The organism is Massilia sp. LjRoot122, from assembly GCF_964252725.1.
In the GTDB taxonomy this organism is placed as follows: Bacteria; Pseudomonadota; Gammaproteobacteria; order Burkholderiales; family Burkholderiaceae_D; genus Telluria.
Genome location: NZ_CAXUPB020000001.1, coordinates 2,326,072 through 2,439,643, shown reverse-complemented (window position 1 = coordinate 2,439,643; position 113,572 = coordinate 2,326,072). Strand labels below are relative to the sequence as shown.

At 65.7% G+C, this 113,572-nt stretch carries 99 protein-coding genes, 1 tRNA gene and 2 riboswitches (2 of these 102 running past the window's edge); of the genes, 36 read left to right on the top strand and 64 right to left on the bottom strand.

Going from position 1 to position 113,572, the window contains the following annotated elements:
- Together ppk1 and ACSQ25_RS10725 are read left to right on the top strand one after the other, a co-directional pair.
- Positions 1-1,515, top strand: the 3' portion of a protein-coding gene (gene ppk1 / locus ACSQ25_RS10730; protein ID WP_436105676.1) for a polyphosphate kinase 1. Its footprint begins 642 nt before the window's first position; only the last 1,515 of its 2,157 coding nucleotides appear in the window; the start codon falls outside the window, past its left edge; it ends in the stop codon at positions 1,513-1,515.
- Positions 1,481-1,957, top strand: coding sequence for a SixA phosphatase family protein (locus ACSQ25_RS10725; protein ID WP_436105675.1), 477 nt, complete (start codon positions 1,481-1,483; stop codon positions 1,955-1,957). The genes ppk1 and ACSQ25_RS10725 overlap by 35 nt, the downstream gene beginning before the upstream one ends.
- Before the next feature lie 181 nt (positions 1,958-2,138).
- Here ACSQ25_RS10725 and ACSQ25_RS10720 read toward each other — a convergent pair whose 3' ends face one another.
- The 3 genes from ACSQ25_RS10720 to ACSQ25_RS10710 all read right to left on the bottom strand — a co-directional run bounded on the left by ACSQ25_RS10720 (position 2,139) and on the right by ACSQ25_RS10710 (position 5,015).
- Positions 2,139-3,587 carry a Ppx/GppA phosphatase family protein gene (locus ACSQ25_RS10720; protein WP_436105674.1) on the bottom strand — a complete coding sequence of 483 codons (1,449 nt, stop codon included), beginning with the start codon at positions 3,585-3,587 and terminating at the stop codon, positions 2,139-2,141.
- 67 nt (positions 3,588-3,654) lie between these two features.
- Positions 3,655-3,837: a hypothetical protein gene (locus ACSQ25_RS10715; protein ID WP_436105673.1), complete on the bottom strand. Its 183-nt coding sequence runs from the start codon at positions 3,835-3,837 to the stop codon at positions 3,655-3,657.
- Positions 3,834-5,015 carry a PepSY-associated TM helix domain-containing protein gene (locus ACSQ25_RS10710; RefSeq protein WP_436105672.1) on the bottom strand — a complete coding sequence of 394 codons (1,182 nt, stop codon included), beginning with the start codon at positions 5,013-5,015 and terminating at the stop codon, positions 3,834-3,836. The genes ACSQ25_RS10715 and ACSQ25_RS10710 overlap by 4 nt, the downstream gene beginning before the upstream one ends.
- Before the next feature lie 106 nt (positions 5,016-5,121).
- Between ACSQ25_RS10710 and ACSQ25_RS10705 the strand changes: the two genes are divergently transcribed.
- Complete coding sequence (locus ACSQ25_RS10705) at positions 5,122-7,260, top strand: TonB-dependent receptor (protein ID WP_436105671.1); 2,139 nt, start codon at positions 5,122-5,124, stop codon at positions 7,258-7,260.
- 15 nt (positions 7,261-7,275) lie between these two features.
- On the opposite strand, the gene ACSQ25_RS10700 is transcribed toward ACSQ25_RS10705, so the two are convergent.
- The 4 genes from ACSQ25_RS10700 to ppsA form a co-directional block, all read right to left on the bottom strand.
- Positions 7,276-8,103, bottom strand: coding sequence for an SDR family oxidoreductase (locus ACSQ25_RS10700; RefSeq protein ID WP_436105670.1), 828 nt, complete (start codon positions 8,101-8,103; stop codon positions 7,276-7,278).
- Positions 8,100-9,020, bottom strand: coding sequence for an SPFH domain-containing protein (locus ACSQ25_RS10695; RefSeq protein WP_436105669.1), 921 nt, complete (start codon positions 9,018-9,020; stop codon positions 8,100-8,102). Before ACSQ25_RS10695 ends, ACSQ25_RS10700 begins: the two co-directional genes overlap by 4 nt.
- A gap of 40 nt (positions 9,021-9,060) precedes the next feature.
- Complete coding sequence (locus ACSQ25_RS10690; RefSeq protein WP_436105668.1) at positions 9,061-9,483, bottom strand: NfeD family protein; 423 nt, start codon at positions 9,481-9,483, stop codon at positions 9,061-9,063.
- 189 nt (positions 9,484-9,672) lie between these two features.
- On the bottom strand, positions 9,673-12,027 hold the full coding sequence (ppsA, locus tag ACSQ25_RS10685; protein ID WP_436105667.1) for a phosphoenolpyruvate synthase: 2,355 nt from the start codon (positions 12,025-12,027) through the stop codon (positions 9,673-9,675).
- Positions 12,028-12,278: 251 nt separating this feature from the next.
- On the opposite strand from ppsA, the gene ppsR reads away from it, so the two are divergent.
- The 3 genes from ppsR (at position 12,279) to ACSQ25_RS10670 (ending at position 15,817) form a co-directional block, all read left to right on the top strand.
- Positions 12,279-13,127 (top strand): posphoenolpyruvate synthetase regulatory kinase/phosphorylase PpsR, encoded by an 849-nt coding sequence (ppsR, locus tag ACSQ25_RS10680; protein WP_436105666.1) that lies wholly within the window; start codon positions 12,279-12,281, stop codon positions 13,125-13,127.
- A 147-nt stretch (positions 13,128-13,274) separates the two neighbouring features.
- Complete coding sequence (locus ACSQ25_RS10675) at positions 13,275-13,814, top strand: heme NO-binding domain-containing protein (protein ID WP_436105665.1); 540 nt, start codon at positions 13,275-13,277, stop codon at positions 13,812-13,814.
- On the top strand, positions 13,811-15,817 hold the full coding sequence (locus tag ACSQ25_RS10670; RefSeq protein ID WP_436105664.1) for a putative bifunctional diguanylate cyclase/phosphodiesterase: 2,007 nt from the start codon (positions 13,811-13,813) through the stop codon (positions 15,815-15,817). Before ACSQ25_RS10675 ends, ACSQ25_RS10670 begins: the two co-directional genes overlap by 4 nt.
- A 43-nt stretch (positions 15,818-15,860) precedes the next feature.
- Here the strand turns inward: ACSQ25_RS10670 and ACSQ25_RS10665 are convergent, their stop codons facing one another.
- The 17 genes from ACSQ25_RS10665 to rpsB form a co-directional block, all read right to left on the bottom strand.
- Positions 15,861-17,060, bottom strand: coding sequence for an EAL domain-containing response regulator (locus tag ACSQ25_RS10665; protein WP_436105663.1), 1,200 nt, complete (start codon positions 17,058-17,060; stop codon positions 15,861-15,863).
- Between the two features lie 51 nt (positions 17,061-17,111).
- The gene (locus tag ACSQ25_RS10660; protein WP_436105662.1) at positions 17,112-17,897 is read right to left on the bottom strand and encodes a TrmH family RNA methyltransferase; all 786 of its coding nucleotides are present in this window, start codon (positions 17,895-17,897) and stop codon (positions 17,112-17,114) included.
- Positions 17,894-18,541, bottom strand: a complete 648-nt coding sequence (gene rnhB, locus ACSQ25_RS10655; RefSeq protein ID WP_436105661.1) for a ribonuclease HII — start codon at positions 18,539-18,541, stop codon at positions 17,894-17,896. The genes ACSQ25_RS10660 and rnhB overlap by 4 nt, the downstream gene beginning before the upstream one ends.
- Complete coding sequence (gene lpxB, locus ACSQ25_RS10650) at positions 18,538-19,710, bottom strand: lipid-A-disaccharide synthase (RefSeq protein ID WP_436108051.1); 1,173 nt, start codon at positions 19,708-19,710, stop codon at positions 18,538-18,540. Before lpxB ends, rnhB begins: the two co-directional genes overlap by 4 nt.
- A 1-nt stretch (position 19,711) precedes the next feature.
- Positions 19,712-20,500, bottom strand: a complete 789-nt coding sequence (gene lpxA, locus ACSQ25_RS10645; protein ID WP_436105660.1) for an acyl-ACP--UDP-N-acetylglucosamine O-acyltransferase — start codon at positions 20,498-20,500, stop codon at positions 19,712-19,714.
- A 1-nt stretch (position 20,501) separates the two neighbouring features.
- The gene (gene fabZ / locus ACSQ25_RS10640) at positions 20,502-20,984 is read right to left on the bottom strand and encodes a 3-hydroxyacyl-ACP dehydratase FabZ (protein WP_436105659.1); all 483 of its coding nucleotides are present in this window, start codon (positions 20,982-20,984) and stop codon (positions 20,502-20,504) included.
- Positions 20,981-22,030, bottom strand: a complete 1,050-nt coding sequence (gene lpxD, locus ACSQ25_RS10635; protein ID WP_436105658.1) for a UDP-3-O-(3-hydroxymyristoyl)glucosamine N-acyltransferase — start codon at positions 22,028-22,030, stop codon at positions 20,981-20,983. Before lpxD ends, fabZ begins: the two co-directional genes overlap by 4 nt.
- 55 nt (positions 22,031-22,085) lie before the next feature.
- Complete coding sequence (locus ACSQ25_RS10630; RefSeq protein ID WP_436105657.1) at positions 22,086-22,574, bottom strand: OmpH family outer membrane protein; 489 nt, start codon at positions 22,572-22,574, stop codon at positions 22,086-22,088.
- Between the two features lie 73 nt (positions 22,575-22,647).
- Complete coding sequence (bamA, locus tag ACSQ25_RS10625; protein ID WP_436105656.1) at positions 22,648-24,984, bottom strand: outer membrane protein assembly factor BamA; 2,337 nt, start codon at positions 24,982-24,984, stop codon at positions 22,648-22,650.
- A gap of 75 nt (positions 24,985-25,059) precedes the next feature.
- Positions 25,060-26,400, bottom strand: coding sequence for an RIP metalloprotease RseP (gene rseP, locus ACSQ25_RS10620; RefSeq protein WP_436105655.1), 1,341 nt, complete (start codon positions 26,398-26,400; stop codon positions 25,060-25,062).
- Between the two features lie 3 nt (positions 26,401-26,403).
- The gene (ispC, locus tag ACSQ25_RS10615) at positions 26,404-27,579 is read right to left on the bottom strand and encodes a 1-deoxy-D-xylulose-5-phosphate reductoisomerase (RefSeq protein ID WP_436105654.1); all 1,176 of its coding nucleotides are present in this window, start codon (positions 27,577-27,579) and stop codon (positions 26,404-26,406) included.
- Between the two features lie 26 nt (positions 27,580-27,605).
- Positions 27,606-28,436 carry a phosphatidate cytidylyltransferase gene (locus tag ACSQ25_RS10610; RefSeq protein ID WP_436105653.1) on the bottom strand — a complete coding sequence of 277 codons (831 nt, stop codon included), beginning with the start codon at positions 28,434-28,436 and terminating at the stop codon, positions 27,606-27,608.
- A 23-nt stretch (positions 28,437-28,459) separates the two neighbouring features.
- On the bottom strand, positions 28,460-29,215 hold the full coding sequence (uppS, locus tag ACSQ25_RS10605; protein WP_436105652.1) for a polyprenyl diphosphate synthase: 756 nt from the start codon (positions 29,213-29,215) through the stop codon (positions 28,460-28,462).
- Positions 29,216-29,337: 122 nt separating this feature from the next.
- Complete coding sequence (gene frr / locus ACSQ25_RS10600) at positions 29,338-29,898, bottom strand: ribosome recycling factor (protein WP_436105651.1); 561 nt, start codon at positions 29,896-29,898, stop codon at positions 29,338-29,340.
- A gap of 36 nt (positions 29,899-29,934) precedes the next feature.
- Positions 29,935-30,651, bottom strand: a complete 717-nt coding sequence (pyrH, locus tag ACSQ25_RS10595) for a UMP kinase (protein ID WP_436105650.1) — start codon at positions 30,649-30,651, stop codon at positions 29,935-29,937.
- A 301-nt stretch (positions 30,652-30,952) separates the two neighbouring features.
- Positions 30,953-31,858 (bottom strand): translation elongation factor Ts, encoded by a 906-nt coding sequence (gene tsf / locus ACSQ25_RS10590; protein ID WP_436105649.1) that lies wholly within the window; start codon positions 31,856-31,858, stop codon positions 30,953-30,955.
- Between the two features lie 147 nt (positions 31,859-32,005).
- Positions 32,006-32,758 carry a 30S ribosomal protein S2 gene (rpsB, locus tag ACSQ25_RS10585; protein WP_436105648.1) on the bottom strand — a complete coding sequence of 251 codons (753 nt, stop codon included), beginning with the start codon at positions 32,756-32,758 and terminating at the stop codon, positions 32,006-32,008.
- Positions 32,759-32,993: 235 nt separating this feature from the next.
- Between rpsB and map the strand changes: the two genes are divergently transcribed.
- Genes map through ACSQ25_RS10570 form a run of 3 tightly spaced genes read left to right on the top strand, consistent with a single transcriptional unit; the run spans position 32,994 to position 37,191 of the window.
- On the top strand, positions 32,994-33,830 hold the full coding sequence (gene map, locus ACSQ25_RS10580) for a type I methionyl aminopeptidase (protein ID WP_436105647.1): 837 nt from the start codon (positions 32,994-32,996) through the stop codon (positions 33,828-33,830).
- A 10-nt stretch (positions 33,831-33,840) separates the two neighbouring features.
- Complete coding sequence (locus ACSQ25_RS10575) at positions 33,841-36,423, top strand: [protein-PII] uridylyltransferase (RefSeq protein ID WP_436105646.1); 2,583 nt, start codon at positions 33,841-33,843, stop codon at positions 36,421-36,423.
- A gap of 21 nt (positions 36,424-36,444) precedes the next feature.
- Positions 36,445-37,191, top strand: a complete 747-nt coding sequence (locus ACSQ25_RS10570; protein WP_436105645.1) for a pseudouridine synthase — start codon at positions 36,445-36,447, stop codon at positions 37,189-37,191.
- A gap of 176 nt (positions 37,192-37,367) precedes the next feature.
- On the opposite strand, the gene ACSQ25_RS10565 is transcribed toward ACSQ25_RS10570, so the two are convergent.
- The 3 genes from ACSQ25_RS10565 to ACSQ25_RS10555 all read right to left on the bottom strand — a co-directional run bounded on the left by ACSQ25_RS10565 (position 37,368) and on the right by ACSQ25_RS10555 (position 39,799).
- Positions 37,368-38,129 carry a LytR/AlgR family response regulator transcription factor gene (locus tag ACSQ25_RS10565; RefSeq protein ID WP_436105644.1) on the bottom strand — a complete coding sequence of 254 codons (762 nt, stop codon included), beginning with the start codon at positions 38,127-38,129 and terminating at the stop codon, positions 37,368-37,370.
- On the bottom strand, positions 38,111-39,208 hold the full coding sequence (locus ACSQ25_RS10560; protein ID WP_436105643.1) for a sensor histidine kinase: 1,098 nt from the start codon (positions 39,206-39,208) through the stop codon (positions 38,111-38,113). Before ACSQ25_RS10560 ends, ACSQ25_RS10565 begins: the two co-directional genes overlap by 19 nt.
- 72 nt (positions 39,209-39,280) lie before the next feature.
- A complete protein-coding gene (locus ACSQ25_RS10555; protein ID WP_436105642.1) occupies positions 39,281-39,799 on the bottom strand; it encodes an ester cyclase in 519 nt (172 codons plus the stop codon).
- Positions 39,800-40,050: 251 nt separating this feature from the next.
- Here ACSQ25_RS10555 and ACSQ25_RS10550 point away from each other — a divergent pair, with 251 nt between their 5' ends.
- Entirely contained in the window at positions 40,051-41,427 is a 1,377-nt protein-coding gene (locus ACSQ25_RS10550) for a family 43 glycosylhydrolase (RefSeq protein ID WP_436105641.1), read from the top strand.
- Positions 41,428-41,430: 3 nt separating this feature from the next.
- Here ACSQ25_RS10550 and ACSQ25_RS10545 read toward each other — a convergent pair whose 3' ends face one another.
- From ACSQ25_RS10545 to ACSQ25_RS10530, 4 genes are read right to left on the bottom strand one after another with little or no spacing between them, the layout of a single operon-like run.
- Positions 41,431-42,159, bottom strand: coding sequence for an amino acid ABC transporter ATP-binding protein (locus ACSQ25_RS10545; RefSeq protein ID WP_436105640.1), 729 nt, complete (start codon positions 42,157-42,159; stop codon positions 41,431-41,433).
- Positions 42,160-42,162: 3 nt separating this feature from the next.
- Positions 42,163-42,855: an amino acid ABC transporter permease gene (locus ACSQ25_RS10540; RefSeq protein WP_436105639.1), complete on the bottom strand. Its 693-nt coding sequence runs from the start codon at positions 42,853-42,855 to the stop codon at positions 42,163-42,165.
- Positions 42,852-43,547, bottom strand: coding sequence for an amino acid ABC transporter permease (locus ACSQ25_RS10535; RefSeq protein WP_436105638.1), 696 nt, complete (start codon positions 43,545-43,547; stop codon positions 42,852-42,854). Before ACSQ25_RS10535 ends, ACSQ25_RS10540 begins: the two co-directional genes overlap by 4 nt.
- Positions 43,548-43,568: 21 nt before the next feature.
- Positions 43,569-44,399, bottom strand: coding sequence for an ABC transporter substrate-binding protein (locus ACSQ25_RS10530; RefSeq protein ID WP_436105637.1), 831 nt, complete (start codon positions 44,397-44,399; stop codon positions 43,569-43,571).
- A gap of 198 nt (positions 44,400-44,597) precedes the next feature.
- Between ACSQ25_RS10530 and xth the strand changes: the two genes are divergently transcribed.
- Both xth and ACSQ25_RS10520 read left to right on the top strand, forming a co-directional pair.
- Positions 44,598-45,383, top strand: coding sequence for an exodeoxyribonuclease III (gene xth / locus ACSQ25_RS10525; RefSeq protein ID WP_436105636.1), 786 nt, complete (start codon positions 44,598-44,600; stop codon positions 45,381-45,383).
- 11 nt (positions 45,384-45,394) lie between these two features.
- Positions 45,395-46,018, top strand: a complete 624-nt coding sequence (locus ACSQ25_RS10520; protein WP_436105635.1) for a LysE family translocator — start codon at positions 45,395-45,397, stop codon at positions 46,016-46,018.
- A 129-nt stretch (positions 46,019-46,147) separates the two neighbouring features.
- Here the strand turns inward: ACSQ25_RS10520 and ACSQ25_RS10515 are convergent, their stop codons facing one another.
- Positions 46,148-48,535 carry a TIM-barrel domain-containing protein gene (locus ACSQ25_RS10515; protein ID WP_436105634.1) on the bottom strand — a complete coding sequence of 796 codons (2,388 nt, stop codon included), beginning with the start codon at positions 48,533-48,535 and terminating at the stop codon, positions 46,148-46,150.
- Positions 48,536-48,682: 147 nt separating this feature from the next.
- Positions 48,683-49,645 carry an amidohydrolase family protein gene (locus ACSQ25_RS10510; protein ID WP_436105633.1) on the bottom strand — a complete coding sequence of 321 codons (963 nt, stop codon included), beginning with the start codon at positions 49,643-49,645 and terminating at the stop codon, positions 48,683-48,685.
- A 167-nt stretch (positions 49,646-49,812) separates the two neighbouring features.
- Between ACSQ25_RS10510 and ACSQ25_RS10505 the strand changes: the two genes are divergently transcribed.
- Together ACSQ25_RS10505 and ACSQ25_RS10500 are read left to right on the top strand one after the other, a co-directional pair.
- Complete coding sequence (locus ACSQ25_RS10505; protein ID WP_436105632.1) at positions 49,813-51,327, top strand: peptide MFS transporter; 1,515 nt, start codon at positions 49,813-49,815, stop codon at positions 51,325-51,327.
- Between the two features lie 147 nt (positions 51,328-51,474).
- Positions 51,475-52,686, top strand: coding sequence for a pyridoxal phosphate-dependent aminotransferase (locus ACSQ25_RS10500; RefSeq protein ID WP_436105631.1), 1,212 nt, complete (start codon positions 51,475-51,477; stop codon positions 52,684-52,686).
- A 13-nt stretch (positions 52,687-52,699) separates the two neighbouring features.
- Here the strand turns inward: ACSQ25_RS10500 and ACSQ25_RS10495 are convergent, their stop codons facing one another.
- Genes ACSQ25_RS10495 through ACSQ25_RS10485 form a run of 3 tightly spaced genes read right to left on the bottom strand, consistent with a single transcriptional unit; the run spans position 52,700 to position 55,967 of the window.
- Positions 52,700-54,070, bottom strand: coding sequence for an ATP-binding protein (locus ACSQ25_RS10495; RefSeq protein WP_436105630.1), 1,371 nt, complete (start codon positions 54,068-54,070; stop codon positions 52,700-52,702).
- A gap of 10 nt (positions 54,071-54,080) precedes the next feature.
- The gene (locus ACSQ25_RS10490; RefSeq protein ID WP_436105629.1) at positions 54,081-55,550 is read right to left on the bottom strand and encodes an RAD55 family ATPase; all 1,470 of its coding nucleotides are present in this window, start codon (positions 55,548-55,550) and stop codon (positions 54,081-54,083) included.
- Positions 55,551-55,967, bottom strand: coding sequence for a hypothetical protein (locus ACSQ25_RS10485; RefSeq protein WP_436105628.1), 417 nt, complete (start codon positions 55,965-55,967; stop codon positions 55,551-55,553).
- 223 nt (positions 55,968-56,190) lie between these two features.
- Between ACSQ25_RS10485 and ACSQ25_RS10480 the strand changes: the two genes are divergently transcribed.
- Positions 56,191-57,948: a DUF885 domain-containing protein gene (locus tag ACSQ25_RS10480; protein WP_436105627.1), complete on the top strand. Its 1,758-nt coding sequence runs from the start codon at positions 56,191-56,193 to the stop codon at positions 57,946-57,948.
- Between the two features lie 109 nt (positions 57,949-58,057).
- On the opposite strand, the gene ACSQ25_RS10475 is transcribed toward ACSQ25_RS10480, so the two are convergent.
- The 6 genes from ACSQ25_RS10475 to smc are packed head-to-tail and all read right to left on the bottom strand — an operon-like array spanning position 58,058 to position 67,023.
- Entirely contained in the window at positions 58,058-58,537 is a 480-nt protein-coding gene (locus ACSQ25_RS10475; RefSeq protein WP_436105626.1) for a hypothetical protein, read from the bottom strand.
- Entirely contained in the window at positions 58,537-59,073 is a 537-nt protein-coding gene (def, locus tag ACSQ25_RS10470) for a peptide deformylase (RefSeq protein WP_436105625.1), read from the bottom strand. Before def ends, ACSQ25_RS10475 begins: the two co-directional genes overlap by 1 nt.
- 1 nt (position 59,074) lies before the next feature.
- The gene (gene galU / locus ACSQ25_RS10465) at positions 59,075-59,962 is read right to left on the bottom strand and encodes a UTP--glucose-1-phosphate uridylyltransferase GalU (RefSeq protein WP_436105624.1); all 888 of its coding nucleotides are present in this window, start codon (positions 59,960-59,962) and stop codon (positions 59,075-59,077) included.
- A gap of 11 nt (positions 59,963-59,973) precedes the next feature.
- Positions 59,974-62,283 carry an NAD-dependent DNA ligase LigA gene (gene ligA / locus ACSQ25_RS10460; RefSeq protein ID WP_436108050.1) on the bottom strand — a complete coding sequence of 770 codons (2,310 nt, stop codon included), beginning with the start codon at positions 62,281-62,283 and terminating at the stop codon, positions 59,974-59,976.
- A gap of 37 nt (positions 62,284-62,320) precedes the next feature.
- Positions 62,321-63,502, bottom strand: a complete 1,182-nt coding sequence (locus ACSQ25_RS10455; protein WP_436105623.1) for a cell division protein ZipA C-terminal FtsZ-binding domain-containing protein — start codon at positions 63,500-63,502, stop codon at positions 62,321-62,323.
- The gene (smc, locus tag ACSQ25_RS10450; RefSeq protein ID WP_436105622.1) at positions 63,499-67,023 is read right to left on the bottom strand and encodes a chromosome segregation protein SMC; all 3,525 of its coding nucleotides are present in this window, start codon (positions 67,021-67,023) and stop codon (positions 63,499-63,501) included. Before smc ends, ACSQ25_RS10455 begins: the two co-directional genes overlap by 4 nt.
- Positions 67,024-67,172: 149 nt before the next feature.
- On the opposite strand from smc, the gene ACSQ25_RS10445 reads away from it, so the two are divergent.
- Positions 67,173-67,961, top strand: a complete 789-nt coding sequence (locus ACSQ25_RS10445; RefSeq protein WP_436105621.1) for an SDR family oxidoreductase — start codon at positions 67,173-67,175, stop codon at positions 67,959-67,961.
- A gap of 4 nt (positions 67,962-67,965) precedes the next feature.
- Here ACSQ25_RS10445 and ACSQ25_RS10440 read toward each other — a convergent pair whose 3' ends face one another.
- Entirely contained in the window at positions 67,966-70,239 is a 2,274-nt protein-coding gene (locus ACSQ25_RS10440) for a DUF1631 family protein (RefSeq protein ID WP_436105620.1), read from the bottom strand.
- 277 nt (positions 70,240-70,516) lie between these two features.
- On the opposite strand from ACSQ25_RS10440, the gene ACSQ25_RS10435 reads away from it, so the two are divergent.
- Entirely contained in the window at positions 70,517-70,723 is a 207-nt protein-coding gene (locus tag ACSQ25_RS10435; protein WP_436105619.1) for a hypothetical protein, read from the top strand.
- 77 nt (positions 70,724-70,800) lie between these two features.
- Here the strand turns inward: ACSQ25_RS10435 and ACSQ25_RS10430 are convergent, their stop codons facing one another.
- Positions 70,801-71,361, bottom strand: coding sequence for an ATP-dependent Clp protease proteolytic subunit (locus ACSQ25_RS10430; protein WP_436105618.1), 561 nt, complete (start codon positions 71,359-71,361; stop codon positions 70,801-70,803).
- A 166-nt stretch (positions 71,362-71,527) separates the two neighbouring features.
- A riboswitch (glycine riboswitch) is annotated at positions 71,528-71,613 on the top strand.
- A gap of 17 nt (positions 71,614-71,630) precedes the next feature.
- A riboswitch (glycine riboswitch) is annotated at positions 71,631-71,733 on the top strand.
- A gap of 51 nt (positions 71,734-71,784) precedes the next feature.
- Here ACSQ25_RS10430 and gcvT point away from each other — a divergent pair.
- From gcvT to gcvP, 3 genes are all read left to right on the top strand, one after another.
- Positions 71,785-72,903, top strand: a complete 1,119-nt coding sequence (gene gcvT, locus ACSQ25_RS10425; RefSeq protein ID WP_436105617.1) for a glycine cleavage system aminomethyltransferase GcvT — start codon at positions 71,785-71,787, stop codon at positions 72,901-72,903.
- 58 nt (positions 72,904-72,961) lie between these two features.
- The gene (gene gcvH / locus ACSQ25_RS10420; protein WP_027865340.1) at positions 72,962-73,342 is read left to right on the top strand and encodes a glycine cleavage system protein GcvH; all 381 of its coding nucleotides are present in this window, start codon (positions 72,962-72,964) and stop codon (positions 73,340-73,342) included.
- Positions 73,343-73,448: 106 nt separating this feature from the next.
- On the top strand, positions 73,449-76,328 hold the full coding sequence (gcvP, locus tag ACSQ25_RS10415; RefSeq protein WP_436105616.1) for an aminomethyl-transferring glycine dehydrogenase: 2,880 nt from the start codon (positions 73,449-73,451) through the stop codon (positions 76,326-76,328).
- 8 nt (positions 76,329-76,336) lie between these two features.
- Here the strand turns inward: gcvP and ACSQ25_RS10410 are convergent, their stop codons facing one another.
- The gene (locus ACSQ25_RS10410) at positions 76,337-78,022 is read right to left on the bottom strand and encodes a methyl-accepting chemotaxis protein (protein ID WP_436105615.1); all 1,686 of its coding nucleotides are present in this window, start codon (positions 78,020-78,022) and stop codon (positions 76,337-76,339) included.
- A 226-nt stretch (positions 78,023-78,248) separates the two neighbouring features.
- On the opposite strand from ACSQ25_RS10410, the gene ACSQ25_RS10405 reads away from it, so the two are divergent.
- Positions 78,249-78,917 carry an outer membrane beta-barrel protein gene (locus ACSQ25_RS10405; protein WP_436105614.1) on the top strand — a complete coding sequence of 223 codons (669 nt, stop codon included), beginning with the start codon at positions 78,249-78,251 and terminating at the stop codon, positions 78,915-78,917.
- Between the two features lie 35 nt (positions 78,918-78,952).
- On the opposite strand, the gene ACSQ25_RS10400 is transcribed toward ACSQ25_RS10405, so the two are convergent.
- The gene (locus tag ACSQ25_RS10400) at positions 78,953-80,608 is read right to left on the bottom strand and encodes a peptide chain release factor 3 (RefSeq protein WP_436105613.1); all 1,656 of its coding nucleotides are present in this window, start codon (positions 80,606-80,608) and stop codon (positions 78,953-78,955) included.
- Between the two features lie 186 nt (positions 80,609-80,794).
- Here ACSQ25_RS10400 and ACSQ25_RS10395 point away from each other — a divergent pair, with 186 nt between their 5' ends.
- The 9 genes from ACSQ25_RS10395 to ACSQ25_RS10355 all read left to right on the top strand — a co-directional run bounded on the left by ACSQ25_RS10395 (position 80,795) and on the right by ACSQ25_RS10355 (position 90,602).
- A complete protein-coding gene (locus tag ACSQ25_RS10395; protein WP_436105612.1) occupies positions 80,795-81,205 on the top strand; it encodes a type IV pilin protein in 411 nt (136 codons plus the stop codon).
- A complete protein-coding gene (locus ACSQ25_RS10390) occupies positions 81,199-81,657 on the top strand; it encodes a GspH/FimT family pseudopilin (RefSeq protein ID WP_436105611.1) in 459 nt (152 codons plus the stop codon). The genes ACSQ25_RS10395 and ACSQ25_RS10390 overlap by 7 nt, the downstream gene beginning before the upstream one ends.
- Before the next feature lie 13 nt (positions 81,658-81,670).
- Positions 81,671-82,255: a type IV pilus modification protein PilV gene (pilV, locus tag ACSQ25_RS10385; RefSeq protein ID WP_436105610.1), complete on the top strand. Its 585-nt coding sequence runs from the start codon at positions 81,671-81,673 to the stop codon at positions 82,253-82,255.
- A gap of 16 nt (positions 82,256-82,271) precedes the next feature.
- Positions 82,272-83,339 carry a PilW family protein gene (locus ACSQ25_RS10380; RefSeq protein WP_436105609.1) on the top strand — a complete coding sequence of 356 codons (1,068 nt, stop codon included), beginning with the start codon at positions 82,272-82,274 and terminating at the stop codon, positions 83,337-83,339.
- Positions 83,336-83,917, top strand: a complete 582-nt coding sequence (locus tag ACSQ25_RS10375) for a hypothetical protein (RefSeq protein WP_436105608.1) — start codon at positions 83,336-83,338, stop codon at positions 83,915-83,917. Before ACSQ25_RS10380 ends, ACSQ25_RS10375 begins: the two co-directional genes overlap by 4 nt.
- Before the next feature lie 16 nt (positions 83,918-83,933).
- A complete protein-coding gene (locus tag ACSQ25_RS10370; protein WP_436105607.1) occupies positions 83,934-87,245 on the top strand; it encodes a pilus assembly protein in 3,312 nt (1,103 codons plus the stop codon).
- A gap of 104 nt (positions 87,246-87,349) precedes the next feature.
- Positions 87,350-87,610, top strand: coding sequence for a hypothetical protein (locus tag ACSQ25_RS10365; protein WP_436105606.1), 261 nt, complete (start codon positions 87,350-87,352; stop codon positions 87,608-87,610).
- Between the two features lie 24 nt (positions 87,611-87,634).
- Positions 87,635-90,019 carry a sensor domain-containing protein gene (locus ACSQ25_RS10360; RefSeq protein WP_436105605.1) on the top strand — a complete coding sequence of 795 codons (2,385 nt, stop codon included), beginning with the start codon at positions 87,635-87,637 and terminating at the stop codon, positions 90,017-90,019.
- Between the two features lie 172 nt (positions 90,020-90,191).
- A complete protein-coding gene (locus tag ACSQ25_RS10355) occupies positions 90,192-90,602 on the top strand; it encodes a hypothetical protein (protein WP_436105604.1) in 411 nt (136 codons plus the stop codon).
- Positions 90,603-90,685: 83 nt separating this feature from the next.
- Here ACSQ25_RS10355 and ACSQ25_RS10350 read toward each other — a convergent pair whose 3' ends face one another.
- The 3 genes from ACSQ25_RS10350 to ACSQ25_RS10340 all read right to left on the bottom strand — a co-directional run bounded on the left by ACSQ25_RS10350 (position 90,686) and on the right by ACSQ25_RS10340 (position 93,309).
- The gene (locus tag ACSQ25_RS10350) at positions 90,686-91,006 is read right to left on the bottom strand and encodes a hypothetical protein (RefSeq protein ID WP_436105603.1); all 321 of its coding nucleotides are present in this window, start codon (positions 91,004-91,006) and stop codon (positions 90,686-90,688) included.
- A gap of 289 nt (positions 91,007-91,295) precedes the next feature.
- Entirely contained in the window at positions 91,296-92,630 is a 1,335-nt protein-coding gene (locus ACSQ25_RS10345) for a sensor histidine kinase (protein WP_436105602.1), read from the bottom strand.
- A 7-nt stretch (positions 92,631-92,637) separates the two neighbouring features.
- Positions 92,638-93,309 carry a response regulator transcription factor gene (locus tag ACSQ25_RS10340; RefSeq protein WP_436105601.1) on the bottom strand — a complete coding sequence of 224 codons (672 nt, stop codon included), beginning with the start codon at positions 93,307-93,309 and terminating at the stop codon, positions 92,638-92,640.
- 269 nt (positions 93,310-93,578) lie between these two features.
- Between ACSQ25_RS10340 and ACSQ25_RS10335 the strand changes: the two genes are divergently transcribed.
- A complete protein-coding gene (locus tag ACSQ25_RS10335) occupies positions 93,579-94,379 on the top strand; it encodes a Crp/Fnr family transcriptional regulator (protein WP_436105600.1) in 801 nt (266 codons plus the stop codon).
- Here ACSQ25_RS10335 and ACSQ25_RS10330 read toward each other — a convergent pair.
- From ACSQ25_RS10330 to ACSQ25_RS10280, 11 genes are all read right to left on the bottom strand, one after another.
- Entirely contained in the window at positions 94,360-95,895 is a 1,536-nt protein-coding gene (locus tag ACSQ25_RS10330; RefSeq protein ID WP_436105599.1) for a CHASE3 domain-containing protein, read from the bottom strand. The two genes, ACSQ25_RS10335 and ACSQ25_RS10330, sit on opposite strands and share 20 nt — an antisense overlap.
- A gap of 299 nt (positions 95,896-96,194) precedes the next feature.
- Positions 96,195-96,827 (bottom strand): response regulator, encoded by a 633-nt coding sequence (locus tag ACSQ25_RS10325; protein ID WP_005667428.1) that lies wholly within the window; start codon positions 96,825-96,827, stop codon positions 96,195-96,197.
- A gap of 186 nt (positions 96,828-97,013) precedes the next feature.
- Positions 97,014-97,418 (bottom strand): MerR family transcriptional regulator, encoded by a 405-nt coding sequence (locus tag ACSQ25_RS10320; protein WP_436105598.1) that lies wholly within the window; start codon positions 97,416-97,418, stop codon positions 97,014-97,016.
- Between the two features lie 15 nt (positions 97,419-97,433).
- The gene (locus tag ACSQ25_RS10315; protein ID WP_227802631.1) at positions 97,434-97,778 is read right to left on the bottom strand and encodes an integration host factor subunit alpha; all 345 of its coding nucleotides are present in this window, start codon (positions 97,776-97,778) and stop codon (positions 97,434-97,436) included.
- Between the two features lie 152 nt (positions 97,779-97,930).
- Entirely contained in the window at positions 97,931-100,357 is a 2,427-nt protein-coding gene (gene pheT / locus ACSQ25_RS10310; RefSeq protein WP_436105597.1) for a phenylalanine--tRNA ligase subunit beta, read from the bottom strand.
- Positions 100,358-100,388: 31 nt separating this feature from the next.
- A complete protein-coding gene (pheS, locus tag ACSQ25_RS10305; protein WP_436105596.1) occupies positions 100,389-101,420 on the bottom strand; it encodes a phenylalanine--tRNA ligase subunit alpha in 1,032 nt (343 codons plus the stop codon).
- 130 nt (positions 101,421-101,550) lie between these two features.
- On the bottom strand, positions 101,551-101,910 hold the full coding sequence (gene rplT / locus ACSQ25_RS10300; RefSeq protein ID WP_027865360.1) for a 50S ribosomal protein L20: 360 nt from the start codon (positions 101,908-101,910) through the stop codon (positions 101,551-101,553).
- A 30-nt stretch (positions 101,911-101,940) separates the two neighbouring features.
- Positions 101,941-102,138 carry a 50S ribosomal protein L35 gene (rpmI, locus tag ACSQ25_RS10295; RefSeq protein WP_026354218.1) on the bottom strand — a complete coding sequence of 66 codons (198 nt, stop codon included), beginning with the start codon at positions 102,136-102,138 and terminating at the stop codon, positions 101,941-101,943.
- Positions 102,139-102,435: 297 nt separating this feature from the next.
- Positions 102,436-102,957 carry a translation initiation factor IF-3 gene (gene infC / locus ACSQ25_RS10290; RefSeq protein WP_436108049.1) on the bottom strand — a complete coding sequence of 174 codons (522 nt, stop codon included), beginning with the start codon at positions 102,955-102,957 and terminating at the stop codon, positions 102,436-102,438.
- A 54-nt stretch (positions 102,958-103,011) separates the two neighbouring features.
- Positions 103,012-104,922: a threonine--tRNA ligase gene (gene thrS / locus ACSQ25_RS10285; RefSeq protein ID WP_436105595.1), complete on the bottom strand. Its 1,911-nt coding sequence runs from the start codon at positions 104,920-104,922 to the stop codon at positions 103,012-103,014.
- Positions 104,923-105,201: 279 nt separating this feature from the next.
- Positions 105,202-105,278 (bottom strand) — tRNA-Val (locus ACSQ25_RS10280).
- A 112-nt stretch (positions 105,279-105,390) separates the two neighbouring features.
- Here ACSQ25_RS10280 and ACSQ25_RS10275 point away from each other — a divergent pair.
- From ACSQ25_RS10275 to ACSQ25_RS10260, 4 genes are all read left to right on the top strand, one after another.
- Positions 105,391-106,314: a cation diffusion facilitator family transporter gene (locus ACSQ25_RS10275; protein WP_436105594.1), complete on the top strand. Its 924-nt coding sequence runs from the start codon at positions 105,391-105,393 to the stop codon at positions 106,312-106,314.
- Between the two features lie 70 nt (positions 106,315-106,384).
- Entirely contained in the window at positions 106,385-107,317 is a 933-nt protein-coding gene (locus tag ACSQ25_RS10270) for an NAD(P)/FAD-dependent oxidoreductase (RefSeq protein ID WP_436105593.1), read from the top strand.
- A gap of 159 nt (positions 107,318-107,476) precedes the next feature.
- Complete coding sequence (locus ACSQ25_RS10265; protein ID WP_436105592.1) at positions 107,477-108,022, top strand: hypothetical protein; 546 nt, start codon at positions 107,477-107,479, stop codon at positions 108,020-108,022.
- Positions 108,019-109,434: a M20/M25/M40 family metallo-hydrolase gene (locus ACSQ25_RS10260; RefSeq protein ID WP_436105591.1), complete on the top strand. Its 1,416-nt coding sequence runs from the start codon at positions 108,019-108,021 to the stop codon at positions 109,432-109,434. Before ACSQ25_RS10265 ends, ACSQ25_RS10260 begins: the two co-directional genes overlap by 4 nt.
- Positions 109,435-109,441: 7 nt before the next feature.
- Here the strand turns inward: ACSQ25_RS10260 and ACSQ25_RS10255 are convergent, their stop codons facing one another.
- A complete protein-coding gene (locus tag ACSQ25_RS10255; protein ID WP_436105590.1) occupies positions 109,442-110,398 on the bottom strand; it encodes a sensor domain-containing diguanylate cyclase in 957 nt (318 codons plus the stop codon).
- 204 nt (positions 110,399-110,602) lie between these two features.
- Here ACSQ25_RS10255 and ACSQ25_RS10250 point away from each other — a divergent pair, with 204 nt between their 5' ends.
- Positions 110,603-111,250, top strand: a complete 648-nt coding sequence (locus ACSQ25_RS10250) for a PEP-CTERM sorting domain-containing protein (RefSeq protein WP_436105589.1) — start codon at positions 110,603-110,605, stop codon at positions 111,248-111,250.
- A gap of 2 nt (positions 111,251-111,252) precedes the next feature.
- Here the strand turns inward: ACSQ25_RS10250 and ACSQ25_RS10245 are convergent, their stop codons facing one another.
- The 3 genes in view from ACSQ25_RS10245 to ACSQ25_RS10235 are tightly spaced (at most 17 nt apart) and all read right to left on the bottom strand, a layout consistent with a single transcriptional unit that may run on beyond the window.
- Complete coding sequence (locus ACSQ25_RS10245; RefSeq protein WP_436105588.1) at positions 111,253-111,885, bottom strand: hypothetical protein; 633 nt, start codon at positions 111,883-111,885, stop codon at positions 111,253-111,255.
- A complete protein-coding gene (locus ACSQ25_RS10240) occupies positions 111,882-112,814 on the bottom strand; it encodes an MlaD family protein (RefSeq protein WP_436105587.1) in 933 nt (310 codons plus the stop codon). Before ACSQ25_RS10240 ends, ACSQ25_RS10245 begins: the two co-directional genes overlap by 4 nt.
- A 17-nt stretch (positions 112,815-112,831) precedes the next feature.
- A protein-coding gene (locus ACSQ25_RS10235) for an MlaE family ABC transporter permease (RefSeq protein WP_436105586.1) crosses the window boundary here: on the bottom strand, positions 112,832-113,572 show its 3' portion. Its footprint extends 66 nt past the window's final position; only the last 741 of its 807 coding nucleotides appear in the window; its start codon lies beyond the right edge, outside the window; its stop codon occupies positions 112,832-112,834.

Below are 113,572 nucleotides of genomic sequence, written 5' to 3'. Positions count from 1 at the left end.
TACTGCCTGCTGTCCTCGGTGATCCAGGCCCACCTGGCCGACCTGTTCACCGGCCGCGAAGTGCTGTCCTACTCGCAGTTCCGGGTCACCCGCAACAGCGACCTGTGGGTGGACGAAGACGAAGTCAAGAACCTGCGCCAGGCCCTGCAGAGCGAACTCCACAGCCGCAACTACGGCTTCGCGGTGCGCCTCGAAGTGGGCCATGCCTGCCCGCCCCACCTCGCCAATTTTTTGCTGGACCAGTTCCAGATCGACCGTTCGCGCCTGTTCGCGGTCGACGGCCCCGTGAACCTGGGGCGCATGCTGGAAGTCGTCAACACCAACGACAGGTCGGCGCTCAAGTTCACCCCCTTCGTGCCGGGCTTCCCGCCCAAGCTGCTGGGCCCCGACATCTTCGGCGCCCTGCGCAAGCAGGACGTGCTGCTGCACCACCCCTTCGAATCCTTCCAGCCGGTGATCGACTTCATCCAGGCGGCAGCGCTGGACCCCTGCGTGGCGGCGATCAAGCAGACCATCTACCGCGCCGGCATGAACTCCGACCTGATGGAGGCCCTGATCGGCGCCGCCCGGCGCGGCAAGGAAGTCACCGTCATCGTCGAACTGATGGCGCGCTTCGACGAGGAAGCCAACATCAACTGGGCCGAGCGCCTCGAGCAGGCCGGCGCCCAGGTGGTCTACGGCGTGGTCGGCCTCAAGACGCACGCGAAACTGGCGCTGGTGCTGCGCCGCGAAGAGAACGGCCTGCGCCGCTATGCCCACCTCGGCACCGGCAACTACAATTCGACCACGGCCAAGTTCTACACCGACTTCGGCCTGCTCACCAGCGACGACGAGATCACGGCCGACGTCAACGAGGTCTTCATCCACCTCACCAGCCTGACCCGCCCGAAGCAGCTCACCAGCCTGTGGCTGGCGCCCTTCTCGCTGCAGAAGGAAATCGTGCGCGCGATCAAGGACGAGGCGGCGATCGCGCGCAGCAAGCGGCCGGCGCGCATCATCGCGAAGATGAACTCTCTCACCGACGAATCGGTGATCAAGGCCTTGTACGAGGCCTCCGAAGCGGGCGTGCGCATCGACCTGATCGTGCGCGGCGCCTGCGCGCTGCGTCCCGGCGTGCCCGGCCTGAGCGAGACGATCCGCGTACGCTCGATCGTCGGCCGCTTCCTCGAGCACTCGCGCATCTTCTACTTCCGCAACGACCTGAAGCACGACATCTATTTGTCGAGTGCGGACTGGATGAACCGCAACCTGTTCCGCCGGGTCGAGGTGGCCTTCCCGGTCCGCTCGGCCGCGCTGAAGCGCCGCGTGCTGCGCGAAGGCCTGCATCCCTACCTGAAGGACAACGTCAACGCCTGGGAACTGGGCAGCGACGGCCACTACCGCCGCAAGAAGACGCGCGGCAGCCAGAAGGCCCTCAGCGCACAACAGGAACTCATGGAGACGCTCGGCGCGGGCTCCCATCCAGACAAGGAGAACGAGCATGGACCTGATCCTGTGGCGCCACGCCGAGGCTGAACCCCACGTTGCCGAAGGCGAGCACGGGCTCGACCTGAAGCGCGCCCTGACACCGAAAGGCAAGCGCCACGCCGCCCGGGTGGGCGCCTGGCTGCACCGCCAGCTGCCGGACGACGTGCGGGTGCTGAGCAGCCCGGCGAAGCGCTGCGTCCAGACGGTCGAGGCGCTGGGCCGCAACTACAAGCTGATCGAGGCCTTGTCCACCGATTCGTCGGCGGAAGCGATCCTGGAGGCGGCCGGCTGGCCCGACCACCGCCAGCCGGCCCTGATCGTCGGCCACCAGCCGCTGCTGGGCGAGGTGGCATCGCTGGTGCTGGCGGGCCAGAAGATGGACTGGCGCATCCGCAAGGCCGGCGTGTTCTGGATCACCCACAAGGGCAGCGACGGCGCGCCCTACGTCAAGCTGGTCGTGGGGCCGGATTTTATTGGCCAACTTCGCTAGCGCCGCGTAGGGTGGACGGCTCCACCCGGCGATGCGATCCGCCGCGCTGCAAACGCCGTCCGCGCGTTCAGTCAGTGTATGAGCAGCCGTCCTCGGTGCGCCAACGGGATTTGAACGCGCGGGCGGCAGAAGCGGCGCGTAACAGCACGCATTCCGGTGGAGCCGCCCACCCTACCGCCATTCAGCCGATCTTGGCCTGAAACGGAATCCCAATCTCCTGCCAGGCCCCCTCTTCCTTCTGCAGCCACGGCCCCAGGGTCGGATGCTTTTCCAGCAAGCCTGCCGGCAGCTCGAGCTCAATGCGCTGCTTCATGCGCACCTTCAGGCCCGCCAGGTCCCCGTCGGCGCGGGAATGCATGAGCACGACGGCCATGCGCAGCGCCAGCACCGCCTTGGCCACGTCAGGCTCCAGCAGCGCCTCGCGGATCTTGCGCAGATTGCCCTTCTGCCCCAGCAGCAGGGTGGCCATCAGGCGCTGCTCGCGGGTGGTGAAGCCCGGCAGGTCGGCATGCTCGACGATGTAGGCGCCGTGCTTGTGGGCGCCCGTCATCGATATCTGCAGCCCGACTTCGTGCAGCATCGCGCTCCAGCACAGGTAGGGCTGGGCATCGACCGGGTCGAGCAGCTCGTACAGGCGGGAAGCGATATGCGCGGTGCGCAACGCGCGCTGGCTGTCCACCTCGAAGCGGCGCATGCAGGCGCGGATGGCGGCGTCGCGCCGGTCGCGCCGGTTGGCACGCAGCTCGAGGTCCGACAGCACGCCCAGGCGCAGGCCGGCGTTGATCGCCGTGAGCCTGTCGATGCCGAGTTCCTGCATCACGCCGATCAGGACCGTCAGGCCGCCCGCCATCACCGGCACCCGCTCCTTCTTGATGCCGGGCAGCGTGAAGGCATCGACGTGGCCCAGCTCCAGCAGGATGTCGCGCAGCGCATGCAGGCTGGCCTGCGACATCGTGCCGTCCCCGATGCCGTTCTTGCCGATGACTTCATTGATGGCGCGCATGGTGCCGGAGGAGCCGTAGGCCGCGTCCCAGCCCTGCGCCTTGTACAGGTCGGCCGCGTCCTCGAAACGGGCGCGCGCCTCGGTGACGGCGGCGTCGAAGGCTTGCGGGGTGATGCGGCCGTCCGCGAAGAAGGTGGCGGTCTGCGGATGGGTGCCGATGCCGAAGGATTCGACCAGGTTGATCTCCGGACCGATGGCCGCGATGACTTCGGTCGAGCCGCCGCCGATGTCCACCACCAGCCGGCGCTCGTTCGGGTTGTCGATGGCGCGCGCCACGCCCATGTAGATCAGGCGCCCTTCTTCCTCGCCCGAGATGACTTCGATGGGATGGCCGATGGCCTGCTCGAGCCGCGGCAGCAGCAGCTCGGCGTTGCGCGCCACGCGCATGGTGTTGGTGGCGACCACGCGCACGGCGTCGAGCGTGTATTCGTCGAGAATCAGCCGGAAGTCCTGCAGACAGCGCACCGCGCTGCGCATGGCGGCCTCGCTCAGCATGTTGTCCGCGTCCAGGCCCGCGGCCAGGCGGATCGGATCGCGCGCGGTGCGCACGATGTGCATGCGCCCGCCCGCCGGTTCGCCGATGTGAAGCCGGAAGCTGTTGGACCCCAGGTCCACTGCTGCAAACATAGGCGCTCTCTCGCTGGTTCCCGGCATGGTCCGCCAACCGGACTGCCGTGTTGGCGAAGTATACAGCCTAGCGTCCGGCCGGTGCGCGCCGCAAGCTGAACCAGGCGCCCACCGCAACCGGGGCGCCGAGCGTCACGGCCGAGACCAGGTCCCAGGCACCGTCGCCCAGCAGGGCCGCCACCAGGCCGATGGTGGTGAGGACGGCCAGCAGGATGGGCATGGCCCAGATCTGGGTGCGGGTGCGGATCATGGGGTCTCCGTGGAACGTACGAGGGCTGGTGCGGGTTTCTCGTCATGCGCGGCCGGTGTGGCCGCGGGCGCGGTCCTGGTCTTGCGGCTGCGCTTGAGCCACAGATAGAGGCCGGTCCCCAGGATGAAGATGGTGGCGATGTCGAGCAGTGCCCACAGCAGCTTCATGGCCTGGCCACCGTAGTCGCCGAAGTGCAGCGGCTGCGACAGCAGCAGCGCGGTCAGGTACCAGGGCAGCTCGCGGCGGTCGGTGATCTGGCCGGTGGCGGCATCGATCAGCACGGGCTTGTACAGGCGCGAGCTGAAGGCTTCGTCGCCGCGCATGAAGATGCCGTAATGATGCGGGCTGCTGAAGGGCGTACCCGGGAAGGCCACGAAGCCGACCTTCATGCCCGGCTCCGCCGCCTCGGCGCGCAGGATGGCGTCGTGGATCGAGGCCATCTTCTCCACTGTCGGCTGGCCTTCATAGGGCTTGAGCATCACGGCGAGTTCGTTGTTCTGCCAGTACTTGAGCAGCAGGTCGGCCCAGGTGTTGACCATGCCGGTGGCGCCGACCACGAAGACCCAGACCAGGGTGACGATGCCGAGCAGGTTGTGCAGGTCGAGCCACTTGATGACCCGGCTGCGCTCGTGGCGCACGGCGCCGAAATCGAGCTTGCGCATGAAGGGGGCGTAGAGCACGGTTCCGCTGACCACCGCGACGATCAGCAGCAGGCCCATCAAACCGAGGAAGAGCTTGCCGTACAGGCCGGCGAACAGGTCCACGTGGAGGCGGAACATGGTGGACATGAAGGCGCCGCCCTCGAAGGCCGGTTCGGTGATGACCTTGGTGGTGCGGGCATCGACGGCGATCGGCTTGTAGTGCTCGTCGTTCGGGTGGTCGCCCAGGGTGACGTTCCAGATCGCCGGTTCGTCGATTTCCTGCGACATGTACATCGCAATCTTGCTCGGATACAGCTCCCGGGCCGAGGCCAGAACGGCGTCGATGTTGCCGCGCGGCGCCTTCTCCATCCCCGCAGGCAGGGCCGGCGCCTCGACGTCGGTGCCGAGCAGGTGGCCGATTTCATGGTGGTAGATCAGCGGCAGGCCGGTCAGGCAGAGCAGCAAGATGAAGACGGTACAGACCAGGCTGCTCCATTTGTGGATCCAGCTCCAGCGGCGAAGAGATACGGGTGACATGGGATAGCGATCGTAAAGTTCAGCAAATAATAATCGTTCTCATTTACAGGCGCAACCCAAAACGGATAGAATGACAATCATTCTCAATAAGGAAACTCTTACGCTAATGCTTCTGCTTCGCCTGACTCCCATCGCCCTCGCCGCCGCGGCATTTGCGGCCCACGCCCAGGACAACACTACCGAACCGGTCGCCACCGTCGTCGTCAGCGCCTCCGCCGACGCCTCGGCCCAGGGCCTGCCTTCCGCCTACGCGGGCGGCCAGGTTGCACGCGGCGGCCGCCTCGGCCTGCTGGGTAACGTGGACATCATGGATGCGCCCTTCAATACCACCAATTACACCCTGGGCCTGATCCAGGACCAGCAGGCGCGCAGCGTCGGCGACGTGGTGCAGAACGACCCGGCAGTGCGCTCGGCACGCGGCTTCGGCAACTACCAGGAGCTGTACATGATCCGCGGCTTCCCGGTCTATTCGGACGATATGGCTTACAACGGGCTGTATGGCCTGCTGCCGCGCCAGTTCGTGGCCTCGGAACTGCTCGAGCGCGTCGAAGTGCTGCGCGGCGCGAACAGTTTCGTCAACGGCGCGCCTCCGGGCGGCGGCGGCATCGGCGGTTCCATCAACCTGCTGCCCAAGCGCGCGACCAATGCGCCGCTCACGCAAGTGACTGCGGGCGTGGAGACCGGCGGCCAAGCCTACCTGGCGACGGACGTCTCGCGCCGCTTCGGCGAAGGCGACCGCTTCGGCGTGCGCGTGAACGCGGTACGCCGCGACGGCGACACCGCGGTGGACCGCGAAAGCCGCGAACTGAGCGTCTACGCGATCGGCATGGACTACCGCGGCCGCGGCTACCGCCTGTCGGCCGACGTCGGCCACCAGGACCACCAACTGCGCGGCGCCCGCCCGAGCGTGACCGTGGGCGGCACGCTGCCGATCCTGGCTGCGCCCGACAGCGACAGCAACTACGCCCAGCCCTGGACCTTCTCGGGCGAGCGCGACACCTTCGGCACGCTGCGCGCCGAGGCCGACCTGCCGGGCGGCGCGACCGCCTGGGCGGCGCTGGGCCTGCGCAAAGGGGACGAGTTCAACATCATCTCCTCGCCCACCGTGACCTCCCTGAACGGCACCACCACCATGACGCGCTTCGACAACGTGCGCGAGGACGACGTGCGCACCGGCGAAGTCGGGGTCCGCACCGAGCTGAAGACCGGCACGCTGTCGCACAAGCTGAGCGCCTCGGCCTCGAGCTTCCATGCGGAGTCGAAGAACGCCTATGCGATGAGCGATTTCGCGGGCTTCCCGTCGAACCTCTACCGTCCGGTCGACGTGGCGGCGCCGTCCAGCAGCTTCTTCACCGGCGGAAAAATGAACGATCCGCTGCTGACCCAGAAGTCGATCCTGTCGAGCATCGCCCTCGCGGACACCATCGGCTTCATGGACGAGCGCGTGCTGGTGACGGTCGGTGCGCGCTACCAGAAGATCAAGGATTTCGGCTATGACTACGGCAGCGGCGCCCCGAATGCGGCCTACGAGAAAGGCGAGCTGACGCCGGTGGCCGGCATCGTCTACAAGCCTCTCGAGGGTGTGTCGGTGTATGCCAACTACGCCGAAGCGCTGCAGAAAGGTCCGGTGGCCTTCGGCGCCAACATCATCAACCAGGGCGAGGTGTTCGCACCCTTCGTCTCGCGCCAGAAGGAAGCGGGCGTCAAGTATGACGGCGGCAAACTGGGCATGAGCGCCGCCGTGTTCAGCACCTCGCGTCCGAGCGGCGCGGTGGTCGACAATCGCTTCGGCATCTACGGCGCGCAGCGCAACCGCGGCCTGGAGCTGAACGTGTTCGGCATGCCGGCCCAGGGCCTGCGCCTGCTGGGCGGCCTGACCCTGCTCGACGCCGAACAGGAAGGCAGCGGCAAGAACGTGATCGGTGTGCCGAAGACCCAGCTGAACATGGGCGCCGACTGGAACGTGCCGGGCGTGCAGGGCCTGTCGCTGAACGCGCGCCTGCTGTACACCTCGAAGCAGTATGCCAACGACGCGAACACCCAGCAGCTGCCTTCGTGGACCCGCCTGGACATCGGCGCGAACTACCTGGTTCGCTTCATGGACCGCGACCTGACGCTGCGCGCGCGTGTCGACAATGTCACCGACAGGAACTACTGGGCTTCCGCGGGTGGCTACCCAGGTTTCGGCTACCTGGTGCAGGGCGGCCCGCGCAGCGTGGTGCTGTCGGCGACCGTGGACTTCTGATGAGGACAGCGGCCGCTATTGCGGCGGCCGCACATCCTGCTTGAGGGCCGCCAGCGCGATCTTCTCCACCAGGCCAGGGGCCAGCAATTTCAGGAAGCGCCCCAGCTTGCCCTTGGCCGTCATGACCACTTCCCGCTTGCGCCCGTCCATCCCCGCGATGATCAGGCGGGCGCACTCCTCCACGCTCATGGCGCCCGCTTCGTTCAGCGCACTGCTGCCCATCGGCTCGCCCTGTGCGTTGAAGCCGCGGTAGCGGATCTGCGTCGACACCACGCCCGGATACGCGGTGGTGACGCTGACCCCGTAGCCCTTCATCTCGGCACGCAGCGCCTCGAAAAAGCCCGTCATCGCGAACTTGGTGGCGCTGTAGGCGGTGCGCCCCGGCACGCCGACCAGACCAGCCAGTGAGGACACCGCGACGATTTTCCCCTGCGCGGCCTTAAGCGCCGGCAGCGCGGCCTGGGTGCACCAGACGGCGCCCCAGAGGTTCACGCGCATCAGCTCCTCATACCAACCGAGGTCCTCGACTTCCTCGAACAGCGCATGCGCCGAACGTCCCGCATTGTTGACCAGGACGTCGATGCGGCCAAAGCGCTCGGCGGTGCTGACGATCAGGCGGCGGCACTGGATCTGGACCGACACGTCGGTCGGCACCGTCATGGTCTGCGCACCCAAGGCTGCGCATTCGCCCGCCACCGCTTCCAGCTGGACCGCGTTGCGCGCCGCCAGAACGAGGGCCACGCCGGCGCCCTCCTTCGCCGCCAGCTGGCGCGCCATCTCGGCGCCGATGCCGTCCGAAGCGCCGGTGATCACGACGACACGCGGCTTTCGTGCCCCGGTCATTTTTGCGACTTCACGATCTGCAGTGCGCTGGCGATCACGGAGCTCATGTCGCCCATATTGGCCGGCACGATCAGCGAGTTGTTGGTCTTGGCCAGGTTGCCGAAGGCGTCGACGTAGTGCTCGGCCACGCGCAGGTTGACCGCATCCATGCCGCCCGGCTCGCGGATCGCCGCGCCGACCTGGCGCAGCGCGGCGGCACTCGCATCGGCCAGTGCCACGATGGCGCTCGCTTCGCCCTGGGCGCGGTTGATCGCTGCCTGGCGCTCGCCTTCCGAGCGGGCGATGGAGGCTTCGCGTTCGCCGCTGGCGATGTTGATCTGTTCCTGGCGCCGGCCCTCGGAAGCGGCGATCAGCGCGCGCTTCTCGCGCTCGGCGGTGATCTGGCGCTGCATCGCGTGCAGGATCTCGGCCGGCGGCGTCAGGTCCTTGATCTCGTAGCGCAGCACCTTGACGCCCCAGTTGGCGGCCGATTCGTCGATCGCGTTGACGATGGTGGTGTTGATGTGGTCGCGCTCCTCGAAGGTTTTATCCAGCTCCATCTTGCCGATCACCGAACGCAGCGTGGTCTGGGCCAGCTGGGTGATCGCCTGGATGTAGTTCGAGGAACCGTAGGAGGCGCGCATCGCATCGGTCACCTGGAAGTACAGGATGCCGTCGACCTGCAGCTGGGTATTGTCGCGCGTGATGCAGACCTGGGGCGGGACGTCGAGCGGAATCTCCTTGAGGCTGTGCTTGTAGGCCACGCGGTCGATGAAGGGGACGACGATGCTGAGGCCGGGGCCCAGCACGGCGTGGAACTTGCCGAGCCGTTCGACGACGAGTGCGTGCTGCTGGGGCACGACGTTGATGGTCTTGAAGATGAAAACCAGCGCAATGGCGAAGAACACCAGTGCGACTATGCCAGACGAGAATTCCATGAGCATCCCTTATAAGTATGGTGTCAGCTAGTGGCTGATCTTATGAATTGGAAACGATGAGGCGATTGCCGAGCACTTCGACGATGCGGAAGTCGCCGGCTTCAGGCTGGGCGCCGGGGCCGAGTTCGACGTCCCACAGTGCGCCGCGGTACATCACGCGGGCGCGGCCGTCCTGCCAGGTGTCGACGGCGACGCGCTGGCCGATGTCGAGGTTGACGTTGCGGTCGCGGGTGGCTTCGGCACGCGCGGGCCGGCCGAAGCGACTGCGGTGCAGGATCGCGGTGGCGACCAGGCCCACCACGGCGGCGACCAGGATCTGCGTCGGTCCGCTGGCACCGCTCCAGGCAGCGATCGCGCCGAAGCTGAGGCCGATGGCGATCATCAGGAGGTAGAAGGTGCCGGTGAACAGCTCGGCGATCACGAGGACGCCGGCCGCTACCAGCCAGCTCATCCAGTCAGTCATGGACTTTGTCTCCTTTCGACGGTTCAGAAAAATAAAAAACCCCCGCGGCCTGCGTCAGGCGGCGAGGGTTCAACAATGTCGATGCGCTTGATTATTGTGTGCTTTCTGGCAAAGAGTTATCGATGCCAGTGTAGCAGGTCTATACAGGAATAGAAGCTCCCTGCTTGATCTTATCGCAGGCGCATAGCATTACTTGGAAGCCAGCTTCTGCCAGGTCTCGATCACCGAATCGGGATTCAGCGACATCGATTCGATGCCCTCGCCCACCAGCCATTCGGCGAAGTCCGGGTGATCCGAGGGACCCTGGCCGCAGATGCCGATGTACTTGCCCTGCGCGCGGCAAGCCTTGATCGCCAGCGACAGCATGGCTTTCACGGCCGGGTCGCGCTCGTCGAAGTCCTTGGCCAGCAGCTCCATGCCCGAGTCGCGGTCCAGGCCCAGGGTGAGCTGGGTCAGGTCGTTCGAGCCGATCGAGAAGCCGTCGAAGTACTGCAGGAACTGCTCGGCCAGGATGGCATTGGACGGCACTTCGCACATCATGATGACGCGCAAGCCGTTCTCGCCGCGCTTCAGGCCGTACTTCGCCAGCAGGGCGATGACCTTCTCGGCCTGGCCCAGGGTACGCACGAACGGAATCATCAGCTCGACGTTGGTCAGGCCCATGTCGTCGCGCACGCGCTTCATGGCCAGGCATTCCATCTCGAAGCTTTCTGCGAAATCTTCGGCCAGGTAGCGCGCGGCGCCGCGGAAGCCCAGCATCGGGTTCTCTTCGTCCGGCTCGTAGCGCGAACCGCCGATCAGCTTCTTGTACTCGTTCGACTTGAAGTCGGACAGGCGCACGATCACCGGCTTGGGCCAGAAGGCCGCGGCGATGGTGGCCACGCCCTCGGCCAGCTTGTCGACGTAGAAGGCGCGCGGCGATGCGTGGCCGCGGGCGACCGACTCGACCGCCTTTTTGAGGTCGGTATCGATGTTCGGGTACTCGAGGATGGCCTTCGGGTGCACGCCGATGTTGTTGTTGATGATGAACTCGAGACGCGCCAGGCCGACGCCCTTGTTCGGCACCGACTGGAAGTCGAAGGCCAACTGCGGGTTGCCGACGTTGAGCATGATCTTGGTCGGGATCGGCGGCAGCTCGCCGCGCGAGACTTCGGTGATCTCGGTTTCCAGCAGGCCGTCGTAGATCTTGCCCTCGTCGCCTTCGGCGCAGGAGACGGTAACGAAGGTGCCGTCCTTCAGGGTGTCGGTGGCGTCGCCGCAGCCGACCACCGCCGGCACGCCCAGCTCACGCGCGATGATCGCCGCGTGGCAGGTACGGCCGCCGCGGTTGGTGACGATGGCGGAAGCACGCTTCATCACCGGCTCCCAGTTCGGGTCGGTCATGTCGGCCACCAGCACGTCGCCCGGCTGCACGCGTTCCATTTCGCTCGGGTCGTGGATCACGCGCACCGGACCGGCGCCGATCTTCTGGCCGATCGCACGGCCGGAGGTGAGCACGGTGCCCGAGCCCTTCAGGCTGAAACGCTGCTGCGAATCGGTGGCCTTCTGCTGCGATTTCACGGTTTCCGGGCGCGCCTGCAGGATGTACAGCTTGCCGTCGCGGCCGTCCTTGCCCCACTCGATGTCCATCGGACGGCCGTAGTGATTTTCGATGATGACGGCGTACTTCGCCAGCTCGACCACTTCGGCGTCGGTCAGCGAATAGCGGTTGCGCATCTCGATCGGCACGTCGACGGTGCGCACCGAGCGGCCGGCCTTGGCCTCGCTGGTGAACTCCATCTTGATCAGCTTCGAGCCGATATTGCGGCGGATGACCGGCAGCTTGCCCTGGGCCAGCATCGGCTTGTGGACGTAGAACTCGTCAGGGTTCACGGCGCCCTGCACCACGGTCTCGCCCAGGCCGTAGCTCGAGGTGACGAAGACCACGTCCTTGAAGCCCGATTCGGTATCGATGGTGAACATCACGCCGGCGGCGCCGGTGTCGGAACGCACCATGCGCTGCACGCCGGCCGACAGCGCGACTTCGGCGTGGGTGAAGCCTTTATGGACGCGGTAGGAGATCGCGCGGTCGTTGTACAGCGAGGCGAAGACGTGCTTCATCGCTTCGAGCACGTTGTCGATGCCGACCACGTTCAGGAAGGTCTCCTGCTGGCCCGCGAAGGACGCATCCGGCAGGTCTTCGGCGGTGGCCGAGGAGCGCACCGCGAACGAGACTTCGGTGCTGGAGTCGGCCACCAGGCGCTCGTAATAGGTACGGATTTCCTGTTCCAGGCGCGGCTGGAACGGGGTGTCGACGATCCACTGGCGGATCTCGGCGCCGGCGGCGGCGAGCGAACGCACGTCGTCGATGTCGAGGCCTTCGAGGCGGGTGGCGATGCGCTGGCCCAGGGACGGGCCGCCATCCGCGCTATGGTCGAGGAAGTCGCGGAAGGCATCGGCCGTGGTGGCGAAGCCGCCCGGCACGCGCACGCCGGCGCCGGCCAGCTGGGAGATCATCTCGCCCAGCGACGCGTTCTTGCCGCCGACCGACTCGACGTCAGTCATGCGGAGGTTCTCGAACGAGGCAACGTAGACGCGTGATGCTTGATCAGGCTCCTTCAATGCTGCTACAGACAGGTTAGTCATGGTAAAACACCCTTACTTGATGATAGAAACCTTGTGGCAGATGCTGGGGACGGGGTCTTCTTGTTATTCTGGCCGTCGTGCAGCACAATGCAGATCCGTTGCCCAGCATTCTACCCCGTGACCGCAGAAGCTTGCTGCAAGTTTGTCACGACGACTCAGCACCCGATACCATGACCGCAGAAACAAGCCTTCCCACCACTCCCTCTTCGCGCACCGTCTTTTTCGTATCGGACGGGACCGGCATCACGGCGGAGACCTTCGGTCACGCGGTGCTGAGCCAGTTCGAGATGCGCTTCCGCCAGATCCGCCTGCCTTTCATCGATTCGATCGAGAAGGCCCACGAGGCGGCGCGCCGCATCAACGACAGCTTCACCCGCGACGGTCAACGGCCGATCGTGTTCTCGACCCTGGTCAAGCACGACCTGTCGAGCGTGATCCGGGCCGCCAAGGGCATGCACATGGACCTGTTCCAGACCTTCGTGTCGCCGCTCGAGCAGGAGCTGGGCGTGAAGTCGACCCACACCATCGGACGCATCCACAATGCAGTGGACACCGAGGAGTACAAGAACAGGATCGAAGCGATCAACTTTTCGCTCGCGCATGACGATGGTCAGTCGCACAAGAACCTGGCCGAGGCCGACGTGATCCTGGTGGGCGTGTCGCGCTCGGGGAAGACGCCGACCAGCCTCTACCTGGCGATGCAGTACGGCCTGAAGGCCGCCAACTACCCGCTGATTCCCGACGACTTCGAACGGGGCAAGCTGCCCTCCTCGCTGCCGCCTTTCAAGGCCAAGCTGTTCGGGCTGACGATCACGCCGGAGCGCCTGTCGCAGATCCGGAACGAGCGCCGCGCGGGCAGCAAGTACGCCTCGATCGAGAACTGCCGCTACGAGGTGAACGAGGCCGAAGCGATGATGCGGCGCGAAGGCATCCGCTGGCTGTCCTCGACGACCAAGTCGATCGAAGAGATCGCCACCACCATCCTGCAAGAAATCAAGCCGGACCGCCGCGAATACTGAACACAGGAACAATGTGTCCTGATGTTTACGTGATGCAACAGAAAGCCGGCTAATTCATCAATTTCGATGATTATTTTTCTTTCCTAAAGGATACATACCCGCGCTGCATGTAGAATTCCGCAGTTCACACATCGACTCGGAGTTCCCATGAAAGGCATCGTATTCAACCTGCTCGAAGAAGCTGTCAGCAGCGACTTCGGCGAGGCCACCTGGGACCGCCTGCTCGACGACGCCGGCCTGGATGGCGCCTATACCTCGCTCGGCAGCTACGACGACGCCGAGGTCGTGCGCCTGGTCGAGGTAGCGTCCAGGGCGCTGCAGATTCCGCCACAGGACGTGCTGCGCTGGTTCGGCCGGCGCGCCATGCCCCTGCTGGTGAAGCGCTATCCGCAATTCTTCGGCGGCCACACGACCGGCCGCAGCTTCCTGCTGACCTTGAACAGCCTGATCCACCCGGAGGTGCGCAAGCTCTACCCGGGCGCGACGCCGCCGGTCTTCGATTTCGATACCAGCGACAGCGAAACCCTGGTCATCGGCTACAACTCGGCGCGCCGCCTGTGCGCGCTGGCCGAGGGCTTCATGCAGGGCGCGGCCGAGCATTACCGCGAACAGGCGCAGGTGCGGCAGTCGCAGTGCATGCACGACGGCGCCGACAAGTGCGTGTTCCACGTCCAGTTCAAGCCGTGATCCCTGCCCCGATCGAGGTCTCGCCGGACGCCGAGATCGCCCGCCTGCAGCGCCGTCTCAAGCGCGAGACGGCCGCGCGCCTGGAAGCCGAGGCGATCGCCGAACGCGGCCTGCGCGACCTGTTCCAGCGCCAGCAGGAGATCTCCCTCCTGGAGAGCATCGCCGCGGCGGCCAACGAGGCGGCCAGCGTCGAGGACGCGATGCGCCACGCGCTCGCGGCGGTGTGCCGCTACACCGGCTGGCCGCTCGGCCACCTGCTGCTGGCTGTCCCGGAAGACCGGCTCGACTCGACCACGGTCTGGCACGACGATGGCGCGGGCGCCTTCGACAGCCTGCGCAGCCGCACCGAGAGCATGGCGTTTTCCGCCGAGGTCGGCCTGCCGGGCCGGGTCCTGCGGACCGGGACCCCGGCCTGGGCCAACGTCGGCGCGCCGGATGCCGCCTGCTATCCGCGCATGCCGCTGATGACCCAGCTCGGCCTGTCCTCGCTGTTCGCCTTTCCGGTGATGATCGCCAGCGAAGTGGTGGCCATCCTCGAATTCTTCAGCCGCGAGCTGCAGGAGCCGGACGAATCGATGCTGCGCCTGATGGCCCAGATCGGGACCCAGCTCGGTCGCGTGATCGAGCGGCGCCGCGCCCAGGACCGCCTGGTGCACGATGCCCTGCATGATCCGCTGACGGCGCTCGGCAACCGCAAGCTCTTCCTCGACCGGCTCGGGCACTTCCTGCTGCGCTCCCAACGTCACCCGGACTTCGGGTTCGCGGTGCTGTTCGTCGACCTGGACCGCTTCAAGGCGATCAACGACGGCCTAGGACACCAGGCCGGCGACCAGGTGATCGTGGCCACCGCGCAGCGCCTGACCGCCTGCCTGCGCCAGACCGACATGGTGGCACGCGACAGCAGCGTCGAGCGGGACGTGGTGGTGTCGCGCCTCGGCGGCGACGAGTTCACCATCCTGCTCGACCAGGTCCACGACGCCGCCACCCCGATCCGGGTAGCCGAGCGCCTGCTGCGCGCGCTGGCCGCACCGCTGACGCTCGGGCAGCAGCAGGTGTACGTCACGGCCAGCATCGGCATCGCCATGAGTTCGAGCGGCTATGCCGACGTCCAGGACATCCTGCGCGACGCCGACATCGCGATGTACCACGCCAAGCAGAACGGGCGCGCGCGCTGGATGATGTTCGACCAGACCATGCAGGAAGGCGCGCTGCGCCGCCTGACGCTGGAGGCGGAGCTGCGCCTGGCGCTGCCGGGAGGCCAGCTGTTCATCCAGTACCAGCCGATCGTGTCGCCGAAGGACGGGCTGATACGCGGCTTCGAAGCGCTGCTGCGCTGGCGCCATCCGGTGCTCGGCCTGATCTCGCCGGTCGAGTTCATTCCGGTGGCGGAGGAAATCGGGCTGATCGGCGAGATCGGCGGCTGGGTGCTGCACGAGGCCTGCCGCCAGCTGCATGCCTGGCAGCAGACCAGCGCGGCGCCGCTGAGCATGAGCGTCAACGTGTCGGCGGTCCAGCTCAACGACGGCGAGCTGGTGAACCTGGTCACGCGCGTGCTGCGCGAGACCGGCGTGCCCGGTAACAGCGTCAAGCTGGAACTGACCGAAAGCGCCGTGATGGCCGATCCGGAGCATGCACTGGCCATCTTCAAGCAGCTGAAGGAATTGGGCGTGCGCCTGAGCCTGGACGATTTCGGTACCGGCTACTCCTCGCTGAGCCATCTGCGGCGCCTGCCGATCGACACCCTCAAGATCGACCGCTCCTTCGTCAGCGCGATGGACCTGCACGGCGACAAGCGCCAGATCGCCGAAGTGGTGGTCATGCTGGCGCGTGCGCTGGGCCTGGACGTGGTCGCCGAGGGCGTCGAGACCAAGGCCGAGGTCAATCTTCTGCGCGACATGGGCAGCGACTTCGTCCAAGGCTATTTCTACTACCGCCCCCTCGACCGTGACGCCGTCACCGACATCCTCGCCACCCAGGCAAGCCAGGGGTCAGAGTCGAAATAACGGGAAACTTCCAAACTTTCCCAATAATTCGACGCTGACCCCATTAGAAGAAGTGGCGCCAGTCTTCGAGCCAGGCGGGGAAGGCGGCGGCTTCCATGGGGTTGGCGATGTGGTAGCCCTGGGCATAGGTGCAGCCGAGGTTTTGCAGGAAATCCCAGTCCTGGCGGGTTTCGACGCCGACCGCGACCGACATGCGGTCAAGGCTGTGGGCCAGGCCGAGGCAGGAGCGCAGTACCGTGCCCAGCGGGCGGCGCTTGGAGGCGCCGTCGACGAAGCTGCGGTCGATCTTCAGTTCGCTGAAGGGGATGCGGGCCAACAGCTGCAGGTTGGAGCGGCCGGTGCCGTAGTCGTCGATCGCGAGGCCGAACCCCATCATCCGCAGGCGCACCAGGCGCTCGATGAATTCGGGATCGGTGTTCAGCACCGACGATTCCGGCATCTCGAAGGTCAGGTATTCCGGCAGGATGCGGTGGCGGCCGATGCAGGCGGTGATCTGGCGCACGAAGGCCGGATGGGCCAGGGTCTCGGGAGCCAGGTTGATCGAGATCGGGACCGGGATGCCCTGGTCCTGGAACCAGCGGCAGCGCTCCGCCGACAGTTCGATCATGCTCCAGTCGAGGAAGTCGACACGGTTGTTCTGCTCGAGGGCGTCGATGAAGGCGCCCGGGCCGAGCACGCCGTGCTCGGGGTGGCGCCAGCGGGCGAAGGCTTCCAGGCCCTTCACCTGCCCGGTCGCGAGCTCGATCTTGGGCTGGAAGAAGGGTTCGAACTGGCGCTTCTGGAGGCCGATGCCGATTTCCTGGAAACTGAAGCGCGGCCCAGGCGCTGCCGTGGCCTCGCTGCGCGCCAGCGGCATGTAGTTCTCGAGCAGCGGCTTGAGCTTGGCCGCGGTCACAGGTTTGCTGATCGTGCCCAGCAGGTCGACGCCGAAGGCCTGGGCCAGGGTCTCCACCGAGAACAGCAGCCCGGCCGGCTGGGCCCCGGTGACGACCAGGCGCACGTCCACGCCGAGCGAACCCAGGTTGCGCAGCAGTTCCAGTCCATCCATGCCGGGCAGCGCCAGGTCGACGATCGCGACGTCCACCTTCGGCGTGAAGCCGTGTTCCAGGTGCTGCAGGGCCAGGTGCCCGTCCGGCACGTCGGTCACGCGGCGCGCGCCCAATTGGCCGAGCAGCTCCACCAGCGTCCTGCGCTGGGCGGCGTCGGCTTCCGCCACCAGGAAGTGCAAATGCGCGATGTCCATCTCTACTCCATTCAGTCTGCCGTCAGATTACCCTGAAGGCCGAGGCCGCGTCTATGCCTGGATTTGCCGCAGCTGCTCGAAAAAGCACACCGCGGCGCAGGCGGCCACGTTCAGCGACTCCACCTGGCCCGCATGGGGGACGGCGACGCGGTGGGTCGCCAGCTCCAGCAATTCAGAAGACACCCCCTGCCCTTCGTGGCCCAGCACCCAGGCGACCGGGCGGCGCAGGTCGAGCGCGTACAGGCGCTCGGCGGCGTAGCCGCTGGTGGCCAGCACCGGCACCTGCGCTGCCCGCACCAGCGGCGCCAGCTCGATGTTCTCGAAGATGTCGAGCACGAAGTGGGCGCCCATCGCCGCACGCAGCACCTTGGGCGACCAGCAGAAGGCCGTGCCGGGGCTGCAGTAAACCTGCTTGATGCCGCTGGCCGCCGCGCTGCGCAGGATCGAGCCGACGTTGCCCGGATCCTGGACGCCGTCCAGCAACACGCTGGATTCGACCAGGCCCGGCGCCTTCGAGGGCGTCGGCGATGCGACCACGAACACGATGTGCACGCCATGCTCGACCTGGCTGATGGCGCCGAACAGCGCATCCGGCAGCACGCTCACGTGCGCATGCAGCGCCTCGCAGCGCTTGATGATGGCGGCGACTTCGGTATTCGACAGCGCGCCTTCGGAGACCACGCAGTGTTCGGGCGCGCCGCGCAGTTCGAGCCAGCTCTGGCACAGGTGGACGCCGTCCAGCAGGCTCTGGCCGGCCTTGCGGCGCGCCTGGGAACTGGTGGCAAGCTGCTTGAGCTCTTTATAGAAGGCGTTGTCGCGCGAAGTAATGTGCTTCATGCTGCTGCAAACAAGTCGGGCTGCAGCAGCTCGCGCACCGGGGCGAACGAACGGCGGTGCACCGGCGAGGGGCCATGCAGGCGCAGGCGTTCCAGGTGCAGCGCCGTCGAATACCCCTTGTGCTGGTCGAAGCAGTACTGCGGGTATTGCGCGTGCAGCTGCACCAGCGCGGCGTCGCGCGCGGTCTTGGCCAGGATCGAGGCGGCCGAGATGGCGTGGCACTTGTCGTCGCCTTCGACCACGGCGTGGGCCTTGATCTCCATCGGCGGGCAGCGGTTGCCGTCGATCAGGGCAATGGTCGGTACGGTCTGCAGTGCCTCCACCGCGCGGCGCATCGCCAGCATGGTGGCGTGCAGGATGTTCAGGGTGTCGATCTCTTCGCATGAGCATTCGGCGATCGCCCAGGCCAGCGCGTATTCCTTGATCAGCGGCGCCAGTTCGTCGCGGCGCGCCTCGGTCAGCTTCTTGGAATCGCGCAGCCCCTCGATCGGGCGCTTCGGGTCGAGGATGACCGCGGCGGCGAACACCGGCCCCGCCAGCGGACCGCGGCCGGCTTCGTCCACGCCGCACACGATGTCGACGTCGGTGAAGGGCCGCAGCCGCGGCGGCAGGCCGGGATAAAAATTGACCTTCTTTTTACTCATTTCTTACGTCCTATCACGCGCAGCACCGCGTCCGCGCTCGCCTCCGCGCTGTTGCGCAGCAGGCTGTGGTGCATGTCGGTAAAGCGCCGCGCCAGCGCCTCGCTCCCCGCCGGGTCGTCCAGCTGGCGCTGCACGGCATCCGCCAGCGCCAGCGGCGTCGCCGCATGCTGAAGATACTCCGGAACGACGAATTCGCGCGCCAGGATGTTCGGCAGGCCGATCCACGGCTGGTAGCCCATGTGGCGCATGATCTGCCACGAGGCTTCCATCACCTTGTAGGCGATGGTCATCGGCTTCTTGAACAGCGCCACTTCGAGGGTCGCCGTGCCCGAGGCGACCAGCACCGCATCGGCCGCCGCAATCGCCGCGTGCGACTGGCCGTCGACCAGGCGCACCGGCACGTCCGCCAGCCCGGCCTTGTTCACGATCTCGGTGTAGTAGGCGCGCTGGCGCTCGCCGGCCATGGGCGCGATGAACACCAGGCCGGGATCGCGCTGGGCCAGCAGCCTGGCCGCCGCCACGAAAGGCTCGGCCAGGTACTTCAGCTCGCCCATGCGGCTGCCCGGCATGATCGTGACCACCCGCGCATCGCGGGCAATGCCGAGCGACTCGCGCGCCGCCGCCACGTCGGGCGCCAGCGGGATCATCTCGGCCAGCGGATGGCCGATATAGGTCACCGGCACGCCGGCCGCGCGGTAGATCGCCTCCTCGAAGGGGAAGATCACCAGCATGTGCGAGACGGCGCGCTTGATTTTCTTGATGCGCCCGCCGCGCCAGGCCCAGATCTGGGGGCTGACGAAGTGGACGGTCGGGATGCCCTCGGCGCGCAGCTGCTCTTCCAGCCCGAGGTTGAAGCCCGGATAGTCGGCGCCGATGAAGGCGGCCGGGCGTTCCGCCAGCAGGCGGTCGCGCAGGCGGTTCTGGATGCCCTTGATCTCGCGGTAGCGCGGGATGATCTCGAACAGGCCGCGTACGGTGAGCGTCTCCATCGGGACCTCGCTCACCAGGCCCTGCTCGAGCATGCGCGGTCCGCCGATGCCGTGGAAACGCAGGTTCGGCAGCTGCGGGCGCAGGCCGGCCATGAGGCGGGCGGCGAGCATGTCGCCGGACACCTCGCCAGCGACCATCGCGAGCGAGGTTTCCGGTTGTTGGGTACCGCCTACGGGCATGTCAGCGGACGATGCCACGGGTACTGGCGCCGAGGAATTCGCGCATGGCGCGGATGTCGTCGGCGGCGGCCGCGTTGCCGGCCTCCAGCTCGGCCAAGGCGGCCTTGGCTTCCTCGAGCGTCAGGCCGGAGCGGTACAGCTGCTTGTAGGCGGCGCGGATGCCGTCGATCTGCTCGCGGGTGAAGCCGCGGCGCTTCAGGCCCTCGATGTTGATGCCGCGCTGGCCGGCCGGATTGCCCGAGACCAGCACGAAGGGCGGCACGTCCTGGGTCAGGCTGGTGTACATGCCGATGAAGGCATGGGCGCCGATCTTGCAGAACTGGTGCACGCCGGCGTAGCCCGACAGGATGGCGTGGTCGCCCACGTGCACGTGGCCGGCCAGCTGCGCATTGTTCGAGAAGATCGTGTGGCTGCCGACCTGGCAGTCGTGCGCCAGGTGGACGTAGGCCGAGATCCAGTTGTCGTCGCCCAGGCGGGTAACGCCGAGGTCCTGGGCGGTGCCCAGGTTCATGGTGACGAATTCGCGAATGGTGTTGCCGTCGCCGATCTCGAGACGGGTCGGCTCGCCCTTCCACTTCTTGTCCTGCGGCGCGGCGCCGATCGAGCAGAACTGGAAGAACTTGTTGTCCTTGCCGATCGTCGTGTGGCCTTCGATCACCACGTGCGGACCCACGCTGGTTCCGGCGCCGATGCGCACGTCCGGGCCGATGATCGAATACGGGCCGACCTCGACCGAGCTGTCCAGCTCGGCCTTGGGATCGACGATCGCGCTAGGATGAATCTTGCTCATGTTACTGCCCTGCGTTTTCGTTTGCCCGGATGGTGCACATCAGTTCACCCTCGACCGCGACCTTGCCGTCCACGCTGGCGACAGCCTTGTACTTCCAGATGCCGCGCGAGACGCGCAGGATCTCGACTTCCATCTTGAGCTGGTCGCCCGGCTCGACCGGACGCTTGAAGCGCGCGTTGTCGATGCCGACGAAGTACACCACCGAGTTCTCGTCCGGCTTCACGTTCATGGTCATGAAGGACAGGATCGCGGCGGTCTGGGCCATCGCTTCGATCATCAGCACGCCCGGCATGACCGGCTTGTGCGGGAAGTGGCCGTTGAAGAATTCTTCGTTGACGGTGACGTTCTTGATGGCGGTGATGCGCTTGCCCAGTTCGACGTCCAGCACGCGGTCGACCAGCAGCAGCGGATAGCGGTGCGGCAGGTATTCCTTGATCTGGGTGATATCGAGGGTCTTCGGCGTGTTCTGAGCTTCAGTGGTCATTTTTGTTCTGTAAGTGTTTTGATGGTCTTTTCAAGGGCGCGGATCTTCTCGCGCATCGAGCCCAGGTTGCGCACGATGGCCGCGCTGCGCTCCCACTCGGCGTTCTTGGCCAGCGGGTAGAAGCCGGTGTACTGGCCCGGTTCGAGCACCGAGCGCGACACCATGCTGCCCGAGGAGATATGGACGTTGTCGGCGATTTCCAGGTGGCCCAGCACCATGGCGGCGCCGCCGAAGGTGCAGCCCTTGCCGATCTTCGCGCTGCCGGCCACGCCGACGCAGCCGGCCATGGCGGTGTTCGCGCCGATGTGGCAGTTGTGGCCGATCTGGATCTGGTTGTCGAGCTTGACGCCATCCTCGATGACGGTGTCGGCCAGGGCGCCGCGGTCGATCGTGGTGTTGGCGCCGATGTCGACGTCGTCGCCGATCAGCACGCGGCCGGTCTGCGGGATCTTGATGTACTTGCCGCCTTCGACCGCGAAGCCGAAGCCGTCGCCGCCGATCACCGCGCCCGAATGGACGATGCCGCGCGCGCCGATGACGCAGCGGGCGTGGAAGGTGACGTTGGCGAACAGGTGGCTGCCCTCGCCGATGCGGGCCTCGCGGCCGACGAAGCAGCCATGGTCGATCACCGCGTGGGCGCCGACGACGGCCCCCGCCTCGATGGTCACGTGCGGGCCGACGTGGGCGCTCGGGTCGACGATGGCATCCGGTGCCACCACCGCGCTCGGGTGGATGCCCGGCGCCGGGGGCGTCTCGGCCAGCGCGACGAAGTACTGCGCCGCGCGGGCGAAATAGGCGTAGGGATTGGTGGTGACGATGCGCGCGCCCTCGTAGGTCGCGGCCACGGTCGGGTCATCCAGCGGCGACAGGATCAGCGCGGCGGCCTGGCTTTGCGCCGCCAGGGCACGCAGCTTGCTGTTGCTGAGGAAGCTGATGTGCGAGGGGCCCGCGCTGTCGAGCGGCGCGATGGCCGAGACGCTGATGTCCGGGTCGCCCACCAGCTGTCCGCCGAAGCGCTCGACCAGGTCTTGCAGTCGAATGCCCATATTGGGGTGTCGGGAGTCAGTCAATGTGGTGCTTCTTTGCTCGTGAGGCTGGCGCTTACTTGTCCAGCAGCTTGAGGATCTTGTCGGTGATGTCGATGCGCGGGCTCGACCACGCGGCCTCGGCCAGCACGGCGTCGAGCTTTTCCTGCTCGGCGACCTGCTCGATGATCTTGTAGGCACGCGTGGCGATGGCGGCGCGCTCTTCGTTCTTGCGCTGCATGAGGTCTTCCTGGAACTCGCGCTGCATGCGCTGCACGTCCTTTTCCATGTTCAGCAGTTCGCGCGCGCGGCGGGTGCGCTCGACGTCGTTCAGGCCGGCCGCTTCGTTGTCGAATTTCTCGGACGCCTGCTTGAGCCTGGTGACGGTTTCCTCGACCACCTTCTGGCGCTTCGAGAACTCGGCCTGGATGCGGGCGTCGGCGGTCTTGGCCATTTTCGATTCGCTCATCAGGCGCTCGGTGGCGACGAAACCGATCCGGCCCTGGGCGTGTGCCGTCGCCAGCGGCGCTGCGCACAGCGCGGCCAGCAACAACGTACGGGGCAACGTGGCTATCAGCGTTTTCAACATCAATCTCCGCAAATCGGGTGGGACGCCGGAGCGTCCCAGTTCTGGCCGGTCAGAAGCCGGTACCCATCTGGAACTGGAAGCGTTCCAGCTTATCGCCCGGCAAGGCGTTCAAAGGCTTAGCATAACTCAACTTCAGCGGGCCGACCGGGGAAATCCACGACAGGCCGATACCGGCCGAGTAGCGCATCTGGTCGAGGCGGATCTTGGCTTTCTCCTGGAAGACCTGGCCGCCGTCGATGAAGGTGAACCAGCGCAGGCTGCGGTCGGTGCCGCCGCCCGGGAACGGGAATTGCAGTTCCGCGTTGGCGATGATGCGCTTGGAGCCGCCCACCGCGTCGTAATAGGTCGGGTCGACCACGCCCAGCGAGGAGCTTTCGTAGCCGCGCACCGAACCGATGCCGCCGGCGTAGAAGTTCTTGAAGACCGGGTAGTTGCTGCCGCCGATGCCCTTGCCGTAGTCGAATTCGCCGCGCAGCGCCAGGGTCATCCAGCGCGTGACCGGACGCCACCACTGGTGTTCGTACACCATGCGGTAGTACTTCGAATCGCCCAGTGCGTCGATTTCGAGGTTGGCGCGCTGGTAGCGGCCGCGGGTCGGCGTCACCGCGCTGTCGCGGGTGTCGCGGCCCCATGCCGCCGTCAGCGGGATGGAGTTGGTCTGCGCCTTGCCGATACCGTCGGCCGGACCACCGTTCTGCGCCACGAAGGTCTTGTACAGCTGCGGCGAGGTGATGTCGGTCTCCATCTGGGTGCGTTCCAGGCCGGCACCGAAGTAGACGGTGTCGGCTTCCGAGAACGGCACGCCGAAGGTCATGGTGCCGCCGGTCTGGCGCACGGTGTACAGGCCGAGGTTGACCGCAGGCGGGCGCATGGTGCGCAGGTAGACCTGGAACGAACGCGAGATGCCGTCGTCCGTGAAGTAGGGATTGGTCTGCGAGAACGCGATCGTCTTGTTGTACTTGCTGGTGTTCAGCTCGAGGCCGATGGTATTGCCGCTGCCGGCGAAGTTCGCCTGCGAGATCGAGGCGGTGAAGGTGAACTTCTCCGACTGCGAGAAGGCGCCGCCGATCATGAAGTTACCGGTCGGTTTTTCCTCGACCACCATGTTGACGTCGACCTGGTCGGTCGCGCCCGGCGATTCCGGCGTCTCGACCTTCACTTCCTTGAAGTAGCCGAGGCGGTCGACGCGGTCGCGCGAGAGCTTGACGCGGTTGGCGTCGTACCACGAGCTTTCGAACTGGCGGAACTCGCGGCGGATGACTTCATCGCGGGTCACGGTATTGCCCGAGATGTTCATGTGGCGCACGTAGGCGCGCTTGCCCGGGTCGACGAAGAAGGTGAACTTGGCTTCGCGCTTGTCGCGGTTGATCTCCGGATTGGCGGTGACGTTGGCGAAGGCGTAGCCGAAGGTGCCGAGGCGGTCGGCGATCAGCTTGATGGTGGCTTCCTGGGCTTCGCCCGAATAGGGCTTGCCGGGCTGGAGCAGGATCAGCTTGCTCAGCTCTTCCTCGCGGCCGAACATCTCGCCTTCCAGCTTCACGCCCGAGACGGTGTACTTCTCGCCTTCGGTGATGTTGATGGTCAGGTAGATGTCGCGCTTGTCCGGGGTGATCGAGACCTGGGTCGATTCGACGTTGGCTTCGAGGTAGCCGTTGTTCAGGTACAGGGACTTGATCGACTCGAGGTCGCCGGTCAGCTTCTGCTTGGAGTACTGGTCGGCCTTCGAATACCAGGTGAACCAGCCCGACTTGGACAGCTGCAGGATTTCGCGCAGTTCCTTGTCCGAGAAGGCCTTGTTGCCCACGAAGCTGATCTGGCGGATCTTGGCGATGTCGCCTTCGTCGACGTTGAACATGATCGTCACGCGGTTGCGCTCGATCGGGGTCACGGTGGTGGTGATCTTCACGCCGTACAGGCCGTGCGACAGGTACTGGCGCTTGAGCTCCTGCTCGGCGCGGTCCACGGCCGCCTTGTCGAAGATCTTGGTCTCGCCGACGCCGATTTCACGCAGCGCCTTGACCAGCATGTCTTTCTCGAATTCCTTGGTGCCGGTGAAGTCCACCGAGGAGATCGCCGGGCGTTCCTCGACCAGCACTACCAGCACGCCGTTTTCTTCTTCCAGGCGGATGTCCTTGAAGAAGCCGGTGGCGAACAGCGCCTTGATGGCGGTGGTCGCCTTGGCGTCGTCGAAGGTTTCGCCCACACGCACCGGCAGGTAGCTGAACACGGTGCCCGCTTCCGTACGCTGGATGCCTTCGACCCGGATGTCCTTGACCACGAACGGGTTGACGGCAAGTGCATTGCCGGCGCAAAGCGCCAGCACGGCGGCGCCAATCATGCTGCGACGGATGAACGGCAGGACAAAACGATCTGGTTGTGAATTCATTGGCTGGATTTCTGGTCAGTCATTGGACAACATACATATTCTTTTCCCGGCACGCGGCCCCTGCTTGGGCAACCGCTATAGCAACCGCACCAGGTCATTGAAGACGGCGAGCGCCATCAGCATGAACAGCAGGCCGACTCCGACGCGCTGCGCATATTCTCCGACGCGCGCAGGCAGGGGACGCCCGGTCAAAACTTCCAGCGAATAATACAGTAAATGACCACCATCCAGAACCGGAATTGGTAACAAATTCATTACGCCTAAGCTAATACTAATAAATGCGATGAACTGCAAATAGGTGGCCAGGCCAATGCGCGCGGTCTGTCCCGCATAATCGGCAATCGTGATCGGGCCGGTGACGTTCTTCCACGAAGCCTCCCCCGTGATCATCTTGCCGATCATCTTGAGCGTCATGGTGCTGGTCTCCCAGGTCCGCTCGGCGCCCTTGTCGATCGCCTCGAAGGGGCCGGAGCTGACGGTGACCATCTCGACCGGCTGCGACAGCAGCACCTTGGCCACCCCGCGGCCGCTGGCGGCCTCGCGCTCCGGCGTGACGGTCAGCGATTGCACGCGCCCTGCCCGCTCGACCTCCAGCCGCACGGTGCGCCCGGCCGCCGCACGCATGGTCTCGGTGAAGGCCATGCCATCCTCGACCGCCTTGCCGTCGGCACGCAGCACCAGGTCGCCCGCCTGCAGGCCGGCGCGCTCCCCTGCCCCGCCCGGCAGCACCTTCTCGATGCGGGCACGGGCGCGCCACAGGTCCAGGCCCAGGGCCTTGGCGACGTCGCCTTCGACGTCGAGCCCGGCGATGCGCTCGGCCGGGATCGTCGCGTGATAGCTGCCGCCATCCTGGGCACGCAGTTCGAGACGGGCCTCGCGCTTGTCGACGGTGGCGCCGATGATCTGCCAGCGCAGCTCGGCCCAGGACTGCACCGGGTTGCCGTTCACCGCGACCACGGTGTCGCCGCCGCGTACGCCGGCCAGCTGGGCCGCCGTGCCCTGCGGCGCCGTGCGCAGGCGTGCCGAAGGCTCTTCGACGCCGTGCATGAACAGCGCCGCCATCAGGGCGATGGCGACCAGGAAGTTGGCGAGCGGGCCGGCCGCCACGATGGCGATGCGGCGCCATACGTTCTGGCGGGTGAATTCGCGCGCCAGTTCGGACTCGTCCTTGGGCGCCGTTTCCGGGTCGCGGCTGTCGAGCATCTTGACGTAGCCGCCCAGCGGCAGGGCCGAGATCGCCCATTCGGTCTGGTCCGGGCCGAAGCGGCGCGACCAGACCACGCGGCCCATGCCGATCGAGAAGCGCAGCACCTTCACGCCGCAGGCGCGCGCCACCAGGTAGTGCCCGAGTTCGTGCAGGACGATCAGGGGACCGAGGGCCAGCGCGAAGGCCAGCACGGTATAGAGCAGACTCATGGCTTATCCCCGCAGGCGGGCAATCACGGCTTGCGCCGCCGCGCGGGCGCGCGCATCCTGGGCCAGCACCGCCTCGATCGACGGCGCCGGGCCGTGCGGCACCTGGTCCATCACCTGGGCGATCACGCGGTCGATGTCGCGGAAGCCGATTTCGCGGTCGAGGAAGGATTGCACCGCCACTTCGTTGGCGGCGTTCAGCAGGGCCGGCGCGGTGCCGCCCGCCCTGAGTGCATCGAAAGCGAGCTTGAGGCAGGGGAAGCGCGTGAAGTCCGGTTTGTAGAACTGCAGCGCGGCCATGTCGGTGAGGTCGAGCTGGGGCGCGCCCGATGCGATCCGTTCCGGATAGGCCAGCGCGTGCGCGATCGGGATCCGCATGTCGGGGTTGCCCAGCTGGGCCAGCACCGAGCCGTCGGTGTACGACACCATCGAGTGGATCACGCTTTGCGGGTGGATCACGACTTCGATCAGGCTTGCTTCCGCGCCGAACAGCCAGTGGGCTTCGATCACTTCGAGGCCCTTGTTCATCATGGTGGCCGAGTCGACCGAGATCTTGCGGCCCATGACCCAGTTCGGGTGCTTGCAGGCTTCGTCGGGCGTGACCGCTTCGAGCGTCTCGACGGCGCGGTTCAGGAAGGGGCCGCCGGAGGCCGTGAGCAGGATCTTCGCCACGCCGGCGGCCTGCGGGTCGCGCGTGTAGCCGGAGGGCAGCGACTGGAAGATCGCATTGTGTTCGCTGTCGATCGGCAGCAGGGTCGCGCGGTGCTCGCGCACCGCGTCCATGAACAGCTGGCCGGACATGACCAGGGCTTCCTTGTTGGCCAGAAGGACCTTCTTGCCGGCGCGCGCCGCGGCCAGGGCCGGGGGCAGGCCGGCGGCGCCGACGATGGCGGCCATCACGGTGTCGACTTCCGGACCGGAGGCCGCCTCGCACAGGGCCTGCTCGCCGTGGTCGACCTGGATGTCCAGGCCGACCAGCAATTGCGCCAGGCGCTGGGCTGCGTCGGCCGTGCCGACCACAGCGCGCGCCGGCTTGAAGCGGCGGCAGGCCTCGGCCAGTTCCTCGACGCGGCCGTGGGCCGTCAGGGCATGGACGCGGTAGCGGTCCGGATGGCGTGCGAGAACGTCGAGGGTCGAGGCGCCGATCGAGCCGGTGGCGCCCAGGATGGTGATGCGCTGCATGGTGTGTCCTTTGTGAGGCTGCCCTTTTAGAGCCAGGCGCCGATCAGGGCTGCCAGTGGCAGGACCGGGACGAGTGCGTCCACGCGGTCCAGCACCCCGCCGTGGCCAGGCAGCAGGTTGCTGCTGTCCTTCATGCCGGCGCGGCGCTTGAGCTGGGATTCGAACAGGTCGCCGACCACGCTGGCCGCGACGATGAGGATGAGGATCGGGTACAGCGCAACCCAGCCGAGGCCGGCCTGCACGCGCACCGGGAAGGTGTTCTGCATGGCCTCGCCGCCCAGCACGATACTGAGCGTGGCCAGCACCAGCACGGCGATGCAGCCGCCGACCGCGCCTTCCCACGACTTGTTCGGGGAAATCGAGGGCGCCAGCTTGCGCTTGCCGAAAGCCTTGCCCGAGAAATAGGCGAAGACGTCGGCGGCCCAGACGATGGCCATCACCGACAGCAGGTACAAGGGCGAATGGCGGTACATCTCGACGATGGCGGCGAAGCAGCCGACCACGGCGATCGCATAGATCAGGCTGAGGAAGGTGTTGGCGCTGCTGTTCAGCGGCGGCAACCCGAACCTGAGCGAGGGCAGGAAGCGCAGCACCCAGACCAGCACGCTGATCGCGAACCAGAACACGGGGTTCGGGTTGGGCGAGATGAAGAAGGCGTAGACGAAGGCCGCGGTCCAGAAGGCCGCGATCAGCGCCGCCTTGCCGGTGCCGGGGTTAAACAGGCGAAAGCATTCCCAGACCGCCGCGCCGAAGAAGGCCGAGGCGACCACCGCGAAGGCCGTATAGTTGTTGAAGTACAGGACCGGCAGCAGGACGGCCAGGAGTGCGAGCGCGGTAAGGATCCGGGTTTTCAGCATGTGTCAGTCTTGTACGTCGGTTCTCAGGTCGTGGACTTCTGCGCGACCTGGTCGCCGGTCTGGCCGAAGCGGCGTTCGCGCTGCTGGAAGGAATCGATCGCCTCGTCCAGCGACGCCTTCGAGAAATCCGGCCAGAAGGTCTTGGTGAAGTACAGCTCGGAATACGCCAGTTGCCACAGCAGGAAGTTCGAGATGCGTTCCTCGCCGCCGGTACGGATGAACAGGTCGGGCTCGGGCGCATAGGCCATCGCCAGGTGCGGCGCCAGCATCTCTTCGGTGTATTCCGTCACGCCGGGATTGGCCGCGACCATCTTGCTCGTTGCCTGCATGATATCCCAGCGGCCGCCATAGTTGGCGCACACACTGACCGTCAGGCGCGTGTTGTTGGCGGTACGGCGCTCGGCCGCACTGATCATTTCCTGGAGCTTGGCGTCGAAACGGCTGAGGTCGCCCACGACCTTCAGGCGGATGTTATTGGCATGCATTTTCGCCACTTCGCGCTCGAGCGCGGTGACGAAGAGGCGCATCAGGAGCGAGACTTCCTCGGCCGGACGGCGCCAGTTTTCCGAGGAAAAGGCGAACAGGGTCAGGTATTCGACGCCGCGCTCGATGCAGTGCTCGACGACGCCGCGCACCGCCTCCACGCCTTTGACGTGGCCGGCCACGCGCGGCAGCAGGCGCTTGGTTGCCCAGCGGCCATTGCCATCCATGATGATGGCGATATGGCGCGGGACCTTCAGCGCTTCGGGAATGACAGTGGTCGAACTTTTGAACATCATTGTTTCCAGCAGGGCTGAGGCATCGCAGGATGCACGACAGCCGGTCTTAAAGGGACTCGGACCGGCCGCAGCAATGCCGGGGCCGGTCCGCCTGGGCAGGGCTTGACGCCCTTGGCCCGGTCTTACACGGTCATGATGTCTTTTTCTTTTTCAGCCAGCAGCTTGTCGATCTCGGCAACGAACTTGTCGGTCAGCTTCTGGATTTCGTCGGACGAGCGGCGCTCGTCGTCTTCCGACGCGGTCTTGTCCTTGACCATCTTCTTCACGGCTTCGTTAGCGTCGCGGCGGATGTTGCGCACGGCGATCTTGGCGTCCTCGCCTTCCGATTTGGTCAGCTTGACCATTTCCTTGCGGCGCTCTTCGGTCAGCGGCGGGGTCGGCACGCGGATGGTGTCGCCCTGCGACGAGGGGTTCAGGCCCAGGTCGGAGTCGCGGATCGCCTTTTCGATGGTGCCCGCCATTTTCTTCTCGAAGGGCGCCACGCCGATGGTGCGGGCGTCGATCAGGGTCAGGTTGGCCACCTGCGACAGCGGGACCGGCGAACCGTAGTACTCGACCATCACGGAATCGAGGATGCCTGCGTGGGCGCGGCCGGTACGGACCTTGGCCAGGTTGGCACGCAAGGTCTCGATCGACTTGGTCATGCGGTCCTGGGCATTCTTCTTGACGTCAGCTAGGGACATGCTGCTCTCCTATTCTTGTAAATTGTTCAACTAAATTCAAACGTGTACCAGTGTACCTTCGTCTTCACCCATGATCACGGCTTTCATCGCGCCTGGCTTGGTGATGGAGAAGACCTTGATCGGCAGCTTCTGGTCGCGGCACAGTGCGAAGGCGGTGGCGTCCATCACCTGCAGGTTCTTGGCGATCGCCTCGTCGAAGGTGATCGAATTGTAGCGGGTGGCGGTCGGGTCCTTCTTTGGGTCGGCGGTGTAGACGCCGTCGACCTTGGTCGCCTTCAGGACGATCTCGGCCGAGATCTCGGCGCCGCGCAGCGCGGCGGCGGTATCGGTGGTGAAGAAGGGGTTGCCGGTGCCGGCGGCGAACACGACGACCTTGCCCTCTTCGAGGTACTGCAGGGCCTTCGGGCGCACGTAGGGCTCGACCACCTGCTCGATGCTGATCGCCGACATCACGCGCGCGGTGATGCCCACGTGGCGCATCGAATCGGCCAGGGCCAGGGCGTTCATGACGGTGGCCAGCATGCCCATGTAGTCCGCGGTGGCGCGGTCCATGCCCTGGGCGCCCGGGGCCACGCCGCGGAAGATGTTGCCGCCGCCGATCACGATCGCCACCTGCACGCCCAGCTTCGCCACTTCCGCCACGTCGGCCACCATGCGGTCGATGGTTGCGCGGTTGATGCCGAACTGGTCGTCACCCATCAGCGCTTCGCCAGACAGTTTGAGAAGGACTCGTTGGTAGGCTGGTTTTGTCATGATGAAGCGGCTCCTAATGTTGTGTTTCGAATTCGGGTCTGACCGCTGGTCGGCGGTCTCATCTGCAAGTCCAGATGGTGCGCGGGTGGTGCGGGTGAGCGCTTGTGGCGCGGGTCCGCTGGCAAAATTGGGTTCCCGCCTTCGCGGGAACGACGGTCTTAAGGGCAGAGGACCAGCAAGGCTTCCTCGACACGCTCCTTCAGCACGTCGTACCGGCGTAGGCCGGTACCCAATTTCTGCATGCACACCAACGCACGCAGCACCACCCTGCAAAAACGGGCCTTTCGGCCCGCTTTGTTGATTACTGCTTGTTGGCAGCCATCTGAGCTGCGACTTCTGCTGCGAAGTCGTCCACCTTCTTCTCGATGCCTTCGCCGACGACGTACATCGTGAATGCCTTCACGCTGGCGTTCGAGGCCTTCAGCATCTGCTCGATCGACTGCTTGTCGTTCTTCACGAATGCCTGGTTCAGCAGCGAGACTTCCTTCAGGTACTTCTGCACCGAACCGTCGATACGCTTGGCGACGATCTCGGCCGACTGCGGCTGCTTGCCTTCGGCGACGGCCTTGTCGGCGTCTTCCTGGGCTTTCAGCTGGGCAACCGAACGCTCTTTTTCGATCAAGTCAGCAGGCACTTGCTCTGCCGACAGCGAGACCGGCTTCATGGCAGCGATGTGCATCGCCACGTCCTTGCCGACCTGGTCGTCACCTTCGAACTCGACCATCACGCCGATGCGGGTGCCGTGCAGGTAGGAAGCCAGCTTGGCGGTGGTTTCGAAGCGCTGGAAGCGGCGAACGGTCATATTCTCGCCGATTTTGCCGATCAGTGCCGTACGCACGTCGTCGAAGGTCTTGCCTTCGTGCGGCAGGGCTGCCAGGGCGGCGACATCGGCCGGGTTGTTCTCGGCGACCAGGCGGGCTGCCAGGTTGACCATGGCCAGGAATTCATCGTTCTTGGCGACGAAGTCGGTTTCGCTGTTGACTTCGACCAGGGCGCCGACGTTGCCGGAGATGTAAGCGGCGACCACGCCTTCGGCGGTCACGCGGGCAGCGGCCTTCGATGCCTTGCCGCCCAGCTTGACGCGCAGGATCTCTTCAGCACGTGCCAGATCGCCTTCTGCTTCCGTCAGTGCCTTCTTGCATTCCATCATCGGCGCGTCGGTCTTCGCGCGCAGTTCACCAACCATCGCTGCGGTAATTGCTGCCATGTCGTTTCTCCTAAATGTTGATCCAGAGAGTGCCTGTCGCGGGGACAGGGCACGATATCTTATTGCTAAATCTTGTGCTTAAAAAAAGGGGGGCTCGTGGTACGGCGCCCCCTCTTCTATTCGGGCAGGCTGGCGCCTGCCGCGAAATTATGCCTGCTCGGAAACTTCGACGAAGTCGTCGGCGCCGGCGGCCTTGACCATCTCGACGACGTCGTTGGTGGCGTTGGCGCGGCCTTCCAGGATCGCATCGGCGACGCCGCGTGCGTACAGGGTGATCGCCTTCGACGAGTCGTCGTTACCCGGGATCACGTGGGTGACGCCTTCTGGCGAGTGGTTGGTATCGACCACGCCGATGACCGGGATGCCCAGCTTGCCGGCTTCGGTGATGGCGCCCTTGTGGTAGCCGACGTCGACGACGAAGATCGCGTCAGGCACGCCGCCCAGGTCCTTGATGCCGCCGATCGACTTCTGCAGCTTGACCATTTCGCGCTGGAACATCAGCGCTTCTTTCTTCGACAGCTTCTCGACTTCGCCCGATTCGATCAGGGCTTCCATGTCCTTCAGGCGCTTGATCGAGGTCTTGATGGTCTTGAAGTTGGTCAGCATGCCGCCCAGCCAGCGCTGGTCGACGTAAGGCACGCCAGCGCGCTGGGCTTCAGCGGCGATGATGTCGCGCGCCTGGCGCTTGGTGCCGACCATCAGGATGGTGCCGCGGTTGGCCGAGATCTGCTTGATGGTCTTCATCGCATCCTGGTACATCGCCATGGTCTTTTCCAGGTTGATGATGTGGATCTTGTTGCGATGACCGAAGATGAACGGTGCCATTTTCGGGTTCCAGAAACGGGTCTGGTGGCCAAAGTGGATACCGGCTTCCAGCATTTCACGCATAGTAACGGACATGTAATTCTCCAGGGTTGGGTCTTGAACGTGGCCAGTCACCTGTTCGGCACCCTTTGGCGGCCACGTTCGCGATTTCTATAAAAAAGATGGTTTTTACAACATTGCTCGATGCGAATACGAGCAACCCGAGATTCTATCCGGATTTCACATTGTTTTCAAGGGGTTCACCATCCCTTATAATGATGCAATACCGCCCGGCATCCGGGCCAACCATTATTCGCAGGATCAGAATTCTATGGCCTCCACCCCCAAGACCCCGGAAGAAATCGAAGGCATGCGCATCGCCTGCCGGCTCGGCTCGGAAGTGCTCGACTACATCACGCCCTTCGTCAAGCCGGGCGTCACCACCGGGGAGCTCGACCGCCTGGCCAAGGACTACATGATCAACGTGCAGGGCACCGTCCCGGCCACGCTGAACTACGCGCCGCCGGGCTACCCGCCCTTCCCCGGCTCGATCTGCGCCTCGGTCAACGACGTGATCTGCCACGGCATCCCGGGCGACCGCGTGCTCAAGAGTGGCGACGCGCTGAACATCGACATCACCCCGATCACCAAGGAAGGCTTCCACGGCGACAACAGCCGCATGTTCCTGGTCGGCGAGCCCACGATCCTGGCCAAGCGCCTGTCGGAAGTCACCTTCGAATGCATGTGGCTGGGCATCGCCAAGGTCAAGCCGGGCAACCGCCTGGGCGACATCGGCCACGCGATCCAGCAGCATGCCGAAAAGCACGGCTACAGCGTGGTGCGCGAATTCTGCGGCCACGGCGTGGGCCGCGTGTTCCACGAAGAGCCGCAGGTGCTGCACTACGGCCGCCCGGGTACCGGCGAAGAGCTCGTGCCCGGCATGATCTTCACCATCGAGCCGATGATCAACGCCGGCCGCCGCGAGATCCGCGAGATGCCGGACGGCTGGACCATCAAGACCAAGGACCGCAGCCTGTCGGCCCAGTGGGAACACACGGTGCTGGTCACGGAAACCGGCGTCGAAGTGCTGACCATGTCGGCCGGCAGTCCGCCACCGCCAGCCATCGTGCTGCCGCTGCTGAACCAGGGCGCCGCGGTGCCGGCGTAAGGACGACGACATGGGCCAGCCCGCGCTCCTCGACAGCTCGCGCAGCGAGCTCCGCCAACGGCTCAAGACCGAGCGCCAGGCCCTGATCGACGCCTTCCACCAGGACGGCAAGCCGGAGAAGCTGCTGCGCGGCCTGCGCACCTGCGTCGACGGCATCCTGACCGATGCCTGGAACGCCGCCGGCCTGCCGGCCCACACCGCGCTGGTGGGCGTGGGCGGCTACGGCCGCGGCGAACTCTTCCCCTATTCCGACGTCGACCTGCTGGTCCTGCTCGGCCAGCCGGCCGACGCCCTCACCCAGGCCAAGCTGGAAACCCTGGTCCAGCTATTCTGGGACCTGGGCCTGGAGATCGGCCACAGCATCCGCACCGTCGACGAATGCCTGGTCGAGTCGCGCGCCGACATCACGGTCCAGACCAGCCTGCTGGAGGCACGCCTGGTGACGGGCGACGGCGCCCTGTTCGACGAGCTGCGCCGGCGCTACCGCGCCGCCCTCGATCCGCAAGCCTTCTTCCAGGCCAAGACCGCCGAGATGCGGCTGCGCCACGCCAAGTACGAATACACGGCCTTCGCCCTCGAACCCAACGTCAAGGAAAGCCCGGGCGCGCTGCGCGACCTGCAGGTGATCATGTGGGTGGCCAAGGCGGCCGGCCTGGCCGAATCCTGGAGCCAGATGGCGCGCGCCAAGCTGATCACCCGCGCCGAGGCGCGCCAGCTGATGGAGAAGGAGTACGCCTTCAAGGACATCCGCGTGCGCCTGCACCTGCAGACCAAACGGCGCGAAGACCGCCTGGTGTTCGACGTCCAGACCGCGATCGCCAAGACCTTCGGGCTCGAGAACGCCGATGGCCGGCGCGCCAGCGAATTCCTGATGCAGCGCTACTACTGGGCGGCCAAGGTGGTCACCCAGATGAACACCATCATGCTGCAGAATATCGAGGCCCAGCTGTTCCCGCGCCCGGCGGCGAAGGTGGCGATCGGCGGCGATTTCAACGCCCACTTCAACGAGGTCAACGGCTTCATCGACATCGCCCACGACGATACCTTCGAACGCTTCCCCTCGACCGTGCTCGGGATCTTCGTGGCCATGACCGAGCGGCCCGACATCAAGGGCATGACGGCACGCACCATGCGCGCCCTGTGGCATGCGCGGAACCTCATCGACGAAGCCTACCGCGCCAACCCGGCCAACAAGGCCCTGTTCCTGCGCATCCTGAAGGCGCCCAGCGGCCTGCTGCATGCGCTGCGCCGGATGAACGACATGGGCGTGCTGGGACGCTACCTGCCGGCCTTCCGCGGCATCACCGGCCAGATGCAGCACGACCTGTTCCACGTCTACACGGTGGACCAGCACATCATGATGGTAGTGCGCAACCTGCGCCGCTTCACGATGCCGGAGCACGCCCACGAATACCCCTTCTGCAGCCAGCTGATCGCCAATTTCCGCGACCGCTGGCTGCTGTATGTCGCGGCCCTGTTCCACGACATCGCCAAGGGCCGCGGCGGCGACCATTCCGAACTCGGGATGGCGGATGCCGAAGACTTCTGCCGCGGCCACGGGCTGTCCGACGAAGACACGGAGCTGGTGGTGTTCCTGGTCCAGCAGCACCTGAGCATGTCGACCGTGGCGCAGAAGCAGGATCTGTCGGACCCGGACGTCATTGCGGCCTTTGCGGCCACGGTCAAGGACGAGCGTCACCTGACGGCGCTCTACCTGCTCACCGTGGCCGATATCCGCGGCACCAGCCCCAAGGTCTGGAACGCCTGGAAGGCCAAGCTGCTGGAAGACCTGTACAAGATCACGCTGCGGGTGCTGGGCGGCGAGCCCCACAGCGCCGACCGCGAGCTGCGCGCGCGCCAGAAGGAAGCGCTGGCCACCTTGCGCCTCTACGGCCTGGGCGCGGACGCCCACGAAGCCCTGTGGAAGCAGCTCGACGTGGTCTACTTCCTGCGCCACGATGCTTCCGACATCGCCTGGCAGACCCGTGCCCTGCACGACAAGGTCGACAGCGGCAAGCCGGTGGTCAAGGCGCGCCTGGCGCCGATCGGCGAAGGCCTGCAGGTGGCGGTCTACCTCCAGGACCAGCCCGACCTGTTCGCGCGCATCTGCAGCTACTTCGACCGCAAGAACTTCAGCATCCTCGACGCCAAGATCCACACCACGCGCCACGGCTACGCACTCGACTCCTTCCTCGTCACCGACGAGAACTTCGCCGGCAGCTACCGCGACATCATCAGCCTGATCGAGCACGAGCTGTGCGCCCTGCTCCTCGAGCAGGAAGCCCTGCCGCCGCCCACGCGCGGGCGCCTGTCACGCCTGTCGCGCACCTTCCCGGTGACCCCGAGCGTCGACCTGCGGCCGGACGAACGCGGCCAGTTCCACGTGCTGTCGGTGGCCGCCAACGACCGGCCCGGCCTGCTGTATGCGATCGCCAGCGTGCTGACGCGCTACCGCATCAACCTGCACACCGCCAAGGTCATGACCCTGGGCGAGCGCGTCGAGGACGTGTTCCTGATCGACGGCGCCGCACTGAACAACCCACGCAGCCAGGTGCAGCTCGAGACCGACCTGCTGGACGCCCTCAAGATTTAACCTCTTTTTTTTGCATTCCTGATGACCGAACCTGTCCGCCTCTCCAAACGTATGTCCGAACTCGGCCTGTCCTCGCGCCGCGAAGCCGATGACTGGATCGCCAAAGGATGGGTGCGCGTCGACGGCAAGGTCGTCTCGGAGCTGGGCAGCAAGGTGCTGCCGCACCAGAAGATCACGGTCGAGCGCCAGGCCGCCGCAGAGCAGTCCAAGCGCGTGACGGTCCTGATCAACAAACCGGTGGGCTACGTCAGCGGCCAGGCCGAGGATGGCTACAAGCCGGCCGTCGTGCTGATCAAGCCGGAGAACCGCTGGCCGGACGATCCCTCGCCCGAGCAGTTCCACCCGACCCAGCTGCGCAGCCTGGTACCGGCCGGCCGCCTCGACATCGATTCCGTGGGCCTCTTGGTGCTGACCCAGGACGGCCGCATCGCCAAGCAGCTGATCGGCGAGAACACGTCGATCGAGAAGGAATACCTGGTGCGGGTGGAGTACACCAAGCCGGGCACGCTGCCGGACACGGAGCTCAGGAAGCTCAACCACGGCCTGTGGATGGACGGCAAGCCCCTGCTGCCGGCCAAGGTGCGCTGGCAGAACGAGGACCAGCTCAGCTTCACGCTGAAGGAAGGCCGCAAGCGCCAGATCCGCCGCATGTGCGACATGGTGGGACTGAAGGTGCTCGGCCTGAAGCGCGTGCGCATCGGCAAGGTCAAGCTGGGCGACCTGCCGCCGGGCCAGTGGCGCTACCTGCGGCCCGACGAGCAGTTTTAAGCGGCCGTCGTAGGGTGGACGGCTTCGCCGTCCGCGCGTTCAAATCGCGATCGAAAACCACGCGCCCGATCACTTATCGTTCAGTTGAACGCGCGGACGTTTGTAATTCCGGGCATCGCCCGAAATTACCCCGTCCACCCTACGGATCGTCCCATCGTCCGTGCACGGTCCACGCGTCAGCCGAACAGCGCCTCGATGCCCTCGCGATAGCGGCGGCTGCCCTGCACTTCGCTGTCGTCGGCGAGCACGACGACGAAATCGCCGCTGAACTGCGGCTGTAGCTCACGGATGTGGCGCGCGTTGACGATGCAGGAGCGTGAGACCCGCACGAAGCCGTCCGGGTCCAGCCGCGCTTCCAGGCGGCTCAAGGTTTCGCGCAGCAGGTGCATGCGCTCGCGCGTGTGCACCTCGATGTAGTTGCCGGTGGCCTCGAAGCGCATGACGTCCTCGACGTCGACCAGGATCACGCGGCCGGCCTTCTTGATCGGAAGGCGGCGCACATGGCGCCGCGCAGGGCCGCTGCCGAGCTCGCCGAGCACCGCCGCGACGCGCGCCGCCAGGCCGTCCGGCCTGGCGGACAACTTCGCCCTCGCCCGCGCCACGGCCGTCCGGATCCGCTCCGGCTCGACCGGCTTGAGCAGGTAGTCGAGCGCATGGATCTCGAAGGCGCGTACCGCATACTGGTCGTAGGCGGTGACGAAGATGGTGGCCGGCATGCAGTCGGGACCGACGGCCGCCACGACGTCGAAACCATCGGCTTCCGGCATCGAGATGTCGAGGAAGACCAGGTCGGGCTGCAGCGCCGCGATGGCGTCGATCGCCGCCTTGCCGTCGCCGCATTCGCCGACCACCTCGATGTCGGGTTCGAGGGCCAGATACTGGCGGATGCCGCGCCGCGCCAGTACCTCGTCGTCGACGATCAGGGTACGGATGCGCATGGGCCCTCCTGTAGCGGGATCGCCAGTGAAACCGCGGTGCCGCCGCCGGGATGCTCGCCGATGTCGAAGGCATGGCCCGCGCCGAACATCTGCTGCAGGCGTGTGCGCGTGTTGGACAGTCCGATGCCCCACTGTATCTGCCCGCCCAGGCCGGCGCCGTTGTCCGTCACCGCCAGGCGCAGCATGCCGCCTTCGGCGCGCGCGCTGATGACGATGCGGCCGGGCCGCGCGCGGCGCGCCACGCCGTGACGGATGGCGTTCTCCACCAGCGGCTGTAGCACCAGGCTCGGCACGCGCGCCTCCATCAGGTCCGGCGCGGCGTCGACGTGGTAGCTCAGGCGGTCGGCGAAACGGATCTGCTCGATCTCCAGGTAGGCGGCGATGAAGTCGAGCTCCTCGCGCAGGGTGACTTCGCGGCTGTCGTCCTTGTCCAGCACCTTGCGCAGCAGCCCGCACAGCAAGCGCAGCATGTGCCGGGCCGCCGCCGGGTCGTCGCCGATCAGCACGTCGATCGAATTGAGCGTGTTGAACAGGAAGTGCGGCTGCAGCTGCGACTTCAGCGCCAGCAGCCGCGCTTCGGCGAGCTGCGCCTCCAGTGCCAGGTGGCGCCGCTCCCGCTCATGGACAGCTTGCTGCAGGCGCAGGAACTGGACCGCAATGGTCAGCACCCAGTACACCGAGAGGCTGGGCAGGAAGGCCGTCGCCAGCAGGCGCGCGTAGGTCGCGCTCCAGTCGGTGCTGAAGCCGGGCGCGCCGACCAGCGGCGCGGCGAAGGCATACACCGCCATCTGGAACAGGGTCGCGGCGACGCTGCCCGCCGCATGCACGGCCAGTGGGCGCCAGAACGCGCGCCGCTCGAAGGGCAGGCGTGCGGCCAGCCGCAGGATGGGAAGTGTCAGCAGCGCCCACGCGCCCGCCCATACCGACCAGGCGGCGAAGGCGCCTCCCCAGGGGATCGGCTGGCCGCGCACCGCGGAGGCGACATGGGACTGGGTGGCGAACACGGCGGCGCACAAGGCCCAGCCCACCAGTGTCCAGAGGACGGGGCGGCGGCCGATGGCGAGCTGGCTGAGGGACACGATGGCACCATGAAGGAATGGACTGAGCAGGCGCATGTTACACCGGGCGCGGCCGCGCGTCCCCTTTTGCCCTCACTGGCCGGCCGCTTGCACGCGGGGTACCGATGCCCGGGGAGGCAAGAGGCCAAGCTGCCGCATGATGCCGATGGTGTCGCCCGTCGCCCACTCCTCGGCGATCTTGCCGTCCACGAAGCGGAAGGTGGCCTGGCCGGTCGCCTTGACCGACTTGCCGGTGGCCGGTATGCCGTTGCCGCTGCCGGTATTCGTGCCGGTTGCGGTCCAGCGCACGGCGACCAGGTCTTTCTCGGCGAGGATCAGGTCGATGTTCATCTTGAGATCGGGGAAGGCCTGGCGCCAGCCCTTGGCCTCGGCCAGGCCGCCTTCGCGCGTGAACCTGCCATTGCCGGCGTGGCCGATGAAGTCATGGGTGTAGGGCACGGTGAAGATGCCCTGGTTCAGGCCCTCATCGTAGACGCGGCGGGCGAGGGATTTGTTCAGCTCCTCCTGGGGGCCGGCCAGCGCGGCATCGGTAGCGAGGAAGCCGAGGACGAGCGCGGCGATGCGCAGGGTGGACAGGATCTGGTGGTGCATGGTGGTGGTCTCCGTTGTCAGGGGCGCGACGTGCACCCGAGACGCCATCCTGGGGCTGCGGAGCTGCCACGCCGGCGGATGTGTGACGAGCGGACAGGGAACGGTGACGAGCGGCGGAGAATCCGGGACGGCAGGCGCCCGGGCTGTGCGATACCGAAACGGCAATCATTGGCGCGACATATTTCATCGGTCGCGCGCAGCGTATGTACCTATGCTGGCGGAGCAGTATCCAACAACAAACTGGAGACAAGATGATGAAAACACTGCTGGCGCTCTGCTGCCTGGCGCTGGGTATCGCCCTGGGGCCCAAGGCCCAGGCCATCGAACTGGCAGGCCTCAAGAACGCGCACGACCCGGGCACGATCACCAAGGACGGCGACACCTATTTCAACTTCACCACCGGCACCGGGATCTGGTATTCCACCTCGAAGGACCTGCTGACCTGGACCGGCGGTCCGGGCCCGGTCTTCACCACCTACCCGGCCTGGATCAAGAACAAGATCCCGAACTTCGCCGGTTCGTTCTGGGCGCCGGATGTCATCCAGATGAACGGGCAGTACTACCTGTACTACTCGGTATCGACCTTCGGCACCTCGTCCTCGGCCATCGGGGTGGCGCGCTCGCCCTCGCTGAAGAACCCCGTGTGGACCGACCTCGGGATCGTGGTCGAGTCCTTCGGCGGCGCGAGCGAGATCAATGCGATCGATCCGGCGCTGTTCCGCGACCATGACGGCAAGGTGTACATGTCCTGGGGCTCCTTCTTCGGCGGCATCGGGCTGGCGGAGATCAACCAGTCGACCGGCAAGCTGGCCGGCAGCGTCAGCACGATTCTCGGCGGTGGCCACCAGGACATCGAGGCGCCTTACATCACCCGCAACGGCAACGATTACTATTTGTTCGTCAACCGCGGCAGCTGCTGCAAGGGCAGCGACAGCACGTATTACGTCGAGGTGCAGCGCGCGACCAATATCCGCGGCCCCTACTCGGGCACCCGCACCGTGCTGCCGGTCACGGACGGGAAATACCGCGGCCCCGGCCACATCGGCCTGCTGAAGCAGGACGGCTGCAACTTCGTCTCCACCCACTACTACGACCTGCAGGACAAGGGCAACGCCAAGCTCGATATCCTGCGCATGAGCTACAGCGGCGGCTGGCCGGTCCTGAGCCGCAATTTCACGAACTTCGCGGGCTGCGGCGGCATCAGCGACGGCGTCTACAGCTTCCGTTCGCGCCACAGCGGCAAGGCGCTGACGGTGGCGAATGCGTCCACGGCGGATGGCGCCATGGTCCAGCAGTTCACCGATACCAATGCCCGCCACCAGCAATGGCACGTGATCGGGCAAGGCGACGGCTACTACAGCATCATCAATGCCAACAGCCTGCGCAGCCTGGACAACTACGGCAATTCGACCACCGCAGGAACGAATATCGCGCAATGGGGCTACTGGGCCGGCAGCGGCCAGCGCTGGCGTTTCGCCAGCCCGGCCGCCGGGTATTACACGGTGGCGAACCAGCTGAGCGGCATGGTGCTCGACGTGAATGCCCGCAGCACGGCGGACGGTGCGCAAATCATTCAGTATCCCGTCAATAATGCCGCCAACCAGCAATGGTCGCTGATCCGCCGGTAGGTTTTAATCGCGCCGGCGGTCGGACAAGAATTGCCGGGCGCGCGGATGCTGGGGATTCGTGAAAAAGTCCTCGGGCGTGGCACGCTCGAGGATCCGTCCTTCGCTCATGAACAGGATGCGGTCCGCGACTTCGCGTGCGAAGCCCATCTCGTGGGTCACGCAGACCATGGTCATGCCCTGCCCCGCCAGCGAACGCATGACGCCCAGCACTTCGCCCACCATTTCCGGATCGAGGGCGCTGGTCGGCTCGTCGAACAGCATCACGGGCGGGCGCATGGCCAGTGCGCGCGCGATCGCCACGCGCTGCTGCTGGCCGCCCGAAAGCGCGTTCGGATAGGCATCGCGCTTGTGGGCCAGGCCCACCTGTTCCAGCAGCTGCATGGCATAGTCCCTTGCTTCCTTCGCCGTGGCGCGCTTCAGGTTGACGGGCGCCAGGGTGCAGTTCTCGAGCACCGTCAGGTGCGGGAACAGGTTGAAGTGCTGGAACACGAAGCCGATCCCGGCGCGCAGGGCATTGACGTCCGTACCCGTGGCATGGATGTCGCGGCCGTCGACGCTGATGCTGCCGCCGTCGATTTCTTCCAGCCGGTTGAGGGTGCGGATCAGGGTCGATTTGCCGGAACCCGAGGGGCCGCACACGACCACGACCTCGTTCTTTTCCACCCGTTCGCTGACGTCGACCAGGGCGTGGTAATCACCGTACCACTTGTTGACTTTATCGAGAACGATCATCGTTCACACTTCCTTTTTTACAGTGCCTGCAAGGCGGCGCTCGAGCAGGAAGGCGAGGCGGGACAGGCCGAAACAGAGGATGAAATAGCTCAGGGCCAGGATCAGGTAGACCTCGACCGCCTGCGTGAACACCAGGGTGTTCACCTGGGTCGCGATGAACGAGACTTCCGACAGGCCGATGATGTAGCCGAGCGAGGTCGCCTTGATGGTCGAGACCAGCTGGCTGACGATCGAGGGCAGGCCCTTGCGCAGGGTCTGCGGCAGCACCACTAGGCGCAGGGCCTGCGGATAGGACAGCCCCAGCGAGCGCGCGCTTTCCAGCTGCCCCTTCGGCAGCGCGCGGATGCCGGCGGCCACGATCTCGGCCAGGTAGATGCCGTCGAACAGCACCAGCACCATCAGCATGGTGGTCGCCTGCCCGGTCTTGACGCCGGTGACCGCCGGCAGGAAGAAGTAGACCCAGAACACCACCAGCAGCAGCGGCACCGCGCGCACCAGCTGCACCAGCGCGGCGGTCGGCCAGCGGATGGCGCGCCGGCTGCTGACGCGGGCCACGCCCAGCAGCAGGCCGAGCGGCATCGCCAGCAGCAGCGCCCCTAGGGACAGCAGCACGGTGAGCGCCAGGCCGCCGAGCGGGCCTTCCGGATATTGGCCGACCAGGAAGTACAGCCAGTAGGTATCGATCAGTTCAATCATGCCGGGCGGACCGGATAGCGCCGCTGGAACAGGTAAGCGGCAAGGGAAATCAGGAGCGACACGCTCAGGTAGGCCAGCGTCGCAAAGGTAAAGGCTTCGAGGCTGCGGAAGCTTGCCGTCTCCACGCGCGCGGCCTGGTACATCAGTTCGGCGGCGCCGATGACGGTGGCCACGCTGGTGTCCTTCCACAGGTTGACGGTCTGCGACAGCAGCGGCGGAGTGGCCGCGCGGAAGGCTTGCGGCAGCAGCACCAGGCGCAGGCTGGCGAAGCGTCCGAGGCCGAGCGAACGCGCGGCTTCGAGCTGGCCGGGAGGCACGGCGCGGATGCCGCTGCGGATGTCTTCCGCCATGTGGACGCCGCTGTACAGCGCCAGCGCGATCACGGCGCACACGGCTTCCGGATTGTGCGCGTACAGGAAGTCGCGCGCGCCTTCCGGCAGCAGTTCCGGGAAGGCGAAGTACCAGAACAGCAGGTGGGCCAGCAGCGGCACGTTGCGGATGCCTTCGACGATGGTCGCGCCGAGCCCGCGCAGCGGCGCGAAGTGTGAGGTGCGCATGACGGCGACCAGCGCGCCGAACGGCAGGGCGAAGACGAAGCTGGCGGCGGTCAGCTGGAGCGAGAGGATGAGTCCCTGCACCAGCCAGTCATGGTACTGGCCGGATTGCAGGATGCCGGGATCGAAGAACTGCAAGGGTGGTGCTCTGCTCTGGGGTCAGATCTTGTCGGTGCTGATCTTGAACTGGCGCTTGGCGATGTTGGCGCGGGTGCCCGGGCCATACCATTTGTTGAACAGCTTCTCGGCCTCGCCGCTCGCTTCCAGGCCGCGCAGGGTCTCGTCGACCACGGCCTTCAGGTTCTTCTCGCCCTTGCGCAGGCCGAGCGCGATCGACTCGATGCCGATGCTGGTCGGAAGGATGGTGAAGCCCTTGGCGGCCGGGCCCAGCTTGCCATAGTCGGCCAACAGCGAGGACTCGTCGTTCACGTAGGCGATGCCCTTGCCCTGGCGCAGGGCCTGGAAGGCTTGCTGGGTGTTCTCGAAGGTGACTACCTCGGCGCTCGGCACGGCCTTGCGGATATTGGATTCCTGGGTGCCGCCGCGCACCGTGACCACCTTCTTGCCGGCCAGCTGGGGCAGCGCACTGACGCCGCTGTTGGCGCGCACCATGACTTTCGAGCCGGTGACGAAGTGGGTCAGCGCGAAGTCGACCTGCGATTCGCGTTCCTTGTTGTGGGTGAGCGTGGCGGCCAGCACGTCGACGTGGCCCTGCTGCAGCTCGGGAATGCGGGCCGACACCGACATCTGCTTGAACACTGGCTTGACGCCGATCTTCTTCGCCACCGCGGTGGCGATGTCGATCTCGTAGCCCACCAGCTGGCGGGTCTTGGGGTCGATGAAGCTGTTCGGTTCGTCGGTGCCCAGTACGCCGAACACGATCTCGCCCTTCTTCTTGATGTCCGCGAGCTGGTCGGCCTGCGCGGCGGTGGCGACGAAGTTGGCGGACAGGGCGAGCGCGCCAATGAGGATGTGACGGCGAGTGAACATGTGTTTCTCCAGACAGCAAAAAATTCGATCACAGCAGTATAAGGCATGATCTTGCATGGCCGAACGATCAATTAGCCATAAGAAAATGCGCGTTTGGCTATAAGCACCGAGTAATGTTCATTCAACAAGGTTCAGCAAACCGCAGTGCCGCCTTCGCATGCTAAAGTAGCAATCAGCTCACAGATACGCGGAGGCAGGATGCTGGTCGTCACCTACAACGTCAATGGAATCGGCGCCCGCCTGGGCGCCCTGCTCGAGTACCTCGAAGAACGCAAGCCCGATGTCGTCTGCCTGCAGGAGCTGAAGGCGCCGCAGGAAAAATTTCCGGAGGCGGCGATCCGCGAGGCCGGCTACCACGCGATCTGGCATGGCCAGAAGAGCTGGAACGGCGTCGCCATCCTGACCCGCGACGGTCCGGCCCAGGAATTGCAGCGCGGCCTGCCGGGCGATCCGACGGATGAACAGAGCCGCTACATCGAGGCCGTCTACCAGGGCATCGTCGTGTGCGGCCTCTACCTGCCCAACGGGAATCCGGCGCCGGGGCCCAAGTTCGACTACAAGCTGGCCTGGTTCGAGCGCCTGATTACGCGCGGCGCCGAGCTCCTGGAAGCCAAGGTGCCGGTGGTCATGTGCGGCGACTTCAACGTGATCCCGACCGACCTCGATGTCTACAAGCCGGAGCGCTGGCTGACCGATGCCCTGTTCCGGCCCGAGTCGCGCGAGGCCTTCCAGCGCCTGATGTCGCAGGGCTGGACCGATGCGCTGCGCAGCATGTACCCGGACCAGGTGGTCTACACCTTCTGGGACTACTTCCGCAATGCCTTCGGGCGCGACGCCGGGATCCGCATCGACCACCTGCTGCTCAGCCCCGCCCTGGCGCCCGCACTGCGCGCCGCCGGCGTCGACCGCTTCCAGCGCGCCAAGGAAAAGCCGAGCGACCACGCGCCCACCTGGGTCGAGCTCGACATGGGTGCGGTGCGCTAAGATACTGGTCTATGCTCACACCCGAACAGTTCTTTGGTTTTCTCACCGCCGCGATCCTGATCACCCTCTCGCCCGGCCCAGACAACATGATGGTGCTGGGCGCCGGCATCGCCAAGGGCCGGGCGCGCGGCATCGCCTTCGGCCTGGGCTGCGCGCTGGGCTGCCTGAACCACACCCTGCTGGCCGTGGTCGGCGTCAGCGCCCTGATCGCGGCCTCGCCAACCGCCTTCACCGCGCTCAAGATCGCCGGCGGCCTGTACCTGATCTGGATGGGCATCGGCGCGCTGCGCAGCCGCGGCGGCGCCCAGGTGGCAGGAGGCGTGCCGGACGAATCGGCGCGCCAGCTGTTCTTCAAAGGTTTGCTCGCGAATGCCATCAATCCGAAGGTGGTGCTGTTCTTCCTGTCCTTCCTGCCCCAGTTCGTCGTGGCCTCGCGCGGGGATGCGAACTGGCAGATCGCCTGGCTGGGCCTGATCTTCACGGCGCAGGCGGCACTGCTGTTCGGGCTGCTGGGTTATTTTTCGGGGTCGATCGGGCAGTGGCTGAACCGGACGCCACGGGCGGGAATGTGGCTGGATCGAATCGCGGGGGCGATCTTCGTGGGGCTGGGGCTGCGGCTGATCGTGGCGCGCTGATACCTTCGCTCTCACCACCAGCAGTAGCCCGTCATTCCCGCGCAGGCGGGAATCCAAGTTTGTTCGCGGACCGCTAGCAAACTTGGGTTCCCGCCTGCGCGGGAACGACGGTTTTTAGGGCGGAGGTTTTTACAAGGTAATCATCACCTTCGCCGCCGGCTGCTTGCGCGCCGCCACCGGCACTTCCAGCAGCTGGTGCTTGCCATTCCAGCTGAACTTCACCGCACGCCCATCCACCGTCACCGCGCGCGGTTTCACCATTACGTTGTGTACCTTCAGCGAGAAGCCGCGTTCGGCCGGCGCCTGTGCCTTGCCGGTCTCGGTCTGCAGGGCGATCTCGAGCTTCCCTGCGCCGAAGCTGCTGGCGAATCGCAGGATCTCGTACTTGCCCTTTGCATAGGCATCGGCGGTCTCGCCATCGTCGTCGTACATCATGCCTTCGCCCTTGGCGATGGAGACGTCGTGGTAGTAGTGCAGGTCGATCTGGCGCGTCGAGTAATCGCGCGTGCTTTGCACCACCTTGGCCATGGGGATGAAGGCGCCGGCACGTACGTAGACCGGGATGTGCGCCTCTTCCGGCTTGACGATCTCGGTGATGCCGCCCAGGTGCTTCGCGCCGGTGTGGAAGTCGAACCAGACGCTGTCCTTGACCGGGAAGTGGACTTCCTTGCGGGTGGCGCCCGGCTCCACGATCGGCGCCACCAGGAAGTCGCGGCCCCACAGGTAGGTCGAGGACATCGCGGTGGCATCGTCTTCCTCGAACAGCACGGGGCGCATCAGCGGCATGCCGGTCTGGCTGTTCTCGAAACCGAGGGTGTAGTTATACGGCAGCATCGCATAGCGCAGCCAGACCGCTTCGCGCGCGAGCACCTTGGCGCGCGCGGAACGGAACACCGGCTCCGGCGCCACGTCGGCCTGGGCGTGCGGGCGGAAGATCGGCTGGAACACGCCGTACTGCAGCCAGCGCACATACAGCTCGTCGTCCAGTACCGGGCCCGCGAAGCCGCCGAGGTCCGAGTGCATGTAGCCGAGGCCCTGCATGCCCATCTGGAGCGAGATTTCCATCTGCGATTGCAGGCCGCCCCAGCCGCGGCTGACGTCGCCCGACCACGGGATCATGCCGAAGCGCTGCGAGCCCGAGTAACCGGCGCGCATCAGGATGAAAGGGCGCTCGTTCGGATAGTCCTTGCGGTAGCCTTCCGCGATCAGGCGCGCCCAGTCGTGACCGTAGACGTTGTGCACCTGGTCCGCTGTCTTGCCGCCGCCGTGACGCACCCAGGACGGATGCACTTCCGGCTCGCCCAGGTCGCCCCACCAGCCTTCGACGCCGCCCGCCTTCAGCTCCTTGTAGATGTTCCAGAACCAGTCGCGCCCCTGCTGGGTGTACAGGTCGACCAGGCCGGTGTTCCCGAAGTAGAAGTCGTAGGTGGCCGGCTTGCCCGACTCGTCGGTCGCCAGCACCTTGTGCTGGACCGCTTCCTGCCAGCGCCTGGAAGTCGTCAAAACAAATGGCTCGGTGATGACCACGGTCCGGACGCCCTTCTTCTTGAAGTCGGCCATCATCTTCTCGGCGTTCGGGAAGGTATCGCGGTCCCAGGCCAGGTTGCCCATCGTGCCCTTGACCTCCTTGCCGAACCAGAACAGGTCCAGCACGACGGCATCCAGCGGAATCTTCTCCTGCGCGAACCGGTCGACCACGGCACGGGTCTCCGCTTCGCTCTTGTAGCCGAAACGGCTGGCGAAATTGCCGAAGGCCCAGCGCGGCGGCAGCGGCTGGCGCCCGGTCAGGCTCGTGTAGTTGGCCATCACCTCGCCCCAGCTGTCGCCGGCGACCACCTGGTAGGTCTTGCGCCCGCCGAGCACTTCGTAGCGCAGGCTGCCGTCCTTGCGGCTGTCGAAGTCGAGATAGCCGACCTGCGGGTTGTCGAAGTGGATCGCGTACTTCTTCGAGGACAGCGCGACCGGGATGGTGTAGTTGAGCAGCTGCGAAGTCTTGCCGTAGCCGTAGTCGGCCTTGTTGTACAGCTGGAAGCGGTTGCCGCGGCGGTTCATGCCGACTGCGCGCGCGCCGGCGCCGTACAGCGCCTCGCCGTTCTCCAGCGCGAACTCGATGGTCTCGAACTTGCCGTCCCGGGCGTAGCCGCCCTTCTCCGCCACCAGCGGTTTGCCCTTGTACAGGTAGCTGATGCGGAAAGGCTGCTTGTCGACGACGACGGTAATGCCCGGAGTGGCGAACTCGATCCGGCTGCCCTCGGCCTTGAGGGTGGCACCGACGTTCACGGGCGCCAGCACCACGGCATGCGAGGACGACTCGTGCTGCTGGCCGTTCGGGATGAAGGTGGTCTCGACCACGTGGGCCGAATACGGCTTGATCAGGTAACGGCCGTCGCTGGTGGCCAGCTCCAGCGTGTTCTGGTTCAGGGTATGGCTTTGCAGCCGCCGTTCCGCGTTCTGGGCAAAGGCGGCGGGGCTGGCCATGAGGCAGAGGAGAAGCCGGGCGATCGTGGTTTTCGTCATGGGGTCTCGGTTGGTTGTCGTGAAGCGCAAGCGAGAGCATGACAGAAATTCACGCCGCGAAAAAGTGGCAATGTAATTAAATTACAGCCTAACCGGTACTCCTCAGGGTGGTGATGCGTCGGAGCTCGGCAAGGATGTAATCCGACTTCACCGCAAATAGGACATCACATTGTTCGCCACCCGCGCCGTCTCGGCCTCGGTGAGCGGCAGGCTGCGGAAGGCGGCCCAGGCTTCCTGCGGCCGGACCTCGGCGCCGATCGCCGCGTCGGAGCCGTACAGCACCCGCTCCATGCCGACCTGGCGCAGGCGCCGCACCAGGCGGCGCGCGTCGGCCGCCGACAGGCCGGGGCGCGCGAACGCGGTGACGTCGACCCAGACGTGGCGCATGCGCGGGTCCTGGCGCGCGGCGGCATCGGCCAGCACCGCCAGCGCGGCCAGCTGCGGCGCCCCTTCCCTTTCGCTGGAATAGGCCACCTGGACCGGGACGCCGGGTGCATGCGGCAGCAGCTGCTCGAGCAACAGGCGGGCTTCGCGGGCCCCGGTTTCGCGCAGCTGCAGCAGGATCGCCATGCCGCGCGCATTGGCCGAGCGGAACACGCGGCGCATGCGCTCGACCTGGGCCGGGTCGTCCAGCTGGACGCCGCCGTAGGCCGGCTGCAGCTTGATGCCGCGCCCGAAGCCGGGGCTGGCGGCGCAGCGCGCCAGTTCGGCCAGCGCATAGTCCTTCAGCGGATCGACGCTGCACAGCGCCACCAGGCGCTCGGGATACTCGGCGGCCTGGCGCGCGGTCCAGTCGTTTTCGGCGCGTACCCGCGCATATTCCTCACCGTTCGAAGCGGCCAGCTGTCCATACACGTAGGCCACCGACAGCAGGGCCGCGCGCTCGATGCCGGCGGCGTCGAGCTGGGGGATCAGGTCCTGCGCCGAGACCGGGCGCATGGCGGCGCTGGCCGACATGAAGGCCGCCGCGGCCGGGCTATACACAAGCTGGTGATGGTCGGCCACCGGCATGGCCGCCGCGGTGGCGCGCGGTGCGGCGGGTGCAGACGCCGCGGGACCGCTCCCTGCCAGCGCCAGGGCTGCGCACAGCAGAACGGGAAGACGCCTCATACATATACCTCGCGCGAAAAAAGCCGGTGCTTTGGACCGGACAAAGCGACATGTTATCGCATTGGCAGCAAGGCCTGTCAAGATTGCATCTTCCATGCAGCTGGCGTAGCATCGCCCGATCCGTGCCGCAACTTTCCTGCGGCCGAACAAAAAAACAAGGGAGACAGATGAAGAACGAGAACGCGGCGCAGCTGGGCCAGCCGGTGAGCCAGACCCGCTCATTCATGACGGTGGCGCTGATCGAATTGTGGGAGCGCTTCGGCTATTACGGCATGCAGGCGCTGATCGTGTATTTCATGGTGCAGCGCCTCGGTTTCGAGGACAGCCGCGCCAACCTGGTGTGGGGCGCGGCGGCCGCGCTGATCTACCTGGCGCCGGCCATCGGCGGCTGGATCGGCGACCAGGTGCTCGGCACCCGCCGCTGCATGATCCTGGGGGCGCTCATCCTCACCCTGGGCTATGCGCTGATGGCGGTGCCGACCACGAATACCTGGATGACCTTCTCGGCCCTCGGCGTGATCGTTGTCGGCAACGGCCTGTTCAAGCCCAACACCGCCAACCTGGTGCGCAAGATCTACGAAGGCGACGACTCCAAGATGGACAGCGCCTTCACCATGTACTACATGGCGGTGAACGTCGGCTCGACCTTCTCGATGCTGGCCACGCCCTGGATCAAGGACCACGTCAACGCCGTCTACGGCGCCAACCTGGGCTGGCACGTGGCCTTCGCCGTGTGCAGCGTCGGCCTGACGATCGGCCTGCTGACCGTCGGCGTGCTGCGCAAGACCATCGGCCATATCGGATCGCCGCCGGACGCCGAACCGCTGCGCATGAAGCGCCTGCTGGCGGTGCTGGCGGGCGGCGTGGTGGCGGTGGCCGCATCGGCCGTCATCCTCGAATACCGCGACCTGGCGCGCGCCTTCGTCTACCTGGCCGGCTTCGTGGTGCTGGGCATCTTCTTCCACCTGATCCGCACCAGCCAGCCGAGCGAACGCGCGGGCCTGATCGCGGCCCTGGTGCTGACCCTGCAGACCGTGTTCTTCTTTATCTTCTACCAGCAGATGTCGACGTCGCTGTCGCTGTTCGCGCTGCGTAACGTCGACCTCGAGTTCAGCCTGTTCGGCGCCCGGCTGTGGACCTGGTCGCCGGCCCAGTTCCAGGCCCTGAACGCGATCTGGATCATGGTCCTGAGTCCGGTGCTGGCCTGGATCTATACCCGCGCCGGCAGCAGCGGCAAGGATTTGTCGATCGCGGCCAAGTTCGCGCTCGGCTTCGCGGTGGTGGCGGCCGGCTTCTTCACCTACGGCGTGGCCGGCCAGTTCGCCACTGGCGGCCTGACTTCGTCCTGGATCATGATCGCCGGCTACGGCCTGTATTCGCTGGGCGAACTGCTGGTGAGCGGACTCGGCCTGGCCATGATCGCCCGCTATGTGCCGGCGCGGATGGGCGGCTTCATGATGGGCGCCTACTACGTCGGCGTCGGCATCTCGCAATACCTGGGCGGCGTGGTGGCGAACTTCGCCGCGGTGCCGGAGGGCATGACCGACCCGCTGCAGACGCTGCCGGTGTATACGAGCCTGTTCAACAAGCTGGGCGTGGCGGCGATCGCGTGCACCCTGATCGCGCTGGCGGCGCTGCCCCTGATGCGCAAGCTGACTGCGACGCACCACGCGCACCAATAACTCGTAGGGTGGCCGGCTCTGCCGGCCGCGCGTTCAAATACACGTCGAGCAGACGCGATGCGGCTGATCACAGACAGCTTGAACGCGCGGACGGCGAAGCCGTCCACCCTACGTTATCATGGCGGATCAGATTCAAGAGATTCCGGCATGACTACCACTTCTTCACCCGACACCAAGTCCACGCGCGCCCTCCAGGTGGCTCAGCGCGTCCACGCCATCGAACCTTTCCGCGTCATGGAAATGGTCAAGGCGGCCGGCGAAATGAAACGCAGCGGCATCGACGTCATCAGCATGAGCGTCGGCGAGCCCGATTTCACCGCCCCCGACATCGTCGCCCACGCCGCCATGGAAGCCATCAAGGGCGGCGTCACCCAGTACACCGACTCGCTCGGCCTGCGCGAGCTGCGCGAAGCCATCAGCGGCCATTACGCGGCCGTGCACGGCCTCGACATCGACCCGCGCCGCATCGTCGTCACCGCCGGCGCCTCGGCCGGCCTGCTGCTGGCCTGCGCCGCCCTGGTGGCGGACGGCGACGAAGTCCTGATGCCCGACCCCTGCTATCCCTGCAACCGCCATTTCGTCTCCGCCTTCGGCGGCAAGCCGGTGCTGGTGCCGGCTTCCAGCGAAGACCGTTACCAACTGAGCAGCACCCATGTGGATGCCAACTGGAGCGAACGGACGCGCGGGGTGCTGGTGGCCTCGCCCTCGAACCCGACCGGGACCTCGATGACGCCGGAGCAGCTGCGCGCGATGCTCGGCGCCGTGCGCGCACGCGGCGGTTTTGCCATCATCGACGAAATCTACCAGGGGCTGTCCTACGACCACCAGCCGGTGAGCGCCCTGGCCCTCGACCCGGACGTCATCACCGTCAACAGTTTCTCGAAATACTTCAGCATGACCGGCTGGCGCCTTGGCTGGCTGGTGGTGCCGGAAGCGCTGGTATCGACCTTCGAAAAGCTGGCGCAGAACCTGTTCATCTGCGCGCCGACCGTGGCCCAGCAGGCCGCGCTGGCCTGCTTCACGCCGGAAGCCCTGGCGATCTACGAAGAGCGCCGGCGCGAATTCCAGCGCCGCCGCGACTTCCTGGTGCCGGCCCTGCGCGCGCTCGGCTTCGGGGTGCCGGTGATGCCGGATGGCGCCTTCTACGTGTATGCGGACATCCACGAACTGCCGCACGCGCACGGCGGCGACAGCACGGCCTTCGCCTGGTCGGTGCTGCGCGACGCGCAGGTGGCGATCGTGCCGGGAGATGATTTCGGGTTCGCAGCTCCGCAGCGGCATGTGCGCTTCTCGTACGCCACCCGCCTCGAGCGGATCGAAGAAGCGGTGGTGCGCCTGGAGCGCGTGCTGCGCTCCTGAGGCAGGGTCCGGCTCAGGAGCGCAGCGCGCGCTCCTCGCCGACCAGTTCGAGCAGGGCATCCGGCGCGGCCGGCTTGACCAGGTAGCGGTCGAAGCCGGATTCCAGCGCGCGTTCGCGGTCTTCGGACTGGCCGTAGCCGGACAGCGCGATGGCGAAGGGTGCGTCCGGACCTTGCGCGCTGCGCACGCGCTCGATCACTTCGTGGCCGTCGAGCCCGGGCAGGCCGATGTCGCAGATCAGGATATCGTAGCGGCGCGCCTCCGCCGCCGCCAGGCCGGTGTGGCCGTCGTAGGCCACCGCCACCTCGTGGCCGGCCAGCTCCAGCAGCGTGCGCAGCGTGTCGCAGGCGTCCACGTTGTCCTCGATCAGCAGGATCCGGCGCGCGCCTTCGGCGGTGCTCGGCCCGGCGGGAGCCGGCGCCACCGGCGTGAGCGCGGCGGACAGCGGCAGGCGCACGGTAAACGTGCTGCCGCGCCCTTCGCCTGCGCTGTCGGCCGTCACTGTCCCGCCATGCATGCTGACCAGGTTGCGCACCACGTTCAGTCCAATGCCGAGGCCGCCTTCCGAGCGGGCCAGCGAGCGCGGGCCCTGGATGAAGAGATCGAAGATCTGCGGCAGCATGTCGGGGGCGATGCCGGAGCCGTTGTCGCTCACCTGCACCACGACTTCCTCGCCGGCGCGCCAGGCGCGCAGCACGATGCGGCCGCCGTCGCCCGTGTATTTGGAGGCGTTGCCGAGCAGGTTGGCAAAGACCTGGGTCAGGCGCACCGGATCGCCGTCGATGGTGAGGGTTTCCTGCGGCAGCTGGACGTCGAGTTGCTGGCCCCGTTCGCGGATGCGCGGCGCCACCGTCTCGACCGCCTGGTCGAGGGCGCCGGCCAGCGCCAGCGGGCGTACCGACAGGGTGATCTTGCCGCTGCTGATGCGGGCGGCGTCGAGCAGGTCGTCGAGCAGGCGCGCCATGTGGTCGACCTGGCGCCGCACCACGCCGGCCACGTGGGCCAGCTGGCCGGAGCCGCCGCCCAGGCTGCCCAGCAGGCTCGCGGCCATGCTCAGCGGCGCGAGCGGATTGCGCAGCTCGTGCGCCAGCATGGCCAGGAATTCGGTCTGGCGCCGGTTGGTGGCTTCGGCCAGGTCGCGCAGCGACTGGGCGCTGACGGTGGCCATGACCAGGTGTTCGTTGGCCTCGCGCAGCTGTTCGACCTGCTCTTCAAGGCGGGCGTGGTCACGCGCGAGAATGCGGGTGTGCGAAAGTTCCGCTTCGAGGATGGCGATCCGTTGCTGCAGTTCCTGCTCGCGCAGCATCCGGCCAAGGGAGTTGTCGTCTTCGCCCATCAGGGAACGTTGTTCAGAGCCAGCATTCGATTCATTAAACGTTCCCATGATGTAAGCCTTATTCGCCTGACTTGACGCCGTCGATGCGCCCGAACAGCACCCCGTTGACCTGGGCGGGGACGGGGTCGATCTCGATGCCCTCGTTCGTGATCCGGTATTCGCGCAGTTCGTTGCTGTGGTCCGAACCGCGCACCTTGACGATGCCGATGTAGCGCCGCACGTGCCCGTCGACCTCGGCGTAGCGCATGGCCACGATCGCATCGGTCAGGTAGGCAATGTCGGCACGCGCGTGGTTCATGTTGAGCGTGCGTTCGTCGAGACCGGTCGTGACCAGGGCCGTGACTCCACGCTTGGCCAGGCTCGACAGGATGTGGAAGATGCCGTCACGCAGGTCGCGCCGGCACTCCGGCGCCAGATAGAGACTGAACTCCGACAGCGAGTCGATCACGACCCGGCGCGCGTCGGTGCGCTCGATCGCTTCGAGCAGGTGGTCTTCGAACTCCTCGACCGTCAGGTCGACCCGGCGGCTCTCGACGATCGTCACCTGCCCGGCCTGCACCATGGCCGCCAGCTCGGCGTTGCGCAGTCGGGCCGTGCCTTTTTCGAAGCACAGCATCACGCCCTTTTCTCCCCGTGCGACGCCGGCGCGCAGGAAGGTCGAGCCGAGGATCGTCTTGCCGCAGCCGGTCGGCCCGATCGCCAGCAGGGAGTGGCCCTGCGGCAGGCCGCCATGCAGCATCTCGTCGAGCCCCGCCACCCCGGTCGGGATGCGGCGCTTCTCGGTGTCCACCGGTACCCCCGGGATGCGGTCGTCGGCGAGCGGCGGCAGCAGGCGCGGATAGATGCGCAGGCCGTCGTCGCTGATGCGGAAGGTGTGCGAACCGGACATATGCGCCTGGCCGCGCATCTTCACGATGCGGATCTTGCGGATCACCGCATTGTTCTCATGCTGCTGGCTCATGCTGATCATGCCGTCGGCCACCGTGGTGATCGGATTCGCCTCGACCTCGTTGTGCTGGTATTCGCCGATCAGGAAGGTGGTCGCCATCCAGCTCGTCATGCGGGTGCCCAGCTCCTGCACGAAGTACTGCAGTTCGTTCATGCCTTCGAAACCCGGCTTGCCGGTCTGGATGACGGAGCGGAAGGAATCGACGAACACCAGGCTGGCGCCGAAATCCTCGACCTCGCGGGTGATGCGCTCGAGCACCCCGCTGTAGTCGCCGGCGCGCAAGTCGGCCGCCAGGTTGACGTAGCGAATCGCGGAGCCGACCTTGTCCATCTCGAAGAAGGAATACTGCTGCTGGTAGCGCAGCATCTTCAGCGGCGGTTCGCCGAGGACCGTAAAGAAGACCGCCCGCCGTTGCGGATTGGCCAGCGAAAACATGATCTGGTGGGCCAGCGTGGTCTTGCCACAGCCAGGAGCACCGGTAATCAGGTTGAACGAGAACTCGTTCAAGCCGCCGCCCAAGAGAATATCGAGCCCTGGTACGCCGGTGGCCAATTTCCCCAAGGTTACTTTATCGGTCATTTATTTCTGCTCCTGTGCATTCTGCTGCTGGGCTGCCGCGTGGTCCGCAGTGGCCGTGGCTGACGCGAGCAATTGCTGCGTCAGCCTCTCCCCGATGAGTGCGGCGAGAAGCTGGGTGAAGGTTCGCAGCAAGGCGTCGTTGGCGGTGACGGCGCGTTCTGGATCGGCGGACGCCAGGCGCTCCTGGAGTGCGCTGAACAGTTGTTCGGGCGTGCGGATCGGCTGCTGTGGGGCCAGCCAGGCATGATCGGAACCGATCACGTGGACGGCACGCCCGAACAGCGCGCAAAAGCCGCTCTCCCCGATCAGCGGGCAGAGCTGCGTTGCGATCCTGCGCCAGGGTTGCAGCGGATCGGCGCGCTCAGCGGCCGGATCCTGCGCGCCCGTACTATTCGTCATATCTTCGTCGTTGAACAATGAATGCCGCCGGTGGTCATGGTGGTCGCCGGGACCTGCGCCAGTCCGCGGCCGGGAAGGCCAGTGGCGGTTCCCATTGCATCGAATATTATATCGTGTCGTTTCGGCAAACACCTGATTCCGCTGACGGACTGTCAGAAACATTTTTAAACGTGTCAGTTCGGCACTTACCCGCTAAGATGCGTATCGCTGAGCGATGTCGCTCGTTGATTACGGGAAGGCCATGAATAACAAGCTGGGCGCCGTCGTGACGACGGCCTTTGTACTGCTGAGTCTTGCTAGCGTCCCTGCGGGCGCCGCGACGGAGGCAGATGCTCGTTTCAAGACAATCTACACGAAAGAATGGAAGTGGCGCGTCACGGAACGGCTCGCCCGCGCCGAGGATGAGCGCGGCGTGAGTGCGTCGCTGGCCCGCGTCGACGCGCCGGCGCAGGAGACGCGCCGCCTGTACTGGGAGGGCATCCTGAAGGAACTCGACGGTATCGCGCCGGCCGCCCTGTCCCCCGATGAGCGGATCAATTTCGCCGTCTACCGCGCCCAGATCGCCGCGCTGGCGGAGGCGCAGCGCTTCCGCGAATACGAGCAGCCGGTGAATGCCGACAGCGCGTTCTGGACCAATGTCACCTTCAGCGCGCGCCGCCCCTTCAAGACGGCCGAGGACTACCGCAACTACTTGAAGCAGCTGGCCGCCCTGCCCGACTATTTCGCGCAGGAGACGGCCAACATGCGTGCCGGCCTGGCGCGCGGTTTCACCCCGCCGCAAGTCACGCTGGCGGGACGCGACGTGGCCCTGGTCCCGATCGCCGAGGCCAGGACCCCGCAGGAAACCGTGTTCTTCACCCCGTTCAAGAACATGCCGTCCGCGGTGCCCGCCGCCGAGCAGGAAGCCATGAAGGCGCAGGCGGCAGCCATCATCCGCGACCGGGTCCAGCCGGCCTACGGCAGGGTACTGGCCTTCTTCCGGACCGACTACCTGCCGAAGGCGCGCACCACCCTCGCCGCCGAGAGCATGCCTGGCGGGAAAGCCTACTACCAGTCGAAGATCGTCGAGTACACCACCACCAGCCTCAGCGCGGACCAGATCCACCAGATCGGACTGGCCGAGATGGCGAAGATCCGCGCCGAAATGCACGAGACCATGAAGAAGGCGGATTTCAAGGGCGACCTGCCGGCCTTCCTGGCCTTCCTGCGCACCGACCCGCAGTTCTACGCCAGGACGCCGAAAGAGCTGCTGATGCACGCGGCCTGGACCGCCAAGAAGTTCGACGCCAAGGCCGACCAGTACTTCGGCTACCTGCCGCGGCGCCGCTTCGCGATCCTGCCGGTGCCCGACGACCAGGCCCCGTTCTACACGGCGGGGCGCGGCGGTGCGGGCGCCTACTGGGTCAATACCTACAACCTGCCGGCGCGCGCGCTCTACAGCCTGCCCGCCCTGACCCTGCACGAGTCGGCGCCCGGCCATGCCTTCCAGCTGCCGGTGGCGCAGGAACAGAAAGGGGTACCGCCCTTCCGCCGCGCCTATATCTCGGCCTTCGGCGAAGGCTGGGCCCTGTACGCGGAACGGCTGGGGGTGGAGATGGGGATCTACGAGACGCCCTATGAACACTTCGGCATGCTGAGCTACCAGGCCTGGCGCGCCTCGCGCCTGGTGGTCGACACCGGCATCCACGCCAAGGGCTGGACGCGCGAGCAGGCGCAGGCCTACCTGATGGACAACACGGCGCTGGCGAAGCACGAGGTGGAGACCGAGGTGGACCGCTATATCTCGTGGCCCGGACAGGCGCTGTCCTATTACCTGGGGCAGATGGCGATCCAGGAAGCGCGGGCGCGCGCGGAAAAGGCGCTGGGGCCGAAGTTCGATATCCGCCACTTCCACGACACCGTGCTGCAGCTGGGGTCGGTGCCGCTGCCGGTGCTGCAGCAGCGGATCGATGCGTTCATTGCGGAGGGTGGGCCGTCGCCGTATCCGAAGGAGAGCTAAGGCTGTTCTACGTAAACTTGGATTCCCGCCTGCGCGGGAATGACGGTCTTGTGGCTAGAGGCTTTAAAACCGTCGTTCCCGCGAAGGCGGGAACCCAAGTTCAAGCAGCTTATTCGAAGAGCTTGAACTTGAGCTGAAACGAAATCCCGCCATACAAGCGGTCCTTGTAGGTCGGGATAATCCCCACATTCAGCCCGACGCGCTGGTACTCATAAGTCAGCGTCGGAATCACCGCCGGAAACCAGCCGCCATCGCGCATGTTCGGATAACCATCGAAGGCCGCGATTGCCAGTCCCACGCGCACCGGTCCGACGGCGTAGGGCTGCCAGATCACCCCCGCATAGTTCGACCACTGCCGGTCGCTGTTGTAGAAGCGACCGAGCGTCGCCGCCGTCGTGCCGTTGAAGCGGTACTCGGCGCCCAGCCCCTTGTTGGCGCCGTTCAGGTCCTTGTCGCTGTCGAAGTGGGCGGTGGCGAAGCCGCTGTCGAGCCAGAACTCGCTCTTCGGTGCGGAATCGATTTTCGTAAACAAATCATCGGCCTGGGCCAGCGGCGCGGCAAGCAGCAGCGGAAGCAGGATGAAGCGCATCAGTCGTCGGCCTTCGGATCGAGATCGGGGAACATCACTTCGGTGAAGCCGAAGCGGGAAAAGTCGCGGATGCGCATCGGATACAGGATGCCCAGCAGGTGGTCCACCTCGTGCTGCACCACGCGCGCATGGAAGCCTTCGGCGTCGCGCACGATAGGCTTGCCATACTGGTCGACGCCCTCGTAATGCAGCCTGGTATAGCGCGGCACGCTGCCGCGCAGGCCCGGCACCGACAGGCAGCCTTCGAAGCCCTCTTCCATCTCTTCGGAAAGCGGCGTGAGCACGGGATTGATCAGCACCGTTTCCGGCACCGGCGGCGCATCCGGATAGCGCAGGTTCTTTGCAAAGCCGAAGATCACCAGCTGCAGGTTGACGCCGATCTGCGGCGCCGCCAGGCCCGCGCCGTTCGCCGCATGCATGGTCTCGAACATGTCGGCGATCAGGGCGTGCAGCTCGGGCGTGTCGAAGGTCTCGACCTTCTCGGCCACGCGCAGCAGGCGCGGATCGCCCATGCGCAGGATCTCGCGGACGGCCATGTTATTTTCCTTGCTCGAGCAGCGCGGCAAGCGAGGCGCGGAAGCCCTCGGCCGTTTCCGGATGCTTCAGGCCGATCGCCGCGGTGGCTTTCAGGTAGCCGAGCTTGGAGCCGCAGTCGTAGCGCTGGCCCTGGTAGCGGTAGGCCAGCACGCGCTCGGCCTGCATCAGGGCGGCGATGCCGTCGGTCAGCTGGATCTCGCCGCCGGCGCCGGTGCCCAGGTTCTCGAGGTAGCCGAAGATCGAGCCCGACAGCACGTAGCGGCCGACCACCGCCAGTGTGGACGGCGCCACTTCCGGAGCCGGCTTCTCGACGATGCCCGAGACCAGTTCCAGGTTCGGACGGTAGGGCGAGGCGCTGACGATGCCGTACTGGCGCGTGTTTTCGCGCGGGACGTCCTGCACCGCGAGGATGCTCGAACGCTCGTAGGCATACAGCTCGGTCATCTGCGCCAGCACCGGGCGGGTAGGCGGGTCGGTGTCCATGAAGTCGTCCGCCAGCAACACGGCGAAGGGCTCGTTGCCGATCACCGGGCGCGCGCACAGCACCGCGTGGCCCAGGCCCAGCGGGGCCGACTGGCGGATATAGATGCAGTTGACGTTCTTCGGGATCACGCCGCGCACGACGTCGAGCAGTGCCTGCTTGCCATGCGCTTCCAGTTCGGCCTCGAGCTCGTAGGCCTTGTCGAAATGGTCTTCGATGGCGCGCTTGTTGCGGCCGGTGATGAAGACCATCTCGGTGATGCCGGCCGCCACCGCCTCTTCCACGGCGTACTGGATCAGCGGTTTGTCGACGATCGGCAGCATCTCCTTCGGCTGCGCCTTGGTGGCGGGAAGGAAGCGGCTGCCGAGGCCGGCGACGGGGAATACGGCTTTGCGAATCAGGGACATACAGTTTCCTTTTATTGCCCGAGCAGGGCTTGCAGCCCCGCTTCGTCGAGAACGGTGACGCCGAGTTCTTCCGCCTTGGCGAGCTTGCTGCCCGCCTCGGCCCCGGCGACCACATACGAGGTTTTCTTCGAGACCGACCCGGACACCTTGCCGCCCGCCGCTTCGATCAGCGCTTGGGCGGCGTCGCGGCTCAGGGTCGGCAGGGTCCCGGTCAGGACGAAGGTCTTGCCGGTGAGCGGGCCTTCGGCAGCGGGCGCTTCTTCCGGCAGCTGGGCCAGCAGCTCGCCGCGCAGCTGCGCCAGCGCCGCGACCCGCTCACGCTTGCCGGGCTGCGCCATCCATTCTTCCAGCGCGGCCGCGACGGTGGCCGGCAGGCCGAACACGCCGAACACGTTCAGGTGCGCCAGCGATTCCAGGGTCTGGCCTGCCCCCAGCAGCTGGCGTGCGCGCGGCTCGGTCAGTTTCGGAATGCCGAGCGCGGCCAGCAGTTTGACTTCATCCAGCTTCTCGCGCAGCTGCGCCTTGGGCGGATGCTCGCCTTGCGGCGCCACGCCGGCCGCCAGCAGCGCATCGATCTCGCGCTGGTTTTTTTCTTCGGCGAAGAATTCGGCGATGGCCTCGGCCACGGTGCCACCGATGTCGGGCAGCACACGCAGCAGCGCTTCCGGCGCCTGGCGCACCAGTGCGAAGCGCCCGAGCCAGTCGGCCAGGGTCTTGGCGGTCGATTCGCCCACGTGGCGGATGCCGAGCGCGAACAGCAGGCGCTCCAGCGGCGGGTTCTTGCTGGCCTTGATCGCGTCCAGCAGGTTGTCCGCCCACTTGGTGGCCACCTTGCCCTGCTTGACGGTCTCTGGCGTCGTGCCTTCGCGCTCGTCGGCCAGGCGCTTCATCTTGAGCAGGTCGTCCAGCGTGAGCTTGTACAGGTCGGCCACGCCGTGGACCAGGCTGCACTCCACCAGACTGTCGATGTAGCGGTCGCCCAGGCCCTCGATGTCCATCATGCGGCGGCCGGCGAAATGGCGGATCGCTTCCTTGCGCTGGGCCGCGCAGGTCAGGCCGCCGGAGCAGCGCGCGATCGCCTCGCCCTCTTCGCGCACCACGTGCGAGCCGCACACCGGGCAGCTCTCGGGCAGCTTGTAGCGCATCGGCTCGGGTGTCGGGCGGCGCTCCAGCACCACCGACAGGACCTCGGGAATCACGTCGCCGGCGCGGCGCACGATCACGGTGTCGCCCACGCGCACGTCCTTGCGCAGCACTTCGTCCTCGTTGTGCAAGGTAGCGTTGGTAACGGTGACGCCGCCCACCGAGACAGGATGCAGGCGTGCCACCGGCGTGATGGCGCCGGTGCGGCCGACCTGGACGTCGATCGCCGACACGGTCGTCATGGCTTCTTCGGCCGGGAACTTGTGGGCCAGCGCGAAGCGCGGCGCGCGCGACACGAAGCCGAGCTGGGCCTGGTCGGCCACGCTGTCGACCTTGTACACCACGCCGTCGATTTCATACGGCAGCGCGCTGCGTTTCTGCCCGATGCTGCGGTAGTAGCCGAGCAGGCCCTCGCAGCCACGCACCACCGCGCGCTCCTTCGAGACCGGCAGGCCGAGGCGGTCGAACCAGTCGAGCACCGCCGAATGCGACTCCGGCAGCTCGGCGCCTTCCAGGCGGCCGATGCCATAGGCGAAGAAGCGCAGCTTGCGCTGGGCCGTGATGCGCGCGTCCAGCTGGCGCAGGCTGCCCGCGGCCGCATTGCGCGGGTTGGCGAATTCCTTCTGCCCGGCGTCGCGCTGGCGCTGGTTCAGGCGATTGAAGTCGTCCTTGAACATCAGCACCTCGCCGCGCACTTCCAGCACCGCCGGCACCTCGCTGCCGTGCAGGCGCAGCGGGATCACCTTCACGGTGCGGATATTGGCGGTCACGTCCTCGCCGGTGTAGCCGTCGCCGCGGGTGGCGGCCTGCACGAACACGCCATTCTCGTAGCGCAGGCTGATCGCCAGGCCATCGAATTTCAGCTCCGTCGAATACGCCACCTGCCTGGTTTCCAGCCCGTCGCGCACGCGGCGGTCGAAGTTGTCGACATCCTCGTCGCTGAAGCCGTTGTTCAGCGAAAGCATCGGCACCGAGTGGGTCACCTGCTTGAACTCGGGGATCGGCGCGGCACCCACGCGCGAGGTCGGCGAATCGTTGCTCACCGCCTGGGGGTGGGCCGCTTCGAGATCCTGCAGCTCCTTGAACAGGCGGTCGTACTCGGCGTCCGGAATAGTCGGCGCGTCGAGCACGTGGTAGTTGTAGATATGGCGGTTCAGTTCCTCGACCAGCCACGCCATGCGGTCCTGGACCTCCTGTGGGACAGTCACGTGAACCTCAGACGAACAGGCGCAGCGCGCGGGTGGAACCGGCCGGGATGTCGGAGGCTTCCATCTCCTGGTAGAAGTCGGCGACCTGTCCCTTGATTTCTTCCAGCGCAGGGTCGAGCAGCGGCTGTTCGAAGTCGTCGACGATGGTCGCGTCCAGGCGCTGGGTCAGCTCCTTGGCACACTTGACCATGGCGCCGAAGCCGTCGCGCGCCGGGGCCACGCAGGGCACGTCGAGCAGCAGGGTCAGGCGCGAGGTGGTGTCGGCGCCCAGGGTGACATTGGTCGACAGGGTGAACAGCACGCCGCCCTCCCCGTCCGGCATTGAGAAGCGGCCGTCCGGACGAACGTCGAAGCCCTGCTTCTCGAGCGCGGCGATCAGGGTGGAAATCGCCCAGGGCGCGCCATTGGCGGCCAGGTTCACGCCCAGCTGGGCGTCGTGGCCGGCGACGAAGCGGTGCAGGGTGCGCGCTTCGCTCATCACTTCGATCATGTCCGGCACTTCCGGCTCGGCGCCGATTTCGTCGGCCACCGCGCGCAGGCGCGTCACCAGTTCCGAATATTCGATCTCGTTCAGGGCCGTGGTGCGGGTGGCCATCTGCACGCCGGCCTGCAGCTTGGTGTACACGCCGCCGTGCACGATCGGCTCCCAGTCGCCGCTGACGGCGAAGCCGACGTAGTGGATCGGCTTGTTGCCGACGCGGCGCAGCTTGTGCAGCGCAGGCAGGATCTTGTCGCCGCGCAGGGCGCCTTCGAAGTTCAGCGGGATGATGCAGTCGATCAGCGGGTCGACCAGGCTTTCGGCCAGTTCGGACGGCGGCGTTTGTGGCGTCGTGCCCGGCAGCGGCGCGGCCGGCTCCAGCGAAGCGATCGTCGTCGGTGCACGTGGCGCCGCCGGCGCAGCGGGTACCGCAGGCGCCGGTGCGTCGACAACGGGCGCCGCAGCGTCCCGCCGGGACTCGCCCGGTTCGACGTCCAGTGGCGACAGCGGCGTTTCGGCGCCGAGGTCGAGCACCGGTTCCTGGCGCTCCACCGGCGTCTCGCCGCTGCGCATCAGGACATCGTCATGATCCGACGCGAACGCGCGTTCCACGCTCTTGCGGGCCTTGTACTCCTGCCACTTGTTGTAAGAGATGACGCCGACGACGAAGACGCCGCCCGCTGCGATCAGGGTCATTTGTAAATCAGTCATGCTGCTTGTGCCTCAGTAGCGAAATTCGCGGCGGACTCCATGTCCACCGCCACGATGCGCGATACGCCCTGCTCCTGCATCGTCACACCGATCAGTTGGTTGGCCATCTCCATCGCGATCTTGTTGTGCGAGATGAAGAGGAATTGGGTATGGTCCGACATGCGCTTGACCATGCGGCAGAAGCGCTCGGTATTGGCGTCGTCCAGGGGCGCGTCCACCTCGTCCAGCAGGCAGAACGGCGCCGGGTTCAGGCGGAACATCGAGAACACCAGCGCGGTGGCGGTCAGCGCCTTCTCGCCGCCCGACAGCAGGTGGATGGTCGCATTCTTCTTGCCGGGCGGCTGGGCCATCACCTGCACGCCGGAATCCAGGATCTCGTCGCCGGTCATCACCAGCTTGGCCTGGCCGCCGCCGAACAGGATCGGGAACAGCTCGGAGAAGTGGGTATTCACGCGGTCGAACGTGTCCTGCAGCAGCTCGCGGGTCTCGCGGTCGATGCGGTGGATCGCGTCTTCCAGCGTCGCGATGGCTTCCTGCAGGTCCTTGTTCTGCGAATCGAGATAGCGCTTGCGCTCGGTGGCCTGGGCCAGCTCGTCCACCGCCGCCAGGTTCACCGCGCCGAGTGCGCCGATGGCATTCGTCAGGCGCGTCACCTCGCCCTGCAGGTATTGCGGCTTCATGTCCGGCGTGAGCTTTTCCTCCAGCTCGGATTCGACCGCGCCGGTGGTGGCCAGGGCCTCGGCGAACTGCTCCTGGTTCAGGCGCGCGGCCTGCTCCTTGAGCTGCATCTCGGTGATGCGGTCGCGCTGCGGCTGCAGGCTGCGTTCGTTCCCCATCCGCAGTTCCTCGAGCTGGCGCAGCTGCTGGGTGATCTGGTCGAGCTCATGGCGGGCGTCGGCCAGGGCGCGCTCCTGGGTGGAGCGGCGGTCCAGCAGTTCCTGCAGGCCTTCGTGGGCGGTGCCCGCTTCCAGCGCTTCCAGCTCGAGCCGGCCGGCACCCAGGCTGGCGCCGACCTGCTCGGCCTGTTGGGTGGCGGTGGCGATGCTGCGGCGCAGTTCCTCGATCTTGCTGCGCTGCGAACGTTCGGCGAACTGGGCCTCCTGCGCGCTGCGTTCCAGGTCGCGCAGCTTCTGGCGCGCGTCGGCGAGAAGCTGCTCCTTTTCCATGAAGGCGGTCTGGCCGTCCTCGTGGCTGCCCTGCAGCTCGGCCAGCTCCATGTCGAGCTGCTCGAATTCCTGTTCGGCTTCGGCGGCGGCCTGGCGCTGCTCGGCTTCCTGGGCCGCGATCTCGGACAGGTCGGCGGCGATCTGGCCGCTGCGCTGGTTGAAGCGCGCCTCGATCTCGCTCTGCTTCAGGACCTCGATCTGCAGCGCATGCACTTCGCGCTGCAGCGTGGCGGAGCGTTGGCGCGCATCCTGCAGGCGCCGGGTCAGCTCACTGACGGCGGCGTCGGCGCGGGTGGCGCGGCTCTTCGCTTCGTCCAGCAGCAGGGCCTGGGCGCGCAGCTGTTTGCCGATGTTCTCGATCTCGTGCTGGCGCGCCAGCATGCCGTCCTGCTCCGCATCCGGCGCATGGAAGCGCACGCTGGAGGCGGTGACCAGGTGGCCCTGGCGCGTGACGAAGCTGCCGCCCTGCGGCAGGCTGGCGCGCCTGGCGAAGGCTTCGGCGGCATCGTGGGCTACGTAGACGTGGTGCAGCCAGTCGTTCAGCACCCCGCGCAGGCCCGGGTCGTTCAGGCGCAGCAGGCTGGCGAAGGGTTTCAGGCCCGAGGTGTCGGCAGCAGCCGCCGCAGCCGGTGCCGGCGAATACAAGGCCAGGCGGGCCGGCGGCGCGTCGCTGAAGAAGGCCTTGGCCCAATCGAGATTCGACACCTCGAGCGCGCCGGAGCGTTCGCGCAGCACGGCTTCCAGCGCCGTTTCCCAGCCCTCTTCGATGTCGAGCTTCTGCCACAGGCGCGGCAGCCCGGCCAGTTCGTGCTTCTCCAGCCAGGGCTGGACCTTGCCCTGGGTTTGCACGCGGTCCTGCACCTGGCGCAGCGCGGCCAGGCGCGCTTCCAGCTGGGCCGCCGCGGCGGACTCCTGCTGGACCTGGGCGTGGGCTTCCTTGCGCTCCTGCTCCACCGCATCCTGGCGCCCAGTCGCTTCGTCGAGCAGCATGGTCTGCTCTTCCAGCGCCAGCTGCTTTTCTTCCGCCTGCAGGCGCAGGTTGTCGAGGGTGGCGCTGTCCGGCAGGTTCAGGCCGTTACGCTCCTGCTGCAGGCGCTCGCGCCGCGCGGCCAGGCTGGTGAGGATATTGGCGGCGTTGCGCTGGTGGGCGCTGGCCAGCTCGATGCGCTGCTGGACCTGCATGATGCGCGCGCGCGATTCGTTCGAGCGCTCCTGGGCCTGGCGCCAGGCGCTTTCAAGTTCCGGCACGCGCTCGCCATGGGCTTCCACCGCGATCTGGGCGCCTTCGGCGCGGGCGCCCAGTTCTTCCAGCGTGATCTCGGCTTCCCCCAGCTGTTCCTCGTATTCCTGGCGCTGGGCCAGCCACTGGTCGCGCTGGGCGCCCAGGGTGCCGAGCTGGTTCTGCAGGCGGGTGCGCGATTCGACCACGAACTTGATCTGGGCTTCCAGGCTGCCGATCTCGGAATTGGTCTGGTACAGGGCGCCTTGCGCCGTGTGCAGGCGGTCGCCGATGCTGAAGTGCGCCTGGCGCATGTTTTCCAGCTCGAGCTCGACGTTGCGCAGCTTGGCGGTCTGCGCCTCCAGCGCGGTCTGGGCTTCTTCGACCTCTCGGAAGAAGCGCAGCTGCTCGGCCTTGGCTTCGTTCTTGCGCATCAGCCAGAGCAGCTTCTGCTTTTCTTCCTGGTCGGCCTGCAGCTGGTGGAAGCGCTTGGCGACGGCCGCCTGGGCTTCGAGCTTTTCCAGGTTGGCGTTCAGTTCGCGCAGGATGTCTTCGACCCGCAGCAGGTTCTCGCGCGTGTCGGACAGCCGGTTCTCGGTCTCGCGGCGGCGTTCCTTGTACTTGGAGACGCCGGCCGCTTCTTCGAGGAAGACGCGCAGCTCTTCCGGGCGCGATTCGATGATGCGCGAGATCATGCCCTGGCCGATGATGGCGTAGGCGCGCGGACCGAGGCCGGTGCCGAGGAAGATGTCCTGGATGTCGCGCCGGCGCACCGGCTGGCCGTTGATGTAATAGGTGGAGGTGCCGTCGCGCGTGAGGGTGCGCTTGACCGCGATCTCGGCGTACTGGCCCCACTGCCCGGCCGCCTTGCCGCCGCTGTTGTCGAACACGAGTTCGACCGAGGCGCGCCCGGCCGGCTTGCGGTAGGTGGAGCCGTTGAAGATCACGTCCTGCATCGACTCGCCGCGCAGCTCGGAGGCCTTGGATTCGCCCAGCACCCAGCGCACGGCATCGATGATGTTCGACTTGCCGCAGCCGTTCGGGCCGACCACGCCGACGAGCTGGCCGGGCACCTGGAAATTGGTGGGATCGACGAAAGACTTAAATCCCGACAATTTGATGGAGGAAAGGCGCACGTTGCTTCGGCTGGGCTAAGGAGTCGTCAAAGGCCTCATCATACCATCTGTTGCTTGCTTTTCGGCCAAGAATGCCGCCCCGACCATCCTGATTTTGCCGACAGGAACTTCTTTCCGGTAATGTGCGATCGGCGGGTGGAGCCGGTGCTATGCTCGCCCGCACCCTGGACATCCTGGCGGAGGACCGGCATGAAGGGCGACATCGTGGTGATCCCCCGCTCGCGGACATCACGCCCGAGGAATTCGCCCGCGTTACCCAGGTGTGCTACCTCGGCACCGTGCACGGCACCATGGCCGCCCTGAAGCGCATGCGCGCCCGCAATGCGGGCACCATTGTCCAGGTCGGGTCGGCCCTGGCCTACCGCGCGATCCCGCTGCAGTCGGCTTATTGCGGCGCCAAGCACGCCGTGCGCGGCTTCACCGATGCCGTCCGCTGTGAGCTCATCCACGACCGCAGCGCGGTGCGCATCTCGATGGTGCAGCTGCCCGGCGTGAACACCCCGCAGTTCGAGTGGTGCCGCACCTCGGCCACCCGCCATCCCCAGCCGGTGGGCAAGGTCTACGAGCCCGAGGTCGCCGCGCGCGCCATCGTGTTCGCCGCCACCCACGACCGGCGCGAAGTCTACGTGAGCGGCCAGGTGGTGCTGACGGTCCCGGGCAGCAAGCTGGCCCCCGCCCTGTTCGATCAGCTGATGGCGCGCCGCGCCCACTCCCAGCAGTTCTCGGACCAGCCGATCGCGCAGGACCGCCCGGACAACCTGTTCCAGCCCGTGCCCTCCCCTTACCGCGCGCACGGCAGCTTCGGTGAGCGCGCCCAGCCCTCCAGCGCCCAGCTATGGACCACGATGCACCGCGAGCTGCTGGCGCTGGCCGGCATCTCGGCGCTGGCCTGGCTGCTGCGCCGCCGCGCGCCCGGACGCCGCCTTCAATCGAGGTAGTCGCTCAGGCCAGCCGGGTAGTGACGGCCGCGTCCTGGCCGGGATCGTTGACCGCGCCCTGTCCAACCGCCTCGCCCAGCACCCGTCCGACCACGCCATCGAGCGCGAGCACGCGGATGCTGCCGCTGCGGAAGGCCTCGGCGAGGCGCTCGGCCGGCAGCGAGAAGGCTTCCTGGCGGTTGGCGCCGGAGAAAATGAAGAGCGTGCGCAGCGGGCTGACCCAGGCCAGGCGCAGCTTGCGCACGCCGGAGGCGCCGCTGAATTCGACCCGCATGCCGCGCTCCAGCGTGGCGAGGGCCGCACCGGTCGGATCGGCGGGCGCCTCGTCCTCGGCGGCGGCCTGCTCCTGGGCGATGCGGCGCAGCGCGTCCTGCTGCGCGGCTTCCACCGCCAGTTCCAGCTGGCGTAGGGGCAACAGCTCGATCGGCGCGCGCACGATGGCGGCGTGGCATTCGGCCAGCCCGGCGAAGAACTGCAGGCGCTCCGCATCCTGCCAGCCGGTGGCGTCGAGCCACTTGTTGAGGGTCGTGAGCAGGGCCGGCAGGCGGCTGATCAGCTGCTTGCGCTGTTCCTGGGTGGCCTTGGGCTTGACGCTCCAGATCAGGTCATCCATGGCGCGGGTGGCGTTGTCCACCGCCCCCGGCTTGCTGTCCTCGATGGTGTAGGCCAGCGTCAGCACCGGCGTCCAGCGCTGCTCCAGGAAAGTGCCGACCAGCGCCACCACCTGTTCGCCGGCCAGGCGCAGCGCCACCGCCTTGCGCGCCGAGCGGGTGGCGGCGAGCTGCTGTTCCTGGCGCGTGGCCTGGGCGATCGGGCCGGCGATGGCGGCCGCCTCGACCTGCTCGCGCTCGGCGAGGCCGGCTTCCAGCTCGGCCACCGCGGCGGCAAAGGCTTCGGGCGGTGCCTCCCCGCGCACCTTGTCGACGCCGCGGCGCATGGCGCGCCAGACCGGATCGTCCGGACTGGCGGCCTGCCCCCAGCCGGCCTGCGACAGCAGGTCGAGCATGCGCCGCGCCGGATGCGCCTCTTCGAAGAAGAAGCTGCGGTCCTTCAGCGCCGCCTTCAGCACCGGCACCTGGAGGAAGGCGATCAGCTCGCGCGTCTCCTGCGGAATCGCGTCGTCGAGCAGGACGGTTTCGAAAATGCGCGACAGGAGGTCGAGCGTGGTCGCGTCGCCCTGCGACAGGCTGCCCGCAGGCAGGCTCTGTTTCAGGCGCGGAAGGTAGAACACCTCGTGCGGCGCGGCACTTGCTGCCCCTCCGGCCTGCGGACCACTCCTGGCGGCGCCAGCGGCGGGCATGGCGCCGCCCAGCTTTTCCAGCACATCGATCAGGGACGCCGGGATCGCGGCCGCAGGCACAGGCGCGGACGCGCTCTGTCCTGTCACGGCCTGGCCGTCCGGCGCCTGTGCGGCGGCCGGAAAACCGGCGGCCGCGCTGGGACGCCAGCCGCCGCTGCCCTGCGGCAGGTTGGGAATCAGGGGAACGTCGATGTCCGCGCCCGGCGCCCCCTCGGCCGTGCCGAACAGCTGGCGCAACTGCTTCGAGACGGCCGCATCCCGGCGCGCCCGCGCCGCCCTGGCGGCGGCGCTGTCGTCGGTCTTGGCAAAGCGCTCGCCGCCGTCGCGCAGGCGCGCCGGCTTGAGTTTGTCGTTGAGCGCGTCGAGAATCGCTCCCAGGTCGAACACGACGCCCGGACGCAGCAGCGGCAGGATCAAGGCGTGCGATGCCCCGTCCGGCTCGAACTCGCGCCAGGCTTCCTGCAGCGCGCGCAGGAAGACTTCGGGACGGAAGGGGTTATGGCCGGCGCGCACCAGTTCGCGCCCCAGCAGCACGCCGAGGCGCACCCCCAGGCTGGCGAGGCGTTCGGACTGCTGGATGTCGAAGGGACGGCTGACGGCGGCGAACGCCAGCTGGTCGTCCATCTCTTCCAGCGGCACCAGGCTGAGGGTCAGCGGCGCGCTTGCTGCCGGCTTGAGCGCGGGCGCCAGCAGCGCCAATTCCTTGCGCAGGGCCAGCTCGATCGCGGTCGAGGCCAGGTGCACGAAGGCGTAGGCATTGTCCTTCAGGAGGTTGCCGGAGCGGATGCGGCGCGCGGCTTCCTGCGGATCGGCACCGGCCGTCGTCATATCCAGCAGCACGGCCGTCATGCGCCCGACCATGTCCATCAGGGCGTCGGCGGCCCGGCCCGACGCGATAGTGGCGAGCTCGTCCAGCGTCGCCTGCTGCGCGGCGGCGGCCTTGCGGACGGCAGGTGTCTGGGCAGTGTTCACGGCCATGGTGCTTGGACAGGGGCGATCCGTCCATTGTGCCATATTATTTCCATATAGCAATGGAAAATATGCACGAATGGATAGCTGGCGCTTCTTTCCGGCCTTGGAGCGCCACACTCCCGAAAATTTCCTTGTGAACGTCGGTGCCTGTCCTACACTGGATCACGCCGTGTTCTGATTCCGATTCATCTATACGAAACGCATGATGGCTCGACCGGAAATGCTGCGGTAACGATCCACAGCTCGGCAAGAAGCACACCTTCCCACATTGAAAGGAAAGATCATGGCCTCGAATCAAGGTAAGTCGAAGCAAGGCGGCAGCTCGCAGCAGCACGCCGAAGCCGGCCGCCAGGGCGGCAGCAAGCAGTCGGGCTCGGGTTCGGGCTCGCGCTCGGGTGGCAGCGCCGGCAGCGGCGGCACCCGTGGCGGCACTCCTGAACAGCATGCCGAAGCCGGCCGCCAAAGCCACAAGAACGACAAGAAGCGCTGACCGGGCGGCAGGCCCGTCCTGCCCCGGCAAGCGCACGTCGCCGGCCCACCGCTACGGCGGTGGGCTTTTTTTCGGCCTCAGATATTGCGCAGCATGCCACCCTTCGGCGGACGGAAGTCACGGATATCGTTGACCAGTCCCGCGGTCCTGGCGTCGCGCGCGTTGAGGTGCAGGTCGGAGTACTGGTGGATGGCCCACTGCTCCGGCGTGAGCTCGACGCACTTGCGCAGGATCGACTCGGTGCGTGCGTCGTCGGCACGCAGGCCTTCGACGATGATGTTCAGCGCATCCGGACGCGATCCGGGCGAGGCCGTCGCGTGCGACTTGTGCACCATGAAGCGCGCCGTCTCGCTGCAATAGCGCTCCGACCCCGACAGGTAGAGGATGACGGCGATCGAGGCCACCGCCCCGCCGTTGTACATGATGAACTTGATCGGCGAGTTCGCCAGGAAGTTATGCAGGCACAGGCCGTCGCTGACGTAGCCGCCGTTCGACTGGATCAGCACGTGGGCGGTTTCGATGCCGTCCTCGGTCATCATCGACACCGCCTCGAACACACGGTGCACCATGTCGCTGTTGACGTCGCCCGATAGCGTGAACCAGGCTTCCTTGACTTGCTGTGTTTTGTCTTCGCTCATAGTTTTTCCCACTGCAAAGTGTGTAAGACAAGTGTAGCAAAACACGCCCGAAGGCCCGGTCCGGAGACCCACCAATAGTGCGCGGCAATTCTTTTTGGCAATCGCCAATTCCCCGGGCGGCGGGGGGCCTCAGGTTGACACCGAACCAATGCTGGCATATCCTCCACAGTCTTGACCGGGAGAGCGCAGGAACACCTGCCGCCGAAGGGGCACTACCCACAAACTCTCAGGCAAACGGACTGGTCAGGGGGCAGCAGCGCAAGGCGCGGCGGCTCAACTCTGGAGAGCGGCCGCAGCACGATGCATGCGGCCCACCGAAGGGGCAGGCAGCCATGCTGCTATCTCTCAGGTACCAAGGACAGAGGGGATACAGGCACCCGCTACGCGTGTGCGCACCCCCTATTACTGCTGCCCGAGGACCCCATGACGCTCAAAGCGACCCCGCTCAATTCCGCACACCGCTCCCTGGGAGCCAAGATGGTCGACTTCGGCGGCTGGGACATGCCCGTCAACTACGGCTCCCAGATCGAGGAGCACAATGCCGTCCGTACCGACGCCGGCATGTTCGACGTCTCGCACATGTGCGTCGTCGACCTGAAGGGCGCCAATGTGCGCGCCTTCCTGCGCGGCCTGCTGGCCAACAACGTCGACAAGCTGCAGGTCCCGGGCAAGGCCCTCTACTCCGCCATGCTCAACCCGGAAGGCGGCGTGATCGACGACCTGATCGTCTATTACTTCAGCGAAGACTGGTTCCGCCTGGTCGTCAACGCCGGCACCGCCGAGAAGGACGTGGCCTGGATCAGCCAGCAGAACGACGCCACCGGCTCCGGCGTCGCCATCACCCAGCGCCGCGACGGCAATGATCCGATCGCCCTGGTCGCGGTACAGGGTCCGAACGCCCGCGCCAAGGTCTGGCAGGTGCTGCCAGGCACCCAGGCCGCTTCCGAGCCGCTGAAGCCCTTCAACGTCGTGATCGTACCAAACACCCCATTCGGTGAAGTGATGGTCGCCCGCACCGGCTACACCGGCGAGGACGGCTTCGAGATCGGCGTATCGAGCAGCCAGGTCGAAGCCCTGTGGAACGCCTTCGTCGCCGCGGGCATCAAGCCGGCCGGCCTGGGCGCGCGCGACACCCTGCGCCTGGAAGCCGGCATGAACCTGTACGGCCAGGACATGGACGACACGGTCAACCCGCTCGACGCCGGCCTGGCCTGGACCGTCGACCTGGTGTCCGAGCGCGACTTCGTCGGCAAGGCCGCCCTGCAGGCCAAGGGCCAGCAGGCGAATTTCGTCGGCCTGATCCTGCGTGAAAAAGGCGGCATCCTGCGCGCCCACCAGAAGGTCATCAGCGCCGCCGGCAACGTGGGCGAGATCACCAGCGGCACCTTCAGCCCGAGCATGCAGCAGGCGATCGCGCTGGCGCGCGTGCCGCTGGACGTCGCCATCGGCGACACCGTGCAGGTCGAAATCCGCGACAAGAAACTGGCTGCCAGCGTGGTGAAGCTGCCGTTCGTGCGCAACGGCAAAGTTCTCGCAGCCTGATCAAGAAAAACCAACAACAAGCTTTATACTACCGCCTCACCCTCTATTGGAGCCTTATATGAACATCCCAACCGACCTGAAATACACCGAGTCCCACGAGTGGGTGCGCCGCGAAGCCGACGGCAGCCTGACCGTCGGCATCACCGAGTACGCACAGGACGCGCTGGGCGACATCGTGTTCGTCGAGCTGCCGCAGGTCGGCAAGGCATTCACCGCAGGCGACGACGCCGCGGTGGTCGAGTCGGTCAAGGCCGCCAGCGACATCTACGCTCCGGTCTCGGGCACCGTCACCGCGGTGAACCAGTCGGTCGCCGACGCACCGGACTCGATCAACCAGGATGCCTACGGCGCCTGGCTGTTCAAGCTGGCTCCGAGCGACGCCGGCGCGGTCGACAAACTGCTGGACGCCGACGCCTACGGCAAGACCACCGGCAACTAATCTGTCGTATGGTGCGCCTTCGGGCGCACCTTTGCTTTATCCGTTCTCCATTCTCCCGGCGCCCCGTCCACGCGACCCCTGCGCCAGCTCTTATTTGGCTTCTACCATGACCCGCTCCAGCCTCACCCAACTCGAAGCGCGCGATTCCTTCATCCCGCGCCACATCGGCCCGTCCGAATCCGAACAGGCAGCCATGCTGTCGACCCTGGGCTACGCCTCGCGCGCCGCCCTGATCGACGCGGTCGTACCTGCGAACATCCGCCGCAAGGACACGATGGACCTGGGCCAGTTCGTCGAACCGCGCAGCGAAGAAGAAGCGCTGGCGACCCTGAAGGCGCTGGCCTCCAAGAACAAGGTCATGAAGTCGATGATCGGCCAGGGCTACTACGGCACCCACACGCCGAAGGTCATCCTGCGCAACATCTTCGAGAACCCGGCCTGGTACACCGCCTACACCCCGTACCAGCCTGAAATCTCGCAGGGCCGCCTGGAAGCAATCCTGAACTTCCAGCAGATGATCACCGACCTGACCGGCATGGGCATCGCCAACTCGTCGATGCTGGACGAAGGCACCGCCGCCGCCGAAGCCATGACCCTGCTGCAGCGCGTCGGCAAGTCGGCTTCGAAGGTGTTCTATGTGGCCGACGACGTGCTGCCGCAGACCCTGGAAGTGGTGCAGACCCGCGCCAAGCCGATCGGCGTCGAGGTGCGCGTGATCGCCGCCGCCGAGATCGAGAAACTGGAAGAGCCCTGCTTCGGCGTGCTGCTGCAATACCCGGGCGTGAACGGCGAAGTGCGCGACTACCGCGCCGCCGTCGAGCACCTGCATGCCGCAGGCGCCATGGTGGTGGTGGCCGCCGACCTGCTGGCCCTGACCGTGCTGGCCGCGCCGGGCGACTGGGGCGCCGACGTGGTCGTCGGCAACAGCCAGCGCTTCGGCGTGCCGCTCGGTTTCGGCGGCCCGCACGCCGGCTACCTGGCCACCCGCGACGAATACAAGCGCAGCATGGCCGGCCGCCTGGTCGGCGTCACCGTCGACGCCCAGGGCAACCAGGCCTACCGTCTGGCGCTGCAGACCCGCGAACAGCACATCCGCCGCGAAAAGGCGACCTCGAACATCTGTACCGCCCAGGTGCTGCTGGCCGTGATGGCCGGCATGTACGCGGTCTACCACGGCCCGCAAGGCCTGAAGCAGATCGCCAACCGCGTGCACCGCCAGACCGCGATCCTGGCGCGCGGCCTGCAGCAGCTCGGCGCCGAAGTCCTCAACACCACCTACTTCGACACCCTGACCATCAAGGGCGACGCCGCCGCGCTGCACGCCGCCGCCGCCAACGCAGGCATCAACCTGCGCCGCATCGACGACGGCCATGTCGGCGTGTCGCTGGACGAGACCACCACCCGCGACGACCTGGCCGTGCTGTTCGCCGTGTTCGGCAACGGAAAGACCGTTGACATCGACGCGCTGGACGAAGACGTGGCCGACGCCTACCCGGCGGAACTGGCGCGTACCAGCGCCTACCTGACCCACCCGACCTTCAACCGCTACCACGCCGAGCACGAGATGCTGCGCTACCTGCGTGGCCTGGCCGACAAGGACCTGGCGCTGGACCGCACCATGATCCCGCTCGGCTCCTGCACCATGAAGCTGAATGCGACCTCGGAGATGATCCCGGTCACCTGGCCGGAGTTCTCGAACGTCCACCCGTTCGCCCCGGAAGACCAGACCGTCGGCTACCGCGAGATGATCGACCAGCTGGAAGCCATGCTGTGCGCCGCCACCGGCTACGCCGCCATCTCGCTGCAGCCGAACGCCGGCTCCCAAGGAGAGTACGCGGGCCTGCTCGTTATTCAGAAGTATCATCAAGCGCGCGGCGAAGGCCACCGCAACATCTGCCTGATCCCGTCCTCGGCGCACGGCACCAACCCGGCGTCGGCCAGCATGGTCGGCATGAAGGTCGTGGTCACCGCCTGCGACGAGAACGGCAACGTCGACCTGGCCGACCTGAAGGCCAAGGCCGAGCAGTACAGCAAGGACCTGGCCTGCGTCATGGTCACCTACCCGTCGACCCACGGCGTGTTCGAAGAGGGCATCAAGGAACTGTGCGAGATCGTGCACCAGCACGGCGGCCAGGTCTACGTGGACGGCGCCAACATGAACGCGATGGTCGGCGTGGCCGCGCCGGGCGCCTTCGGCGGCGACGTCAGCCACCTGAACCTGCACAAGACCTTCTGCATCCCGCACGGCGGCGGCGGCCCCGGCGTCGGCCCGATCGGCGTGGGCGCCCACCTGGCCCCCTTCCTGCCGAACCAGCTGTCGACCGGCTACGTCCGCAACGAAGCCGGCATCGGCGCAGTGAGCGCGGCCCCTTACGGCTCGGCCTCGATCCTGCCGATCTCGTGGATGTACATCGCGATGATGGGCGCGGAAGGCCTGACCGCGGCGACCGAAGTGGCGATCCTGAACGCCAACTACATCGCGCGCCGCCTGGCCCCGCACTACCCGGTGCTGTACACCGGCCACGACGGCCTGGTCGCGCACGAGTGCATCATCGACCTGCGCCCGCTGCAGGACAAGACCGGCATCTCGAACGAAGACGTGGCCAAGCGCCTGATGGACTTCGGCTTCCACGCCCCGACAATGAGCTTCCCGGTGCCTGGCACGCTGATGATCGAGCCGACCGAGTCGGAATCGAAGGCCGAGCTGGACCGTTTCATCGAAGCGATGATCACCATCCACGCCGAGATCGTGAAGGTCGAGCGCGGCGAGTACGACAAGATGGACAACCCGCTCAAGGGCGCTCCGCACACCGCCGAAGTGGTGACCGCCGACGACTGGCAGCACACCTACTCGCGCGAAGTGGCGGCCTTCCCGGTGGCCTCGCTGCGCAAGAAGAAGTACTGGCCGCCGGTCGGCCGCGCGGACAACGTCTATGGCGACCGTAACCTGTTCTGCGGTTGCGCGCCGATCAGCGACTATGAGTAAATAGCAGTCTACTTGCGGCTCGAGGCGAGCCGCAGGTGCGAACGCTCATGACGGCGGCGTTCCCTGGGGAGATCCCGGGGAACGCCGCTTTCTTTTTGTTCCGGCTCGGCCTTCACCGGCTGCGCTTCCGGCTCGCCCAGGCGGAAAGCCGCCACCGTGCGCGACAGCGCCAGCGCCTGCATCTGCAGGGTGCGCGCGGCGGCCGCGGCTTCCTCGACCAGGGCGCAGTTCTGCTGGGTGACTTCGTCCATGCGTACCACCGCCTGGTTGACCTCGGCCAGGCTGCCGGCCTGCCCCGCGCTGGCGCTGCCGATCCGGCCCGATACCTCTTCCATCTCGAGCGCCGCGCCGGCAGCGTCGACGATGCTGGCGCCGGCCTGGGCCGCCCAGGCGGCACAGGCTTCGATCTCGGCGACCGAGCGCGCCGCCAGTTCGCGCACCTCGCGCGCCGCCCCTGCCGCGCGCTGGGCCAGCGCCCTCACCTCGCCCGCGGCGTCGGCGAAATCCCGGGCATCACCGGCGTCGTGCGTGCCGCTGCGCCCCGAGGCAAGGGCGGCGTTCAGCGCCAGCGCCCCGGCTTCGCTGGCGAGGGCGTCGATCGCCGCCGCGACCTCCACCGCGCGCGCCGTGCCTTCCTTCACCCTGGCCAGGGTCGCCGCCATCCGCTCGACGTTCTGGCCGCCCTGCTGGGCGCTGTGCGAGGCCGACTGTGCCAGCCGGTTCGCGGCCAGCGCGCCGGTGGCGGCCACGGTGACCGTTTCAGCCAGACGCTGCATGCTGAGCGCGGTGTCTTCCAGCGAGCGGCTGCGGAACACGGCGCGGCTGTGCATGCTCAGGTTTCCCAGGCTGATGTCGCGTGAAGCGCTGCCGATGCTGCGCGCCGATTCCAGCACCGTGCGCAGGGTGCCGTTCAGGTTGCGGATGCCGGCGTCGAGGGCGCGCGAGGTTTCGCCGATCTCGTCGTCGCCGTAGACCCGCTCGCCGACCGTCAGGTCGCCGCTGGCCAGCTCCAGCGCCGCCGCGCCGATGCCGCGGATCTCCAGCAGCAGCGCACGCCGGACCGCCATGGTGATGGCCAGCGACACCGCGACCGCCAGCAGCACCACGAAGGGCATCAGGCTCGAGGTGATGCGGAAGTCGGCGGCGGCGTCGTTCGACGCCTGCTCGGACAGTTCGCGCTCGAGTTTCGCCAGCACGGCCATGCGCTGCACCAGGACCGAGAACGCGGCTTCGGGCTTGACCATGGCGTTCGCGCCGATGGTCTGGTCGGCATGCGTCAGCTCGACCACCTCGCGCGCAGCGCGCACGTACAGCCGGTGCGCCTCGGCAGCCCCCTCGACGTTGCGCCGCTCGGCGCTGCCGGCCGCGGTCTGCTGTACCAACACGCCGAAGGCGCGCTCGATGCCGCCGTGCTGGCGATGGATGTCGCCGATCAGCAGCGCGATGCGGGGCCGCGAGAAGCTGCTGCCGAGCCAGCTGAGCAGCTTGTAGGTGTCGGCGTGCACGCGCTGGGCCTGGGCCACCAGTTCGCTGGCGCTGCGCATCTGCATCGCGCGCGCGCCGACGATGGCCTGCAGCGACTGGTGCTGGCGCACCATGGCGTACCAGGCGCCGCTCGAGAGCAGGATCAGCAGCAGCAGGACGACGCCGGGTGCGAGCAGCAGCTTGGGACCGATCTTCAGTCGCGACAGCATGATGCCTCCCTCTTTAAATACGTGTTATTTCCTAAGCGCATTCAACGAATCTACGCGCTTCAATATCAAGAGAGTTTGCGTCCGCTCAGATTGCCACCTTTCTTGGCGAGGAACCAACAGGCATATGTATTGTGAAACAACTACTTACTAATTTGATATAGTTGATAGGCAGGCACGCTGTATTCTTTCGCTCGACCTGATCAACCAGTCACGACAAGGAACACGCATGAACGCCAGGGGCATCGCTTTTGCCGCAGCACTCCTTCTCATCGGCAGCGCACAGGCGCAATTGGCCGATGCGCCATCGCCCCGCCTGGAAGACGAGCCCGGCGGACGCTTCGGTCCGCTGGCGGCCGGCTTCAAGCGCTATGAGCCCGTCTACGGCGGGAATGAAACGGCCAATCCCAACGACCGCCAGTTCCAGGGTTTCCGCACCGACCCCAGGCTGGTGATCGGCTATGCCTTCAACAAGTACCTGGCCGTGGAAACCGGTTATTCCCACTTGCGCGACGATGGCTTCCACAAGATCGATCCCGGTCCGATAGAGTCCGCCGTAGCGGCGGGGGCGCTCGGCGCCAAGAGCCATACCACCTACGTGGCCGCCAAGCTGACGCTGCCCGTCACCGACCGCCTCACGGCTTATGGCAAGCTGGGCGTCGCGCAGAGCACGGTGACCAATGACGGCTTCGTTACCGAACAACAGGCGAAGCGCAGGCAAAGCGGGGGCGTGTTCGTCGGAGAAACCGGCGCGGGGGCATACGGCGCGCTCGGCGCCAAATACAAACTGAACGACAGGGCGACGCTGAGCGGCGAAGTCAGGAAAAATGGCAGCGCCGACAAGTTCCGCGCGTCGAACGGCAGCGCCGTGCAGGGAAGCGTCGGCTTCGGCTTCTGATCGATGCGCCGGCGGCTGGCCGGCGCATCAGGGGATTACGCCAGCTTGGCGGCGTGTTCGCGGGTCGCGTGGAAGGTCAGCTTGGGCCAGCGTTCCTGGGTCAGGCGCAGGTTGACGCCGGAAGTCGCCAGGAAGGCCATGTTGCCGGCGGCATCATAGGCGACCTGGTGACCGAGCTGGTTTTCGAAGTCCGACAGCGACTTCTTGTCCTCGCTCGACACCCAGCGCGCGCTGCTGATGCTGCTGCTCTCGAACACGGCATCGACGCCGTATTCGTTCAGCAGGCGGCTCGCCACGACTTCGAACTGCAGCACGCCGACCGCGCCCAGGATCAGGTCCGAACCCATCACCGGCTTGAACACCTGCACCGCGCCCTCTTCGCCGAGCTGCTGCAAGCCCTTGTGGAGCTGCTTCATCTTCAGCGGATTACGGATCCGCACCGTGCGGAACAGGTCGGGCGCGAAGTACGGGATGCCGGTGAAGGTCAGCAGCTCGCCTTCCGAGAAGCTGTCGCCGATCTGCATGTTGCCGTGGTTCGGCAGGCCGATGATGTCGCCGGCATAGGCTTCCTCGACCTGTTCGCGGCTGGACGCCATGAAGGTCACCACCGAGGACAGCTTGACGTCGCGGCCCAGGCGCAGGTGCTTGACCTTCATGCCCTTCTCGAAGCGGCCCGAGCACACGCGCAGGAAAGCGATGCGGTCGCGGTGGGCCGGGTCCATGTTGGCCTGGATCTTGAAGACGAAGCCCGAGAACGGCGCTTCTTCCGGCTTGACGGCGCGCACGGTGGCGTCGCGTTCGCGCGGGGCCGGCGCCCAGTCGACCAGCGCCGACAGGATCTCGCGCACGCCGAAGTTGTTGATCGCCGAACCGAAGAACACCGGGGTCTGCACGCCCGCCAGGAAGCGCTCCAGGTCGAACACGTGCGAAGCGCCGTGCACCAGCTCCACTTCCATCTTGAGCTGCTCGATCTCGAGCGGGAACATCTCGGCCAGCTTCGGGTTGTCGATGCCCTTGACGATCTCGAAGGCGCCGTCGGCCTTCTCTTCGCCGGCCTTGAACAGCATGATCTCGTCCTTCAGCAGGTGGTACACGCCGCGGAAGTTCTTGCCCATGCCGATCGGCCAGGTCACCGGTGCGCACTCGATCTTCAGCACCGACTCGACCTCGTCCAGCAGTTCCAGCGGATCGCGGGTTTCGCGGTCCATCTTGTTCATGAAGGTGACGATCGGGGTGGCGCGCATGCGGCAGACGTCGAGCAGCTTGATGGTCTGCTCTTCCACGCCCTTGGCCGCATCGATCACCATCAGGGCCGAGTCGACCGCGGTCAGCACGCGGTAGGTGTCTTCCGAGAAGTCCTGGTGGCCCGGGGTGTCGAGCAGGTTCACCACGTGGTCGCGGAACTCGAACTGCATCACCGAGGACGCGACCGAGATGCCGCGCTGCTTCTCGATGTCCATCCAGTCCGAGGTGGCGTGGCGGCCGCTCTTGCGGCCCTTGACGGTGCCGGCGAGCTGGATCGCGCCCGAGAACAGCAGCAGCTTCTCGGTCAGGGTGGTTTTACCGGCGTCAGGGTGGGAAATGATGCCGAAGGTGCGGCGGCGCGCGACTTCACGCGCAATCACGGCGGCTGGCTTGGCCGGATGGGCTTCCGGGTTGAGTTCTGGGTTTGCTGCGGTATCGGTGGACATGGTCTCGGCCAATTTGGGTTCTGCAAAACCCGCGATTTTACCGGGTACGGAGCCCCTTGTGTGGATGGCGCGCATCACAGCGGGACCTGATCGGCGCTTTTGTCAGGGTTTTGTCAGCTCCAGTTCAGCAATCTGACAGCTTCATTGTTTATACTGGGCAACATTTTATCGTTCCGTGAGGAAACCATGTTCGTTCACCTGCCCACTTCACTCCAGCGCAAGCGCGGCTTCACCCTGATCGAACTGATGGTGGCGGTGGCCATCATCGGCATCCTCGCGGCGATCGCCCTGCCCTCCTACACCCAGTATGTCGCGCGCGGCAACCGCGCCGCCGCCCAGGCCTACCTGATGGAGCTGAGCCAGGCCGAGGCCCAGTTCATGGCCGATACGCGCAGCTACAGCAACGACCTGCAGGAGCTGAAGATGCCGACGCCTGCCGCCGTCGCCGCCAAGTACAGGATCGAGATCGTGCTGGTCGAGGGCCCGCCGCAGGGCTACACCATCACCGCCAGCCCGCTGACCGGTTCCAGCCAGCAGAGCGACGGCTCGCTGAGCATCAACCAGGCCGGCACCCGCACGCCGAGCGGCAAATGGTAAATCCACGGCAGCGCGGCTTCACCCTGCCCGAGCTGATGACCGTGGTGGTCATCATGGCCATCCTCGCCGGGCTGGCGGCGCCAGCCTTCAGCAGCTTGATCGCCTCGGTACGCCTGCGCAGCGCCGGTACCGACCTGCACGTCGCCCTCAGCACGGCACGCAGCGAGGCTATCAAACGTAACGCCGAGGTGAGCCTGCAGCCCGCCGGCAGCACCTGGCAGGCCGGCTGGCGCATCCCCGCTCCCGGCGGCTCCAGCCGCCTGCTGCACGACCACCCGGCCGTCACCGGCGTGAGCATCACCGGTCCCGCCAGCGTGACCTACCTGCCCACCGGCCGCATCAAGGGCAGCGTGCTGCCGGCATTCGCCCTTGCTCCCGCCACCGGGAGCGAACGGCGCTGCGTCACGGTCGACCTGTCCGGGCGCCCGTACCAGACCAAGTCCACCTGCTGATCCCATGACTCCCATGCGCCCCCTACTGCCCTTGAAGACGCTGCGCGCCCGCGGCGTGAGCCTGATCGAAGTCCTGATCACCATGGTCGTGCTCGCGTTCGGCCTGCTGGGCCTGGCGGCCTTCCAGGCCAAGGCCCACGTCGGCACGATCGAGTCCTACCAGCGTGCCCAGGCCGCGGTCCTGCTGCAGGACATGCAGTCCCGCCTGTCCGGCAACAGCGCCAAGGCCGCCGAATACCTCACCGCCACGCCGCTCGGCACCAACAGCACGGTCGGCAGCAATTGTGCCCTGGCGGCGGCCGGCAGCGCCCGCGACCTGTGCGAATGGAACGCGGCCCTGAAGGGCGCGGCCGAACGGCGCGGCACCGCCAATGCCGGTGCGATGCAGGGCGCGCGCGGCTGCATCGAAGAAGTGCGCGCCAAGAACGAAGCGCCCGGCGTCTGCATCCCGGCGGTCTACCTCATCACCGTGGCCTGGCAGGGCATGCACCCGACCCGCGCCCCCTCCCAAGCCTGCGGCCGCAACCAGTACGGCGCGGACACCCACCGCCGCGTCGTGTCGGCGCGCGTCGCAGTCGGCCTGCCGAGCTGCACCTGACAAGCGGAAGCACAACATGCGACACCTTCCCTCCCTACGCCGCGCACGCGGCTTTTCGCTGGCCGAACTGATGATCGCATCGAGCATCGGCCTGCTCATCCTGGCCGCCCTGTCCACGATGTTCGTGAAGAATACCCGCGCCCAGCAGGAAATCGAAAAATCCCACCGTCAGGTCGAGAACGGCCGCTACGCGATCGACGTGCTGGCCGTGGACCTGCGCAACGCCGGCTACTACGCCGAGTTCGACCCCACCGTGCTGGCCAGTCCGGCCGCGCTGCCGGCCCTGTGCGCCACCAACCTGGATGGCTTGAAGGCCGGCCTGGTGCTGCCGGTGCAGGGCCTGGACGATGGCGCCGCGCTGCCCGCCTGCCTGAGCGACGTGCGCCAGGGCACCGACGTGCTGCTGGTGCGCCGCACCGCCACCTGCGTGGCCGGGGTCGGCAACTGCGCCCCGGTTGCCAGCGGCGGCCCCTTCTTCCAGGCTTCGCTGTGCAACAACGCCACCGAACTCGATTCGCCGAACGTGGCCGACTTCTATGCGCTCAGCCTGTCGACCGTGAACCTGAACCGGCACCAGCGCGACTGCAGCCCGGTGGCCAACAGCGGCACCCTGGCCGCGGTGCGCCGCTACCACACCCATGTCTATTACATCGCCAATAACAACCGCGCCGGCGACGGCATCCCGACCCTGAAGCGCCTCGAGCTGAGCAGCACCGGCGAAGCGCCGACCTGGACCAGCGTGCCGCTGGCCGAAGGCATCGAGAACCTGCAGGTCGAGTACGGCCTCGACCTGGCCAAGGACGGCGTGGCCGACCGCAGCGCGGCCGATCCGGCCAGCGCCGACGGCTGCACGGCCGCAGCCTGCGCAGTCAGCAACTGGCGCAGCGCGGTCGCGGTGCGCGTCCACGTCCTGGCCCGCAATACCGAGGCGACGCCGGGCTATAAAGATACCAAGACCTATACCCTCGGCCTGGACGCCGACGGCGCAGCCCACACCATCGCCGCCCCCAACGACGGCTACAAGCGCCACGTGTTCCAGACGCAGGTGGCGCTGCCCAACCCGGCCGGCCGGAGAATACCATGACCCATCCCATGAAATATGCCCGCCGCCAGCGCGGCGTGACCCTGATCACCGCCCTGGTGATGCTGGTGCTGCTGACCCTGGTCGCCCTGGCCACCTTCAACGTCGGCAAGTCGAACCTGCAAATCGTCAGCAACATGCAGCAGCGCGACGAAGTCGCGGCTGCGGCCCGCGAAGTCATCGAGGAAGCGATCAGCAACACCCGCTTCACCACGACGCCGGACCACGTGATCGCCAATCCCTGCGGCGCCGACAACCAGCGCTGCGTCGACACCAACGGCGACGGCAAGGACGACGTGCGCGTGAAGATCGCCCCGCGCCCGAAATGCGTGAAGGCGCCCGTGATCAAGAACACGGCACTCGACCTGGCCAAGGTCGAGGACGAGGTGTGCAGCATGGGCACCTCACAGAATTTCGGCGTGGCCGGCGCCGTCGACGGCAATTCGGCCTGCGCCGACAGTATCTGGGAAATCCACGCCGAGGCCACCGACATCGAGACCGAGGCCCAGGTGCAAGTCACCCAGGGCGTGGGCGTGCGCGTGGCGCGCGATGACGTCACCAACAATTGTCCGACCACCTGACCGGAGGATTCATACCATGTTCCGCACCACGCGCTTCCCCCTCCGCTTGTCTTTCCTCGCCCTGGCCGGCGCGCTCGCTTCGCTGGCATCGCCGGTCGGTGCCGACGACATCGACATCTTCACCGGCGCCTCGGCCGGCGCCAACATCAACCCGCGCATCCTGATCGTGCTCGACAACACCTCGAACTGGGCGCGCCAGAACCAGAAATGGCCGGGCGGCGCAGCCCAGGGCCAGTCGGAAGCGAACGCGATCAAGCGCGTCGTTGCCGAACTCGACAGCTCGGTCAGCCTCGGCCTAATGGAATTCGTCACCGGCGGCAACGCCAACGACGACGGCGGCTTCATCCGCTATGCGATCCGCCCGATGAATACGGACAACAAGGCCGCCTTCAGCACCCAGCTGACCACGATCTACAACAACATCAACAGCCCGGACGAGAAGCGCAACTCGAACACCCCGTACGGCAACCTGATGTACGACGTGTACAACTACCTGGCGGGCGAAAGCGCCTATTCGCCGTCCGCGGTGATTGCCAGCAAGGCCGACAGCGGAGGCTACACCACCACCTACAGCCGTTTCAAGTCGCCGCTGACGGCGGACAACCTGTGCGGCAAGACCTTCGTCATCTTCATCGGCAATCCGAATGCCAGCGGCCCGTCCTCGGACACGTCGGCCAACACCGCGCTGCTCAACACCCTCAACGGCGCGCCCGTCACCCAGCTCGGCCTGCCGAACTTCAGTACCCAGAGCGTCAGCACCCCGACCACGATCGGCACCACGGCCGCCTGCTATGCCAGCCCCACCGCAGCCGCGGCGGCCCTGCCGAACTTCAGCGCCACCTGCACCGGGTATACCGACGGCTGCAAGATCGGCAACGCCGTGCCCAGCGACGCCGGCGTCTGCACCCCCGGCAACAGCCAGTACAGCGTGGTCGCGACCGATACCATCATCACTAACGTGCCGACCGGCAGCTTCAGCAGCGACACCGGCCCGCGCAATGCCGACGAATGGGCTCGCCTGATGTACGGCCGCGGCATCGCCCTGCCGAACAGCAGCATCCGTCCGAACGTCACGACCTATACCATCGACGTCTACAACGCCCAGCAGAACGGCGAGCACACCTCGCTGATGCTGAGCATGGCGCGCGCCGGCGGCGGCAAGTACTTCGCCGCCAAGAACGAGGAAGCCATCGTCGACGCCCTGAAGGAAATCCTGGTCGAGATCCAGGCGGTGAATACCACCTTCGCTTCCACCAGCCTGCCGGTCAACGCGACCAACCGCTCGCAGAACGAGAACCAGGTCTTCATTGGCATGTTCCGCCCAGACCCGGACGCCAAGCCGCGCTGGTTCGGCAACCTCAAGCGCTACCAGCTGATCAACAACAACGGGAACATCGACCTCGGCGACGCAGCAGGCAAGGTGGCGGTCAACACGGTGACTGGCTTCGTGACTCCCTGCGCAACCAGCTACTGGGGCGGCAACAGCGGCACCTACTGGAGCGGACTAGGCCTATCGCCGGACCCGGCCGGCACCTGCAGCACCAGCAGCTTCAACAAGTATTCGGACGCCCCCGACGGTCCCTTCGTGGAAAAGGGCGCTGCCGCCCAGATCCTGCGCCAGGGTAACGCGCCCTTCGGCAGCACGACCTCGCACGCCGTCAACCGCAAGGTGCTGACCCACGTGAGCGGCACCGGCCTGACCGCCCTGACCCCGGCCAACAGCGGCATGGACACCAACTTGGTGAAGTTCATCCGCGGCGAGGACACCAACAACGAAAAAGGCGGCGGCCCGGCCGACACCACCCGGCCGTCGATCCACGGCGACGTCATCCACTCGCGCCCGCTGCCGATCAATTATGGTGCCGACAAGGGCGGCGTGACCGTGTTCTACGGCGCCAACGACGGCACCCTGCGCGCCCTGAACGCGGACACCGGCGTGGAGCGCTGGGCCTTCGTCGCGCCGGAATTCTTCCCGCGCCTGTCGCGTCTGAAGAGCAATTTGCCGCTGGTCGCCTACCCGAATATGCCGGCCCAGGACATCGCCCCGACCAAGAAGGATTATTTCTTCGATGGCTCGACCGGCGTCTACCAGGATGCCACCAGCTCGAACGTCTGGATCTACCCGACCATGCGCCGCGGCGGCCGCATGATCTATGCGCTCAACGTCAGCGACGTCGGCAACCCGCAGTTCAAGTGGAAGGTCGGCTGCCCGAACCTGACGAACGACACCGGCTGCACTGACGACATGGAGGGCATCGGCCAGACCTGGTCGACCCCGAGCGTGGCCTTCATCAAGGGTTATGAATTGGGCAAGAAGCCGGTGGTGGTGGTGGGCGGCGGCTATGACAGCTGCGAGGATGCCGACAGCAAGATCCCCAGCTGCGCCACGACCAAGGGCGGCGTGATCTATATCCTCGATGCCGATACCGGCACTATCCTGCGCTCCTTCCCGACCACGCGCGCGGTGGCGGCCGACATCGCGATGGTCGACATCGACAACGATGGCATGCCCGACTACGCCTACGCGGCCGACACCGGCGGCGCCCTGTACCGGGTCGACTTCGTGAATGCCAACCGCACGGAGCGCCTGAAAGGGGCCTGGACCAGCCGCAAGGTGGCGGAGACGAGCGGTGACGGACGCAAGTTCCTGTTCGCACCCGCCCTGCTGGCGGCCCCGGACCACGTTTACGTGGCGATCGGCAGCGGCGACCGCGAGCACCCGCTGGCCAGCCACTATCCGTACAACGGGGTCGTCAACCGCTTCTACGTCTACAAGGACAGTCTGACGGCCGCTGCGGACGCGGATCCGGTCGACCTGGACACCCTGGAAGACTACAGCGCGACGTCAACCAACTCCTGCGCGAACGCGCGGGTGCTGCCTTCCAACTCCCTGCGCGGCTGGTACATGGACCTGAGCGCGAACGGCAAGGGCGAGCAGGTCGTGACCTCGGCGCTGATCGCCGGCGGCATGGTGACCTTCAGCACCAACCGTCCGATCCCGCCGCTGGCCGGCACCTGCTCCACCACGCTCGGCGAAGCGCGCGGCTACTGGGTCAACCTGTTCAACGCCTCGGGCGCGATCGGCGTGAACGGCACCTGCGGCGGGGACCGCTCCTCGCCCTTCGTGGGGGGCGGCCTGCCACCCTCGCCGGTACTGGCGAACGGCGTGCCGATCATCGTCGACGGCGAGCCCAAGGCGACCACAGTCGTGGTGGGCGCGGCACAGCGCAACGGCGGCGCCAGCGTGGCGATCGCGCCAGGTGAACTCCGCCCGGAAATCAAATCGAAACGCAAGCGTTCCTACAGCTATACGTCGGGAGCCGACTGAACGCTCGTGAAAATGCGCATGTTCATCGCTGTTGTAAGTATCTGCTTAAACAGGCACCAATGAGCGCATCCTGTTAGGATGTCCTTTCTACAGGGAGACGAGCAATGGACCAACTGGGCACGTACCGCGGTTACGACATTGCAGTTTCCCTGCACTCGAACGGAGAGTCGAAAACGCCGAAATGGCACTCTTCCATTCAAATAAATCTTGTCGGCAGGGCGGTAACAGAGCCATGCTTTACTACAGATCCAGGGTGCAGCACCGTCAGTGAAGCGAGGATCCTGGCTGTTCGCATCGCCAAATTCGTTATTGATGGGCGTCCGAACGCGGCGTCCGTCGGCGACGACGACTTGTTCGAGGAATAAATCCGCAGGACCTGGGAGAAATCATTGAGTTTTTCGCCTTTGCCTGTCACGGTGTTTGTCGTCGATGCATCCGGCGCTATCCTGAGCTGGAATAAGGCATGCGAAAAACTCATGGGCTATCGCGAAGGCGACATTGATGAGATCACCTTGGATAAGCTCGTCGAGTTCCACCCTGCGCTTCCCCTCAAGCTGCACGCTGACCTGCATGCAGGCATGGAAAGGGAAGCAATCCTGAGGTGTGCCGATGGACGCCGCCTGTCAGTTCGCATGCTGGTGGTTCCGCATGCGCTTCATTCGCAACAGGCGAATGCCTACAGCGTCGCGCTCATGCCGCATGCTGGTCAGCCACTCCCCCGTTACGAGCCGCTTCGGGACCTTCCAATTGGCGACGTCATCGAGGCCTTGCCATGCGTCTTCTATGTAGTCGACCAAAGCGGTCGCCTGCTGCTGTGGAATCACCAGCTTGAAGACACCCTCGAAATGGAGGCCAATGATTTGGCCGAGATGGACATCAGTCTATTTTTCGACAAGGATGACCGGCCGGCCATGCTGGAGAGCATCCTGCAAGCATTCCAGTTCGGGTCATCAACGCATGAGGTGGACCTGGTAGGCAGCTATGGCAAGCGCACCAGTTTCCTGTTCAACTGCGCTCGCACCCAACTCGGCAAACTGCCATGCGTTTTCGGCGCCGGACTGGACATTACAGAGCGCAAGCGCGCCGAGCACAGGCTCTTGATACGCGACCGTGCGATGCACTCGAGCCCGAATGCGATCGTGATCACCAGGTGCGACGCGGACGAGCATCGGATCGAATACGTTAACCCGGCGTTCGAGCAGATCACGGGATATACCGAGGCAGAGGTAAAAGGACTCGATCCAGGCTTCATGGATGTCCCCGGTTGCGACGACGACGAGCGCCACCGCATTCGTGAAGCCCTTCAGCGTAAGGAGGGCGTTCGCTCGATACTGCGCAGCGCGCGCAAGAATGGGGAGATTTTCTGGAACGACCTGCGTATCGACCCGGTAAAAAACCGCGATGGAAACGTCACGCATTTTGTTGGCGTCATCAACGATATCACCGAGGCGCGGCATTATGAACGACGCCTGCATCAGCTTGCCCATCACGATCCGCTGACAGGCCTTGCCAACCGCATGCTGCTGCAGGAAAAGCTAAGCATTTCCATCGACAACGCCATCCGTGACAGCACGATCGGCGCGCTTGCCTTCATCGATCTGGACAATTTTAAGCATATCAACGACAGCTTCGGCCACGATGCCGGCGATGTCATCCTGCGTACTGTCGCGGACCGGCTGCGCGAAAACATGCGCGACGAGGACACGGTTGCACGGGTCGGCGGTGACGAGTTTGTCTTGGTCATCAACGAGCAGCCTAACTACCTGCATATTGCCGATCTCGTTGAACGGATTCGACAGAGCGTCACACTACCTGTCGCGCTCGGTGCAAAGGAGATCATCCCCGGGATAAGCATCGGCGTAAGCATCTTTCCGAAAGACGGCGTGAACGCCGAAACGATCATGCGCGCTGCGGATGCAGCCATGTACCATGCGAAGTTGCTCGGCAAGAACAACTGTCAGTTCTACTCAAGCGAGTTGAGCCAAAAGGTGCATGAGCATTTACTGCTCGAGGCTAAGCTCAGCCGCGCAATTTACAACGATGAGATGGTGCTGGAGTACCAGCCGCGCGTCGAACTGCGTACCGGCAAGGTACTTGGTGCCGAAGCGCTGGTACGTTGGAAAGATCCGGCTGACGGTTTGATTGGACCTGACCGTTTCATTCCCGTTGCAGAAGAAACCGGGCTGATCGTACCCTTAGGCGAGTGGGTCATCGAAAAGACCTGCGGTGCACTCAAGACCTTGAAGGAACGTGGATTCCACGACTTCGTCATCTCGGTAAATTTGTCACCGCGCCAGTTGCGTCAGCGCCAGTTCGCCAACGGACTTATGGAAACACTCAATAAGCACGGGGTGAACCCTGCCAATCTGGAACTCGAGGTAACCGAGAGCCAGCTGATGGATCGCCCGGACGAAGCGATTGAAGCGCTCGCCCAGCTAAAAGCCGTTGGGGTGCAGTTGTCGATCGATGACTTTGGCACTGGTTATTCCAGCCTCAGCCATTTGCAAAAATTCCCCATCGATTCCCTCAAGATCGACCGCTCCTTCCTGGGGAACGTCAGCCAAAGCAGCCACCTTGTCATCACGCGGGCCATCATCTCCCTCGGGCATAACCTGAAGCTCAAGGTTGTCGCCGAAGGTGTCGAAACGTCCGAGCAACTGGCCTTCCTGCGCGACCATGATTGTGATCAGATACAAGGCTATTACTTCAGCTGCCCAGTGTCGCTAGACAAGCTGCTGGACATGGTCAACAAAGCTACGCAGATGTTTCATTGAAGTGATTGCAGGGACCCAAAGTTTCAACTGGTTTCCTGATGAGCGAGTAGCTTGGAAATTCGCCTGTCCTGGCTCGTCGGGCTTGTTTTTTCATGCTGTAGCTTGCTGATTCTCGGGTGCCCCCTTGAACAATAAAGTACCGGCTCCATCCTCTCTAAAGGAGGGTGGAGATATGAAATCCGCTTTGTTGCTTGAGCAAGATATAGATTCTTGCGCCCGAACAACGCAGGCGCTTAAGTGGCTTGGCTACGCTGTTGCCCCAATTCGCACTGCACAGCAGGCATTGAATGCGGTTCGGATGCTAAAGTTTGACCTGATCGTGACCGGTACGGCTGAAAAACCAAATGATCGGAGAGCACTCACCGGAGAACTTAAACGCTCGGCTCCCGGGTCATCAATTATTCTCATTGCCGATGATGGAAATCCGAAGCAGGAAAAACAATTGAAGAGCTACCCCGGAGTTAGCGCGGTGATCAAGCGTCCGGCATCGCTGGAAGCCTTGCGAAAGGTTGTCGAATACCAACTGGACCATGAATTGCTGCCCGCGCGTTTTCCTATGGAGGAGGAGCGTCGGCGATGTTGACCTAAATTGCCAACGAAGTCGGTGCTTAATCCCGGCTACGATGCGACCAAGTCTGCGTCGGCTGAGAAATAGTACGAACAGTGTTACAAATTATCTGAAGGTGAAACCGAGGCATTGGCTTTGCGCTTAGGCCGACCTTCTGCATCAGACAGGCGGTATTTATTTCGGCGATCTCCCATCAGGAAGCGTAGATCACGAATACTGATATTGGTAACCTCATGCATACGCATGAGGACCGATGCGCTTACCGGCAAGTGATGGTGGCGAATTTTGCTGATCACCGGTGGCGCTACCTCAAGCATGCGCGAAAGCGCAGCATCGTTTTTCAGCTGCATGTTTTGAAGCAGAGAGTCGAGCAATCGATTAGGGTCATAGGTCTGCTTCACCGGCGCATCATTTGCCATAGTTCCTCCCAGGTGTGGTAATAAACAGAAAGCAATTGTTAGGCCAGCAATGTAAGTGCCTGAATTTAAATATCCCGGTTTGAAAAAAAAGCGCTTTCAAGGATTTAGTGTAAAGGCTGCCGACGAATAAGCCGGAGGTATCGCACCCTTTTACGCCACGGCCGGAGGCTGAACCGCGTTCTGAAGAGCCTTCGCCAATCAACAGGATCTATGTAGTTGCTCCTGCATTAGCCGGAAGTGCAGCAGGCATTTCGGTCGTCACGTCGTGGAAATGCAGTTTTAAATCGCTCTAAGCCGGCGGGAAGTCGACTGCGACCCGCAGTCCACGCGCGCCCTCCACATCGCCCAGTTCGACCCGGGCGCCATGCGCGGCGGCGATCTCGCGCACGATCGCCAGGCCCAGGCCCGAACCCTGGCTGTGCTGGTCCAGGCGTACGAAACGCTGGAACACCTGGGCCCGCTTCTCGAGCGGAATGCCGGGCCCCGAATCCTCCACCGCGAACAGGACGCCGTCCGCCGTGGCGCGGCACTGCACCGTGACCTTGCCCTGCGCCGGCGTATAGCGCAGCGCGTTGTCCACCAGGTTGTCGACCAGGTCGCGCAGCATGTGGCGCTCACCGCGGATGCGGGCCGGAGCCAGCTCGAAACCGAGGTCGATGTCCTTGCGCAGCGCCTGCTCCACGAAGGTCTGCACCGACTCGCCGACGATGGCGGAGAGGTCGAGTGGCACCAGCTGGGTCTGCTCGAAGCGGTCGGGGCCGGCTCGTTCGAGCGAGAGCAGCTGGTTGGCCTGGCGGATCATGCGCTCGTTGGCCTGCAGCAGCAGCTCGACGCTGCGTACCGTTTCCGGATCGTCGCGGTGGCGGCCGGCCAGCCATTCCAGCTGCAGGCGCAGCCCCGCCAGCGGCGTGCGCAGCTGGTGGGCCACGTTGGCGCGGAAATCATCCTGGGCCCTGGCGCCGGCCGCGATGCGCCCGAGCAGCGCATTGAAGGCGGCCACCAGCGGCGTCAGTTCGCGCGGCATGCCGCTGTCGTCGAGCGGCGCGAGGTCATGGCTGCCGCGCGCGTCGAGGCGGGCGCGCAGGCGTGCCAGCGGGGCCAGCCCGTTGCCTACCGAGAACCACACCAGGCCGACCAGCGCCAGGCTGAACAACACTTCGAGCAGCACCAGCGCGCGCACGATGGCCGAGCGGACCTGCTGGCGCTGGCTCAGGGTGCGCGCCACCCCGACTTCGACCGGGCCATGACGCCCCGGCACCAGCAGGCTGGCGATGCGTACCGGCTGGCCATGCATGCGGTCGTCCCGCACCGGCTCGGCACCTTCTCGCCGCGGAAAGGCGGGATCGCCGGCCAGCACCCTGCCATGCGCATCGCGCACCACGAACCAGCTGGGGTCCGGGGCGCCGGCCTGCAGCACCTGGGCGGCCGGCAGTTCCAGCCCCATGGCCGGGTTGCCGGGGCGCAGGCGCGCAGCCAGGCCGGTGGCGGCATCGAGCAGGCCCTGGTCGAAGGCCAGCTGGGCCGGCGTCCAGGCCAGCAGATAGGTCAGGCTGGCGGCCAGCAGGTTGAACACGAGGATGGGCGCGACCAGCCACTTCAGCAGGCGCAGGCGGATGCTGCTCATGCGCCCCTCAGTCGCCCGCTTCGAGCAGGTAGCCGAAGCCGCGGATGGTGCGGATCGCCACGCCGGCCCCGTCGAGTTTCAGGCGCAGGCGCGAGACGTAGACCTCGACCGCGTTGAGAGTCAGGTCGTCGCCCCAGGGCGCGATGGCATCGATGATCTGCTGCTTCGACACGACCCTGCCGGCATGCAGCAGCAGGTATTCGAGCACGCCCCATTCGCGCGCCGACAGTTCCAGCGGGCGCTCGCCCACGCGGGCGCGGCGGGTACTGCTGTCCAGGCTGAGGCTTCCCAGGCCGAGCTGGCTCGGCGGCGGCGCCACGCGGCGTGCCAGCGCACGGATGCGCGCCACCAGTTCGGCGCTGGCGAAGGGTTTCACGAGGTAGTCGTCGGCACCGGCTTCCAGGCCGCGGACCCGGTCTTCGACGGCGTCGCGGGCGGTCAGCAGCAGGACCGGGGTGGTGGTGCCGCGCGCGCGCAGGCGGCGCAGCACTTCGAAGCCATCGATGCCCGGCAGGCCGATATCCAGGACCACGACGGTGGGCTGGTTTCCCTGCAGGCGGGCATCGGCTTTGATGCCGTCGCGCAGCACCTCGACCTGCATGTCCTGGGCCTGCAAAGTCCGAACCAGCCCGTCGGCCAGCACGGCATCGTCTTCGACCAGCAGCAGGGGCAGGGGCATCGTCGTGTCAGGGAGAGAAGAAAGTCACATTATGCGCGAATCCGCAGCATAAGCGTTTCCCTGGAAGAAGAAAAAGCAATGACAGAACGTCATCCCTCTAGTAGGACTGGGCTGACAAAACATGCTGCGCCAAGCCTACACAGGTGCGACTGCTAATCTTATGTTCGGCAGCGGACTATAGCTTTAATGTACACACATCGCGATGAGGAAACGAAAACAAGACCTCGGACAATCGCCCCCGACGCACGTTAGAGATAAGAGGACATAAAATGAACAACACTCAACTTGGTGGTTCGCAGAAGGCCCAGCACAAGCTCCCAGCCACGAGTGAGACTGTGAAAGCCGCGTCCCGCCCCGTTGTCAGCTACAGCGGCACCCAGCAGAACGAACTGCTCGGCGCCCTGCCCCGCCAAGACCTGGAAACCCTGTTCGAGCACCTGGAACTTGTCCCTCTGCCCTTCGGCAAGGAGTTGTTTGAGTATGGCAGCAAACTGGAATATGTGTATTTCCCTACCACGGCAATCGTGTCGCTGCTGTACGTGATGGAAGACGGCGCCACCACCGAGATCGCGGTGGTCGGTCACGAAGGCGCGGTCGGCGTGTCGCTGTTCATGGGCGAACGCGCCACCTGCAGCGCCGTGGTCCAGAGCGCCGGCTACGGCTACCGCCTCAAGACCCAGTACCTGCGTGATGCCTTCAACCGCGGCGGCGCCCTGCCACAACTGCTGATGCGTTACACCAACGCCCTGTTCGCCCAGATGGCCCAGAACGCCGTTGGCGGCCGCCACAGCTCGATCGAACAGAAACTGTGCCGCTGGCTGCTCGACCGCCTGGACCGTTCGGCCAGCAACGAGCTGAAAGTGACCCAGGAACTCATCTCGATCATGCTGGGTGTGCGCCGCGAAAGCATCACCGCCGCCGCCGGCAAGCTGCAGGACGAAGGCCTGATCCAGTACCGCCGCGGCAACATCACGGTGCTCGACCGTGCGGGACTGGAAGAGTACGCCGGCGAATGCTACAAGGTCGCCAAGTCGGAATACGACCGCCTGCTCATGGATGTGGCGCGTTAATTCCAGCAGATACATCCACCGGCCTTGCGCCGGTGTTTGAAACACCACCCGACGCCGTCTCCTTCAACAGGGACGGCGTTGTCGTTTCCACGGTTTCGCGGAGTGCCGCCACGGGCACGTTGCCCTCTCCGCCCGGCGCCGCGGCCGGAATCCAGGCGTGCACGCAGGTGCCGATGCCGTTCACGCCGCGTCCCACATTCAGGCTGCCGCCCAGCAGCAAGGCGCGCTCGCGCATGCCGAGCAGGCCATGCGACTTCGACTTGGCCATGGCATCCTGCGGAATGCCGATGCCGTCGTCGGTGATTTCCAGTTCCCAGCCGTCCGGTTCACGGGTCAGGTTGACGATTACGGTGCGGGCCTTGGCATACTTGGCGATGTTGTTCAGGGCTTCCTGGGTGATGCGGAACAGCGCAATCGCCTGCATCGGCCCGGCGTGGTCGGCCTCGGCATCGACCAGGGCATCGCAGTCGAGCGCGGTCACGCGCGCATAATCGGCGCAATAACTCTGCAGCGCGGCCGACAGCCCCATATTGTCGAGCAGGCTTGGACGCAGGTTTTCGATGATGCGGCGCTTGAGCTGGACGGTATCGACCAGGGTCTTGCGCGCCCTGGCCAGCATCGCCACCAGCTCGGGGTGCGTGCCCTTGAGTTTCTCGCCCACCGAGGTCATGTCCATGCCGATCGCGGTCAGGTTGGCGCCCATCTCGTCGTGCAGTTCGCGCGCCAGACGCGACTTTTCTTCTTCCTGCACCCGGATCAGGTGGCGCGACAGCACCGACAACTGCTCGGTACGCTCGGCCACGACGGCTTCCAGGCTGTCGTTGGTGTCTTGCAAGGCACGCTCGGCTGCCAGGCGCAGGCGGAAGCTGCGCTGCACCAGGTTATGGAACAGCAGGATCACGAGGATAGCGGCGGCGTTGATGCCGACGCCGAGCAGCACCGTGCGGCGCGTCTGCTCGTAGAAGGCGGCGGTGCGGGTAGCCAACAACTCGTTCTGCTCGCGCGTCATGATCACGACCTGCAGGCGGATCTCGTCCATCTGGCCGCGCTCGTCGGTCGCAGCCGAAATGGCGACGATGTCGACCAGCCCGCCCTGGCGGTAGACCTCGAGCGACTGGTGCATCAGGCCGAGCTTGCGCTGGACCAGGCTGCGCAGCTGGGCCAGGTTCCTGGATTGCGAAGGGTTGTCGGCCAACAGCACGCTGAGGGCGCGCAGCTGGCTATCGATCTGCTGCGGCGCCGCGTGCAGCGCGCCGAGATTGATTTCCGAACCGGACAGGAAGTAGCCGCGCAAGCCGCTTTCTGCATCGGTCACGAGCAGGTTCAGGTACTGGAGCTCGTCGGTAACACGGGCGGTCTGCGCCTGCAGCGCGTTCGCCGAGCGCAGATCGTCCAGGTTGCGGACCAGGAAAACCGCATTGATGACCAGGATGACCACACAGGCCACGCACAACAGAGTCTTGGAGAGCGGCAGGCCGCGCAAACGCTTGCCGTCGAAGGCGGTGGAAAAATACATGAGCTTCCTTTCGCGCAACTTTATGCCGTCCGCGCGATTATAGTCGCGTTAGCACGACAGTGCAGCGCGGGACACTCCGGACGAAGCTCACGCGCTTTCCAGCCTCCTTGCAAGCGGGTGTGCTGGACGGTCGGCACGTGCAAGTGTGCGCGTATACGGGGCAGTACGCAACCCGAAATGTTGCGCTGCACTCGGGAAATTTTGTAACGTTTGGAAATTAATAATGCGCCGCAGAACGAAATCCTGGCGGCGCATCGGAGGCCCAGACGCCGGACGAGCCGGCGCAGGACGGTGACAGCTCAGTCGAGCAGGTTGTTCTTCATGGCGTAATAGGTCAGGTCGCTGTTCGACTGCAGGCCCATTTTTTCCATGATGCGGGTCCGGTAGGTGGACACGGTCTTGATCGACAGCGACAGCGCATTGCCGATGTCGGACACGGTGGCGCCCTTGGCCAGGCGCAGGAAGACCTGGAACTCGCGGTCGGACAGCTCGGTGTGCAGCGCCGTGTTCGGGTCGCGGTCGAAGCTCTGGGCCAGCAGTTCGCCCACGGTCGAGCTCACGTAGCGGCGGCCCTGGTACACGGTACGCACCGCGGTCTTGAGCTCGTCGGCTTCGCACTCCTTGTTCAGGTAGCCGTTGGCGCCCATCTTGAACAGGTTGAGCGCGTACTGCTGCGCCGGGTAACCGGACAGGATGAGTACCGGCAGGTTCGGCTGGCCCTGGCGGATGGTGCGCAGGATATCGATGCCGCTCTGGTCCGGCATGGCGATGTCGAGCAGAAGCACGTCGCAAATCTCGCGGCGTGCGATATCCAGGGCTTCCCGCCCGGTGGCGCCTTCGGCGACGACTTCGAAATCGCCCGACGACGAGAAAATCTGTTTGAATCCTGCTCGAACTATTTGGTGATCGTCACAAATGGCAACGCGTATCATTGTCTTCCCTTATATTTTCCCTTTTCAGGAAAGTGCCAGGTCCGTGCACACGCCCCGGCTTGCATGCGTTGATGTCAGCATGACCGCAGGTGACATTCTATCACTACGGCGCACAGCATCAACAGCGCACACTTGCTGAGTTAAGAACCACTTAAAGAAGTGCTGGCGATGCAGCCGGCAATGAGCTCAGGCGAAGCTCGTGCCTTGCCTGAGCAGTGCGAGGATGTCCACCAGCTCGGCACGGACGTACTCGATGTCGATGACTGGCGCGCTCGGCGTCGGCTCGGCTTCCGGTGCAGCGGCCAGCTCGCGGCCACGGCCGTCGAGGCGGTTGCGCGCGCCGCTGATGGTGAAGCCCTGTTCGTAGAGCAGTTCGCGGATGCGCCGGATCAGCAGCACTTCGTGGTGCTGGTAATAGCGGCGGTTACCTCGGCGTTTGACCGGCTTTAGCTGGGTAAATTCCTGTTCCCAGTAGCGAAGCACGTGCGGTTTGACACCGCACAAGTCGCTCACTTCACCGATGGTGAAATAACGCTTCGCCGGAATCGGCGGCAGCACGATGGCTTCAGGCTTGTTCGGTCGTTCGCTCATCTAGCACTCAGGCACTCAGGCAGCACGGGCCAGCGAGTTGCTCGGAGGACTAGTCTCCTCGACCATTCCTTTGAGCTTCTGGCTGGCGTGGAAAGTCACGACGCGGCGCGCCGTGATCGGGATCTCTTCCCCGGTTTTCGGGTTGCGACCCGGCCGCTGCGGCTTGTCGCGCAACTGGAAGTTGCCGAAACCGGACAGCTTGACCGCTTCGCCGCGCTCGAGCGCGTTGCGGATCTCGTCGAAGAAGGTCTCGACCATGTCCTTGGCTTCGCGCTTGTTCAGGCCGACCTGCTCGAACAGCAGCTCGGCCAGCTCGGCCTTGGTCAGGGTCGGCAGTTCCTTCTCTGCTTCCTTCCGCATCCGCGCGACTTGCGTTGCGCGATGCAGATCGGCCGCCAGTGCTTCCTGGAAAACGGCCGAGTCAACGTCGTTGTTATTAATTTTGAAGCCCTACCTTCAAGAAACGATGTTTTGGAACGATGTGAGGCAGCCCATGGACTGCCTTCGCCACATCATGCACGCAGCTTTGCGCCGACTTTTTCTTGTGCCGCACGCGCCACGGCCGCCATGATGGCGTCCACCGCGTCGTCCTGCAGCGTCGATTGAGTATCTTGCAAGCCAAAGCGGAAAGCAAGGCTTTTTTCATCCGTCTCCAGGCCCTTGCCGCGGTATTCATCAAACAAAACAACGGCTTGCACGATCTTGCCACCAGGATTGCTTGCGATTTCGGCATGGAAAGTATCGAGCACTTCCTGGGCCGAAACGCCCTGCTTCACCACCAGCGCCAGGTCGCGGGTCGCGCCCGGGAACTTCGAAATCTCGGCATAGGCCGGCACGACGCGCTGGCGCAGCGCCTCCGCATCGACCTCGAACAGGACCGGCGCGTGCGGCAGGTCGTACTTCTGCAGCCAGCGCGGGTGCAGTTCACCGATGAAGCCGACGCGCTTGCCGTCGAGTTCGACGAAGGCGCTGCGGCCCGGGTGCAGCGCCGGGTGCTCGCCCTTCACGAAGCGCAGCACGCGCGGGGCGAACAGCGCCTCGAGGTCGGCCTTGAGGTCGAAGAAGTCGACCGCACGGGTCTTCTCGCCCCACTGCTCGTCGACCGACGGGCCGTAGGCGATGGCGGCGACGCGCTTGGGCTGCTCGAAACCGGCCACCGACAGCGGGCCATCCTGCACCTCGCTGTTACGCTGGAAGACGGCGCCGATTTCAAACACGCGCACGCGGCCGGCCTTGCGGTTGACGTTGTAGCGCACGTTGGCCAGCAGGCTGCCCACCAGGTTCGAGCGCATCACGCTCATCTGGCTGGCGATCGGGTTCTGCAGGCGGATCGGATCGCTGTTGGAGGCGAAATCCTGTTCCCACTGCGACTCCACGAAGCTCATGTTGACCACTTCCTGGTAACCCAGGTCGGCCAGCTGGTGGCGGATCGCAAACAGCGAGCGGGTGTTTTCCGGCTCGATCAGCATCGCGCTCGGCGCCACCGGCGGATTCGCCGGGATGTTCTCGAAGCCGTAGACGCGCGCCACTTCCTCGATCAGGTCTTCCTCGATCTCGATGTCGAAGCGGTAGGACGGCGAAGTCACGTGGAACACGCCATCGGCGAAGCTGAACGGCAGCTGCAGGCGGGTGAAGATGTCGGCCACCAGCTCGTCGGTGAGCGGCACGCCGATCACCTTGGCGGCGCGCGCGGTGCGCATCGCGACCGCCTTCGGCTGCGGCAGGTTCACGGCCTGGTCGTCGACCGGGCCCACTTTGGTGTCGGGCGTGCCGCAGATCTCGACGATCAGCGCGGTGATGCGCTCGATATGCTCGACGGTGGTCGCGTAGTCGACGCCGCGCTCGAAGCGGTGCGCCGCATCGGTCGAGAAATTGTACTTGCGCGCACGGCCCTGGATCGCGTTCGGCCACCAGAAGGCGGCTTCCAGGTAGATGTCGGTGGTGTCCAGGGTCACGGCGGTGGAATCGCCACCCATGATGCCGGCCAGCGATTCGATTTCCTTGTCGTCGGCGATCACGCCGACCCACTCGTCGACCTCGATGGTGTTGCCGTTGAGGAGCTTGAGGGTCTCGCCCTTTTTACCCCAGCGCACGTCCAGGCCGCCGTGGATCTTGTTCATATCGAAGACGTGCGAAGGACGGCCGACTTCCAGCATCACGTAGTTCGAGATGTCGACCAGGGCCGACACCGAGCGCTGGCCGCTGCGCTCGAGGCGCTGCTTCATCCAGTCCGGCGTGGCCGCGCGCGCGTTCAGGCCGCGGATGACGCGGCCCGAGAAGCGGCCGCACAGGTCCGGGGCCGAGATCTTCACCGGCAGGGTTTCATCGAGATTGACCGCCACCTGCTTGGTGGTCGGCACGTGCAGCGGCGTGCCGGTCAGGGCCGACACTTCGCGCGCCACGCCCAGCACCGACAGGCAGTCCGCCTTGTTCGGGGTCAGCTTGATGGTGAACTTCAGGTCGTCCAGGCCGAGATAGTCGCGGATGCTTGTACCGACCGGCGCGTCGGCCGGCAGTTCCATCAGGCCGCTGCTCTCTTCCGAGATCTTCAGTTCCTTGGCCGAGCACATCATGCCCTGCGATTCGACGCCGCGCAGCTTGCCGACCTTGATCGCGAAGGGCTTGCCGTCGGCGCCCGGCGGCAGCACGGCGCCGGCCTTGGCGCAGATCGCCTTCATGCCGGCGCGCACGTTCGGCGCGCCGCAGACGATGTTCAGCAGGGTGCCGGTGCCCACGTCCACCTGGCAGACATTGAGGCGGTCGGCGTCCGGGTGCTTGGCGACTTCCTTGACTTCGGCCACGACCACGTTCGAGAACGGCGGCGCGACGGGCTCGACTTCCTCGACTTCCAGGCCGGACATGGTCAGCAGATGGGACAGTTCATCCGAGGACATCTTCGGATCGACCAGGGAACGGAGCCAGTTTTCGGAGAATTGCATATTCGTTGTACCTTCTTCTTGCCGCGAGGGTTTAGTTGAACTGTTTCAGGAAACGGAGGTCGCCTTCGTAGAACAGGCGCAGGTCGTTGATTCCATAACGCAGCATGGTCAGGCGCTCGAGGCCGGAGCCGAACGCGAAACCGATAAACTTTTCCGGGTCCAGGCCGAAATTGCGCACGACGGTCGGGTGGACCTGGCCGGCGCCCGACACCTCGAGCCAGCGGCCCTTGAGCGGACCGGAGCCGAAGGCGATGTCGATCTCGGCCGACGGTTCGGTGAACGGGAAGTAGGACGGACGGAAGCGCACCTGCAGGTCGTCGGTCTCGAAGAAAGCCTTGACGAAGTTCAGGTAGACGCCCTTGAGGTCGGCGAAGGAAATGTCTTCGCCGATCCACAGGCCTTCGACCTGGTGGAACATCGGCGAGTGGGTGGCATCGCTGTCGACGCGGTAGGTGCGGCCCGGCGCGATCACCTTGATCGGCGGCGTGTGGGTGCGCGCGTAGCGCACCTGCATCGGGCTGGTGTGGGTGCGCAGCAGCAGCGGCTTGCCGGTGCTGTCATTGCCCTCGATGTAGAAAGTGTCCTGCATCGAACGGGCCGGGTGGTTTTCCGGGCTGTTCAGTGCGGTGAAGTTGGTCCAGTCGGTTTCGATCTCCGGGCCGTCGGCCACGTCGAAGCCGATCGAGCGGAAGATCTGCTCGACGCGCTCCCAGGTGCGCATCACCGGGTGAATGCCGCCCTTGGAGCGGCCGCGGCCCGGCAGGGTCACGTCGATCGCTTCCAGGTTCAGGCGGGCTTCGAGCTGGGCATTGGCCAGGGCGTCGCGGCGGGCGGTCAAGGCGCTTTCGATTTTTTCTTTTGCGGCATTGATCAGGGCGCCCTGCGCCTTGCGCTGCTCGGGATCGAGCTTGCCCAGACCCTTCATCAGGTCGGTGATTTGCCCGGTCTTGCCCAGGTATTTTGCTTTTGCATTTTCGAGCGCGGCGGCGTCCGCGGCGGCGGTGAAGTCAGCCTGGGCCGAAGTCACCAGTTGTGACAGCGCGAGATCTTCCAGCGATTGCATGCTTGTTCTTTTCCTGTTTGGGTGGTGGCAGGAGCCACAATCAAAAACGGGGCACAGGTGTAACACCGTGCCCCGCTCTTTTTGCGCCCCTGTTACCAGGGACGCTGGTCTTGCTAGCAGACTTGCCTGATTAGGCAGCCAGCTTGGCCTTGGCGGCGGTGACAATCGCGGCGAATGCCGGCTTGTCATGCACAGCCATGTCGGCCAGGACTTTACGGTCCAGTTCAATCCCGGACTTCTTCAGACCGTTCATGAAGGCGCTGTAGGTCATGCCGTGCGAACGCGATGCCGCGTTGATACGGGTGATCCACAGTGCGCGGAAGACGCGCTTCTTGTTACGACGGTCGCGGTAGGCGTACTGGCCAGCGCGCATGACTGCTTGCTTGGCAATACGGAATACCTTACTGCGGCGGCCGCGGTAGCCTTTAGCAAGTTCAAGGACCTTCTTGTGACGGGCACGTGCAGTAACCCCACGTTTTACTCGAGGCATATTAGCTCCCTTTGTAGATGATTAGTGAGATTAAGCGGAAGGCATCATGCGGTAGACGCTGGTCACGTCCGACGCATTGATGTTACGGGTGCCGCGCAGTTGACGCTTGTTCTTGGTGGTCTTCTTGGTCAGGATGTGACGCTTGAACGCCATACCCGACTTGACGGTACCACCCGGACGCACGCGAAAACGCTTCTTCGCGGAGCTTTTGGTTTTCATTTTTGGCATAGTATTCTGCCCTTTTACGGACAGCCTCTATACGACAGGATTGCAGGTGGCGGCAACGCTGCTCTTGGATGCCTGCTTTCACTTGTCTTGCAGCCGACGCCACTACCTGCCGACTACAACCTGCTTTTAAAAAACAGGAACCGCAGATGATAGCACAGGTCTGGCGGGAATGGTTGGGGCGGGGAGCGGTTTTATCCGCAGCAGCCGAACCGGACCACACAAACGAACACAGGCCGGGCCCAGGCCCAGCTTGCGCTGGAACCCGGACCCGGCCCATTCATCTGACGGCGTGAAGAATTACTTTTTCTTCTTCGGCGCAACGATCATGATCATCTGGCGACCCTCGAGCTTCGGGAACTGCTCGACCTGGCCGACTTCTTCCAGGTCGCCGCGCAGGCGCTCGAGCATGCGCATGCCGATGTCCTGGTGCGCCATTTCGCGGCCGCGGAAGCGCAGCGTGATCTTGGTCTTGTCGCCCTCTTCCAGGAACTTGATGAGGTTGCGCAGCTTGATGCTGTAGTCGCCCTCATCGGTACCCGGACGGAACTTGACTTCCTTGACCTGGATGATCTTCTGCTTCAGCTTGGCTTCGTGCGCCTTCTTCTGCTCGGAGTACTTGAACTTGCCGTAATCCATCAGGCGGCAGACCGGCGGGACCGCGTTCGGCGCGATTTCGACCAGGTCGACGTTCTTTTCCTCGGCCATGCGGAACGCGTCCGCCAGGCTCACGATGCCCAGCGGTTCGTTTTCCACACCATTGAGGCGCATTTCGGGATGGGTGATTTCGCCGTTGATGCGATGCTGTTTGTCAGTAGCTATGTTGTTTCCTTTGAAAGTATGAAAGTAGACCGGCGTTAGTGTAGCGTATTTCGCTTACTTCGCCTTGGCGGCGATTTCGCCCACCAGACGCTCCACGAGCGCGTCGACCGGCATCACGCCGAGGTCGACATTGCCGCGGGCACGCACGGCCACGGTATTTGCTTCACGTTCTTTATCGCCAACAACCAGAATGTACGGCAGTTTTTGGACAGAATGCTCGCGAATTTTATAAGTAATCTTCTCGTTCCGCAAATCAGCGTGAACGCGGATGCCGGCCGCGCGCAGTTTGGCTTCGACCTGCCTCACATAATCTGCTTGCGCATCCGAAATATTCAAGACCGCCACTTGCACCGGGGCCAGCCACAGCGGCAGCGCGCCGGCGTAGTTTTCGATCAGGATGCCGATGAAACGTTCCATCGAACCGACGATCGCACGGTGCAGCATCACCGGCACCTTGCGGGTATTGTCTTCCGCGACATATTCGGCGCCGAGGCGACCCGGCATCGAGAAGTCGACCTGCATGGTACCGACCTGCCATGGACGGCCGAGGCTGTCCTTCAGGTGGTACTCGATCTTCGGGCCGTAGAAGGCACCCTCGCCCGGCAGCTCGGTCCATTCCACGCCGCAGGCGCGCAGTGCCGAACGCAGCGCTTCTTCCGCCTCGTCCCAGACTTCGTCGGTGCCGATGCGGCTGTCGGGACGCAGGGCCAGCTTGACTTCGATGTTGTTGAAGCCGAAGTCGTCGTAGACCTGCATCGCCTGGGCGTGGAAGGCGGTCACTTCGGCTTCGATCTGCTCTTCGGTGCAGAAGATGTGGCCGTCGTCCTGGGTAAAGCCGCGCACGCGCATGATGCCGTGCAGCGCACCCGAAGACTCGTTGCGGTGGCACTGGCCGAATTCGCCGTAGCGCAGCGGCAGGTCGCGGTAGCTCTTCATGCCCGAGTTATAGATCTGCACGTGGCCCGGGCAGTTCATCGGCTTGAGGGCGTAGGAACGGTTCTCGGAGTCAGTGGTGAACATGTTCTCGCGATAGTTGTCCCAGTGACCGGTCTTCTGCCACAGGGTCACGTCCAGGATCTGCGGCGCCTTGACTTCGTCGTAGCCGTTGACCTGGTACTTCTTGCGCATGTACTGCTCAACCTGCTGCCAGACGGTCCAGCCCTTCGGGTGCCAGAAGATCAGGCCCGGGGCCTCATCCTGGAAGTGGAACAGGTCTAACGCTTTTCCGATTTTCCTGTGGTCGCGCTTTTCCGCCTCTTCCAGCATGTGCAGGTACTGCTCCTGGTCTTCCTTCTTGGCCCAGGCGGTGCCGTAGACGCGCTGCAGCATCTCGTTCTTCGAATCGCCGCGCCAGTAGGCGCCGGCCAGCTTCATCAGCTTGAAGACCTTCAGCTTGCCGGTCGAGGGCACGTGCGGGCCGCGGCACAGGTCGGTGAAACCACCCTGGGCGTACAGCGACACGTCTTCATTCGCGGGAATCGAGGCGATGATCTCGGCCTTGTACTCTTCGCCGATCGACTTGAAGTAAGCCACGGCTTCGTCGCGCGGCAGCACCTTGCGGGTGACGGCCTCATCCTTCTTGGCGAGTTCCGCCATTTTCTTTTCGATTGCCGCCAGGTCGTCCGGGGTGAACGGGCGCTTGTACGAGAAGTCGTAGTAGAAGCCGTTCTCGATGACCGGACCGATGGTGACTTGCGCTTCCGGGAACAGTTCCTTGACGGCGTGCGCCAGCAGGTGGGCGGTCGAGTGGCGGATGACTTCCAGGCCGTCCGCGTCACGGTCGGTGACGATCGCCAGGTCGGCATCTTCCTCGATCAGGAAGGAAGTATCGACGACCTTGCCGTTGACCTTGCCGGCGAGCGCGGCCTTGGCCAGGCTCGGCGCGATGTTCTGGGCCACCTGGGCGACGGTGACGGGGCCGTCGAACTGACGGCTGGAGCCATCGGGGAGTCGAACGTTGAGCATACTGTTCTCCAATGTGGCGCAGCGCGCCGCTAAAAGTTGAAAATATTGAAAGCCGAATTCTCGAGACGAAAAAAAACGCGCACCAGGCGCGTTGTTTTCAGTGTGTTGAGCAAAAGAACACCATACCGCGTCTAGCGATTCCCCCACAACATAGTCGTAGTTCGCGGTGTCATAACCGTCAGTGCCTTTCTCGCTCTTACTTGTGTGAGACTTAAACAAGCTACTGCGCGCTGCATAACTGCTGCCGCTCGCTACGCTTCTTTAAGCCTCACTGTGTTCTGGTGGGCGGTGCAGAATTCGAATCTGCGACCCCTTGGATGTCGACCAAGTATTCTAACCAGCTGAACTAACCGCCCGATGCCGCCATTATAGGGAGTGCACCGCCCTTAGGCAAGGCTTGTCACGGAAAAAGTTTCCTGGCACGCCTTTGGCCGTACACTAGCGCCTTGTTCGAATCATCACACCACCATGTCCGCCCAGCCCTCTTACGACCACCTGCACGCCCACCTCGACGGCGATGCCCGCCATGCCCACGTGATCGAGGGCCGCAGTCAGGCCGCGCTGTCGGTGGCGCTCGGGCTGACCCTGCTGTTCGCCGTCATCGAAGTCATCACCGGCTTCATCTCCAACTCGCTGGCGCTGATCTCCGACGCCGGCCACATGGTCACCGATGCCGCCGCGCTCGGCCTGGCCCTGCTGGCCCAGGCGATCGCCAAGCGCCCGCCCTCGCCCCGCCATTCCTTCGGCTTCGTCCGCGCCGAAGCCCTGGCCGCCTTTGTGAACAGCCTGGCCATGCTGGCGCTGGTCGCCTGGATCGCCTGGGAAGCCGTGCAGCGCCTGCTGCATCCTGAGCCGGTGCAGGGCGGCGTGGTGCTGGTGGTGGCGGCCATCGGCGCCAGCATCAACTTGCTGGTGGCCTGGGTGCTGTCGCGCGACAACCACAGCATCAATACCCGCGCGGCGCTGGTGAACGTGTTGGGCGACCTGCTCGGCTCGCTGGCGGCGATCGCGGCCGGCGCCATCATCTATTTCTTTCCGACCTGGGTGCGGGTCGACCCGATCCTGTCGATCTTCGTGGCCCTGCTGATCCTGCGTTCCACCAGCGGCATCCTGCGCGAGTCCTACCACTTCCTGATGGAAGGCGTGCCACACGAGATCGACTACCTGGAAGTCGGCGCCAACCTGAAGGGCGTGAACGGCGTGCTCGACGTGCACGACCTGCACGTATGGGACATGTCGCCCGGCCACCCTGCCCTCATCGGCCACCTGGAGATCGCCAGCCTCGAGCAGTGGCCGGCCGTGCTGGCCGCGGTGCGCGCCATGCTGCGCGAAAAGCACGGCATCGACCACGTGACCCTGCAGCCCGAGGCAGCCGGCGGCAAGTCGCTGTAAGCCGGGTCTTACCCCGCCTGGGCCCGCACGCCGATACCCGCCCCGCTGCCGCGCTGCGCATAATCCCTCCATGGATTGCGAGCGCACGGTTTTCGACACCCTCATCATCGGCGGCGGCCCGGCCGGGCTGACCGCCGGCATCTACCTGCGCCGCTTCACCCGCCACATCGCCCTGGTCGACAAGGGCAACAGCCGCCTGTCCTGGATCCCCGTCTCGCACAATTATCCCGGCTTCCCGGAGGGAATCAACGGCGTCGAACTGCTCGAGAACCTGCGCGCCCAGCTCGCCAACTACGGCGGCAGCGTGATGCCGGGCGAGGTCCTCGACCTGCGCCTGGAGGATGGGCTGTTCGTGGGCGACTATGTGCCTCCCGACGGTGGCGAGGCCTGCCAGCTCCGGGCGCACACGGTCTTGCTGGCCACCGGCGTGGCCGACGCCGGCATGCCGGTCGAGCGCTGGGACGAGGCGGTGCGTTGCGGCGCCGTGCGCCTGTGCCCGGTGTGCGACGGCTGGGACGTGATCGACAAGCGCATCGGCGTCGTCACCTCCGAGGTCAATCCGGTCGGCCACGCCCTGTTCATGCGTACCTTCAGCACCGACGTGCTGCTGTTCGAACGCGGTCCCGTATCGACCCTGAACGACGAAGACCGCCAGCGCCTGGCGGCCGCGAACGTGCGCTACGTCGACTCTCCACTGGCCGGCGTGACGATGAGCGAGGACATGAAGCCCATCCTGCATACGAAGGATGGCGCGGACTACCACTGCGACGTGTTCTACCCGATGCTGGGCGAGAGCGCGCGCTCCGACCTGGCCAGCGCCCTGGGCGCCGAGACCGTGGAGTGCCGCAAGCTGCTGGTGGACGATCATTGCCGGACGTCGGTCCCGGGGCTGTTCGCGATCGGCGACGTCACCCGTGGGCTGAATCAGATCGCGGTGGCCACCGGCCAGGCGGCGCTGGCGGCGACCAACATCCACAATACCCTGCCCTGGGCGCTGCGCTGAGTCCGGAACATCCGCCCCGGTGTTCGGCTCCGGATACCGATTGCCCGAAACCGGACGGCGGCGATCGGCCCGAACGGCAAGGTCCCCTGCCGGGGGCCACGAATCCTGATCTGGCACGCTTGTTGCAACTACCTGTGGACACCACCACAGGAGAGTCGCATGAATGTCATCAAGCTGTTCAAACGGTTCGCCGCCGTCGTCGCCATTGGCGCCAGTCTCGCAGCGCCGGCCCTGGCCCAATCGACGCGCGGACCTACCACGCCGGAGGAACAGGCACGCATCGTGCAGCTCGCGGCCGCGGCCGACAAGGACCCGGTCGGCGTGATGACGTCGGCCGAGGGCCGTTGGTTCGAGAAGTGGGCCGAGGAAGCCCCCGACTACATGCTGGGACCCGACAAGGGCGTGTTCTGGCTCCACGCCAGCGGCACGGCGCAGGGGGAGCTCAAGCGCGTGCTGCGCTTTCACCATACGGTGAGCACCGCGGCCTTCCAGCTCGAACAGCGCATCCTCGACCCCTATGGCAATCCGGCGCACCTGGAAGCCAGGACACTCGCCGGCATCGAGGGACTGCTGCGCGCATATGAATCCCTGGTCGCAAAGCGCGCGGAGAACCGCACGCCCAAGATGGACGAGGTGCTCGCCTTGCGCGACAGCGGCGGCCTGGCCGCGTTCGTGAAAGCCTTGCCGCCGATGCCCGCGCGATGAGCGGGCCGCTCATGCCCGGCCTGCTGCACGCATCCGTCCTTGCCCTGGCCCTGATCTTCACGACAGGGCATGCTGCTGCCCAGCCGGACCCGCTGTCCGCCAGCGAACGCCTGGCGGCGGAAATCGGCGCGCGCACCCCGATGATGGACGACCTCGAAGCGCTGTGCGACGAGTTTGGCGCCAGGCTCACCGGTTCCGACCAGTTGCGGGCGGCGCAGGCCTGGGCCATGCGCAAGCTGGCCGTGTACGGCGCCACCTCGGTCCGCCTCGAGGCCTATCCGCTCGGCCGTTCCTGGCGCCGCGGCCAGGCGCGGGCGCGGCTGTTGAATGCGAACCGGATGGCGCTCGACGTGGTCCAGAAAGCCTGGACCCACGGGACCCGCGGCGTCGTGCGCGCACCCGTGGGCGTGCTGGACGTCAAGTCCCTGGACGGCCTGCGGCAAGCCCTGCCGGCGCTGAAGGGCAGGATCGTGCTGGTCCTCTCGTTGCCGAGCCCTTCCGCCGAACAGCAGAAAGACCCGGCAGGCTTCCGGGCCGAGGTCGACCGCTCGCTCGCCGGGGCGGGTCTCGCGGGCGTCCTGCTCGTGTCAAGCAAGGCCAGTGGCCTGCATGACATGTGGGGCGGCCCCGACTCGCGCTTCGACAGGAATGCCGGCATCGTCACGCGCGAGGGTGCCAATCTGCTGCGGCGCCTGCTGGCGCGGGGCGTGATCCCGCAGCTCGAGCTGGAACTGGGCGGCGGCTTCGACACGCGGCAGGTCGAGGCGCATAACGTCGTCGCCGACTTCGCCGGCAACGATGCGGCGGACGAGATGGTGATCGTCGGCGCACACATCGATTCCTGGGATCTGGCCTGCGGCGCCACCGACAACGGCAGCGGCACGGTGGTGGCGATGGAAGTGCTGCGCGCGCTGCATGCCACCGGGCTGCGGCCGCGGCGCACCCTGCGCGTCGTCCTGTTCTCGGGCGAGGAACAGGGACTGCTGGGGAGCAAGGCCTATGTTGCGGCCCACAGGGACGAGCTGCCGAAGGTGCAGGCGGTACTGGTCCAGGACGCCGGCGCGGGGCGCATCACCGGCTTTCCCGACATGAAAGTGGAGGCGTGGTTCGCAGCGCTGTCCGCCGCCGTCGGGACGGCGAAACAGCTTAGTCCCCTCGATATCATGTATGCGGTCAGCAGGGGATCGGATCATGCCAGTTTCTTCGACGCCGGCGTGCCCGCGTTTGCCGCGATCCAGGACGGGCCGGAATACCGCAGCCACACGCAGCACACCCAGGCCGACGCCTTCGAGCAGGTCAGGAAAGCGGATTTGTTGCAGGCCGCGCAAGTCATGACCGTGACCGCCTGGGAACTCTTGAACGGCCCGCGGCTGCCGCATTTGCCGCCGGCACCGGCGCGCGTCAAGCCATGACGGACACTCAGGCCTCGACGTCGCAGACCCGGTCGCGCCCCGCCGACTTGGCCTGGTACAGGCGGCGGTCGATCCGGTCCAGGAAGACCTCGGGATCGTCGCCGGCGCCCGGGACGATGGTCCCGACCCCGATGCTGACCGTGACCAGGCGCCCGACGCCCGAGCGTGCATGCGGAAGCTCTTTCTGCGCCAGCAGCTTGCGGCAGCGCTCGGCGATGTTGCGGGCGGCCTCCTCGTCCGTCGCCGGCAGCAGCAGCACGAATTCCTCGCCGCCGAAACGGGCGCACAGGTCGCGCGTGCGCGCGGCCCCCGCATCCAGCACGGCGGCGACCCGCCGCAGGCACTCGTCGCCCTGCACGTGGCCATAGTGGTCGTTGTACTGCTTGAAGTAATCGATGTCGATCACCAGCAGCGACAAGGGCTCGCCGCCGGCGCGCGCCTTGGCCCATTCGACCGGATACAGGGTGTCGAACATGCGGCGGTTGGCCACGCCGGTGAGGCTGTCGCGGTAGGACAGCACTTCGAGTTCGCGCTGCAGTTGCAGGATCTTGTCCTCCGCCTGCTTGCGCGCCGTGATGTCGAACATGAAGCCGACCAGGGAATCGACGCTGCCGTCGGCGCGCCGCACCACGTGCACCACGTCGCGGATCCAGACCTCCTCGCCGTCGCGCGTCAGCGCCCGGTAATCGGCTTCATGGTCCACGCCCTGCTGCGACTGGGCGACGCAGAAGTCGACCGTCTTCTGGCGGTCTTCTTCATGGATGCGCTCGGCCCAGTCGGTGACGGCGATCCAGCTGGACGGGCTCCAGCCGAGCAGTTCTTCGATTTGCGGGCCGATGTAGGTGAAGCGCATCGTGGCCCAGTCGATCCGCCAGGGAATCGCCTTGGTCGATTCCAGCAGGGTGCGATAGACGCCGGGATCGTCGCAGGCGACCGGCTGGGAGGAGAAAATGGGGGCGCTCATGGGAATCCGTGTCGGGGCTGAAGTATGCATTGTGCATCGGAAATTTCAGCGGCGCCCGATATTTACACCCGAGAGCGGGGTGTCGCGCATTCGATACAACAATTATCACAAAGCTGCAAAAAACCTTCATATTTCTTTACCCGAATGACAACATACATTACCATTATTCAACTTTAATGGTTTTATTACAATAATCAAGGGTGTATGTTCAAGAAAAGTCTGTTGATGGTTTGCCTGAGCGCCTTCGGTTTCTGTGGAGCCGTGTCGGCCGCGCCGATTTCCTGCGCTACGGGGTCGTATGACGTCTCGGCCAAGCTGGTCGGCGCCAGTGCCTGCGAGCGCCTGGCCGTCACCGGGAAATCGGCAAACGACAAGGCAGAACTGATCAACAAGCAAGGCTTTTTCGGCACCGGCACCTGGCAGTTCGAGGGCAAGTATGACGACCTGAGCGCCTCCGGCGGCGCCGACGATTCCGCCCTGTTCGACTTCAGCGGCGGCAGCAAGGCCGGGACATTCAGCTACGTCGGCAACTTGTCGGATCCGCTCGACATCATGTTCGTCTTTAAGAGCGGCAATGGCACCAATCTGGTCGCCTACCTGCTCGACACGCCTTCCGCGACCGGTATCAAGTACAGCTCGCCCTTCATCCCGGGCCTGTTCGACGTGAAGAATGCCAAGGCCGTGTCGCACATCAGTGTGTACACCAGGCCCAAGTCCACCGTAAAAGGCCCCGAGCTCGAGACCAAGCCGGTCGAGATCGGCGACAATGCCGCCGACGTACCGGAACCCGGCACGCTGGCCCTGCTCGGCCTCGGCATGGCCGGTCTCGTACTGCGCCGCCGGCGCGCCTGAACTCAGCCCTGTCCTGAGGCCAGCGCGATCCGGCGCCGGATGCGCTGCACTTCCTGCGCATTACCGGCCGCCTCGGCGCGCTGCGCCTGCACGCCCAGCCAGGCCAGCAGCGGACGGCGCCAGCCCTGGTTCGACGCCGTGTCGATCGCCTGCGCCATGCCTTCCGGCGTAATGCGGCCAGCCTTGAACGCAGCCCCGGCCGCCACCAGGCGCGCCAGCGGATCGGCCACGCCGGCGACCTGGCCGCTCGCCAGCACCGGACGATGCTGCTCGGGCAGCAAGGCCCCGTTCAAACCTTCCCATCGGCCGTACAGATAATCGGCATAGGCGCGCTGTTCAGGCGTCGCCTCCTGCGCCAGGGCCGCGTAGCCCGGACAATCGTCGAAATCGAGGCTGGCCACACGGGCCGCGCAGCGCACCAGCTCGACCTGGGCCACGTAGTCGGGCCGGCCGGTGCTGGTGGTCGCCGTGCGCGCACTGCGGAAGCCGGCGGCCGCGGCGGCCGTGTGTCCCTTCAGGTAGTCGTCGACGGAGCCGTCGAGGGCGCCCTTGGCGTCGGCCTGCCAGTCCGGCGGCAGCGGTTTGCCGGCGCAAGCTGCGAGCATTGCCACGGCGAGGAAAGCGCAGATTCTCATGGCAGCTTGATCTCCTGGTTGCTGCGGGCGAAGGGCCACTTGCGGTTGATCTCGTCGACCAGGCGGTTCACCTTGCGCAGGCTGGCGTCGACTTCGCCGCGCAGCGCGCCCAGGTCTTGCGTGGCCACGCGTGCGTTGGCGCCGACCGCCTGGGCCTCGACCAGCACCGCGTCCACCTTCTTGAGCGTGGTGCTGGCATCCTGCAGCACCACGTGCAGCTGCCGGATCGCGACCTGGGCGTCGTCCATCACCCCATCCTTGCCGTAGACGCGCTGCTCGGTCTTGCCCAGCAGGGAGTTGATGCGATCCAGCGCCTCGCGCAGCTTGCGCGCCTCGGCATCGCCGCCCATCACCCCGCCCAGCACCCCGGCCGGGCCCGACATGCGGCCGGTGACGGAATTGATGTTGGCCAGGCTGGCATTGATGTCCGAGCCGGTCGCCGTCATGGTCTCGAGGTTTTCCAGCAGCGCGCGGGCGGTGGCGACGATGCGCGGGATCTCGGCGGTTGCGTCGCCGCGCAGTACCTGGCGGGTGGCGCCCGGCGGCAGCGGCGGGTCGTTCAGCAGGCCGGTGAAGGCCCGCAGCCGGGTCTCGCCGACGATGCTCGACTCCAGCGTGAACACGCTCGAGGTGCGCAGCCACTTGGCATCCTTGCTCTGTACGTCGACCAGGATCCGCACCTTGCCTTCGGGTGAGAGCTCGACCTGGCTGACGCGCCCGATCGGGAAGCCGGCGAACGTCATGTCCATGCCGGGGATGACGCCGGACGAATCGTCGGTCTCCAGCACCAGGCGCTGGGTCGGCTCGAACACGCCGCGCGCGTGCATCACGTAGCCGATGAAGGCGGCGACCAGGATGCCGATCGCCACCAGCAGGATCATTGCCTTGAGTTCGACGTGTTTCGGTTCGTCCGGCAAGGGTTCGGTCATGTCGTCCTATTCTTCTTTTAGATGTATTTAAGTGCGAGCGAGGCAGCTTCGATCACCAGCAGCACGAACAGCAGGCGCAGCGCGCCCGGCTGCACGGTGAAGTTGACGCGGCGCGGATAGCGCTGCAGCTCGAGGATGGCCGCTAGCGGGATCAGGGCCACGGCCAGGCCGAACAACACCGTCTTGAGCACGAAGCCGATGGTCACCGCCGGCGAAAACACGCGGCCGACGGTGCGGGTGTAGTCGGACATGCCCCAGGGCGACAGGCCATACACGTTCAGGTAGGCCAGCGCCAGCACGATGACGCTGGTGACCATCGCCAGGCTGAGCACCCCGAAAGCATTCGCCAGCAGCTGCGGCACCATGTCGCGCCGCATGCGGCGCAGTGCCTCGTCGTTGGCGGCCTGCGCGGACATGCCGGCACGCGCCAGGCCGAGGGCCGAGGCGTCGAAGGCCATGCTGGCGCGCAGGGCCACGAACATCGCGGCAGACAGAGGAATCAGCTCCAGCACCAGCACCCGCACCACCATCTCGAGCGCGAAGTGCGACAGGCCGTAGCTCTTGGCCGTGACCAGCACGATGCGGATGATGACGAGGCTGATGAGTGCGGAGGCCAGGGCGAACCAGGGCAGCACCTGCCAGGCGCTGGCGTAGATGTGGCGGGCCGCGGCCAGGCGGTTCTCGCGGTTGTAGGTCGAGGGCGACAGGGCCATCACGATGGCGACCGCGCCCAGGTGCACCATGTACCACCAGCTGCG

Bases quoted from the DNA above. Each gene is read 5' to 3' on its own strand.
- ACSQ25_RS10475 (WP_436105626.1), bottom strand. From the start codon at position 58,537: ATGCGCTTCATCCTGCTTCCGCTGCTGCTTGCCGCGCCGCTGGCCCAG.
- ACSQ25_RS10355 (WP_436105604.1), top strand. From the start codon at position 90,192: ATGAAATCCGCTTTGTTGCTTGAGCAAGATATAGATTCTTGCGCCCGA.
- ACSQ25_RS10705 (WP_436105671.1), top strand. From the start codon at position 5,122: ATGCTTCTGCTTCGCCTGACTCCCATCGCCCTCGCCGCCGCGGCATTT.
- ACSQ25_RS10395 (WP_436105612.1), top strand. From the start codon at position 80,795: ATGTTCGTTCACCTGCCCACTTCACTCCAGCGCAAGCGCGGCTTCACC.
- ACSQ25_RS10375 (WP_436105608.1), top strand. From the start codon at position 83,336: ATGACCCATCCCATGAAATATGCCCGCCGCCAGCGCGGCGTGACCCTG.
- thrS (WP_436105595.1), bottom strand. From the start codon at position 104,922: ATGCTCAACGTTCGACTCCCCGATGGCTCCAGCCGTCAGTTCGACGGC.
- tsf (WP_436105649.1), bottom strand. From the start codon at position 31,858: ATGGCAGCAATTACCGCAGCGATGGTTGGTGAACTGCGCGCGAAGACC.
- ACSQ25_RS10565 (WP_436105644.1), bottom strand. From the start codon at position 38,129: ATGCGCATCCGTACCCTGATCGTCGACGACGAGGTACTGGCGCGGCGC.
- ACSQ25_RS10725 (WP_436105675.1), top strand. From the start codon at position 1,481: ATGGACCTGATCCTGTGGCGCCACGCCGAGGCTGAACCCCACGTTGCC.
- def (WP_436105625.1), bottom strand. From the start codon at position 59,073: ATGGCCGTCCGCGAGATCCTGCGCATGGGCGATCCGCGCCTGCTGCGC.
- ACSQ25_RS10340 (WP_436105601.1), bottom strand. From the start codon at position 93,309: ATGCCCCTGCCCCTGCTGCTGGTCGAAGACGATGCCGTGCTGGCCGAC.
- frr (WP_436105651.1), bottom strand. From the start codon at position 29,898: ATGTCCCTAGCTGACGTCAAGAAGAATGCCCAGGACCGCATGACCAAG.
- ACSQ25_RS10715 (WP_436105673.1), bottom strand. From the start codon at position 3,837: ATGATCCGCACCCGCACCCAGATCTGGGCCATGCCCATCCTGCTGGCC.
- ACSQ25_RS10330 (WP_436105599.1), bottom strand. From the start codon at position 95,895: ATGTATTTTTCCACCGCCTTCGACGGCAAGCGTTTGCGCGGCCTGCCG.
- ACSQ25_RS10675 (WP_436105665.1), top strand. From the start codon at position 13,275: ATGAAAGGCATCGTATTCAACCTGCTCGAAGAAGCTGTCAGCAGCGAC.
- gcvP (WP_436105616.1), top strand. From the start codon at position 73,449: ATGACCCGCTCCAGCCTCACCCAACTCGAAGCGCGCGATTCCTTCATC.
- ACSQ25_RS10410 (WP_436105615.1), bottom strand. From the start codon at position 78,022: ATGCTGTCGCGACTGAAGATCGGTCCCAAGCTGCTGCTCGCACCCGGC.
- ACSQ25_RS10370 (WP_436105607.1), top strand. From the start codon at position 83,934: ATGTTCCGCACCACGCGCTTCCCCCTCCGCTTGTCTTTCCTCGCCCTG.
- ACSQ25_RS10555 (WP_436105642.1), bottom strand. From the start codon at position 39,799: ATGCACCACCAGATCCTGTCCACCCTGCGCATCGCCGCGCTCGTCCTC.
- ACSQ25_RS10480 (WP_436105627.1), top strand. From the start codon at position 56,191: ATGAATAACAAGCTGGGCGCCGTCGTGACGACGGCCTTTGTACTGCTG.
- ACSQ25_RS10315 (WP_227802631.1), bottom strand. From the start codon at position 97,778: ATGCGGAAGGAAGCAGAGAAGGAACTGCCGACCCTGACCAAGGCCGAG.
- ispC (WP_436105654.1), bottom strand. From the start codon at position 27,579: ATGCAGCGCATCACCATCCTGGGCGCCACCGGCTCGATCGGCGCCTCG.
- ACSQ25_RS10700 (WP_436105670.1), bottom strand. From the start codon at position 8,103: ATGACCGGGGCACGAAAGCCGCGTGTCGTCGTGATCACCGGCGCTTCG.
- ACSQ25_RS10380 (WP_436105609.1), top strand. From the start codon at position 82,272: ATGCGACACCTTCCCTCCCTACGCCGCGCACGCGGCTTTTCGCTGGCC.
- ACSQ25_RS10445 (WP_436105621.1), top strand. From the start codon at position 67,173: ATGCTCGCCCGCACCCTGGACATCCTGGCGGAGGACCGGCATGAAGGG.
- ACSQ25_RS10270 (WP_436105593.1), top strand. From the start codon at position 106,385: ATGGATTGCGAGCGCACGGTTTTCGACACCCTCATCATCGGCGGCGGC.
- pheT (WP_436105597.1), bottom strand. From the start codon at position 100,357: ATGCAATTCTCCGAAAACTGGCTCCGTTCCCTGGTCGATCCGAAGATG.
- ACSQ25_RS10505 (WP_436105632.1), top strand. From the start codon at position 49,813: ATGAAGAACGAGAACGCGGCGCAGCTGGGCCAGCCGGTGAGCCAGACC.
- ACSQ25_RS10520 (WP_436105635.1), top strand. From the start codon at position 45,395: ATGCTCACACCCGAACAGTTCTTTGGTTTTCTCACCGCCGCGATCCTG.
- gcvT (WP_436105617.1), top strand. From the start codon at position 71,785: ATGACGCTCAAAGCGACCCCGCTCAATTCCGCACACCGCTCCCTGGGA.
- ACSQ25_RS10265 (WP_436105592.1), top strand. From the start codon at position 107,477: ATGAATGTCATCAAGCTGTTCAAACGGTTCGCCGCCGTCGTCGCCATT.
- ACSQ25_RS10665 (WP_436105663.1), bottom strand. From the start codon at position 17,060: ATGGACATCGCGCATTTGCACTTCCTGGTGGCGGAAGCCGACGCCGCC.
- ACSQ25_RS10240 (WP_436105587.1), bottom strand. From the start codon at position 112,814: ATGACCGAACCCTTGCCGGACGAACCGAAACACGTCGAACTCAAGGCA.
- ACSQ25_RS10550 (WP_436105641.1), top strand. From the start codon at position 40,051: ATGATGAAAACACTGCTGGCGCTCTGCTGCCTGGCGCTGGGTATCGCC.
- ACSQ25_RS10325 (WP_005667428.1), bottom strand. From the start codon at position 96,827: ATGATACGCGTTGCCATTTGTGACGATCACCAAATAGTTCGAGCAGGA.
- ACSQ25_RS10245 (WP_436105588.1), bottom strand. From the start codon at position 111,885: ATGAGAATCTGCGCTTTCCTCGCCGTGGCAATGCTCGCAGCTTGCGCC.
- ACSQ25_RS10350 (WP_436105603.1), bottom strand. From the start codon at position 91,006: ATGGCAAATGATGCGCCGGTGAAGCAGACCTATGACCCTAATCGATTG.
- ACSQ25_RS10275 (WP_436105594.1), top strand. From the start codon at position 105,391: ATGTCCGCCCAGCCCTCTTACGACCACCTGCACGCCCACCTCGACGGC.
- bamA (WP_436105656.1), bottom strand. From the start codon at position 24,984: ATGAATTCACAACCAGATCGTTTTGTCCTGCCGTTCATCCGTCGCAGC.
- ACSQ25_RS10490 (WP_436105629.1), bottom strand. From the start codon at position 55,550: ATGACCGATAAAGTAACCTTGGGGAAATTGGCCACCGGCGTACCAGGG.
- pheS (WP_436105596.1), bottom strand. From the start codon at position 101,420: ATGCAATCGCTGGAAGATCTCGCGCTGTCACAACTGGTGACTTCGGCC.
- ACSQ25_RS10260 (WP_436105591.1), top strand. From the start codon at position 108,019: ATGAGCGGGCCGCTCATGCCCGGCCTGCTGCACGCATCCGTCCTTGCC.
- pyrH (WP_436105650.1), bottom strand. From the start codon at position 30,651: ATGACAAAACCAGCCTACCAACGAGTCCTTCTCAAACTGTCTGGCGAA.
- ACSQ25_RS10500 (WP_436105631.1), top strand. From the start codon at position 51,475: ATGACTACCACTTCTTCACCCGACACCAAGTCCACGCGCGCCCTCCAG.
- ACSQ25_RS10660 (WP_436105662.1), bottom strand. From the start codon at position 17,897: ATGAAGCACATTACTTCGCGCGACAACGCCTTCTATAAAGAGCTCAAG.
- ACSQ25_RS10435 (WP_436105619.1), top strand. From the start codon at position 70,517: ATGGCCTCGAATCAAGGTAAGTCGAAGCAAGGCGGCAGCTCGCAGCAG.
- rplT (WP_027865360.1), bottom strand. From the start codon at position 101,910: ATGCCTCGAGTAAAACGTGGGGTTACTGCACGTGCCCGTCACAAGAAG.
- ACSQ25_RS10690 (WP_436105668.1), bottom strand. From the start codon at position 9,483: ATGACTGACTGGATGAGCTGGCTGGTAGCGGCCGGCGTCCTCGTGATC.
- ACSQ25_RS10510 (WP_436105633.1), bottom strand. From the start codon at position 49,645: ATGAGGCGTCTTCCCGTTCTGCTGTGCGCAGCCCTGGCGCTGGCAGGG.
- ACSQ25_RS10365 (WP_436105606.1), top strand. From the start codon at position 87,350: ATGGACCAACTGGGCACGTACCGCGGTTACGACATTGCAGTTTCCCTG.
- pilV (WP_436105610.1), top strand. From the start codon at position 81,671: ATGCGCCCCCTACTGCCCTTGAAGACGCTGCGCGCCCGCGGCGTGAGC.
- ACSQ25_RS10710 (WP_436105672.1), bottom strand. From the start codon at position 5,015: ATGTCACCCGTATCTCTTCGCCGCTGGAGCTGGATCCACAAATGGAGC.
- ACSQ25_RS10545 (WP_436105640.1), bottom strand. From the start codon at position 42,159: ATGATCGTTCTCGATAAAGTCAACAAGTGGTACGGTGATTACCACGCC.
- ppsR (WP_436105666.1), top strand. From the start codon at position 12,279: ATGACCGCAGAAACAAGCCTTCCCACCACTCCCTCTTCGCGCACCGTC.
- ACSQ25_RS10250 (WP_436105589.1), top strand. From the start codon at position 110,603: ATGTTCAAGAAAAGTCTGTTGATGGTTTGCCTGAGCGCCTTCGGTTTC.
- rpmI (WP_026354218.1), bottom strand. From the start codon at position 102,138: ATGCCAAAAATGAAAACCAAAAGCTCCGCGAAGAAGCGTTTTCGCGTG.
- fabZ (WP_436105659.1), bottom strand. From the start codon at position 20,984: ATGACCACTGAAGCTCAGAACACGCCGAAGACCCTCGATATCACCCAG.
- rnhB (WP_436105661.1), bottom strand. From the start codon at position 18,541: ATGAGTAAAAAGAAGGTCAATTTTTATCCCGGCCTGCCGCCGCGGCTG.
- ACSQ25_RS10610 (WP_436105653.1), bottom strand. From the start codon at position 28,436: ATGCTGAAAACCCGGATCCTTACCGCGCTCGCACTCCTGGCCGTCCTG.
- ACSQ25_RS10345 (WP_436105602.1), bottom strand. From the start codon at position 92,630: ATGAGCAGCATCCGCCTGCGCCTGCTGAAGTGGCTGGTCGCGCCCATC.
- ACSQ25_RS10695 (WP_436105669.1), bottom strand. From the start codon at position 9,020: ATGGAATTCTCGTCTGGCATAGTCGCACTGGTGTTCTTCGCCATTGCG.
- ACSQ25_RS10570 (WP_436105645.1), top strand. From the start codon at position 36,445: ATGACCGAACCTGTCCGCCTCTCCAAACGTATGTCCGAACTCGGCCTG.
- xth (WP_436105636.1), top strand. From the start codon at position 44,598: ATGCTGGTCGTCACCTACAACGTCAATGGAATCGGCGCCCGCCTGGGC.
- lpxD (WP_436105658.1), bottom strand. From the start codon at position 22,030: ATGGGCATTCGACTGCAAGACCTGGTCGAGCGCTTCGGCGGACAGCTG.
- ACSQ25_RS10540 (WP_436105639.1), bottom strand. From the start codon at position 42,855: ATGATTGAACTGATCGATACCTACTGGCTGTACTTCCTGGTCGGCCAA.
- ACSQ25_RS10495 (WP_436105630.1), bottom strand. From the start codon at position 54,070: ATGGGAACGTTTAATGAATCGAATGCTGGCTCTGAACAACGTTCCCTG.
- ACSQ25_RS10255 (WP_436105590.1), bottom strand. From the start codon at position 110,398: ATGAGCGCCCCCATTTTCTCCTCCCAGCCGGTCGCCTGCGACGATCCC.
- ACSQ25_RS10405 (WP_436105614.1), top strand. From the start codon at position 78,249: ATGAACGCCAGGGGCATCGCTTTTGCCGCAGCACTCCTTCTCATCGGC.
- ACSQ25_RS10335 (WP_436105600.1), top strand. From the start codon at position 93,579: ATGAACAACACTCAACTTGGTGGTTCGCAGAAGGCCCAGCACAAGCTC.
- ACSQ25_RS10515 (WP_436105634.1), bottom strand. From the start codon at position 48,535: ATGACGAAAACCACGATCGCCCGGCTTCTCCTCTGCCTCATGGCCAGC.
- ACSQ25_RS10430 (WP_436105618.1), bottom strand. From the start codon at position 71,361: ATGAGCGAAGACAAAACACAGCAAGTCAAGGAAGCCTGGTTCACGCTA.
- ACSQ25_RS10720 (WP_436105674.1), bottom strand. From the start codon at position 3,587: ATGTTTGCAGCAGTGGACCTGGGGTCCAACAGCTTCCGGCTTCACATC.
- ACSQ25_RS10530 (WP_436105637.1), bottom strand. From the start codon at position 44,399: ATGTTCACTCGCCGTCACATCCTCATTGGCGCGCTCGCCCTGTCCGCC.
- ACSQ25_RS10320 (WP_436105598.1), bottom strand. From the start codon at position 97,418: ATGAGCGAACGACCGAACAAGCCTGAAGCCATCGTGCTGCCGCCGATT.
- gcvH (WP_027865340.1), top strand. From the start codon at position 72,962: ATGAACATCCCAACCGACCTGAAATACACCGAGTCCCACGAGTGGGTG.
- rseP (WP_436105655.1), bottom strand. From the start codon at position 26,400: ATGAGTCTGCTCTATACCGTGCTGGCCTTCGCGCTGGCCCTCGGTCCC.
- lpxA (WP_436105660.1), bottom strand. From the start codon at position 20,500: ATGAGCAAGATTCATCCTAGCGCGATCGTCGATCCCAAGGCCGAGCTG.
- ACSQ25_RS10575 (WP_436105646.1), top strand. From the start codon at position 33,841: ATGGGCCAGCCCGCGCTCCTCGACAGCTCGCGCAGCGAGCTCCGCCAA.
- galU (WP_436105624.1), bottom strand. From the start codon at position 59,962: ATGTCCCTGATTCGCAAAGCCGTATTCCCCGTCGCCGGCCTCGGCAGC.
- ppsA (WP_436105667.1), bottom strand. From the start codon at position 12,027: ATGACTGACGTCGAGTCGGTCGGCGGCAAGAACGCGTCGCTGGGCGAG.
- ACSQ25_RS10400 (WP_436105613.1), bottom strand. From the start codon at position 80,608: ATGTCCACCGATACCGCAGCAAACCCAGAACTCAACCCGGAAGCCCAT.
- ACSQ25_RS10390 (WP_436105611.1), top strand. From the start codon at position 81,199: ATGGTAAATCCACGGCAGCGCGGCTTCACCCTGCCCGAGCTGATGACC.
- ACSQ25_RS10455 (WP_436105623.1), bottom strand. From the start codon at position 63,502: ATGACTGATTTACAAATGACCCTGATCGCAGCGGGCGGCGTCTTCGTC.
- ACSQ25_RS10440 (WP_436105620.1), bottom strand. From the start codon at position 70,239: ATGGCCGTGAACACTGCCCAGACACCTGCCGTCCGCAAGGCCGCCGCC.
- ligA (WP_436108050.1), bottom strand. From the start codon at position 62,283: ATGGCGTGGCTGGTCGAGGAACTGAACCGCCATATCTACAACTACCAC.
- uppS (WP_436105652.1), bottom strand. From the start codon at position 29,215: ATGATGTTCAAAAGTTCGACCACTGTCATTCCCGAAGCGCTGAAGGTC.
- rpsB (WP_436105648.1), bottom strand. From the start codon at position 32,758: ATGTCCGTTACTATGCGTGAAATGCTGGAAGCCGGTATCCACTTTGGC.
- map (WP_436105647.1), top strand. From the start codon at position 32,994: ATGGCCTCCACCCCCAAGACCCCGGAAGAAATCGAAGGCATGCGCATC.
- lpxB (WP_436108051.1), bottom strand. From the start codon at position 19,710: ATGCCCGTAGGCGGTACCCAACAACCGGAAACCTCGCTCGCGATGGTC.